Raw genomic sequence first — 113,684 nt, 5'->3', positions numbered from 1 at the left:
AAGGTCGAGGTCGTCGAGTACGAGGAGCTCGGCATGGAGGCCGTGTGGAAGATCGAGGTGGAGGACTTCCCGGCTTTCATCGTGGTCGACGACAAGGGCAACGACTTCTTCCAGGACCCGGCCCCGGCGCCGACGTTCACGTCGATTCCGGTGCGGGGCCCCGGGCTGGCGTAGTGCCCCGGGCGCGGCGGGAAGCGGATCCCGCCCCCGCCGCCCCTACCCTTCCCATCCCCAGGGGCTACCGCCCCTTCAACCCCGCCCAGCAGCGGAGCCCCCGGCCCGGGGGCTCCGGGCGGCCGCCCCTGCCCGTTCCCACCTCCAGTTGCTGCCGCCCCGTCAACCCCGGGGGGAAGCCCCCTGGGCCCAAGCCCCAGACACCCGGGCCCGCACAGTGCCTCAGGCGCGACAGGACGCGGATCCCGCCCCCGCCGCCCCTACCCATTCCCATCCCCCGAGGGGCCGGCGCCCCTTCAACCCCGCCCCAGCGGCGATGCCCCCGCCCCCTGCCTCAGGGCCGGCCTGGTGCCTCAAGTGCGGCGGGGACGAGGACTCCGCCACCGCCGCCCGCCCCGGTTCCCGTCCGTTCCCGGGGCGGAGCCACCTGGCCCCCTGGTCCCCGACCCTGAGGCCCCCGGGCCCCGGGTCCCGAGCCCCGAGCCCCGGGTCCCGGGCGGCCCCGGGCGGCCCCGGGCCGGTCAACGCCGCACATGCCCATTCCCGTTCTCGTTTTCCCGTTCCCGTTTCCCGTCCCCAGGGGCGAGTGCTGAGCCCCCTCCCCTCCGGGCGCCGACGCGCGCACGCCCTCCCCCCCCCACGTCCATTCCGGTACGCAGCCCCGGACTCCCCCGGCAGCGGCGGTGATGAATCTGCTTCACAGGGAACAGTGGTCGCGGCGCTGACGCTGTGACACGTGGAGGTGATCGTCGATGACCGACGAGCAGGGCAGGACCGAGTACCGCATCGAGCACGACTCCATGGGTGAGGTGCGGGTGCCCGCGCACGCCAAGTGGCGGGCGCAGACCCAGCGGGCCGTGGAGAACTTCCCCGTCTCCGGGCAGCGCCTGGAGCGCGCGCACATCGAGGCGCTGGCCCGTATCAAGGGCGCCGCGGCCAAGGTCAACGCTGAGCTGGGGGTCCTGGACAAGGACATCGCCGGGGCGATCCAGGAGGCCGCCGGGGAGGTCGCCGAGGGGAAGTGGGACGCGCACTTCCCGGTCGACGTGTTCCAGACCGGTTCCGGCACCTCGTCCAACATGAACACCAACGAGGTCATCGCCACCCTCGCGAGCGAGCGGCTGGGCAGCGGCGTGCATCCGAACGACCACGTCAACGCCTCTCAGTCGTCCAACGACGTCTTCCCGTCCTCGATCCACATCGCCGCCACGGCCGCGGTGACGCGGGACCTCGTCCCGGCGCTGGAGCACCTCGCCGCCGCCCTGGAGCGCAAGGCGGAGGAGTTCGCCGACGTCGTGAAGTCGGGGCGGACGCATCTCATGGACGCGACGCCGGTGACGCTGGGGCAGGAGTTCGGCGGGTACGCCGCCCAGGTGCGGTACGGGATCGAGCGGCTTGAGGCCTCCCTCCCGCGGCTCGCCGAACTGCCCCTCGGCGGTACGGCCGTCGGCACCGGCATCAACACTCCGCCCGGCTTCTCCGCCGCCGTGATCGAGGAGGTCGCCCGCACCACCGGGCTGCCCCTGACCGAGGCGCGGAACCACTTCGAGGCACAGGGCGCCCGGGACGGCATCGTCGAGACCAGCGGGCAGCTGCGCACCATCGCGGTCGGGCTGACGAAGATCGCCAACGACCTGCGCTGGATGTCCTCCGGGCCGCGCACGGGTCTCGCGGAGATCGCCCTGCCCGACCTCCAGCCGGGGTCCTCCATCATGCCGGGCAAGGTGAACCCGGTCACTCCCGAGGCCGTGCTGATGGTCGCCGCCCAGGTCACCGGCAACGACGCCACCGTCGCCACGGCCGGTGCCGCCGGGAACTTCGAGCTCAACGTGATGCTGCCGGTCATCGCCAAGAACGTGCTGGAGTCCATCCGGCTGCTCGCCAACGTGACACGCCTGCTCGCCGACCGGACCGTCGACGGCGTCACCGCGAACCGCGAGCGGGCGCGGGAGTACGCCGAGTCGTCCCCCTCGGTCGTCACGCCGCTCAACAAGTACATCGGCTACGAGGAGGCCGCCAAGGTCGCCAAGAAGGCCCTGGCCGAGCGGAAGACGATCCGCCAGGTCGTCCTGGAGGGCGGGTACGTGGAGCGCGGTGACCTGACCGCGGAGCAGCTCGACGAGGCGCTGGATGTCCTGCGGATGACACACCCGTGACGCGAGGGCGCGTTCGTGTGCCCGGCGCGTGAACCATGACACGCGCCGCAGCGTCGTATGCCTGTGGCACCTAATATCTGTCCATGGCAGACGGTGGAGCGATGAGACGCGTGGAAACGGGTGGTGCGGCAGGCTCCTGGGCGCCCGGGAGCCGGATCCTGTGGCGGTACCGGGAGAACGGCGGCACGCAGGTGCACATCGCGCGCCCCGTCACCGTCGTACGGGACGACGCCGAGCTGCTCGCCGTGTGGTTGGCGCCCGGCACCGAGTGTGTGAAGCCCGTGCTCGCCGACGGCACGCCCGTGCACCTGGAGCCGCTGGAGTCGCGGTACACCAAGCCGCGGACCGTACAGCGCGGCCGGTGGTTCGGCACGGGCGTGCTGAAGCTGGCCCGGCCCGGCGAGCCCTGGTCGGTGTGGTTGTTCTGGGAGCCGGGCTGGCAGTTCAAGAACTGGTACGTCAACCTGGAGGAGCCGCTGTCCCGTTGGGCGGGCGGTGTGGACTCCGTCGACCATTTCCTGGACATCTCCGTCCATCCCGACCGCAGTTGGCACTGGCGGGACGAGGACGAGTTCGCCCAGGCCGTCAGGGACGGGTTGATGGACGACCAACAGGCGGAAAAGGTACGCGCGGCGGGCCGGGACGCCGTGAAGGTGATCCGCGCCTGGGGGCCGCCGTTCTCGGAAGGCTGGCAGCACTGGCGCCCGGATCCGTCCTGGGCGGTACCGTCACTGCCGGAGGACTGGGATCGTACGCCCGCGCATGTGTCCTCATGAGACCCTTGATGCGCCCCCGGGCAAGAAACGTAGGATCGTCCTCCGCAAGGGCGCGCGGCGGCAACTACCTGAGCACGCGCTGGGCTTGACCGATCGTCACCGAGGGGCGGCAGGACGTGAGCGAGGGGTACGAGGGCAACACCGGCAGGGCCTGCGCCACGGGCCCCAGGGGCCGTCGGACGGTCCCTGAGGGCCGCAGACGGTCCGCCGGTGGCACAGGAACAACCTCTGACCACGCGGGAATTCCGTTCCTGGGGCACGTAATCCGGGTATCGGAGTTTCGGCGGGACCAACTGCGTGCACGGCGCGCAGCCCCGGACGGATGGATTCGACACGCGTGACGGAGCAGCCGACCTCGTTCGAACGCCCCCAGGCGGGCGTCGACCCCGTGGATCCCCGCGGGGCGTTCGTGCATACCCCGGCACCGGCGCGTGCGCCCGGCGCCGGCACCTTACCGGTACAGGGCCGCCCCGGCGGCGACGTCAGCGTTCCGGTCACGACGGCACACAGCACGCCGGGCACGTCGGAGCCGGGCACCTCCACGCCGTTCGGCAAGGGCAAGGACACCGTGAGCGACCCCGCCTTCGAGCACTCCCAGCCAGGTGCCGAGCAGACCGCCGAGCGCGACACGCCTCGGCCACGCCCCGCCCCCGAGGGAATCCCGGTCCAGCCGGCCGACGAACAGGACCGTCCGGGGGTGAGCACCGACGGGCAGGAGCGCCGCAGCGGCCAGAGCCTGCCGCCCGGCCGGCCCACGCCCATGCGGCGGGACGGCGACCGGCTCAGGTTCGTGGGGGCCGCCACCCGGCGGATCGCCCGCGGCATCGACCTCGACGAGATCGTGATGGGGCTGTGCCGGGCCACCGTGCCCACCTTCTCGGACGCGATCCTGGTCTATCTGCGCGACCCGCTGCCCGTCGGCGACGAGCGGCCCACCGGCCCGCTGGTGCTGCGGTTGCGCCGCACCGACCGGATACCGGCGGAGCGCGACACCGAGAACGGCTTCCAGCCGGCCGCGCAGCCCGAACCGAACGAGCTGGACACGGTCGGCGCCGAGCTGTGCGAGGTGCGGCCCGGCAGCGCGCTCGCGGAGGTGCTGCGCGGGGTGCGCCCGGTGTTCACCGACGCCCCCGCGGCCCGTGCCGCCCTGCCGGAACTGCTGGGTGACGGCGGCGAGTTCGCCGTGCCCGACGGGCAGCGCGCGATCCTCGCCCCGCTGCGCGGCCGGCGCCGGGTCATCGGTGCCGCCCTGTTCCTGCGCCGCCCCGAGCGCATCGCGTTCGAGCCGGACGACCTCCTGGTGGCCGCCCAGCTCGCCACGCACAGCGCCCTCGGCATCGACAAGGCCGTGCTGTACGGCCGCGAGGCCTACATCGCGGACGAGTTGCAGCGCACCATGCTGCCCGAGACGCTGCCCCGCCCGACGGGCGTGCGGCTGGCCTCCCGCTACCTGCCCGCCGCGGAGACGGCCCGGGTCGGCGGCGACTGGTACGACGCGATCCCGCTGCCCGGCAGCCGGGTCGCCCTGGTCGTCGGTGACGTCATGGGCCATTCCATGACGTCGGCCGCCATCATGGGCCAGCTGCGCACCACGGCCCAGACCCTGGCCGGTCTCGACCTGCCGCCGCAGGAGGTCCTGCACCACCTCGACGAACAGGCCCAGCGCCTCGGTGTGGACCGCATGGCGACCTGTCTCTACGCCGTGTACGACCCGGTATCGCACCGCATCACCATCGCCAACGCCGGTCATCCGCCGCCCGTCCTGCTCCATCTGGGCGGCCGTGCCGAGGTGCTGCGGGTGCCCGCCGGGGCCCCGATCGGGGTCGGCGGCGTGGACTTCGAGGCCGTGGAGCTGGACGCGCCCGCCGGTGCGACCCTGCTGCTCTACACCGACGGTCTGGTCGAGTCGCGGCTGCGCGATGTGTGGACGGGCATCGAGCAGCTGCGGGAGAAGCTCGCCGCGGTCGCGCAGCTCACCGGGCCGGACCACCCGCCGCCCCTGGAAGCGCTGTGCGACGAGGTGCTCGACATGCTCGGCCCGGGCGACCGGGACGACGACATCGCGCTGCTCGCCGCCCGCTTCGACGGGATCGCGCCCAGCGACGTGGCGTACTGGTTCCTGGAGCCGGAGGACGCCGCTCCGGGCCGTGCCCGGCGGCTGGCCCGGCGTGCGTTGCAGCGTTGGGGCCTTGAGGAGCTCAGCGACTCCGTGGAGCTGCTCGTCAGCGAGGTCGTCACCAACGCCGTGCGCTACGCCTCGCGGCCGGTGACGCTGCGTCTGCTGCGTACGGACGTGCTGCGCTGCGAGGTCGGCGACGACGTGCCGCAGCTGCCGCGGCTGCGGCAGGCGCGTGCCACCGACGAGGGTGGGCGCGGGCTGTATCTGGTGAACCGGATGGCCCGGCGCTGGGGAGCGACCCGGCTCAGCACCGGCAAGGTGGTCTGGTTCGAGCTGAACCGCGGCTGACGGGGTCGTACGCACGAGACGAAGGGCGCCCGGTGTGCACCGGGCGCCCTTCGCGCGTCTCCTGGCCGGCTACTCGTCGTCGCCCGGCCTGATCGGGTCGAACGGGTCGCCTTCGTCACCGGGCGGTGTCGCCGGCGGGGAGGTCGGCGGGGTGAAGGTGGGCGGTGTCGTCGAGGGGGGCGGCGGCGGGGACGACGGGGGCTCCTCCGTGGTCGGCGGCGGGGACGACGACGGCTCCTCGGTCGTGGGCTCGTCGGAGGGCTTCTCGGACGGCGTCCGCGAGGGCGTCGGCGTCCAGGTCGGCTCGACGGCGGCGCCCTGCTGGGTCTCCAGGTCGAACTTGTCGACGTCGCCCATCACACCGAAGGTGTACGCCGCCCAGATCTGCGCCGGGAACGCGCCGCCGTTGACGCGGGGTTCGCCGCCGGCCTTGTACATCGGGACCTGGGCGTGGGTCTTGGGGTCCTCGCCGAACAGGCCGACCGAGGTGACCAGGTCGGGTGTGTAGCCGGTGAACCAGGCCGACTTGTTGTTGTCGGAGGTGCCCGTCTTGCCCGCGACCTGCTGGCCGTCGCGGCGGGGGTTGTTCGCCACGGACGCCTGGGCGGTGCCGTCGTCGACCACGCCGGTCAGCACCGAGGTGACGGAGTCGGCGGCCTCGCGGCTGATGACCTGGTCGCCGACCGGGTCGGGCATGGTGACGTTCTGGTTGAGGTGCTCCGCGGACTTCACCAGGGCGGGGGTGACCTTCCTGCCGTGGTTGTCGAGGGTCGCGTAGACACCGGCCATCTGCAGCGGGCTCGCGCCCATGCTGCCGAGGGTCTGCGCGGGCACGGCCTCCATGTTCTCGGTGTCCATACCGAGCTGTCCGGCGACCTTCACCACCTCGGGCATGCCGACGTCGACGCCCATCTGCGCGAAGACGGAGTTGACCGACTTGTTCATCGCCGTCTGGACGGTGATCGGGCCGTAGCTGCGGTCGTCCTCGTTCTCGGGGGCGAAGCCGACCTTGGTGCCGTCCTCCACGACAGGGCGCTTGCTGGTGCCGTCGTAGATCGTGTTCGCGGTGATCGGCTTGCCGCTCTGGGTCTTGGCCCGCTCCTCCAGGGCGGCGGCCAGGATGACCGGCTTGAAGGTGGAGGCGGGCTGGTAGTCGGTGCGGGTCGCGTTGTTCACGTAGTGCTTGAAGTAGTCCTCGCCGCCGTACATCGCGACCACCGCGCCGGTCTTGGGGTTCACGGACGCGGCACCGGCCTGGACGGCCGCGTCGACCTTGCGCTTGTCGGGGTCGAGTTTGCTGGTCAGCTGCTGCTTGACGGACTTCTCCAGCGCCGCCTGTTTCTTCTTGTCGATGTTGAGCGTCAGGGTCCAGCCGCCGGCGTTGACCATCGCCTCGGCTTCCTTGCTGCTGTCGGCGGTGCCGTCGGCGACGAGCCGCTTCTCCAGCGCGATGTTGGCCGCGTTGACCAGGTAGCCCTTCTGGCCCTCCATGCCGGGGGCGGGCTTGGGCTCCTCGGGCACCGGGAACTTCATCCCGGCCCGGTCGGAGGCGCTCAGCCAGCCCTCTTCGACCATGTTGTCCAGGACGTAGTTCCAGCGCGCCTTCACCAGCTTCTTACCGCCCTCCGAGGCGACGGCCCAGTCGTACTGGCTGGGGGCCTGGAGGAGCGCGGCGAGGTAGGCGCCCTGCGCGACCGTGAGCTGCTCGGCGTCCTTGCGGTAGTAGGCCTGGGCGGCGGCCTGGATGCCGTAGGCGTTGCGGCCGTAGTAGCTGGTGTTGATGTAGCCGGCCAGGATGTAGTCCTTGGACTTCTCCCGGTCCAGCTTCAGCGAGATGACCAGTTCCTTCAGCTTGCGCGTGACGGTCTGTTCCTGCGTCAGGTAGTAGTTCTTGACGTACTGCTGGGTGATCGTCGAACCGCCCTGCGCGCCCCGGCCGGAGACCGTGTTGAACAGACCCCGGGCGGTGCCCTTGAAGTCGACGCCGGCGTCCTTGAAGAAGGTCTTGTTCTCGGCCGCGACGAAGGTCATCCGCACCTCCTTCGGGACCCGGCTCAGATCGACGTTCTCGCGGTTGACCTTGCCGTCGCGGGCCATGATCGAGCCGTCGCTGTACTTGTAGATGTTGCTCTGCCGTTTGGCGTCGGCGTTCCCCTTAGGGATGTCGATCACCATGTACAGCACGATGAAGGCCCCCATGCCCAGCAGGCACAGGCCGAGGAAAGTGCCGACGATCTTCTTCCAGGTGAAGAGCCTGCGTATGCCGCTCTTCCCGGGCGCGGCCGACGAACGGTGGCTCTTGGGTGCCGCCCGGCGCCCACCGCGCTGTCGGGCGCGTCTCTCTTCCGCTCGTCCCATGAGTCCGATCTGCTCCGCTTCGTTCATGTGTGCTCACATGTCACACAGGTTCGCCGCTCAGGTCAGCTCAGAAAGCTAACACCGGGAGATAAGAGATAGGGCTGCCGATCCGGTCCTTTGCGGACGTGACAATCAGCACCCATCCCTACGGAACCGACGTACGAGACACCCGCAGGGTTGCCATAACGCAGAAAAGTGTTATCACTTAGCTAGGCAGAAGCTATGCAGGTGTGGCTTCGACAGAAGAACGGGGGACCACCCATGTCCACGCACGACACACAGGTCACCGCCGACGTGCCCGACATGCCGGAGCCACGCGTGCGGGAGTTCACCGCGCACAGCATCGGCGGCGGGCTCGCCCTGCTGCTCGGACTGCTCGGGCTGCTGGCCGGCGCGGGACTGATCGCTGCCGCCACCTCGGTGGACGCGACCGGCGCGAAGGCCGGGCTGATCATCGGCGGCATCCTGGTCGCCCTCGCGGCGTTCCTCGCCATGTGCGGCCTGAACATGGTGGCGCCGGGCGAGGCCCGCGTGGTCCAGCTCTTCGGCCGCTACCGCGGCACCATCCGCCAGGACGGCCTGCGCTGGGTGAACCCCTTCACCTCCCGCACGAAGATCTCGACCCGTGTGCGCAACCACGAGACGGCCGTCCTGAAGGTCAACGACGCCTACGGCAACCCGATCGAGCTCGCCGCGGTCGTGGTGTGGCGCGTCGAGGACACCGCCCAGGCCACCTTCGAGGTCGACGACTACATCGAGTTCGTCTCCACCCAGACCGAGGCGGCCGTGCGCCACATCGCCATCGAGTACCCCTACGACGCCCACGAGGAGGACGGCCTCTCGCTGCGCGGCAACGCCGAGGAGATCACCGAGAAGCTCGCCGTCGAGCTGCACGCGCGGGTGGAGGCGGCCGGGGTGCAGATCATCGAGTCCCGCTTCACGCACCTCGCCTACGCCCCCGAGATCGCCTCGGCGATGCTCCAGCGGCAGCAGGCCGGTGCGGTGGTCGCGGCGCGCCGCCAGATCGTGGACGGGGCGGTGGGCATGGTGGAGGCCGCGATCGCCCGGATCACCGAGCGGGACATCGTGGAGCTGGACTCCGAGCGGAAGGCGGCCATGGTCTCCAACCTGATGGTGGTGCTGTGCGGTGACCGGGCCGCGCAGCCGGTCCTCAACACCGGGTCCCTCTACCAGTGACCGTCCCCGGCGAAGGTCCGGGCCCGCGGCGCCGACCGCAGCAGCAGCGCAAGCAGGTGCTGCTGCGGCTGGACCCGGCGGTGTACGAGGCGCTCGCGCGGTGGGCCGGGGACGAACTGCGCTCGGCCAACGCCCAGATCGAGTTCCTGCTGCGCAAGGCGCTGGCGGAGGCGGGGCGGCTGCCGCGGGACACCGGACCGCTGCCCCGGCGCGGGCGACCCCCCGGCCCTTCCGGGGGGTCCGGACCCGGGCCTTCCGGGGGGTCCGGACCCGGGCCCTCCGGGGGGTCCGCCCCCGGTCCGCCGCCGGCCTGAGCGCCCGGGCCGCACGCCGGTCGCGGAACGCCCGCCCCGACACGGCCGCCGCGACATGGCCGTCGCGGAGCGCCTGTTGCCGAACCGCTGTTGCGGAACCGTGACAACCCGTCCCGACCTGCACAGCCCTACCGCCCGCCGTGAGCTGCACACTCGGCGTATACACATCGCGTATACACGCCATGTACAGTCCTGCTCATGTCCATCGGTCACACTCTCCTGGGGCTCCTGGAGTCCGGCCCGCGCCATGGTTACGACCTGAAGCGGGCCTTCGACGAGAAGTTCGGTCACGACCGGCCCCTGCACTACGGCCAGGTCTACTCGACGATGTCCCGGCTGCTGAAGAACGGGCTCGTCGAAGTCGACGGCATCGAGGCCGGCGGCGGCCCCGAGCGCAAGCGGTACGCGATCACCGAGGCCGGCATCACCGACGTCGCGCGCTGGCTCGCCACGCCCGAGAAGCCGGAGCCGTACCTCCAGTCGACCCTCTACACCAAGATCGTCCTCGCGCTGCTCACCCACCGCGACGCCGCCGACATCCTCGACACCCAGCGCTCGGAGCACCTGCGCAGCATGCGGATCCTCACCGACCGCAAGCGCAAGGGGGATCTGGCCGACCAGCTCATCTGCGACCACGCGCTGTTCCACCTGGAGGCGGACCTGCGCTGGCTGGAGCTGACCGCGGCCCGTCTGGACAAGCTCCGTGAGGCGGTGGCCCGATGACGATTCCCGCCGGTTCGCTCCTCACCGCCCAGGACCTGCGCAAGACGTACGGCCCGACGACCGCGCTCGACGGCGCCGGGTTCTCCATCCACCCCGGCGAGGTCGTCGCCGTGATGGGCCCCTCCGGCTCAGGCAAGTCCACTCTGCTGCACTGCCTCGCCGGGATCGTCATGCCCGACTCGGGCTCGATCACGTACAACGGGCGCGAGGTGACCGCGATGAGCGACGCCGAGCGCAGTGCGCTGCGGCGCTCGGAGTTCGGGTTCGTGTTCCAGTTCGGGCAGCTCGTGCCGGAACTGACCTGTGTGGAGAACGTGGCACTGCCGCTGCGGCTGAACGGGTCGTCCCGCAAGGAGGCCGAACGGACCGCGCTGGCGTGGATGGAGCGGCTGGAGGTCGACGACCTGCGCAAGAAGCGGCCCGGCGAGGTGTCCGGCGGTCAGGGGCAGCGGGTCGCGGTCGCGCGGTCGCTGGTGACCAACCCGCGGGTCGTCTTCGCCGACGAGCCGACCGGGGCGCTCGACTCCTTCAACGGCGAGCGCGTGATGGAGCTGCTGACGGACGCCGCCCGGTCCGCGAACGCGGCCGTGGTGCTCGTCACGCACGAGGCGCGGGTGGCCGCGTACTCCGACCGCGAGATCGTCGTGCGGGACGGCAAGTCCCGTGACATGGAGCGCGTCGTATGAGCGTCGGGCAGTGGAGCCGGGACCTCGCCATGGGGGCCCGGTTCGCCCTCGCCGGCGGGCGCGAGGGGTGGACACGGTCGCTGCTCACAGCGGTCGGTGTCGGGCTCGGGGTGGCGCTGCTGCTGCTCACCACCGCGATTCCCAACGCGCTGGCGGAGCGGGACCGGCGCGAGAAGGCGCGCAGCGACCACACGTTCAGCCAGGAGAAGATACCGAAGGCCGACGACACGCTGGTGGTCGTGGACGCGGACACCACGTTCCGCACCCTGGACGTGCGCGGCAGGCTGCTGGAGCCGGACGGCCCGAAGGCCCCGCTGCCGCCGGGCGTCTCCGAGTTCCCGGCGGTGGGCGAGATGGTCGTCTCCCCCGCGCTGAAGGAGCTGCTCGACTCCGACGACGGCAAGCTGCTGCGGGAACGGCTGGACTACCGCGTCTCCGGCACCATCGGCGAGCAGGGGCTCGTCGGCTCGCAGGAACTCGCCTACTTCGCGGGCGGCGAGGGGCTGGCGAAGCTGCTGGACGGCTCCGCGAGCGGCGCCCGGATCGACCACTTCGGCAACGACGACCTGGGGTCGTCCGACCCCTGGGACCCAGTGCTGCTCATGCTGGTCCTGGTCGTCTTCGTGGTGTTGCTGATGCCGGTCGCCGTGTTCATCGCCGCGGCCGTGCGGTTCGGCGGCGAGCGGCGTGACCGCAGGCTGGCGGCCCTGCGGCTGGTCGGTTCCGACAGCCGGATGACCCGGCGGATCGCCGCCGGCGAGGCCCTCGCCGGATCGGTGCTGGGACTCGTCCTGGGCACCGGGTTCTTCCTGCTCGGACGCGAACTGGCGGCCTCCGCCGAGGTGTACCGGGTCAGCGTGTTCCCGAGCTATCTGAACCCCTCTCCGGTCCTGGCCCTCCTGGTCGCGCTGGCGGTGCCGGCGGCGGCGGTCCTGGTGACGATCCTCGCCCTGCGCGGGGTGGTCATCGAGCCCCTCGGCGTGGTGCGCACGGCCAAGCCCGCACGGCGCCGGCTGTGGTGGCGGCTGCTGCTGCCGCTGGGCGGCGTGGCGCTGCTCTACCCGATGATCGGGCAGGGCAACGACAGCGGGGACTTCAACCAGTACCTCGTCGTCGGCGGTGTGATGCTCCTGCTGGTCGGTGTCACGGCGCTGCTCCCCTGGGTGGTGGAGACGGTCGTGGCGCGGCTCGGCACGGGCGGGGTCGCCTGGCAACTGGCGATCCGCCGCCTCCAGTTGAGCAGTGGCGCGGCGGCCCGGATGGTCAACGGCATCGCGGTGGCGGTGGCCGGGGCGATCGCCCTGCAGATGCTCTTCGCCGGGGTCGAGGACAACTACACCCGGTCATCGCGGTACGACGTCTCCCGGGCCCAGATGAGTGTGGACGTGCCCGACGGCGCCGACACCTCGGACCTCATCGGCAAGTACCGCGACACCGAGGGCGTACGCAAGATCATCGCCCTGTCGGACGTCTACCTCGCCGACCGTCCCGCCGACTCGGAGGGCCTGGCCCAGCTCACCGTGGCCGACTGCGCCGGGCTGCGCGAGGTGGCCACGCTCCCCTCCTGCCGTGACGGGGACGTCTTCGCGGCCAAGGGCTCTCAGTACAACAGCGACAGCGACCACCTCGCCGAGCCGGGCACGACCCTGTGGGCCGATGGGGACGGCGACACCGCCGGGTCGGACGAGCGCCGGGTCTCCTGGACGGTGCCGCGGGACATCCGCACGGTCCAGCCCCGCAAGGACCCCACCGGGGAGGAGCGCGGCGGCATCCTGGTCACACCGGGCGCGCTGCCCGAGAAACTGGCGGCGTTCGCGTCCACGCGGCTCTTCCTGAGCCTGGACCTGTCGATGCCGGACGCCTACGACCACGTGCGCAACACGGCAGCGCGGCTCGACCCCACGGTCCAGCCCATGACCTGGCGCAGCATCGAGAGCAACGACCGCTACGCCGCCATCCGTACGGGTCTGTCCGTCGGCTCGGCCTGCGTGCTGGCGCTGATCGGGGCGAGCCTGCTCGTCTCGCAGCTGGAGCAGTTGCGGGAACGGCGCAAGCTGCTGTCGTCCTTGGTCGCCTTCGGCACCAGGCGCCGCACTCTCGGCCTGTCGGTGCTGTGGCAGACGGCGATCCCGATCGGTCTCGGCCTGCTGCTCGCCGCGACGGTGGGCATCGCCCTGGGCGCGGTCCTGCTGCGGATGACCAGCACCTCGGTCCGGGTGGACTGGCCGAGCGTGCTGTCGATGACCGGCATCGGCGCCGGTGTCGTCCTCGTGGTGACGCTGCTGAGTCTGCCTCCGCTGCTGAGGCTGATGCGGCCGGACGGGCTGCGCACCGAGTAGCGGCGACCGCGCCCCGCCCGTACGGGCCGTCAGGTGTCCTGCTCCAGGACCCGTACGGGCAGCGGGCGCAGTGCCTGCCGCAGGGCGGCCGCCAGTTCCTCGTACTCCGCGCCGCGCGCGGCTCCCACCCGCATCGCCAGGGCGATCCGGCGGGTGGGGGCCGGGTCGGCGAAGTACCCGGTGAGGAGCTGGTTGCTGCGGGAGATCTCGACCTTCAGGGCGGTGCGCGGCAGCAGGGTGACGCCGAGCCCGCCCGCGACGAGCTGCACCAGCGTGGACAGACCGGCGGCGGTGGTGGTGACCGGCACGTCGTCGCGACCGGCGTCCCGGCAGATGTCGAGGGCCTGGTCACGCAGGCAGTGGCCCTCGTCCAGCAGCAGCAGGTTCAGCTCGCGCAACGCCTGGCGCGCAATGCCCTCCCGTCCGCCGAGTTCGTGGTCCAGCGGTGTGACCAGCACGAAGTCCTCGTCGAACAGCGGAAGTTCGCAGACGCCCGGCACGCCCAGCGGCACGGCGAGCAGCAGCAGGTCGAGCCGGCCGGCGGCGAGGCCGTCGAGCAGGCTGGCGGTCTGCTCCTCGTGCACCTGGAGGTCGAGGTGCGGATACCGCTCGTGGACGAGCCGTAGGACCGTCGGCAGCAGATAGGGCGCGACCGTCGGGATCACGCCGAGCCGCAGCGCCCCGGTGAAGGGTGCCCGGACCGCCTCGGCCTCCTCCATGAGCGCCTCCACCTCCCCCAGAACGGCCTTGGCCCGTACGGCGATCCGCTCCCCCTCGGGCGAGAGCAGCACCTTGCGCGTCGTACGCTCGAGGAGTGTCACTCCGAGTGACTCCTCCAGGGCCGACACGGCGCCCGAGAGGGCGGGCTGGCTCATGCCGATCGCGGCTGCCGCGTCCCGGAAGTGAAGGTGTTCGGCCACCGTGGCGAACGCCCTGAGCTGGGCCAGACTGGGCTGCCTGCGCTTATTACCGACAGTCACTGATAACTACCTCCGATCAACTCGACCGAGTGTAGCTATTTCCGTAATCAATCCAGGCTGTGCCAACATCAACACAGTCCAACCCATGGGAAACCCCCGCGATCCGGGAGTTTCTTCGCTGCAAGGAGTGTGTGTGCTCACCGTCGGTGACAAGTTCCCCGAGTTCGACCTGACCGCCTGCGTCTCGCTGGAGAAGGGCGAGGAGTTCCAGCAGATCAACCACAAGACCTACGAGGGTCAGTGGAAGGTCATCTTCGCGTGGCCCAAGGACTTCACCTTCGTGTGCCCGACCGAGATCGCCGCCTTCGGCAAGCTGAACGAGGAGTTCGCGGACCGCGACGCGCAGGTCCTCGGCTTCTCCGGTGACTCCGAGTTCGTCCACCACGCCTGGCGCAAGGACCACGACGACCTGCGCGACCTGCCGTTCCCGATGATGGCCGACTCCAAGCACGAGCTGATGCGCGACCTCGGCATCGAGGGCGAGGACGGCTTCGCCAAGCGTGCGGTGTTCATCGTGGACCAGAACAACGAGATCCAGTTCTCCATGGTGACCGCGGGCTCGGTCGGCCGTAACCCGAAGGAGGTCCTCCGGGTCCTGGACGCCCTCCAGACGGACGAGCTGTGCCCCTGCAACTGGTCCAAGGGCGACGAGACGCTCGACCCCGTCGCGCTGCTCTCCGGGGAGTGATCTGACATGTCGCTGGACGCCCTGAAGTCCGCCATACCGGACTACGCCAAGGACCTGAAGCTCAACCTGGGCTCGGTCATCGGCAACTCCGACCTGCCGGCCCAGCAGCTGTGGGGCACGGTGCTGTCGACGGCCATCGCCTCGCGCTCCCCGATCGTGCTGCGCGAGCTGGAGCCGGAGGCGAAGGCGAACCTGTCGCCGGAGGCGTACACGGCCGCCAAGGCCGCCGCCGCGGTGATGGCGATGAACAACGTCTTCTACCGCACCCGTCACCTGCTGTCGGACCACGAGTACGGCACCCTGCGCGCGGGTCTGCGGATGAACGTCATCGGCAACCCGGGCGTCGACAAGGTCGACTTCGAGCTGTGGTCCTTCGCCGTCTCGGCCATCAACGGCTGCGGCATGTGCCTGGACTCCCACGAGCAGGTCCTGCGCAAGGCGGGCCTCGACCGTGACGTCATCCAGGAGGCCTTCAAGATCGCCTCCGTCATCCAGGCGGTCGGCGTCACGCTGGACGCCGAGGCGATCCTGGCCGAGTGATCCTCGGCCGGCCGCCTCACACAGCAGGGCCCCGCCCACCTGACCGGTGGACGGGGCCCTGCTGTCGCTCTCGATGCCGCCCGGCTACTGAGCCGGCGGGGTCTCCTCGGGGGCCGGTTCCGAGCTCACCGCCGTGGCTCCGCGGGGGCGTACCGACTGGCGCAGGGCCGATCTCTGGGAGTACGACCGGAGATAGCCGGCGACCGTGTTCGTCACGGCCACCAGGGGCACGGCCACCACCGCGCCGCCGATGCCGGCCACCATGCCGCCCGCCGCGACCGACAGGACCACCGCCAGCGGATGCACCCGGACCGCACGGCCCAGGATGAACGGCTGGAGGATGTGCCCCTCGATCTGCTGCACCGCCAGCACCACCACCAGCGTCATGACGGCCGTGAACACCCCCTGGGTGACCAGCGCGACGACCACCGCCAGCGCCCCGGACACCACCGCGCCCACCAGCGGGATGAACGCGAACAGGAAGATGAACACCGCCAGCGGCACGGCCATCGGCACATCGAGGAAGTAGATGCCGAGGCCGATGAAGATCGCGTCGATCAGCGCGACGAGCACCGTGCCCCGCACATACGCCGTCAGCGTCCGCCACGCCGCCGGACCGGCCCCGGCCACTCCGGGCCGCGCCGCCGCGGGGACCAGCTTCAGCGTCCACTCCCAGATCCGCTTGCCGTCGTAGAGCAGGAACAGGGTGCAGAAGACCGCCAGCAGGATGCCCGTGAGCGCTTCGACGACGACCGTCACGCCTTCCAGGCCCGCCGAGGTGATCTGGTCGGTGTTGGCCCCGACCGCCTCGCGCAGGTTCTTGGCGATCTCGTTGATCTGCTTGTCGGTGACGTGGAAGGGGCTGTTCAGCAGCCAGTTCCGCAACTCGTCGATGCCGTCCTGGATCTGGTTCGACAGGTCGTCGATGTTCTCCATGACCTGCCAGGTCACGAACCAGCCGATGAGGCCGATGACGACGAAGCCGAACAACGCCGTCAGCGCCGTCGCCGGCCCCCGCGGCACCCCGTGGCGCCGCAGCCGCGCCACCGTCGGCTGCAGGATCGCCGTGATGAGCAGCGCGATGACGAAGGAGAACACCACGAGCTGGACGGCGCTGATGACGCGCATCAGCACCCACAGGGTCCCGGCGAGGACGAGGAGTCGCCAGCCCGCCTCGGCCGCGACCCGCACCCCCCACGGCACGGCCTGCGCGGGATCGGGGCGGGCGGGAACGGTGGGCGCGTAGTCCGGGGGCGGCGGTACGTGGTCGTCGATCGGGGGGTCGGGTTCGTCCCGCTCCCGTTCGGCCTCCGCGCGGCGCTGGTTGTACCGCTCGCTCATCTCGGTCAGCCCGGCACCCAGCCGGCCGAGCCACCCTGGCACTCGCGACATGATCCGTCCTCTTCCCCCGTCTTGGCGCACCACTCCCCCGGGGAGCCGTCCGTCCGACGTTACATCGCGCGAGCCCCGCACCGGACTGCGGTGCGGGGCTCGCGCGAAGGGCGGGATCGGCCGTGGGCCGGTCGGCTCAGTACCAGTGGTTGGCCTGCCAGAACGACCAGGCGTCACAGGGACTGCCGTAGCGGTCGTTCATGTAGTTGAGGCCCCACTTGATCTGGGTGGCCGGGTTGGTCCGCCAGTCGGCGCCGACGGACGACATCTTGGAACCGGGCAGCGCCTGGAACATGCCGTAGGCCCCGGAGGAGGGGTTGACCGCCTTGTAGTTCCAGTCGGACTCGTGGTCCACGATGTTGCTGAAGCACTGGAACTGACCCGACGGCACCACCTGGCGTGCCATCGCCTGGATCTGGGCGATGCTGTAGGAGCTCGCGACGGGGAAGTCGGAGATGTCCTTGGAGCGGCTGGCGGCGGCCTCCTTGGCCTCCGCGCGCTCCTTGGCGGCTGCCTCGGCGGCCTTCTTCGCGGCGTCCTTCTTGGCGATGGCCGTCTCGGCGGCGGCCTTGCGGGCGGCCTCCTCGGCGTCCTTCTTCGCGCTCGCGTCCGCCTGGATGGCCTGTGCGTCGGCCTGCTGCGTCAGCGACGCGGTCTGTACCTGGGCCTGCTGGCCCGCGGGGATGTCCGCGAGCAGCGTGGCGCCGGTTGCCGTCGCTTCCGCGTCGTTGTTCTGCGCGGTGCTGCCCGAGGCAACGCCGACGACGCTTCCGACAGCGGTGACCGCCGTGGCCGAAGCCACTGCGAATCCCCGGACCGAGATCCGGCTCACACGGTTTCCTTCCAGCATCGCCCGCTTCGGTGACCCTCGCGGACGCAATCGTGCCCCTGACACTGGCCTCCCCAACTGCGGGGTCACGGGAGGCGCGGGCCCGGTGGGCAACTCCCCCGGGGGGGAGCGCCGTGTGTAGCTCGGGCGGCATACGACATCGCTATGCAGTTGGTGCTGATGCTTTTGTGGTGCCGTACCGCTGGGGGTACAGCTGTGTCGTATGCGGGGCCTGACAGGAGTGAGACTCTGCCGTAACCGGACGGGGCAAGGCAATTCCGAGTTGCGTGTGAAAGCTCACATCCCGTTTGACGCTGGAGATTCACAGAAACGCCTACATGCGAAGGCGCCGCCCGGCTAGGCTCTTGGCCTTTTCCGAACGGCGCCAACTATCCGATAACCACCACGACTTGGTGTAGTCGGTCAGATCTGCCCGTCTTCGAGCATTTCGGTCACAAGCGCGGCGATCTGGGACCTCTCGGACCGCGTCAGGGTCACGTGCGCGAAGAGCGGATGCCCCTTCAGCTTCTCGACGACGGCGACGACACCGTCGTACCGGCCGACCCTGAGGTTGTCCCGCTGGGCCACGTCATGGGTGAGAACCACCCGCGAATTGGCCCCGATCCGGGACAGAACGGTCAGAAGTACGTTCCTCTCCAGTGACTGTGCCTCGTCCACGATGACGAACGCGTCGTGCAGCGAGCGGCCGCGGATGTGGGTGAGCGGCAGGACCTCCAGCATCCCGCGTGCGGTGACCTCCTCGATGACCTCACGGGAGGTGACCGCCGACAGCGTGTCGAACACGGCCTGCGCCCAGGGGCTCATCTTCTCGGCCTCGGAGCCCGGCAGATAGCCCAGCTCCTGCCCGCCCACCGCGTACAGCGGACGGAAGACCATCACCTTCTGGTGCTGACGGCGCTCCAGCACCGCCTCCAGACCCGCGCACAGCGCCAGTGCCGACTTGCCGGTGCCGGCCCGGCCGCCCATCGACACGATGCCGACGTCCGGGTCGAGCAGCAGGTCGAGCGCGATCCGCTGCTCGGCGCTGCGGCCCTTGATGCCGAACGCCTCCCGATCCCCGCGCACGACACGGATGTTGCCGTCGGGGGTGACCCGCCCGAGTGCCTTGCCGCGCTCCGACTGGATCATCAGGCCGGTGTGCACCGGCAGGCCGGCGGCCTCGGGGACGTGGACCCGCCCTTCCTCGAAGAGGATGTCCACCTGCTCGCCGGGCAGGGTCAGTTCGGACATTCCGGTCCAGCCGGAGGAGTCCGTGATGGCGAGCTCCGCGCGGTACTCCTCGGCGAGGAGTCCGACGGAGGACGCCTTGATCCTGAGCGGGAGGTCCTTCGACACGACGGTGACGTCGAACCCCTCGGCCTGCAGATTGCGGGCGACCGCGAGGATGCGGGAGTCGTTGTCCCCCAGGCGGTAGCCGCTGGGCAGCACGCTGGGGTCCGAGTGGTTGAGCTCGACACGGACGGTCCCGCCGAGATCCCCGATCGGGATGGGGGCGTCGAGGCGACCGTGCCGGACGCGGAACTCGTCGAGCAGGCGCAGCGCCTGCCGGGCGAAGTAGCCGAGTTCGGGATGGTGCCGCTTGGCCTCCAGCTCCGTGACCACGACGATGGGGAGCACGACCTCGTGCTCGTCGAAGCGGTTCAGTGCGTTCGGGTCGGCCAGCAGGACGCTGGTGTCGAGAACATAGGTGCGCCGGTCGGGCTTGTGGCGCTTTGTGCTGGTCACCACGGAAGGACGTACCCCCTCGGATGAGGTCGGGGAGCGACGGTATGGAGCTGGACCGGTCGTCGGCCGCCCTGCGCGGGCCGAGAACCGGCCCTCCGCCTCTTCGTCCGTGCTGTGACCGCACGATCGGGCTGGTGCAAAGGGCCTCCCGGGCGGACGGCCCCGTGCCGTCCGCTGAGATCCGACACCCGTGGTTCGGGCGTCGACCTGTCTGGGTTATGCCCTCGAACGAGCGTCGCCATGCCACGGCATATGACGGCGAGGCGGTGAACTCCGTGTGACGCCTGTCCTCGCCCGGGTGGCGGGAGGTGCGGCGGCGTTGTTCCGGGAGGTGCCGCGACGTGGGGCGTCCGGTGTCGGGGCGCCCTGCGGGGGATGCCCGGTGAGGGGGATTCAGCCGCCGTAGCGCCGATGGCGGGCCGCGTAGTCGCGCATGGCGCGCAGGAAGTCGACCTTGCGGAACGCCGGCCAGAACACGTCACAGAAGTAGTACTCGGAGTGCGCGGTCTGCCAGAGCATGAATCCGGACAGCCGCTGCTCGCCACTGGTGCGGATGACCAGGTCGGGGTCGGGCTGGTGGCTCGTGTAGAGGTGACGCCCGATCATGTCGATGTCGACGGCCTCGGCGAGCGCCTCCATCGAGGTGCCCTTCTCCTGGGCGTCGAGCAGCATCGAGCGCACCGCGTCGGCGATCTCCTGCCGTCCGCCGTAGCCGATGGCGACGTTGACCACTATCCCGTCGACGTGCGCCGTGGTCTCCTCGGCCTCCTTGAGGACCGTCTGCATCGCGGAGGGCAGCAGGTCGGGCGTGCCGACGTGGTGCACGCGCCAGCGGCCGTCGGCGGCCAGGGTGCGGACGACGTCCTCGATGATGCCGAGCAGGGGGACGAGCTCCTCCTGCGGCCGGTCGAAGTTGTCCGTGGACAGCAGCCAGAGGGTGACGACCTCGACGTCGGTCTCGGTGCACCAGCCGAGGAACTCCTCGATCTTCCCGGCCCCGGCCCGGTGACCGTCGACGGTGCTGGAACCGGCGGCCTTCGCCCAGCGCCGGTTGCCGTCCATGATGACGCCGATGTGCTTGGGCACCTGAGCGTGGTCCAGGTGGCCTTCCACCCGGCGTGCGTAGAGCCTGACCAGCAGGCCGCGCAGCTTGTCGCGCAGGTTCACGTGATTGTCAGCCCCTCCGTACGGATCGGACAGGCCGCGGCGTGCGGCCCGGTCGTGGCCGCGGGCGGTCCCTGCCCGTATGGCGGTCCCCGGGGGCGAAGCCTACCCCCGCACCGGCCCTGGGCCGCCAACTGGGGCGGAGCGGGCGGTTCCGCCCGGTGGGCCGAGCGGGGGTCCGGGAGGCGGTTCGAGCCGCCGGGCGGAACAAAGAAAAACGGGCCGGTCCGTGGGGGGGGAGACGGACCGGCCCGAGGGGGGGTTTCCACCATAACCCTTCGTAAGTGATGCTGCGCGCATCGGCGTGCCACAACTACTCTCCGGAGCCGTCCGGCGACGCGGCGATGCTCACGGAAGCCCTCGTTCAGGGCTCGCTCCTGGCCGAAACACCTCGCATACGCTGGGAAATCGGGCGCCACGGGAGGGGAACCGGAGGATTTACCGGATCTTGGGGTCCAGTCGGGTGACTTGTCACGGCATCCCCCCGACGGGTGAACCGGACCCGAACCCCCACTTGACCGCCACCCGGCCTTCACGGCGGCTCGGGCCGGCTCCGATTCTCGGCTTTGCCGACAGGACATCGCCGGGGCGCCGGCTCGATGGGGCTCGGCGGGGTGGCCTTGGCACCGCGCAGCCCCCTCCACTGCGCGGTACCGCCCGCGCAGCTTTGCTCACGCGAATTACCCTGGTCCGAACCTACGTGAGCGACGACGCGGAGGCGAGCTGTGGGCGATAACAATGTGAAAACCCTCGTCGGGAGATGCGCAAGTGCGGTGTGTGAAAGGAGTGAAGGGGCGACACACGAGCACGCTCCTGGGTCCGCGGTCAGTCAGACTTGCGTGCCTCGAAGAGGTGCCGGGTGCTGTGCGCGACGAAGGGGCCGTCGGTGCGGATGCGCTCGTGCAGCTCCCGCAGCCGCTGCCGGTAGGCCTCGACGGTGAAGCCCGGGACCATCCAGACCACCTTGCGCAGGAAGTGCACGACCGCGCCGATGTCGTGGAACTCCATGCGCAGCCGCTCCGCCCGCAGATCGACGACGTCGAGCCCGGCGGCCTCGGCGTCGGCACGCTCACGGTCGGGGTGCCGGGCGCCGCGCACGTCGTCCGGCTGGGGCCCGAGGAAGTACTCGACGAGTTCGAAGACGCTGGCCGGGCCGACGTGCTGGGCGAAGTACGTCCCGCCGGGCTGGAGGACGCGGGCGATCTCCTCCCAGTGCGGGCGGACGGGGTGACGGCTGACGACCAGGTCGAAGGCACCGTCGGCGAAGGGCAGCGGGTCGTCCTCGGCAGCGGCGACGACGGCGACGCCACGCGGGCGGAGCAGGGCGGTGGCCTTGGCGACGTTGGGGGGCCAGCCTTCGGTGGCGATGGTCAGGAGGGGCGGCTTCGCGGCGGCGACCCTGGCGAGGGCGAAGTCCAGTACCTCCCCTCCCCCGGTCTGCACGTCGAGCACGGCGCTCGCCCGGCCGAGACGCTCGGACAGCGACACGGCGTACCCCCAGGAGGGACGCGCTTCGGTCGCCCGCCCTTCGAACCAGGAGAAGTCCCAGCCTTCTGTGGGGACGGAGGCGCCTTCGGCGAGAAGGTCTTCGAAGGTGCCGGGGTGGGGGTTGCGGTGCTTTGCCATGGAGGGATCGTGGCAGGGATCGGACGGGGACGTCTTCCGATTTCCGCTCACGTGAGGACGAGCATGACGTGCTCGTTGTCGCCGTGCCGGAGGGTGCCGGTTCGCTGAGCGCGGGCTCAGGGCGTGAGCAAGCACTCAGGGCACGAGGGGGCGCACTTCTTCCGCCGCGAACCGCACGAAGCCCTCCGGGTCGGGTTCGTCCGCCGTCGGTTGCAGGACGACACTGTCGGCACCGGCCTCGACCAGCCGCTCGACGGCCTTGGCCACCGCTCCGGCGTCTCCGGCGACCCCGAGGTCCGGTACGGCGTCGTCGTTCTCGGCGACGAGTTCCGCGCGCAGCCGGGCGGCGGCGTCGGGCCCGGTGGCGGTGAGCAGGTAGACGACGAGGGGGTGATGCCCGGCTGCGGCGTCTCGGCCGGCCGCCGCCCGCCCCTCCTCGACGAGCCGCCGTGCCTGGCGCACGCCCTCGGCGTTGGTGGAGGCGGTGAGGATGGTGCCGTCGGCGGCCTCGCCGGTGAGCCGCAGCGACCGCGGCCCGGTGGCTCCGGCCAGCACGCCGCTGTGCCGGGCGGGGTCCGGTGGCCAGTCGAGAGCGACGTCGTCGAGCTTGACGTACCGCCCGTCGACGGTGACCCGCTCTCCGGCCAGCAGGGCCCGCAGCGTGACGAGGTGCTCTCGCAGCAGGGTGAGGGGCGACTCGACGCGGGCGCCGACCTGCCCCATCCAGTCCTGCACGCCGTGCCCCACACCGAGGATCGCCCGGCCCGGGAACATGCGGTGCAGTGAGGCGGCCTCCATGGCGGTGATGGCCACGTTCCGCAGGGGCACGGGCAACAGCCCGACCCCGACCCGCACCCGCTCGGTCCACGCGAGGGCAGCGGCGGCGGTGGAGATACCGCCCTCCCTGAAACAGTCCTCCCAGAGCCACAGCTCATCGAGCCCCGCGTCATCGGCGAGCCGGGCCACGGCGCGGAGCCGCTCGGGGGCGAGTTGGGGGCGGAAGACTGCGCCTAGGGGGGTCATGCTCCTCCTCCTACCCGGATGAGGGTGCGACGGACACTCGCTCAGCGGTTGACGGCCTGGATCTCCTGTACGACCACGTCCTGGGTGGCGCCGAACGTGCCGTCGGGCAGGTCACCGCCCGCGCCGCCGCTGCCGGTCCAGTCGATCTCCCAGGTGACGGTTGCCTGGAGCGGGTACGTGCCGTTGCCCGAGGAGCGCAGGTATCTCACTCCGCAGGGTGGCGTGCGGTCCGCCTTGCCCTTCGCGTAGGGCTCACCGATGCGGCCGTTGTTGATCTCGCAGACCCCAGAGGCCGGGTAGGTCTCGGCGTCCTTGGTACCGGGTTCGATTCTGAGCGACGTCGGTCTCGCCGTCGCGGTCGCCGTGATGCCGATCACCGGTACGGACGCGGTGACGGAGACCGGCTTGAAGTCGGCGGCGTCCAGCCAGGCCCAGGTCGGGAGGTTGACCTTGGTCTGGGCGGCGGGGGCCAGGGTGACTTCGGTACCGGGGACCCGGATCTCGGCGTAGGCGAGTTCGGCGAGGACCTCGGGTGTGACGGCGTTCTCGATGTCCGCGGGCGGGGGGTCGCCCTGGTCCACCCAGAAGATGGGCTTCTCGCAGGAGTCCCAACCCGGGGGGAAGTCCTTGTCGACGAACGAGTCCCAGAAGTAGCCCTTGCCCGCCTTGTCCTTGTTGAAGTCCTTGTAGGGCTTTCCGTTGACGTACCGGTCCCGCTGTTCGGCGTCCCACTGGTAGCCCGTCGAACCGGCCTCCCAGGTCGGCTCGAGGTACTTCTTCAGCTGGTCCGGGGTGTACTTCGGGGCGTACCAGCAGGGGGGCGGGGACCAGGACGTGGTCGAGGTCAGCGCCCCGGCGGAGTTGCCGCTGCCGTTCTTCGAACGGTCGAAGACGACGCCGCCGACGGTGACGGAGACGGTGCCGTCTTTGCCTGCGTCGGCGCTCTGCCGGCTGTCCCCGTTGTTGCCGTGCTTGTCGCGCTTGGCGAAAGCGGTCTGGGCAGCGAAGACAGAGCAGCACACCAGGGTCAGGACCGTTATGACTCTCGTCGAGTTTCTTACGGCTGGCACGCCTTGTTCCCCCTGTCCGAGCCGATGTTGGACGTCTGCCAGACTCCATCGGCGTTCTTGGTGAGACTGGTGTTGTACAGCACGTAGGAGTCCGCATCCGCCGGCGACCTGTCGACCTTCTTGGTCTTCCGGTTCTTGATGTAGGACTTGCTCTCGTCGGAGCAGTAGGTGACGTAGGCCTTCTTCTCGCCGGTGAGGTTCACCTTGTAGTTGAAGTAGCGCGTCTCCCCGATCCACGTGTCGCCGTCGTTGATGTACCGCTGGGCGTAGGAGATCGAGGATTCCAGTGCCTTGCCGACGTTGTAGAAGCCGAGGGCCTTGGTGTCGGTGTTCCCCTTGAGGATCGCCTCGTCCACGGAGTTGACGCTGAGGGTGCTGTCCTTGAGGACCGCGTCCTTGGCCGCGTCGCCGGTCTTCTCGTACTCGAAGACGTTCTTGGCGTCGGACGGGAAGGTGATCGCAGGTCGGCCGGCAGGCGCCGCTTCGCTCTCACTCGGCGAGGGCGAAGCCTTGTCGCCCGTGTCGGCTCCCGCGATCTTGTCGTTGTCCTTGGCCGCGGAACTGTCGTCACTCCCGCACGCGGACAGCGTCAGGGTCGCAGCGGCGGTCAGGGTGAGCGCTGCGAGGAGGGTGGGGCGGCGGTTCACGGTCGGCTCCCGGTCAGAGGCGAGGCTTCTCTTGAGCGAACCAAAGCTATCCAGCGGGGTGCGGCGGCACCAGGGTGAAGGTTGTCAACGGGCGGGGTGTATGGGGAGGAATCGGCGTTTCGCCGCTCGGTTGGAGCCGTAACGGTTGAATAACGCGCCCATGGTGAAGACCAACGTTGGTGCCGTGTACGGCGTTCCAGTCAGGAATCAGCAAAGGGCGGGGCTCCTGGGCCCATGCGAGGGGTGCTGTCTGCGGATAGCTTGGCTGACGGGACGTCGTGTGGCGTGCGGCGCGGTCGGAGGGGGCCCGGATGGGGCGGCGTTGGCGGGACGGGCGCGGAGAGCTGGTCGTGCGCGGGGCTGGTGGGGAGGTGTCCGTGCGGGTGCCGTTGGAGATCGCCGCCTCCTACCGGGCCCGGACCAAGGGGCTGTTGGGTCGCGACTCCATCGACGGGGCGATCCTGCTCTCCCCCGCCAACAGCGTGCACACCTTCCGGATGCGCATGGCGATCGACGTCGCCTACCTCGATCGGCGACTTCGCGTCATCGCCGTGCGGACCATGCGGCCCGGGCTGCTGGGGATGCCCCGGTTGCGGGCCCGGCATGTGGTGGAGGCGGAGGCCGGGGCGATGAGTGGGTGGGGAGTGCGGAAGGGGGCTCGGGTGGAAGTGGTCGTGGCGCGGAGCCAGGCGCACGACCCCGGCGCCAGTGGTCCCCGCTCGTGACCTGGGTGACGGTCGGCCGATTAGGTGGCCTGCCGCCGCGCGCAGTGTGTCGGCGGCCGGTGCTGTGGAAGCGCCGCCGCGACACGGGTGCCTCAGTGCGTGCCAGGCCCAGCGGCCCATGCGCCTCCCCTGGAGCCGCCGGCTCCTCCGTGGGGAATCCCTCCATGGAACCGGTCACCCCCGCGAACAGCACGACCGGCTCCTCCTGCCCTCGTGGCCGACGCTCGCGGCGAGCATACGGTCGCCGACCCGCCAGTTCAGGAGGTCGCCGAAGTATCCGCTCTCGCAGAGGTGCCGGAAGAAGGGCGGGAGGTCGTCGCCGTTCGGATCCATGAAGGCATCGGCGCACCCCTCCATGGACACGGTGGCGTGCGGGCCCCATCGGGCGTCCAAGGCGGCGGCCAGGTCGATCCGCCACTCCGGCTCGCCCCCTGCGGCGGCGTGGAACGAGTCAGCCGCACAGGTACGACCTCGCGCTCTCCCTCGGCAGTACCGCCCACATCCGGGTGCCGCCGCCCGGTTCGCGGGCCTCGTCGAATCCCCAGTCTCCGCGGCAGGACTTCACCACGCAGGACAAGACCCGCAAGGTGGCTCGGCGACGGGACTCGCAGGCCGCGGCGAGGCGGGGGTTGAGATGGCGGGGATGGCCGTCGTAGAGGATCACGCGCAGGTCGCCGTCCCGGTAGCGGAGCGACACGTAGACCTCGGCGGCGGGGGTGAAACGGCAGGCGCAGGAAGCCAGTTCACTCACCACCTGGACCGCCGCGTCCGTCACGTCGTCGAGGGAGTGGGCTCGCAGGACCGTTCTGGTTGCGGCGCGTGCGATGAACGGGCTCTGCGGGGCCGCGGGGAGGGTGAAGCTGTAGGCGAGGGTTTCGGGGGTGGGGCGGTTGGGTGGCAGGTCCGTGTCCGTGGCGGACGGAGACGGGCAGGTCGTGAAGGGTGCGGGCATGGCGGCAACTCCCTTGGCGTACAGGTGGATGGTGAGGAACTCCGACTCCGAGCGGTGGCCTGTCTCCCTGACGCGAGCCAAGCCCTCCCAGGGCAGGAGATTGCGGGCGGGCTCACGCGATGCGCTTCCGGTGAGGCGGGGCGGTGTGATCGACCTGTCACTGACCGTAGGCATTGTGGAGTCACCGTGTCCAATGATTCAGAGATAATTACCCCTATCTGTGGTGAGACGGAGGCGCGACCCACCGGCAGACTGAAGCTCACACGGTGACGAAGGGGCGGTATGGGGACGAGAAGCACGCCGACGGAGCGGCAGAAGCGACTGGGCGCGGAGCTGCGCAGGATGCGGCTCGCGGCGGGTGTCACCACGGAGTACGCCGCCGGCCTGCTCGGCATCGACCGGACACGGCTGTCCAACATGGAGTCGGGAATCCGGCCGTTCTCGGCGGAACGCATCCGCACGCTTTCCTGTAACTATGCCTGTACGGACGAGACTTACGTCTCAGTGCTGGTCTCCATGGCCGAGGGCAAGGAGCGGGGGTGGTGGGAACAGTACCGAGGCACGCTGCCCGCCGGACTGCTGGACATCGCCGAGTTGGAGTGGCATGCCACGCGCGTGCGGACGGCTCAGGTCATGCACGTACCGGGGCTGCTGCAGACCGAGGAGTATGCCCGCGCCGTCTTCGTTGCCGTACTCCCCCGGCTGAGTCGACTCGAAGTCGAGTTGCGAGTGGCCCATCGTATGGAGCGGCAGCAGGTGTTCGACCGGGCCGTGCCGCTTCCGTACGTCGCCTACGTCCACGAGGCCGCGCTGCGCATGCCTTACGGCGACACTGAGGCGACCCGGCGACAGCTGGAGCACCTGGCCGCGCAGTCCGAGCGCGAGAGCGTCAATGTGCGAGTCGTTCCGACGAGCGTGAGCGGCTTTCCAGGGGCCGGACACGCACTGCTGTACGCCGAAGGGGCCGTACCCCAGCTGGACACCGTGCAACTGGACTCCGCCCACGGGCCGGAATTCACCGGCGCGGAGGCCCAGCTCACGAAGTACCGTGCCCATCTGGACTGGATGGACGACGCGGCGCTGAGTTCAGCAGCCTCCCGCGACCTCATCCGCAACATCGCCCGCGAACTCTGAGGGAGCCACCATGACACCCGGCATCACCTGGGAAGAGCCCTTCTGCGGTGAGGGAAACAACTGCTTTCGCATAGGCACCGACGCGCAAGGCAACGCCTATATCGCCGTCGCCGGGCAGGAGGAGCACCATCTGACCGACAGCCGCGATGCCCTCCGGACGCTCATCCGGGACATCAAGGCGGGCAAGGCCGACCACCTCCTGTAGGGCGCCCGCGGGCGTGGCCTGTCGGTCGCCCCCTTGGCGGAGCCGTCCGCCGAGGGCCCGCCTGGCCTGCCCGCCCCGCGACGCGAGTGTCGCGGCTGCAGGAATCGCCGCGCTCCGCGGTCTCGGAGAGGCACCGCAGCATCTCCTGCCTCCGCCGCCTCTCGTTCCTCCCGGCCTGGCCGGGACCAGCCCATCAGGCTCTTCGAAGTCGAGCGGTGGATGCGCCACGAGATTGGCAGGCCCGTTCCATTGCAGGCACGGAAAACACCTGGTCACATACTCCGGACCGGGAACGAATCTGCCTATCACCGTCCCGGGCCGCCCTGCGATCAGTGCGCGTGCACCGCTCCATTTCGCAGACCCACGGTTTTCGCCAGTCTCGGGCAACTCCTGCGGCCACCGGAAGCCGGAGCCCCACGTGCAGGGAAGCTCTTGTACAGGTAGGGCAGGAGAGGCTACTCGCCCTTTCCTTCAGCTTCCGGGCCTACTGCCGCTCCGCCTCTCCGTCCCCAGATCGAAGAGCTTCCCCTGTGCCGCCTCCGCGTTGTCCCAACTCGCCGGACCGCCCGGCTTCACCGACAGGCGATCCAGAGCCGCCCTGGCCTCAACGCTCCCCATCGCGCCCAACAGCTCGATGGCAGAGTCCGCGCCGATGTCCTCGATCACGCAGCGCTCGGCCGTATCCACCGCCCAGTCGGCGAAACGGCCGGGGTCGGAGTCCAGGGCCAGCCAGCGGAACACCGAGTCGGCGATGTCGTCCCGCAGCCGCGGGATCATGGCGAGTATCGCCGCTTCGGCGTGCTCAACGACATGCCGCTGAAGCGGGTACAGCCTCTCCCGTCCCCGCCACTCGCGCACCAGCTCGTCCACACCGGCCCACGTCACCTGGCTCGTGCAGGGCATCCTCCTCCCCACCGCCTGGTGGAACTCCTCCCACACGTGCCACAACAGGCCCGGAGACGGCGGCTGAGGCACATCCGGCGCCAACTCCGGGTCCTCCAGCAGCTCGGTCACCACCTGCCGAGCCTCCGCCACCCGCTCATCGGTGCGCGGCAGGTCCCCGATCCGACCCCAGTCGCCCTCGTCCCAAGGCTGTGGCAAGGACCGAAGGGCGCGGGGCAGAACGTAGTCACCCTCCGGATCACGCCATCGCGCGACCTGCGGATCCCACATCTCTTCGGCACTCAACTCCGCGTCCGACTCGCTCATCTCCGCCGTCCTGCCACGATTCGTGGCTGTCGTCCACTTGTTCGTCTCATTCAATGCCCAGGTACGCCTTTGCGCTGTCCGGGTCCTTCATCTTCGACCAGTCCATCGTGCCGTTCGCCGTCCGCTCGTCGATGGAACGCTGCATCCTGCCGAGCTGGTCGGCGGACAGACCCTGGCCCGCCACCTTCACGTCCACACGGTTCTTGGCCATCTCACCGGCCGCCGTCCTGGTGTCCTTCGCCGGCTTGCCGTTCCGGGCGGGTTTGAACTCGCTGAAGACCGACGTCCAGCGGTCCGCTGTCTCGATCTCCACGGTGGCCTTGCGGCCCGGCTCCTTGCTCGCCCACTTCTTGAGCCTCTCGACCTGATTGGCGAAGTCCGCCTTGCGCGTGGCCGAGCCGGCGTTCTTGACCTCCTTGACGTGCACGGTGCCGTTCTTGTCCTTGTAGACCACGTCCGCGTCCGGGATCTCGTCGAGATTCACCTTCTCCCCGTTGCCCAGGTCAGCCTCCTTGCGGTTCATCTTGCCTCCGACTCCGGCGTCCACGTGGGTTCCGGGCGCCGCGTCGTCGGCAGCGCGGCGTACGGCGTTCACCTCCGCGCGTGCCTCGGCGAGCTTGTTGGAGTCGGAGGCATTGGCGACCTTGCCTTCCAGCGCCGCGGCGGCATCGCCGTTGACGTTTTCGCGGCGTGCGAGGTCAGTGATCTCGTCGAGCGAGTCGGCCGCGTCCTTCTTGCTGATCTCACCGGATTCCGGGGGGTCCTTGGCGCGGTTGACGAGCCCGTCGATCTGGTCCTCAGGCACCGAAGAGCCCCGCTCCCGCAGCGCGGCCTTCGCCGCTTCGGCCCTGGCGTCGAGCGCCTCCTGCTGGGCCTGGCGTGCATCATCGGCGTCGTCACCCGTGCACTCCTTGCCGCCCGCGGCGACGACGATCCGGCCGGCCTGCGGGGCCGCCAGGACGCCTGTGCCGGTGCCAGGGACTCCGCGCAGGCCGCCGCCACCGCTGTACGGAATGCGCCCGATCGCGATCGTGCAGCTGCCGTTCTTCTCGGCCTTCTTCTGCGCCTCGTCGGCGTGACTCTGCGCCTCGTCCGCGGCCTTCTTCGCGCCGTCGAAGTCGCCCGCCCTGGCCGCCTTGCGCGCCTTCTCGGCCGCGTCCGCCGCCTTTTCGAGGGATTCACCGACCTCGGCCAGCTTCTTGAGCTTGGTGAACTTCGTGATGGTCTTCGGGCTGAAGATGCCGATGACGCCGACAACGGTGTTGCCGATGAAGGCGCCGTAGTTCCCCTTGTCCCACTCCTCGCCCAGTTCGTCGGCCTTGTCGCCCCACCAGTTCGTGGTGTAGCCCTTCAGGCCGTTCCAGGTGTCCTTGATCGAGCCGACCGGGTCGCTGACGACGTCCATCGTGCTGGCCAGGAAGCTCTTTGTCGGGGCCACGAAGAAGCCCCGGACATGGTCCATGAAAGTCTTGTCGTGGCGTTCCTGGTCATGTACGTCGTCCCAGAGCGACCTCTGGTCGAACGGCCCCGGAGCGAGCGGAACCGTGTCGTTCGCCGCCGCGCCCTCATAGGTGATGATCCGAGTCGACCAGGCCAGACCACCGCTGCTGTCGTTGCCGCCCGTATCACCGTCGGCGCCCGTGCCTTCCTGGCCACCAGCACCACCCTCGGTGGCCGGGTCGCCTTCGGCATCCGCCTCGTCGTTCGCGCCGGCACCACCGTCTGCCGCCGCGTCACCGCCCGCGTTCGCGCCGCCATCCGGGTCGGCGCCGTTGCGGCCGTCGGCGCCGGCGTCCGAACCACCCGGCTGCCCAGCGTCGTCCCCGGCCGCACCCGTCTCCGTACCATCGCCCTGCGGAGCGGGGCAGGCCGTGCCCGTCACCGAGCAGACCGCCGACTGGATGCCGTCGGCGATGCGCCCGCCGAGGCCGCCCACCGACAGCGCGACGATGATCGCCGCCACCACTGCGATGAGCCCCGCGTACTCCACCGCGGTCTGGCCCTCGTCCCGCCGCCAGCGGATCATTCTCCCCAGGCTGAACGTCCGCCGCTCCTCCCTGTCCTGGGGAGCGCTCTCGAACCACTCACGCGACCGGGCCCGGCGCAACAGCACGATGACAGCCACCGGCATCGCCGCCTGCGTGATACCCCTCAGATCACCGTGCAACAGCGTGCCGAGCGACAGCCACACGATCCACGCCTGTACGGCGATCAGTGGGCGGCTCGTCCACACCCCGCCCTGCCACAGCCGCCGGGCCAGGTAGACCCCGGCCAGGCTGGGCAGCGAGTCGTACACCAGGATCCCGAAGATCTCCCCGGAGTAGTACGTCACCACCGACAGCACGGTGGCCACATACAACACCGTCAGCGCGAGCTGCACCCACAGCAGTACCTGCGCCCAGCCCAGCTCCCGTGGCAACGGCGACCGCCGGTCCCAGGAGGGGGTGTTCTGCGCGCCCCACATCCCGCTCGGGGGTATCGGGTTACCGGCACCGGACATGCATGACCTCAACTCGTTGAGCGGCAGTCAAGACGAACGCCCGGCCGAGGCTAAGGAAACTAGATCACTCGCACATGGGCCCGTGGCCCTATCCCTGGGCCCATTTGAGCCACAGGGGTGCGCTGGGCGTCTCAATGCCCGCCCTGCACCTGAGAGGCACGCGGAAACGGGCGGCGCCCATCCTCGACGGCGATGACGCGAGGACAGGCCCCGTTTCGGTCGGTGGTGGTTCAGCTCTCCGTGCGCGGGAAGGAGACCTCGACCCGGCGGTTCTTCTTGCGGCCGGTTTCCGAGGAGTTGTCGGCGATGGGGTACTGCTCGCCGTAGCCGCGGACCTCGTAGGTGACGTCGGAGTCGGTCAGTTCCTGGTCGAGGACGTTCTGTACGGCGTCGGCTCGTTTGCGGGATAGCACGTCGCCGTGGGCGGAGGAGCCGAGGTTGTCCGTGAAGCCGAAGACGCGGATCTTCGTGGCGTTCTGCGTCTTGATCTCCTCGGCGATCGAGGCGATCCGGGCCTTGGCCTCACCGCTGAGTTTCGCGCTGTCCTTGCCGAAGAGGACCTCGGCCTGGAGGGCGAACTTGACGTCGGCGTTGGTGTCTTCACGGCGCTCGTCGCCGCTCTGGTCTTCGACGACCTGTTTGATGTCGAGCACCTTGGGTTCGGCGAGGGTGGCGCCTTCGGGGAGCTTTAGGTCGGGGTCGTTCGGGTCGACCTCTACGGGGGCTGAGGCGGATGCCTCCGTGCCGGGGGGCACGCCGGGGGTTTCGTCGGCGTGGGCCGAGACGGCGCCGTAGATGTTCGTGGCGACCATGAGGCCGGCGGCGGTGAGGACCAGGGCGAGACGCGGAGTCGCCCTTCGGGTGCGGGTGGGGGTCATCATGGCCGACCTCACCCGGAGATCTTGATGGTGCCGCTGGAGAATGTCGGCAGTTGCAGGGTTACGTCCGTCGTACTGGTGGGTGGTGCGGGGAATTGCATGAATACCGGAAGAGTCTGGCCCGCTTTGAGCGTTCCGAAGCCGGTTGTCGTCAAGGGCCGTCCGTCCGTGTCGCGGAGCACGTAGTAGCGCTTCTTCCCCTTCGAATCCACGAGAGTTGCACCCCCGAGGGAAGGCCCATGCTTGATGACTTCCGTTTCGTCGCCACTCATCTGGGAGGGGATGACGACTGATTTCGCTCCATCGTTCTTGAGGTTCCCGCTCACCGTGAAGAAGCCGCCCGCGTCCCTTGCCGCGGAAGTGACCTGGAGGAGAATGCCGTCTGTTCCTTTGAGTTCGGCCAAGGGTGCCTCGGACTGCCCTTCCTGAGCACTCGGCTGGGATCCGCCTCCCTTGGAAGCGGAAGCCGAGGAGTTCGGCTTCTTGTCTTCACTGTCACCACCCCCGCCGCAACTGGCTGCCCCGAGGGCCAGTCCGGCCACTACGGTCAACGCGACGATCCCCCTGCGGGCGTTCCCAGTGAACCGAATGCTCATCTGTAGGCTTCCTTCATCACTCGTCGTTCGCTAGTCAGTCGGCCAGGTGGACGTCGAAGAGGTCCTCGGGCGCTGGGAGATCGGTCAGATCATCGGGCTTCAGGACCCACTTCTGGCCCTCGCAGTCCAGGGTGGGCAGCGCATCCGCTGGGGCATTCCCCAAAGGAAACTCGAAACTGCAACGCGATTCGATCACAGCTATCGCGGAGGCTTCGGCGTGCTGGTTCTCCGTGCCGGGGACGATGGAGTCCCCAACGGATTCACTGGACTGGACGTCAACTCTGTAACTCAAGAGTTGCGGGCCCTGCCCACAGCTCCGCACTTCGGCGTCGTTCTGCACCGCAAGTTGGTTCGCTCGTCCGCACCCGTCGAGTGCCGCGTCACGCCCGTTGAAGATGTCATCCCACGTGGCTGGGTCGAGCACCTTCGCAAGCCACTCGTCTGCGAGCTTGTCCCGAGTGTCCTGGGCTGCCGCGAGCGCGGCCGCATCGGCGGCCGTCTGAGCACCGTTCCGATTCACCGCGGCCTGGCCAACCGCAAAGTACGCCAACGCAAGGAAGAGCAGGCCTGCCACCATCGTGATGTAGATGGGGAAGGCCTGCCCTGCGTCGCCGTACCTGCGGGTGTGCATCAGGTAATTTCGTTGATCTTCTCCTGGATCTTGTTGAGGATCGTCTGGCCGATGTTCGTCCCCGTAATCGCCAGCACGATCGCCACCACCACCGCGATGATGCCCAGGTACTCGACCGCCGTCTGGCCGCTGTCGCCGGTGCGGCGGCGCATCGCTTCGGTTGTTGTGTTCTTCCAGCCGTTCACGCGGACCTTGGTCGCGACGGCGGTCTTCAGCATCAGGTCGCTCATGGTGTTCCCCTCCGGGTTCGGCTGTGTCGCCTTCGGCATGGGGAACGTACGGCGGGAGGAGCTGTCCGGCAGAGGGTCCCTGGGCCCAAATCCGGGCCCAATCCGGCGGGCTCGGGAGTCCGTTGTGCACCGGGTGCGTCACCGGAGGTCACGCCCGTCCGGCGCCGTGCCGAGCCACTTCGCGGCGGCCTCGGAGCGGCTGGTGCTGTGGAGCTTGGCGAAGATGCGGTTGATGTGGTTCTTGACGGTCTTCTCGCTGATGAAGCACGTGGCGGCGATCTGCTGGTTGTTCATGCCGGACGCGATGAGGTCCATGATCTCCGCCTCCCTCGTGCTCAGTTGGAACCGCGACCTGTCGGGAGCGGCCGGGCGGCCGCTGCTCGTCCACTCAGACGACGACTGTCCCATATGTGGTTGCATATGCGAAAGCACTTCGGGGGAAGTGGGTGTGGGTTGCGCCCTCCAGGACTCCGAATGGGCTGATGGAGGTGGTTGTTGAGGGTTCATATGCGACTGTGCGGACGTGGAAATTCCGTATGCAGTCGCACTCAACGGCCCGCCCAGGCCGTCCGGGAGGGGTGGCGCCGGGGCCCGGTTCTGGCGGAGTTGGGCCAGGAGGGCGCCCGCCGCCGTGGGAGTGAAGTGGGCCCGGCCCTCCTTGATGTCCCGTACGGCGTCCACCAACTGGTCCGCCGTGAACTCGCCGTGGACCAGGTAGCCGCCCGCCCCCCGGCGCAGGGCCTCCTGGACGATCTCCGACTCCCTGCTGTACGTCAGCATCATCACCGGCGCGATCCCCACCAGGTACGGGAGCGCCGAGATGCCGTCCACGCCGGGCATGCGGACGTCGAGGAGGACGACGTCCGGGCGGTGTTGGTGGGCGGCCTCGTAGGCCTGGCGTCCGTCGGCGGCCTCCGCCACGACCTCGATGTCCGGGCGGCCGGAGAGCAGCGCGGTGAGGCCGGCGCGGACGACCGGGTTGTCGTCCGCCACGACGACCCGGAGCCGACGGGCCGGCCGCGCCGGTTGTGGGAGGTCGGCGAACGGATGGTCCGGTGGCGGCTGCGGGGCGCCGGGGGGCTGGGGCGTCTGGTCCGGCATCGGGGGCCTCCTCTCGGGTCGTGGGGCGGGTCGTGGGGTTATGCGGCGGGGGTGGTCAGGGCGGCCAGGGGGAGTTCCAGGCGGACCTCCGTGCCCCGGGGATGGCCGCCGCGGCCGATGCGGATACGGGCGCCGACCGAGGCGGCGCGTTCGACCATGCCGACCAGGCCGAAGTGGCCCGCGCGGCGCAGTTGTTCGAGGCTGGTACCGGGCGGGAGGCCGCGGCCGTCGTCGTACACGCTGATGCGGAGCAGGTCACCGTGGACGCCCGCGCTGACGTCGACGCGGGTCGGGTGGGCGTGCCGGTGGGCGTTCTCCATGGCCTCCGAGGCGATGGTGAGGAGCTGACGGGCCACCGCCGGGGGGACGGGCGGCACGGCGTGGGCGCCGGTCGGGCGGTAGGCCGCCGGGAGACCGGTGCGGGCGCTGAAGTCACGGGTGCGGGCGGCCAGTTCGACCAGGACGTCGGTGGCCTGCGCCGGGTCCGACTCGCGGCGCAGGTCGGCCAGGAGTTCGCGGGATTCGGCGGCGGCCCGGCGGGCCGAACGGGCGACGAGCGCCGCCTGCCTCCTCACCAGGGCCGGGTCCATGCGGTCGGCGTCGGTCGAGGTGGTCAGGCCGTCGGCGGCCAGGGCCACGCCGTGCAGGGTCTTGGCGACGGAGTCGTGCATCTCGCGGGCCAGGCGGGCTCGCTCGGCACTGACCGCTTCCGTCACGGCGAGGCGGGCCTGGACGGCCGTGAGGGCCTGGGTGGCCGCGCCGAAGCGGAGCATGAGGTTGCGCAGGCTGGAGCCGACGGCTCCGGCGATGACACAGAGGCCGGGCAGGAGCGCCGACTCGGTGATGCCGGGGGCCGGGTCCTCCTGTGCCGCGTGGATCAGGAGCAGCAGCAGGGCCTGGAGGGAGGCGAAGACGGCCGCGCCGCGCCAGCCGTAGACCAGGCCTGCCAGCAGGGGGGTGCAGACGCTGACGTAGGCGAGGGTGCTGTCGGGGCCTGCGGCGATGAGGAGCAGGGCGCCGAAGACGGTGTCAGCGGCGAGGAGGGAGGGGTGGCGCAGGAGGAGGGGGCCGAAGCGTTCCCAGTCCCTGAAGAGGACGTAGGAGGTCATGAACGTGACGACCACGGCCGCGCCGACGAGGCGGGTGGGCACGCCGTCGTTGGCGTTGACCAGGGCGGTGGGGGTGGCCAGGGCGATCATCGCCAGACGGAAACCGAAGACCTGACGGCACATGGCTTGCAGCGCGTTGACCTGAAGGTCGATCGCGGGCTTCGCGGCAGCGCCCGGGCCCGCGGCGGGGGTTGCCGGGTTTGGGGCGCCGTCCTGGCGTGCGGCGGGGGTTGCCGGGTTCGGGGCGCCGTCCTGGCGTACGGCGGGGATCGCTGGGGGCGTTGCACCGCCACTGCTTGCGGCCGGGATCGCCGGGGGCGTTGCACCGCCACTGCTTGCGGCGGGGGTTGCCGGGTTCGCAGCACCCGACGGACCTGCGGCGGCGATCGGGGCTTCGGCCGGAACACCCCCACCACCGCCCGCACCACCGCCCGCACCACCACTCCCACCACCGCCCGCACCACCGCCCCCGCCACCGCCCCCACTGCCGTCGCCGTCGGGCCCGACCGGCTCCCACGGCTCCCCTCCGCCCCCCTCACCCCGCGGCGTCGGTCCCCCGGCCGCCTCCCACCCCGGCGGCAGCGCGGGTGTCGCCGATGTCACCGGGACGTCCGGCGCCCCCGTGCGGATGTGCGGGGACAGCACCGTGCCCGCCGGGGGCGTCGTGATCTCCGGGTTTCGCGCGGCCCGGCGGCGTCCCAGCAGGCCCGGGCGTTCCCCTGTCATCGCCATACCGTCGCCCTCCCCTACTTGCCCGTCACCGAACCGAAGTCCGTGCCCGAGCCGAGGATCAGGCCCGCGCCGAGCAGGAGCATCGTGGCCGGGACCATGAAGGTCGTGATCATCATCGTGGCCTTGGGAACGGCCCGGGCGGCCTTGCGGCGGGCGTTCTGCGCGTCCGTGCGGCGCATGTCCTTCGCGAGGGAGACGAGCGTGTCGACGATCGGCGCGCCCAGTTCCTCGCCCTGCTGGAGCGCCGTCACGAACATCGCCACCTGTTCGGAGTCGTTGCGGCGGCGCAGTTCCGCGAAGGCCTGGCGGCGGCTCATGCCGAGGTCCATCTGGCGCAGGGTGATGCGCAGTTCGTCGGCCCAGGGGCCCTCGTAGCGGGACGAGACGCGGTCCAGCGCCTGGCGGAAGCCGAGGCCCGCGCTCACCACGACGGCGAGGACGTCGAGGAAGTCCGGGAGGGTCCGTTCGATGACGTCCTTGCGGATGCGGATGGCCGACCAGATGCCGACCTCCGTCCAGAACGCTCCGAAGGCCAGCAGGAGCAGGGCGACCAGCAGTTGGCCCCGCATCAGGAAGACCAGGAAGCCCACCCCGCCGAGAGCCCCGTAAACCGCCCGCCGGGCCGCGTAGCGGTCGATCGTCAGGCCTCCGGGGTTGCCCGCGAGGTCGATCTTGCGGCGGTACTTGGCGACCTGTTTCGGGCCCATCAGGCGCAGCACGGCGGGGGCGTAGCGCATGCCCATGCGGTCGATGAGGGAGTCGACGGCGCCGGTGCGTGTGGAGCCGACCTCCAGGGCCAGGGCGAGGTCGCCGGGCAGTTTGGCCTCCGCGCGGTACATGCGCAGGCCGGCGAAGACGCCCCAGACCCCGAGGCCCATCAGCAGGGCGAGAAGCAGTCCCATGGTTGCCTCCTGGCTCTCAGACGTCGATGCGGGACAGGCGGCGGATGAGGACGAAGCCGACGGCGTAGAGCGAGAAGGCGATGATGACCGCCCCCTGGCCGAAGGGGGAGCCGGTCATGCGGTCCAGGGCGCCGTCCTTCACCCCGTTCATCAGGAACAACGAGCCGACGCCCAGGACGGGGACGGCGTACGACGTCATGGTGACCTGGGAGAGCTGGGTGCGGACCTCGCGCCGGGTCTCCTTGCGTTCCTCCAGCGTCTCCGTCAGGTTGCGCAGGGCGCTGACGACCTGGCCGCCCGCCCGGTTCGACAGGACCAGGGTGGTGACGAGGACGACCAGTTCGCGGGAGGGGAGGCGGTCGGCCAGTTCGCCCAGGGCGTCGTCCATCGAGGCGCCGACGGCCAGCTGGGCGGAGACCTTGGCGAGTTCCTCGCCCGCCGGGGCCTCCATCTCCTCGGCCGCCATGCCGATCGCGGTGCGCAGGGCCAGTCCCGCCTGGGTGGCGTTGGCGAGGATGCGGGCCATCTCGGGGAGCTGGTTGATGAACTTCTCGATGCGTTTCTGGCGTTGCCAGTTGAGGAACTGGACCGCGACCCCGATGCCGAGCAGGCCGGCCAGCGGGCCGAAGAACGGGGCCAGGGCCGCCTGGCCGATCAGCCACAGGCTCGCGACCGTGGCGAGCATGGCGACGAAGAACTCGCCCGGGGTGACGTCCAGGCCGGTCGCCGCGAGCCGCAGCTCCAGCTTCCTGCCGAGCCTGGTGCGGCGCAGCCGGCGGTCGATTCCGCGGAAGCTGCGGCGCCGGCCGCCCACCGGGACCTGGCCGGTGGCGGACAGGCGGTCGACCAGGGCCTGCCGCTGTGCCTTGCCGGTGGTGTAGGAGTGCAGGCCGACGACCGCGAGGAGGCAGGTCAGCAGCGTGACGCCGGTGGTGAGCGTGATGAGCTGGTGCAGTTCCATCGGTCGGTCCTACCTGGCTTCTCGGGTGGCTAGCTGGTCCTCGGACCGGGCGATGCCGAAGGCCTGCGGGAGGGGCTGGTTGGCCATGTAGAGGCGGTCGGCTGCGCGGCGTGGGAGGGGGTGGTACTCGAAGGCGCCGTGGATGCGGCCGTCGGCGGTCATGGGCTGTGCGTGGAAGCGGGCGACCGTGACCAGGCGGTACGGGTCGCTGCCGTGGCTGTCCATCAGCGCGATCTCGGTGATGCGGCGGGCGCCGTCCGCGAACCGGGTCAGCTGCACGATGACGTCGACCGCGCTGTTGATCTGGTCGTGCAGCGCCACGAAGGGGATCTCCACGTCCGACATGGAGGCCAGGGTCTGCAGCCTCATCAGCGCGTCCTCGGCGCTGTTGGCGTGGACGGTGGCCAGGGAGCCGTCGTGGCCGGTCGACATGGCCTGGAGCATGTCGAGGGACTCGCCGCCGCGGACCTCACCGACGACGATCCGGTCCGGGCGCATGCGCAGGGAGTTGCGGACCAGGTCGCGGATGCTGACCTGGCCCTTGCCCTCGACGTTGGGCGGACGCGACTCCAGGCGGATGACGTGGGCCTGCTGGAGCTGGAGTTCGGCGGAGTCCTCGATGGTGATGATGCGTTCGCCCTCGGGGATCAGCCCGGAGAGCGCGTTGAGCAGGGTCGTCTTCCCCGTGCCCGTCGCGCCCGAGACGATGACGTTGAACTTCGCCTGCACCAGCCCCGCCAGCAGGTACAGCATGGGCTCGTCGAGCGAGCCGAGCCCGATCAGCTCGTGGAGGGTGAAGGAGCGCGGGAAGCGGCGGATGGTGAGGGTGGCGCCGGTCAGGGACAGCGGCGGGATGATGACGTTGACGCGCTCGCCGGAGGGGAGCCGGGCGTCCACCATCGGGTTGGACTCGTCGACGCGGCGGTTGACCGTCGAGACGATCCGCTCGATGGTCTGCATGAGCTGGTCGTTGGAGGCGAAGCGCAGGGGCAGTTGCTCGACCCGGCCGCCGCGCTCCACGAAGATCGCGTCCGGGCCGTTGACCATGATCTCGGTGATGGAGGCGTCCTCCAGCAGCGGCTCCAGGATGCCGAGGCCGAGCGCCTCGTCGACCACCCTGCGGATCAGCTGCGCGCGCTCCACCGTCGACAGCACCGGGCCCTCGCGGCTGATGATGTGCCCGAGGACCCGCTCCAGCCGTGCCCGGCGCTCGGCGGCGGCCAGCGAACTCATCTCCGCGAGGTCGATCTCCTCCAGGAGCTTGGCCCGGTAGGAGGTGACCATGTGGCCGTCCTCGCCCCGGTTGCCGTTCTCCTCGGGGGTGTTGATCCGTGCTCGCAGGCTCATGAGTGCGGTGCTCCTCGCTCGTCGCTCAGTGGTCGCGCGGCATCGTCGCGGTCTTGACGGCCGGGTCGAACTCCCAGCCCGGCACGAGGGACGGGATCCGCACGGTGGCCGTGACGGTGACCTCGTCCCCGCCGAACGACGCCGGGCAGGTCGTCCCGTCGGCCAGCCAACTGCTGATCGCGGCCTTGCAGTCCGCCTCGTGCGGCCCGTCCAGCGACGCGCTGCGCGCCCCGGTCCGGGCCGCCGTGCCGGCCTGCTGGGCCGTGTAGGCGATCAGGCCGAGCTGCACCGCCCCCAGGGCGACGATCAGCAGGATCGGCAGGAAGCCGATGTACTCGATGGCGACCTGGCCGCGGTCGCGGCCCCTGCGGACACCGGTCATCAGGGTTTCGCCTCCTCGACCGCCCCGGCGTGGCCTTCGACCGTGAACCCGAAGGTCAGGGCGCCGGGGAAGAGGACCGGGACCTTCAGGGCCACGTCGGCCGTCACATAGCCCGAGCCGCCGCAGGTCACCTCGGCCCCGGAACGCCACGCGTCCGACAGCTTGTCCTTGCCCGCCTGCTCGCACACGCCCTGCCGCGCACCCGGCTCCGCCGCCGTCCCCTGCCGTACGGCCTCGTCCGCCGCGTTGCCCGCGAGGGTGTAGGTGTAGCCGATGAGGACGACCTGCCACAGGGCGATCAGTGTCACGATGATCGTCGGCATCATCCCCAGGAACTCGATCGTCACCTGGCCCTTGTCCCGCTCCCGTAAAGGCACCCTCACCCCTCCCTTCTGCGCCGGAAGCTCACCGGCCCCCGGCCGCCCTTGTGGCCGCCGTCGGCTGCCTTGACCAGGCCCAGCTCCCCCGCCAGCCCCCACAGGGCCTGTTTCACCGCGCTCTTGCTCTCCAGCTCGTGGATCCGGCCCGCGTCCACGACGCTCTGCAGTTCCTTGAAGTTGGCGGGGACGACGGTCGCGGCGACCGCGGTGCCGGTGATCTTCTGGATGAGGGGCGGCTGGATCTCCGTGGCGCGCGAGTGCCGGTTGACGACGACGGTGGTCTCCTCGGCCTTGCGGATCTGGAGCCGGTCCCACATCCGCACGGCCCGTTTGGCGCCCCGTACGGCGACCACGTCGGGGGTGGTGACCAGCAGGGCCCGGTCTGCCATCTCCACGGCCGCCGCCCCCGCGCCGCCGAGTTGGGCGCCGCAGTCGATGACGACGACCTCGTAGCGGGAGCGCAGGGCGCTGACGATCTGGCGGGCGGCGCGGTCGGTGACGTCCTCGCCGCGTTCCCCTTCGGCGGGGGCGAGCAGCAGGGCGAGGCCGGTGTCGTGGCGGAAGACCGCGTCGGCCAGGACGCGCGGGGAGATGTCGTTGATGGCGGCCAGGTCGACGACCGAGCGGCGGAACTGGACGTCCAGGTAGGAGGCGATGTCGCCGGTCTGGAGGTCCATGTCGAGCAGGGCGGTGCCGCGGCCGGAGGCCTGGGCGGCCAGGGCGAGCTGGATGGCGGTCAGGGTGGTCCCCACACCGCCCTTGGCGCCGCTGACCGTGACGACGGTGCCGCCGACGCCGGTGAACACGTCGCCGCCCGCGCCGAGGTGGCGTCGTACGCCGACGGACCACTGGGCGACCGCCTGGACGCGGCTGGCGAGTTCCTCGTAGCTGAGGGGCAGGGCGACCAGGCCGCGGGCGCCGTAGTCCATGGCGGCCTGGAAGAGGCCGGGGCTCGCGTCGGAGGTGACGAGGATGACGCCGACGGCCGGGAAGCGCAGCGCCACTTCGCGGATCAGCTCCAGGGCGGGGACCGGGCCGATCCGCTCGTGCACCACCACGACCTCGGGCAGTTCGTCGACGGACTCGGCGGCCAGGCGCGCGAGGGTGTCGATGAGCTGGGTGGAGTCGACCACGGGGGCGACGGGCTCGGCGTCCGGGAGCTGGCTGAGCAGTGTCGTGATCGAGCGGACCGCGTCCGCGTCACCGACTGCCGGGAGGATCCTCGTGGGCATGGCAGCCTCTCACTTGTCCTTCGCGAGTTCGTACGTCCGGTCCCGCTCGGGGATGGTGGTGTCGCTGCCGGGCGCGACGAGGGCGAGCCGGACGCGCTTGGCGAACGACTCGGCGTAGGTGATGCGCTGCGCGTCGATGGCGGACAGTGCGAACGTGATCGGGACGGCGTCGGTGGGCTGCTGGGTGCGGTTGCCCTCGTCGGGCTTGAGGGCGCTGATCTGTCCGACGTCGAGGACCTTGGCGTCGGTGACGATGATCTTCGACTGGTCGGGATCACCCTCCCGGGCACCTTCGAAGGTGGCGTAGACGTTGACCGAGGCGCCGGGGGTGATCTTGCCGGCCACGCCGGTGGCCGCGTCGATCATGATGGCGACCTCCTGCTGGCCGGGCTGGAGGGCCGGGCGGCGGACGATCATGTCGGACTGGAGCAGCGATCCGGCCTTGAGCGTGGTGACGGCGATCTTGTCCTGGATCTCCCGCAGATCGGTGACCGCGTTGCCGGACAGCCATCGTTCGGGCATTTCGATCTTCTCGAACTGGCTGGTGGTGAGGGTGGTGTAGGGCGGCACGTCGGATGTGAGCCGGTAGGCGGTGACCTCGGGGCCGACCTTCGATTTCACGTCGCTGATGACGGAGAGCACGCCGGCGAAGGCGCCGAGGGCGCAGACGATCGACAGGAGCAGGAGGATCACGCCGCGGCGCTGACGGGAGTTCATGAACCGTGCAACCTCGTTGGGGATATCGGTCGAGCGGGATCGGGACAGTGCTGACGTGCGGTGCCCGGCCTCAGCCGACGGCCGTTCGGTTCTCGAGCTGCTTGCGGGGCGGGCTTTCGTGTGCGGGTGGCGTGGCCGAACAGAACACGCAGCGGTCGCCGATGACGTCGATGCCGCACCAGTGGCACCGGCCGCGCCGGACGGAGGTGACCAGCTGGTACAGCACGGACAGGTCGGGCAGGTAGCTGCAGAACTCGATGAGCTTGCCGGTGCCCCACCAGGCGGGCGACTCGGCGGGGAGCGGGATCTCGCGCAGCCCCTGCACCTTCCAGGAGGGGGCGAGGGTGGCGGTGACCCAGTCGGACTGGAGCTGCCCCTTGGCGAGAAGCATCCAGGTGCCGAACTCGGGCCCGGGGAGGGCGGCTTCGGGGGTGATCCTGACGAGCTGCGGCTCGGGGTGGGCCAGGACGCCGAACTGGCTGCCGGGCACCCAGGACTTGGCGTGGGACTTCAGGCCGACGGGGACGCGGTCGAGTCGGGCGACGGAGTTCAGCAGCGCGCCGGCGTGGATGTAGTGGACGAGCAGCCGGCCGGCGGAGGCGAGCACGCCGGGGCTGATGTCGCAGGAGGCGAGCTGCCGTAACTGCCGGGCCAGGACCGCCAGTCCGAGGGGCGGCAGGTCCGGCAGGAAGAGGGCGATGCGGTCGCTCTCCATGAGGGAGCGCAGGGTGTGCAGCCGTCGCCGTACGGCGGTGGGCGCGGCCTGTGAGCAGACCACGATGACGTGTCCGTGGTGCTCGACCAGCGCCTGCATCTCGGCCAGCGTCTGCTCCAGGGGGCGCCGGTCGACGTCCCGCAGCACTACGGCGGGCAGGGTGCGTTCGTCCTGTGGCGGCAGCGCCATGTCGGCGCTGGTCACGGCAATGGCAGTTGGCACGCGCAGCTCCCCGTTTCCCCATGCCCGGCGGAACGCCGGCTGTCACTCCGGCGCACCGTGTCGACTTCACTGCGTGACTACCTCAGCACTGTATCCACGGCTCTGTGACCGGAGAACAGCGTTTGTGTAGGTGAGGAACAACTGCCGTTGCACAAGATGCGTCAAAACGGGGCAGGTTGAGCATCTTGCCGGTCGAATCGGCGAGCCCGGGTGGTCCGCCGACCGTTCGACCGGTTGGTCTGGACCTCTTGACAGCCGCTTTGGTCTGGACCATTTTCTTGTCATGTCCCCACACAGACGATCCCTGCGGTTCTGGTCGGGTGCCGTCACGGCTGCCCTGGCCCTCACTGTCACGACCGTCGGCCAGGCGAGCGCCGCCGACGTCAACAACGCCAGGAACGCCGGCTTCGAAGCGGGCCTGAGCGACTGGACCTGCTCGGCGGGCAGCGGTACGACGGTCTCCTCCCCGGTGCACACCGGCACCGCCGCGCTGCGGGCGACCCCCGCCGGGCAGGACAACGCCCGGTGCGCCCAGACCGTACGGGTGAAGCCCGGCTCCACCTACACGCTGGGCGCCTGGGTCCGGGGCGGGTACGCCTACCTCGGCGTCACCGGCACGGGCACGACGGACGTGTCCACCTGGACGCCCGACTCCTCGTCCTGGAAGCAGCTGTCGACCACCTTCACCACCGGCTCCTCGACGACCTCGGTGACGGTGTACACACACGGCTGGTACGGGCAGTCGGCGTACTACGCGGACGACGTGTCGGTCGTCGGCCCCGACGGCGGCGGGGGCACGGACCCGGGCCCGACGATCCCGTCCGCACCGGCCGGCCTGAACGTCTCCGGCACGACCTCCTCGTCGGTGTCGCTTGCGTGGAACGCCGTCTCCGGGGCGACGGGGTACACCGTCTACCGCGACGGCACCAAGGTGACGGCGGTCTCCGGCACCTCGGCGACCGTGACCGGGCTCGCGGCCTCGACGTCGTACTCCTTCCAGGTCGCCGCGACGAACGGCGCCGGTGAGTCGCCGAAGTCGGCGGCGGTGACAGGCACCACGAACAAGCCGAACGGACCGGGTCCCGCGCTGCCCGAGCACGCGGTGACCGGCTACTGGCAGAACTTCGACAACGGGGCGACGGTCCAGAAGCTCGCCGACGTCCAGGCGCAGTACGACATCATCGCCGTCGCCTTCGCGGACGCGACCTCGACGCCGGGCGCGGTCACCTTCAACCTCGACTCGGCCGCTCTGGGCGGCTACACCGTCGACCAGTTCAAGGCGGACATCCGCGCCAAGCAGGCGGCCGGGAAGAAGGTCATCGTCTCGGTGGGCGGCGAGCGCGGCACGGTGGCCGTGAACGACTCCGCCTCGGCGGCGAACTTCGCGAACTCGGTGTACGCGCTGATGCAGACGTACGGCTTCGACGGCGTCGACATCGACCTGGAGAACGGCCTCGACGCGACCTACATGACGCAGGCGCTGCGGTCGCTCTCGGCGAAGGCCGGCTCGTCCCTGATCATCACCATGGCGCCGCAGACCATCGACATGCAGTCGACGTCGAACTCCTACTTCCGGACGGCCCTGAACATCAAGGACATCCTCACGGTCGTCAACATGCAGTACTACAACAGCGGTTCCATGCTGGGCTGCGACGGCAAGGTCTACAGCCAGGGCTCGGTGGACTTCCTGACGGCCCTGGCCTGCATCCAGTTGGAGGGCGGCCTGGCCCCGTCCCAGGTCGGACTCGGCCTGCCCGCCTCGACCCGGGGCGCGGGCAGCGGCTACGTCTCACCGGCCGTGGTGAACAACGCCCTGGACTGCCTGGCCAAGGGCACCGGATGCGGGTCCTTCAAGCCGCCCCGGACGTACCCCGGCCTGCGCGGCGCGATGACCTGGTCGACCAACTGGGACGCGACGGCCGGCAACGCGTGGTCCGACGCGGTGGGGCCGCATGTGCACGGGCTGCCGTAGCGGCGCCTATCCCGCCGGGCGGTAGTGGCCGAGGACCCAGGCCAGCTGCGGGAACCACTCCTGGAGCCGCGCCCTGGGCCTGGCCTGCACCACGCACTCGAAGAACCGGCCGTCCATGTGCACCACGGCGACCATCAGCGCCTTGCCGTCCGGGCTCGCCCGGTAGTGCACGGCGCGGATCTCCGGCCAGCGGAACTCGACCGTGAGGCCGGAGGTCTCGAAGGCCACGCCCGAGGCGTCGACGACGACCGCGTTGCGCTTGTCCACGGCCAGGAAGTCCGGGCCCGCCGCCGGTTGCGGCGGCGGCGCCTGGGTGTACGGGGGCGGCGCGGGGGCGTACGGAGACGGTGCGGGGGGCGGCGGTGGCGCCGGGGCGTACGGCGGCGCCACCGGGGCGTACTGCGGGGGTGGGGGCGGCGCGTACTGCGGCGGGGGCGGGCCGAAGCCCGGGCCGGGTGGCGGCTGCTGGGTCATCCGGCCATTGTCCCGCCTCAGAAGAACTCGCCCCACGGCTGGTCCCAGATCTGCTTCACGCACAGGATCAGGAACAGCAGGCCGGCGACGGCGAGCATGACGTTGCTCAGCGGGCCGTTGCGCCACTCGCGGGGCGTGCGGGCGGAGTTGAGGAGCCAGATCAGGGTGGCCGACAGGAACGGCATGAAGGCCGCGCCCAGGACGCCGTAGATGATGATCAGGCGGAAGGGCTGGCCCTCGAAGAGCAGGATCATCGGCGGGAACGTCAGCCAGAGCAGGTACGCGCGAAACGGCCAGGAGCGCTCGCGGGTGCCGGAGGCGACCTCCTCGCCCCTGGCCTGGCCGGTGCCCCTCAGGCGGGTCACGAAGTCGGCGAACATCAGGCTCACACCGTGCCAGACGCCGATCAGGGAGGTGAAGGACGTGGCGAAGAAGCCGATCAGGAAGAACTTCGCGGTGGCGGAGCCGTACTCCTTCTCCAGGATGTCGCCCAGCTGGATCAGGCCCTTGTCGCCGCTGGCGATCGCGACGTTCGCCGAGTGGAGCAGCTCCGCGCCGACGAACAGCATGGCGATGACGAAGACGCCGGTCGTGATGTAGGCGACGCGGTTGTCCAGCCGCATGACCTTCATCCAGCCGGTGTCGGTCCAGCCCTTGGCGTTGACCCAGTAGCCGTACGCGGCGAGCGTGATCGTGCCGCCCACACCGCCGATCAGGCCCAGGGTGTTGAGGATCGAGTCCTTCTCGTCCGGGAGGACCGGCAGCAGACCGGCGAAGGCGTCGGCGATGTTCGGCGTGACCCGGATCGCCAGGTAGACCGTCACCACGAACATGACGCCGACCAGGATCGTCATGACCTTCTCGAACACCGCGTACTTGTTGAACCAGACGAAGACCAGGCCGACCAGACCGCAGGCGATGCCCCACCACTTGAGGTCCATCACGTCCGGGAACAGCGCCTGCAGCGGCAGGGCGCTCGACGACATGGCCGCGGCGCCGTAGACGAAGCCCCAGACGACGACGTACACCGCGAAGAACCAGGTGGTCCAGCGGCCCAGGCTCGCCCAGCCGTCGAACAGGGTGCGGCCGGTGGACAGGTGCCAGCGGCCCGCCGCCTCGGCCAGGGAGATCTTCACCAGGCAGCCGAGGACGGCGGCCCACAGCAGGGTGTAGCCGAAGTTGCTGCCCGCGATCAGCGTGGCGACCAGGTCACCGGCGCCGACACCGGTCGCCGCGACGACGATGCCGGGGCCGATGTGTTTCCAGCTGGCCTTCCGGGGTCGGGGCTGCTGCGTACCGGTGTGCTCCGTGGTGTCGGCCATACAGATCAAGAAACCTCAAAGACCGGGACCCGACAAGAGGGCCTGAGCGGGATCGTCTCCATGGGACGGGAACGGCCCCCCGGCGGCCGGACGGGCCGCCGAGATGGCCGAACCCAGCGGAGCGTCACGGCTGTCGCCGACCGCAGCCGTCCGATCCGCAGGTGCCGAGCTCGAACCACACGGTCTTGCCCGGCCCGTCCCGGTGGCAGCCCCAGCGCTGGGCGAGCGTGTCCACCAGGAACATTCCCCGGCCGCTCTCCCCGGTGCCCGCGTCCACCACCCGCGGCACACGACGTTCGGCGTCGGCGACCTCGCAGCGCAGGATGCCGTGCGCGGCGAAGAGGGTGAGACGGAAGGGGCTCCCGGCGTGCACCAGGGCGTTGGTGGCCAGTTCGCCGACGAGCAGTTCGGCCACGTCCGCGACCTCGCCGTCCTCGCCGAGCCCCCATTCCTCCAGCTGCCTGCGGACCTCCGCGCGTGCCTCGCGGACGGCGGAGGGCCGGGGTGCGTACTCCGCACTCAGATGGCCGGCTCCCAGGGGCGGTTGCGGGAACGGGCCGTAGTGGGCGTCGGGGTCCGGGAGGTGCCGCCCGGAGAGTTGCAGCATGACTCCAGGGTGATCCCCGGGGGTGGTCCGGCGCAGGGGGAGGACTACCTGATCCCCTACCTGCTTGTGCAGGTAGGGGGCTATGCGTACTGAAGGCGGACCGTCGCTCCCGCGGTGTCGTCGCGGACGTCCACGTACGCGCAGACCTGACGCGCGTACCACAGCCCCGGGCCCGGGTCCGGGCCGTCGGCCGGCGGCACGAAACCGGCGAGGGGGTCGTCGAGCCGGCGTGCCGAGCGCAGTTCGGCGACGCAGGCGGGGGCCTCGCCCCACAGCAGGAGTTCTCCGCCGAGGGGCGCGAGGGCGGCGGCCGTCTCCGTCACGGCGGCGGCGAACAGCTCGGCGTCCGCGGCGGGCAGTCCCCGCCCCACCGCCCAGCTGTGCACGGTCGCGGCGTGCGGTTCCGCGAGGGACAGGGCGCCGGCCGGGGGCAACGGCAGCGGCATGGCGTCGAGTTCCGCGACGAGCCGCAGCGGGTCGGCGTAGACCTCCGTGTCGGGGTGGGTGCGGCGGGCCGCGGCGACCACGGCGGGCCCCGCGGTGCGGGTGTCGTAGGCGCACAGGGCGGTCGTGGCCATGGGGGCGAAGAGGAGGTTGGCGAGGGCCTCGTAGCGGATCCACTCGGTGGTCTCGCGGGCCGAGCGTCCGGCGCGCCCGCCCCACACCGGCTCCATGACGAGGTGGAGGCCGCCGCCGGGGCCGGCGTGCGCGGTGAGGTACGCCGCGGCTTGGGCGATGGCGTTGGCGGCCGAGCCGGTGTACCACTCGGTGTGCGGGATGCAGGTGACGTCCTTCGCGTCGGAGCCGAGGGCATCGCGCAGGAGGTCGAGGTGGTGCGGGGCGGCGATGGCCACCGGCGGCGGCTCGCCGGAGGCGCCGAGGCCCTCGCCGAGGAAGGGCAGGGCGGCGGTCAGGAAGCCGTCGTCGGAGTCGAAGACGGCCATGCGGTGATCGAACGGGCGGTGTTCCGCGGTGGTCACGTGTTCCCCTCGGGGTGCGAGTGCGGGTGTGGGTGGGGGTGTGTGGGGTCAGCGTTGTGCCGTCATCCAGGCGGCGATCTGGCTGCGGTTGCTGAAGCCGAGCTTGCTGAGGATGCGTTCCACATGGCCTTCGGCGGTGCGGCGGGCGATCACCAGGCGGTCCGCGATCTGCTGGTTGGCGAGCCCCTCGGCGACCAGCCGGGCGACCTCGGTCTCGCGGCGGGTCAGCCGGACGGTGGTGTCGTCGTACGGGGGTGGGGCGGCGGTGGCATCCGGGGGGTGGGGGCGGCCCGGCTCGTGGAGGGCGTGGCCGACCAGGTCCGCGAGGCCGAGGGCGTGGCCCCGCCGGTGGGCCCGTTCGAAGGCCTCGCGTCCGAGGGCCCGGGCCGCCCGCTCCTCGCTGTCCCGGCGTACGGAGTTGAGGGTGTGGGAGCCCCAGCGGCCGGTGTCGATGTCGGCCCAGACGCGGTCGGCGCCGCCGAGCAGCAGGGCGGCGTGCTCGTGGGCGCCGCGTTCGGCGGCGATCGACGCGAGCAGGTCGAGGGTGAGGGCGATGCCGATGACGTCGTGGACGGCGTGTTTCAGCCGCAGGGCCTCGCGGCCGTGGCGTTCGGCCCGGGGCCAGTCGCGGCGTACGGCGTGGGCGAGGGCGAGTATGCGCAGCACATAGGACCTGACCCATTGCTCGCCGTGCCGTTCGCACACCGCGAGGGCCTGTTCGCAGACCTCGACGGCCCGCTCCGCCTCGCCCAGGTAGCCCAGCGCGCAGGCGAGTTCGACCTGGTCGAGGCCGGCGAGGCTGAGATGCTGGCCGGGTACGGGGCCGCGGGCGACGGTGGTCTCGAAGTGCCGCAGCGCGCCGGGCAGATCGTCGCCGAACAGCCGGATGACGCCGATGACGTACTCGGCGTGCGCGGCCTCGGCGTCGTCGCCGAGGGTACGGGCCAGGGCGAGGGACTCGGTGGCGTGGCGGTGGCCCCGGGGGAAGTCCCGGGTGGCGGCGGCGAGCAGCCCGGCGACCCACAGGCCGCGGGCCCGTTCCCGGGTCGGCTCGGGGGCGGCGGTCAGGGCCCGGTCGAGCCAGTACAGGCCTTCCCGGGCGGCGCCGCAGGCGTGCCAGTGGAACCAGAGTGTGCCGGCGAGACGCAGTCCCGCGAGGGTCTCGCCGGGGTCGGAGAGGCTGAAGTCGAGGGCGGCGCGCAGGTTGTCCCGGTCGGCGCGCAGCCGGGCGGCGGTCTCCGGCTGCCCGGGTCCGAACCAGCCGTGTTCGCACTCCTGGGCGCGCCGCAGCATCCAGTCACGCTGCCGCCGCCGGGCGGCCTCCTCCTCCCCCGGCACCCGCCTCAACTGCTCCAGCCCGTACTGCCGCAGCGTGTCGAGCAAGCGGTACCGCACCCCACCGGGTCCGGGCTCCCGGCACAGCACGGACTTGTCCACCAGCCCGGCGACGGCTTCCAGCACGTCGTCGGCGCGCAGGCCCGGGGACGGAAGCAGGGCGACGGCGCCCTGGGCGGGCGCCGCCACGGGGTGGGCGCGGGCGCCGGACCCGTGGCTGGGCCGGACGCGTGGACCGGGACCGCTCACCGGCCCGAAGCACGCACCGGACCCGCCGACCCGCCCGGCGCACGCCCCGGGCCCGCCGACCGGCCCGGCACTCGCGTTGGATCCGCCGGCCGGCGCGACACCCGCAGCGGCGCCCTCCGTTGCCCCACCGCACGCCTCGGCACCACTTCCGGCGCCGCCACCCGCGGAAAGCCCGTCCGTCGGCAGAGGCGGCAGCGGCGGCTGGGCGGTCGGGTGCGGGTGGGCGGCCGGGTGCGGGTGGGCGGTCGGGTGCGGGCCGGGAACGAGGTGCCCCCCGTCCTCCGGTGTCGCGTCCGCGCACACCGCCTCCGCCGTTTCCAGGTCGAAGCTGCCCGCCAGGACCGACAGGCGGGACCAGACCGTCTGTTCGGGGAGGGTGCACAGGTCGTGGCTCCAGGCGACCGCCGCGCGCAGGGTCTGGTGGCGGGGCAGGGCCGCGGGGCTGCCGGTGGTGAGGAAGCGGTAGCGGTCGCCGAGGCGGTCGAGCAGCTGGTCGACGTCGAGGACGCGCATGCGGACGGCGGCGAGTTCGATGGCCAGGGGCAGGCCGTCCAGGCGGTGGCACAGCCGGGCGACGGAGGCGCGGTTGGCGGGGGTGAGGCGGAAGCCGGGGACGACGGCGGCGGCCCGGTCGGCGAAGAGGGTGAGGGCCGGGTAGCCGTCGGCGGCGGACAGGTCGGCGTCCGGGTCGGGCACCGGCAGCGGCCGTACCTCCAGCAGGTGTTCCTCGGTGAGGCCGAGCCGGTGCCGGCTGGTGGCGAGGATCCGGACGCCCCCGGTGCCGTGCAGCAGGGCCGCGGCGAGCCGGGCGCAGGCAGCCGCCAGGTGCTCGCAGTTGTCGACGACGAGCAGCAGCCGCCGGTCGCGCACCTGCTCGACGAGGGCGTCCAGGGCCGGCTGGGCGGAGCGGTCGTGCAGGCCCAGCGCGTCGGCGGCGGCCAGCGGCACGAGGGCCGGGTCGTGCAGTCCGGACAGGTGCACGAAGCGCACGCCGTCCGGGAAGGCCCGCCGCACCCGGGCCGCGATGCGCGCGGCGAGCCGGGTCTTGCCGACGCCGCCCGGTCCGGTCAGCGTCACCAGCCGTGCGCGGGCCAGCAGTTCGCGGCCCTGGGTCAGTTCGCCACGCCGGTCGACGAAGCTGGTCGTCTCGGCCGGCAGGTGGTGATCCCGTCGTGGCGCTGATCCGCCCATGATCAGCCAGTCCTCTGAAGGGGTGGGGGTCCGGGGATCCGGACACTCCGGCTCCCCTTGCGCGAACCCTCACCCTCTCCCGTCGCGTACATATATGCACGCCAGGGCCACTCCTGAGGGTGTACTTCCGGCGGGACCCCTCGACCGGGGCGTCGCACGCGTACACTGCGCGGCCACTTTCAGTCTTGACCTGCTCATGCCATCAGCAGAACGATATGCGCCACCCGCACCACGCACGTCGCACGGAACAACCCCACCTCCCACAAGGAGATTTCATGCGACTTCGCATACGAGGCTCCGGTGCCCGCACCGGCAGACGCACCCCCACCCTCGCCGCCGGACTCCTCGCCCTCGCCCTCGCGGCGCCCCTGTCCGCGACGACGGGCGACGCCACCGCCGACAGCGCCCGCAAGGCCGCCGCCTCGGCCGACGACATCCGCCAGTACGAGGTTCATCTGCGGTCGACGGCCAAGGACCGCACGGCACTTCAGCGCACGGGCGTCACCGTCGACGAGATCCACGGCCACGGTGTCGTGGTCTCCGGCCGCGCGGACCAGATCAAGAAGCTGCGCACGCTGGGCTACGAGGTCACCCGGCTCGGCGCGGTCCCCGACCGTTCCGCGGGCGAGGACGGCCTCCGCCTCTTCGACTTCCCCTCGGGGGACGCGAAGTACCACAACTACGCGGAGATGACGAGCGAGATCAACTCGATCGTCTCGGCCAACCCCTCCATCGCGAGCCGACGCGTGATCGGCAAGTCCTACCAGGGCCGCGACATCGTCGCCATCAAGATCAGCGACAACGTGGGCACCGACGAGTCCGAACCGGAGGTGCTGTTCACCCACCACCAGCACGCCCGCGAGCACCTGACCGTCGAGATGGCGCTCTACCTGCTGCGCGAGCTGACCTCCGACTACGGCTCGGACGCACGCGTCACCGGCATGGTGAACAACCGCGAGATCTGGATCGTCCCGGACCTCAACCCGGACGGCGGTGAGTACGACATCGCCACCGGCTCCTACCGCTCCTGGCGCAAGAACCGGCAGCCCAACTCGGGTTCGTCGTACGTCGGTACGGACCTCAATCGCAACTGGGACTACCGCTGGGGCTGCTGCGGCGGCTCCTCGGGCTCGAAGTCCTCCGAGACGTACCGCGGGGCCTCCGCCGAGTCGGCCCCCGAGGTGAAGGTCGTCTCCGACTTCGTGCGCAGCCGGGTCGTCGGCGGCACCCAGCAGATCAAGGCGGGCGTCGACTTCCACACCTACAGCGAGCTGGTGCTGTGGCCGTTCGGCTACACCTACTCAGACACCACGACCGGGATGACCGCGGACGACAACGCGGCGTTCAAGGCGGTCGGGCGGAAGATGGCCGCGAGCAACGGGTACACGGCGGAGCAGTCCAGCGACCTGTACATCACGGACGGCTCGATCGACGACTACCTCTGGGGCGCGCACAAGATCTTCGCGTACACCTTCGAGATGTATCCGCGCTCCGGCGGCGGGGGGTTCTACCCGCCCGACGAGGTGATCGAGCGGGAGACCTCACGTAACCGCGACGCGGTGCTGCAACTGCTGGAGAACGCGGACTGTATGTACCGGTCCATCGGGAAGGAGAGCCAGTACTGCGCTTGAGGACCCCTTAGTCCGCGTCCGCCTCGGTCGGGGACTCGGTCTCGGACTCGGACTCCGTCTCGAAGTAGGCGTCCAGGACCGCGTCCAGTTCCTCGTCCCACTGCGTGAACCGGCTCCTGGCCGGCGCCTCGATCTCGATCGGGTACCAGCGCCGGTCGGGGGTGTGGACGGTGACGGTGTACCGCTTGCCGAAGCGGGCCGTCTCCGTCTCCACCGCGCCGATCTCGTCCCAGCGGAACTCGCACTCCTGGTCGTCCAGGGCCATGCGCACGCCTCTGTGGTCGGCGACCAGCCGGGCGCGGCGGTCGGACGCCTCGAAGACGGGGCCGTCGGCCGGGGCGTCGGCTTCCGGCTCGGTGTCCTCCTCCGGCTCGGAGGGGGACGCCTCAGCGGGCTCCGCCGCGTCGACCTCCTCGGTGTCCGCGGACTCAGGCTCCTTCTCCGGCCCGTCCTCCTCCGTCCGTCCGGACGCGGGTGACGTGAGCCCGGGGATGAAGGCCGGGTCGAATCCGGCGCCTTCCAGGGGCTGGCTGCTCGAACCTATGCGCTGCTCCACAGGGGAGCAGTATGGTCGAGAAACCTGTGCGGCACACAGTCGGCCCCGACTTCGTTATCAGACGCCTACACGAACGGGCTCAATACCGCCGCCACCGCGAACCCCGCCACGGACAGCACGCTCTCCAGCACCGTCCAGGTCCTGAGGGTGTCCCGCTCGCTGATGCCGAAGTACTTGGCGACCATCCAGAAGCCTCCGTCGTTGACGTGCGAGGCGAAGATGGAGCCGGCCGAGATGGCCATGATGACCAGGGCGACGAAGGCCTGGGAGTGGTCGCCCTCGGACAGCAGCGGCGCCACGATGCCGGCCGTCGTCACGATCGCCACCGTCGCCGAGCCCTGGGCCACGCGCAGGACCACGGAGATCAGGTAGGACAGCACGAGCACCGGCAGGCCCACGTCGTGGAAGGTGTCCGAGAGGGCCTGGGCGACGCCGCTGGCCTTGAGTACGGCACCGAAGACGCCGCCCGCGCCGACCACCAGCAGGATGTTGCCGACCGGCTTGAGGGACGCGGTCGACACCGTCTCCAGGGACTTGCGGGACCAGCCGCGGCGGATGCCGAGCAGGTAGTAGGCGAGGAGCAGGGCGATCGTCAGCGCCACGAAGGGGTTGCCGAAGAACTCGATCACCGAGCGGAGCGTGGAGGGGTCAAGGGCGATCGAGGAGAAGGTCGCCGCGAGGATGAGGACCAGGGGCGTGCCGATGATGCCGAGGACCGTGCCGAGGGACACCGGCTGCTCGCTGGGCGCGACCCCGGCGGCGCGCTGCTCGTCGACGACGGCCCGCTTGGCCTCCTCGGCCGCCTCGACCATGTCCTGCGGCACGGGGACGAAGATGCGGCGGCCGACCCACGCCGCGTAGCCCCAGGCGGCCACCACGGCGGGCAGACCGCAGACGATGCCCATGAGGATGACCCAGCCGAGGTCGACCTGGAGGAGACCGGCGGCGGCGACCGGGCCGGGGTGCGGCGGCAGGAACGCGTGGGTGACCGACAGGCCCGCGAGCAGCGGCAGGCAGTAGAGCAGGATCGACTTGCCGGTGGGGGTCCCCCCTGGACCGGAGCTTGTCGGAGGCCCTTGGGGGCGCTTGGCGGCGGCGTAGACGATCGGGGCCAGGACGAAGATGCCGACGTCGAAGAAGACCGGGATGCCGAAGATCAGGCCGGTGAGGCCCATGGCGAGCGGGGCGCGCTTCTCGCCGAACAGGCCGAGCAGACGTCTCGCCAGCACCTCGGCGCCGCCGCTGACTTCGAGGATCGCGCCGAGCATGGTGCCCAGGCCGATGATGATCGCGACATGGCCGAGGATGCCGCCCATGCCGGCCTCGATGGTGGACACGGCGTCCGACTTCTGGACCGTGCCGAAGAGTTCGGTGACCGAGAGTCCGGCGGCGAGGCCGACGGCTATGGAGACCGCGAGCAGGGCCACGAACGGCTGGAGCCGCATCTTGATGATGAGGAACAGCAGGAGCGCGATGCCGAGCGCGGCGGTGAGCAGGAGTCCGGCGGTGCCGTCGACCAGGAGGAGCAGTCCTCCGGTGTGGGGTGGGGCCTCGGCGGGGGCGGACGCGGCGAGCGAGGGGGACATTCGGGGGTCCTCTGCTTGACTGCATGCTGCTTTGGGCAGGGGGGAGCGCGGCGCGGCGCATGGGGAGGGCGCCGCGCCCGGGTGAGACGGAGGGTGGGGGTGGGTCAGCCGAGGACGGCCAGGGCGTCGATCTCGATGAGGAGGCCCGCGGGGAGTCCGACGTAGACGGTCGTGCGCGCGGCGGGCGGCTGGGTGAGGCCCTGCTCCTCGAAGTACGCGTTGTAGATCGCGTTCATCTCGGCGAAGTGGTCGACGTCCGTCAGATAGACGCGGATCATCATCACGTCGTCCCAGGAGGCGCCGCCCTCCTCCAGGATGGCCTTGACGTTGGCCAGGGTCTGGAGGGTCTGTTCGCGCAGGGTCGGTCCGGCGGGGGTGGGCGCCTTGCCCTCCTCGGCGGGCAGGAAGCCGACCTGGCCGGCGACCTGGAGGATGTTGCCCTTCTTCACACCGTGCGAGAACTTGGCCGGCGGGGTGGTGTGGGTCTTCGGGGTGAGTGCGATCTTGTCCGTCATACGGTGCCCTTCACTGGTGTTCTGCCGGAGTACTCCCCGCTGATGGCGTCCGCCGTACGGCGCACCAGCGGCAGGAGGGTGAGGAGTTCGTCGGCGGTGACGACGACGTTCGGCGCGGAGACCGACATCGCGGCGACGACCCGGCCGTCGGCGCCGCGGATGGGCGCCGCGACGCAGTTGATGGACTCCTCGTGGCCGCCGAGGTCGGTGGCCCAGCCCTGTTCGCGCACCTTCTCCAGCTCGCGCAGGAACGCGCCGGCGTGGGGTGTCGAACGGGACGTGTACGTGGGGTAGTCGAGCTTCTCGGCGACCGCCCGCCGCTCGTGCTCGGGCAGGTCGGCGAGCAGCAGCTTGGCGACCGCGGCGACGGTGATGGCGACGGGCTTGCCGATGCGGGAGTACATCCGCACCGGGTAGCGGCTGTCGACCTTGTCGATGTAGAGGACCTCGTTCTCCTCGTACACGGCGAGGTGCACGGTGTGGCCGCAGCTCTCGTTGAGGCGGACCAGGTGGGGATGGGCGATCTCGCGGACGTCGAGGTTCTCCATCGCCTCCTGGGCGAGGGCGAAGAGGCGGGCGCCGAGGCGGTAGCGCTGGTCGGACTGGCGGTAGACGAGGCCGTGCTCGTGGAGGGTGCGCAGCAGCCGCAGGGCCGTGGACTTGTGCACGCCGAGGCGGTCGGCGACCTGCCCCAGGTCGGCGGGGCCCTCGGCGAGCAGCGGCAGGATGCTCAGCGCGCGGTCGACGGTCTGGCTCATGGTGTTGGTACCTCCTCGTCGGCCCGCTGTGTCCCCTCGGTCCAGCCCGGGCCGAGTCGCAGTCTCCCCCATGCCGCGTCGTCCAGGGCGACGAGCCGGTCGGCGTGCTCCCGGGCGGGTGGGGTGGCGAGGTCGCCGGGCACGGTGAGCGCGGCGGCGGCCATCAGGTGCCCGTGCCGCAGCCGGTCGCGGACGGGCAGGGCGCGCAGGGTGGCGGAGAGGAACCCGGCGGCGAAGGCGTCGCCCGCGCCGACCTCGGCGACGACGTCGACCCGGGGTGCGGGGACGAAGGTGACGTCCCGCCGCTGGAAGACGGTGGCTCCGGCGGCGCCCTGCTTGACGACCAGCACCTCGGGTTCGGGCAGGGCGGCGCGCACCTCCTGCGGGTTGTGCAGGCCCCAGGCCTCGTCCTGGCCGACGAAGACGAGGTCCGCGCCCCGGGCGAGGTCGCGCAGCACCGTCGCGGCGTCGTTGTCGCGCCACAGGCCGGGCCGGTGGTTGACGTCGAAGGAGATCAGGGGGCGGCCGGGGCGGCGGGCGGTCAGCTCGCGCATCAGGTCGAGGCAGGTGCCGGAGAGCGCGGCGGTGATCCCGGACAGGTGCAGCACGCGTCCGGCGCGCACCGCATCGGGGCCGGGGTCCGTCACGCTCATCGCGGAGGCGGCGGAACCGGTCCGGTAGTAGGCCACCTCGTGGGCGTCGCCGGACCGGTCGCCGGCGGTGCGGAAGTAGATGCCGGTGGGGCGGCCGGGGTCGCGCCGGACGTGGGCGACGTCGACTCCGTAGCCGCCGATCGTCTCCACCAGGTGGTCGCCGAACGGGTCGTCGCCGACCCGGCTGACCCAGCGCGTGGAGTGCCCGGCGGCGGCCAGCACGCACGCCACGTTCGACTCGGCACCGCCGATCCCCCTCTCGAAGGAGGGCACGTCGGCGAGGCGTCCCGGCCGGGCGGGCCGGAACGTGACCATGGATTCGCCGAGCGCCACGACGTCCACGACGCCGGGTGCGTCGCCGGATGCGTCGCGGGGTCCGGTGGGGGTCACGATGTTCGTAGCTCCTCTGCGGGGCCGGTGGCCGGCGGTTTCATTGACCGGGGGTGGCCGAGATGTTAGACAGCGTTCAGCGACATACGCAATGAAGGTTGCAGAGGTTGCAACACCGCAGATCAGGGAGATTCATGACTGCCGACACCGCTCAGGCCCTCGCCCGGCTCGCCGCCGAGCGCGTCGATCACCGCTTCAAGGGCCTCCCGCCGGACGCCGACGGGCTGACCGTCGCCGAGCTGGCCGGCCGGCGCCTGAACCTCTTCACCGGCGGCTTCGCCACACCCGTGCTCGCGCTGTCCGCCGAGCGCCTGGAGCACAACCTGAAGCTGATGGAGACCTACGCGGCCCGGCACGGCCTCGCCTTCGCGCCGCACGGCAAGACCTCCATGGCGCCGCAGCTCTTCCAGCGGCAGATCGAGCACGGGGCGTGGGGCATCACGCTGGCCGTGCCGCACCAGGTGCGGGTGGCGCGGGCGTTCGGGACGCGTCGGGTGTTCCTGGCGAACGAGCTGGTCGACGCGGCGGCCCTGCGCTGGATCGCGGCCGAGCTGGACGCCGACCCGGACTTCGAGCTGATCTGCTACGTCGACTCGGTGCGCGGCGTGGAGCTGATGGACGCCGCCCTGCGCGGTGCCTCCCGCCCCGTGGACGTCGTCGTCGAGCTCGCCGCCGGTGAGGGCGCCCGCACCGGCGTCCGTACGGAGGCGGAGTGCGCGGCGGTCGCGGACGCGGTGGCGGGCACCCGCACGCTGCGGCTGGTCGGCGTCGCGGGCTACGAGGGCGAGGTGCCGAAGGCCGACGCCGAGCGGGTGACGGCGTGGCTGCGGCGGCTGGTGGCGCTGGCCGCCGACTTCGACACGGCGGGCCGTTTCGCGGGCCTGGAGCAGATCGTGGTCAGCGCGGGCGGCAGCGCCTGGTTCGACGCGGTCGCCGAGGTCTTCGCGGAGATCCCCGAACTGTCCCTGCCCGTACTGAAGTTGCTGCGCTCGGGCGCCTACGTCTCGCACGACGACGGCCACTACCGCAAGCTGACCCCGTTCAACCGGGTCCCCGAGGAGGGCGCCCTGGAACCGGCGTTCCGCCTGTGGACGCAGGTGGTGTCGCGGCCCTCTGCCGAGCAGGCCTTCGTCAACGCGGGCAAGCGGGACGCGGCCTACGACCTCGACCTGCCCTTCGCCCAGGTGATCCGCCGGGACGGCGCCGAGCGCCCGGCCACGGGAGTGTCGGTGACGGCCCTGTCCGACCAGCACGCCTGGCTCGCCACCACGCCGGAGGCGGATCTGGAGGTCGGCGACTGGGTCGGGCTCGGGCTGTCCCACCCGTGCACCTCGTTCGACAAGTGGCAGCTGATCCCCGTCGCGGAGGCGGACGGCACGGTCGTCGACTACGTCCGCACGTTCTTCTAGGAGGCCGGGCGCGATGGAGGAGCTGGTCATCCGGGACGCCGACGTCGTCGACGGGTCCGGCGCGGACGCGTACCGGGCCGATGTCGTGGTCGACGGCGGCCGGATCACGACGATCGTCAAGGAGGCCGCGGCAGCGGGCTGTCAGCGGCCGAAGGCGCGCCGGGAGCTGGACGCGGAGGGACTCGTCCTCTCCCCCGGCTTCGTCGACATGCACGCGCACAGCGATCTGGCGCTGCTGCGCGACCCGGACCACAGCGCCAAGGCGGCGCAGGGCGTCACGCTGGAGGTCATCGGCCAGGACGGGCTGTCGTACGCGCCGGTCGACGACCGCACGCTGGGCGAGGTGCGCCGGGCGATCGCCGGGTGGAACGGCCCGGGGGACGACATCGACTTCGACTGGCGCACGGTCGGCGAGTACCTGGACCGGCTGGACCGCGGGATCGCCGTGAACGCGGCCTATCTGATCCCGCAGGGCACGGTCCGGGCGCTCGCGGTCGGCTGGGAGGACCGCGAGGCGACCCCGGCCGAGCTGGACCGGATGCGCCGGCTGGTCGCCGAGGGCCTGGAGCAGGGCGCCGTCGGCCTGTCCTCGGGGCTGACGTACACGCCGGGCATGTACGCGCGGGGCGCCGAACTGACCGAGCTGTGCCGGGTGGTGGCCTCCTACGGCGGCTACTACTGCCCCCACCACCGCTCCTACGGCGCCGGGGCGCTCCAGGCGTACGAGGAGATGGTGGCGCTGACCCGGGAGGCGGGCTGCTCCCTGCATCTCGCCCACGCCACCATGAACTTCGGCGTGAACAAGGGCCGGGCGCCCGAGCTGCTGACCCTGCTGGACGAGGCCCTCGCGGCCGGATCGGACATCAGCCTCGACACCTACCCGTACACCCCGGGCTGTACGACGCTGGCGGCCGTGCTGCCGAGCTGGGCGAGCGAGGGCGGCCCGGAGCGGACCCTCGGGCGGCTGGCCGACGACGGCACGGCGGAACGCATCCGCCACGACCTGGAGGTGACCGGCTCGGACGGCTGCCACGGCGTGCCCGTCGAGTGGGACACGATCGAGATCTCGGGCGTGGGCGATCCGGCCCTGGCCGATTTCGTCGGCCGGACGGTCCTGGAGTCGGCGCGGCGGCGGCGCGAGGAGCCCTGGGTGACCGCGCGCGGACTGCTGCTGGCCGACCGGCTGGCCCCGACCATCCTCCAGCACGTCGGGCACGAGGAGAACGTCCGGGCGATCATGCGCCACCGGGTGCACACCGGCGGCTCGGACGGCATCCTCCAGGGCGCCAAGCCGCACCCGCGCGCCTACGGCACGTTCCCGCACTACCTCGGGCACTACGTCCGGGAGTTGGGGGTGCTGTCACTGGAGGAGTGCGTCGCGCACCTCACCTCGCGCCCGGCCGCGCGGCTCCGGCTGCCCGACCGGGGGCTGGTCCGCGAGGGCTACCGGGCCGACCTGGTGCTCTTCGACCCGGCGACGGTCGCGGCGGGCTCCACCTTCGCGGAGCCGCGCACGCTCCCGACGGGCATTCCGCACGTCCTGGTCGACGGCCGGTTCGTGATCGAGGACGGCCGCCGCACGGATGTGCTGGCGGGCCGGGCGGTCCGCAGGACTCCTGCCACGTGACCGCCCGGCCGTCACCCTGCCTGCCTTACGGCTTGGGCAGGGTGCAGCCGCTCGCGCTCAGGTCGAGCTTGTTGTCGATCCCGAAGCAGGCCGGGATCCCGTAGGTCTCCTGGGCGTAGTTGATGCCCTTGCGGACGGTCACGTTGCCGTTGGCGTCGACCTCGCACGGGTTGTTCACCGTGCAGCGCTCACCGTCCTCGTTGCCGGTGTTGTTGATGGCGACGACCTTGTTGGTGGCCTGGTCGACGACGGGCGAGCCGGAGGTTCCGCCGATGGTCTTGCAGGCGGAGGTGTAGCGGACCGAGTCCTTCCAGCTCCAGTCGCCCTCCTTCAGGGTGGGGACGAAGCCGTCGATGGCGCAGCTGTAGATCCGCTTCCAGTAGCCGGAGGGGATGCCGATGGCGGTCCCGGCGACCGGGTGACTGTCGTTCAGCGTCAGCGCGTTGATGTTGTACGAGCTCTTGATCTGCGCGTACGTGGTGGTGAGCTGGTACAGCGCGACGTCCGTGTCGGTCATCGTGCCGTAGGCGAGCTTGGCGGCGCGCAGGGTCGCGACGCGCGAGCCGGAGGCGTTCAGCAGGCTGAAGGTGCGGCTGGACGCCTTGTCGACCAGGACCTCGCCGGGGCCGGGGAATCCGGACTCCAGGCAGTGGCCGTTGGTCATCACGAGCGCCGGGTCGTCGGCCTCGGAGTCCGGCATGCGGACGACCGAGCCGGAGCAGTTGCTGAGCGCGACGGTGCCGGCGAAGTTCACGGCCTTGGCCTTGGGGCCGGCGAGCCCGGACAGCGTCTGCTCCACGGACGAGACCACATTCGCGACGGCGGATGTGGCCGTGCCCGTGTCCGCGGCCTTGCCGACGCCCGTGGGGGCGGCATCGGCGGCGGTCGCGGGGGCCGCGCCGGCCCCGGCTATCGCCAGGGCGCAGAACGCGGCGGCGAGAGGTTTTCTCATGGGGGGTCCCCTCTTGCGACGGAGGCGACCGGAAATCTTCCGGCCGCCCGCACTGTTGTCATGTGCATTGTGATCGTCGCGAGGGGACCGCACAAGAACCTGTTCCACAACCGGAATCCCGGCGTCCGGCCCGACCCTACTCAACCACCGCTACGAGCCGGTCACTTGGGGCCCTTGGTCACACCGTGACCACGTCCGGGGTTCTGCCCCGACCGACCGGGCGCCGAAGTGGGGACGCCGGGACCGGGATCCGCCGGGGCGCTGCTCACGGGGCCGGAGACCGGGGGCGACGCGCTGTCCGTACCGGACGCCGAGGGGCCCGACTCCCTTACGCGCCGGTCACTTGGGGCCCTTGGTCACACCGTGACCACGTCCCGGGTTCTGCCCCGACCGACCGGGCGCCGAAGTGGCCGCACCGGGACCGGAATCCACCGGGGCGCTGCTCACGGGGCCGGAGGCGGGGGGCGGCGCGCTGTCCGTAACGGACGCCGAGGGGGTGCGGCTCGTTCCGGAGGACGGGGGCCCGGAGGCCTCGCCGGACGGTTCGGCGACGAGTGGGGCGCCGGAGGCCTCGGCCGGACCCGACGGGGTGTGCCCGGCCGTCGGCGACTCCCCCGCCGTCGGACCCGTGCGGCCGCCCTCGCCGCCGCGCGGTCCGCCGGAGGGCGAGCCCGAGAGGGAGAACCCGGCGATCAGAGCGACGGCCGACACCGCGCCCACCGCACCGGCGGCGACCGCCACGCGGCGCGCGAGCCGGGGAGCGGGCTTGCGGCGGGCCCGGCGCCCCGCACCGGTCCGACCCCGGACGGGCCCCGGCCCTACCCCTGCCCCTGGGCCCGGCCCCGGCACTGGCACTGGCACCGGCACCGGCACCGGCACCGGCACCGGCACCGGGGGCAGCTCACGGGTGTCACCGGTGCCGCCGTCCGTGTCCGCCGGGCGTGAGGGGCCGCCCGCGCCGGTCGGGTCGTACACGTCCTGCCAACCGTGCGCCGCCGCCGGATCCGCGTACGCGTCGTACGCGGGAGGCGCGGCGGCCTGCGGCAGGTACACGTTCGGTGTGTCCTGCGGCTCGGGACCGGTCACTCCGTCGGCGTACTCAGATGGCTTGAACATGGCGGCGCATTCTAGGGACCGAAGGTGCTGGTGGGACAGTGCGCGGCGATATCGCCCCAAATCCCCGCGTCTCACGTGGCGGAAAACACGACCCGGGACCCATTACCGGGCCGTAAGCTCCCAGACATGCAGGTGATCCAGTCGACCAAGCTCGCCAACGTCTGTTACGAGATCCGGGGCCCGGTTCTCGAGGAGGCGATGCGCCTGGAAGCGGCAGGGCACCGCATCCTCAAGCTGAACACGGGCAACCCGGCGGCGTTCGGCTTCGAGTGCCCGCCGGAGATCCTGGAGGACGTCCTCCGCAACGTGTCGTCGGCCCACGGCTACGGCGACGCCAAGGGCCTGCTGGCCGCGCGCCGGGCCGTCGTGATGCACAACCAGACCCTCGGCATCGAGACGGACGTCGAGCACGTCTTCATCGGCAACGGCGTCTCCGAGCTGATCGTCATGGCGATGCAGGGCCTGCTGGACGACGGCGACGAGGTCCTCGTACCGGCCCCCGACTACCCACTGTGGACGGCGGCCGTCTCCCTCTCCGGCGGCACGGCGGTCCACTACCGCTGCGACGAGCAGGCCGACTGGATGCCGGACCTCGCCGACATCGAGCGCAAGGTCACCGACCGCACCAAGGCGCTCGTGATCATCAACCCCAACAACCCGACCGGGGCCGTCTACGACGAGGCGATGATCAAGGGCCTGACCGACATCGCCCGCCGCCACAACCTGCTCGTCTGCTCCGACGAGATCTACGACAAGATCCTCTACGACGAGGCCACGCACACCCCGACCGCCTCCGTCGCCCCGGACCTGCTCACCCTCACCTTCAACGGCATGTCGAAGGCCTACCGGGTGGCCGGATACCGGGTCGGCTGGATGTCGATCTCCGGGCCGCGCGCCCACGCCGACTCCTACATCGAGGGCCTGACGATCCTGGCGAACATGCGCCTGTGCGCGAACATGCCAGGGCAGCACGGGGTCGTCGCCGCGCTCAGCGGACGGCAGACGATCAACGACCTGGTGCTGCCGGGCGGGCGGCTGCGCGAGCAGCGGGACACGGCGTACGAGCTGCTGACCCAGATCCCCGGGGTGTCCTGCGTGAAGCCCAAGGGCGCGCTGTACCTCTTCCCGCGCCTGGACCCCAAGGTCTTCAAGATCAAGGACGACCGCCGGATGGTCCTGGACCTGCTCCGGCGCGAGAAGATCATGGTCGTCCAGGGCACGGGCTTCAACTGGCCGGAGCCGGACCACTTCCGGGTGGTGACCCTGCCGACGGTCGGCGATCTGACCGACGCGATGGGACGCATCGCGCACTTCCTGGACGGCTACAGCCAGCCCTGATCCCGCCCGGCCCCGCACCGCCGACTGCCTGTTCACGCTTCGTGTGCAGGCAGTCCTGTTTTGTGAACAAATCAACTTTAGACGAAATCTAAGCTAGGATGGTTTCCTGTAAGAATTCAGGAGGCCTTCCCATGTACGAACCGATCCGCGCCAAGTCGGTCCACAGCACGGTGGACGGCCCCAACCCGGACTTCCCGCACCGTTCCCGCGAGGAGGAGCTGGACATCCAGCTCGCCGGCCACCTCGCCGCGCTGCTCGCCGTCACGGACGAGCTGCGCGCGGCGCAGGCCTCGGCCGACCTGGACGCGGCCGCGGAGCGGCTCGCGGAGCAGGTGGGCCGGCTGCGCGGCGGGCGCGCTCCGGTGCGCGCGGCCACGAGCGGTCGGCGCGAGCGCGGTACGGCGGCCCTGCACCGACGGGCGCACGCCCTGGCGGGCCGGGCGCTGGTGGTCGCCGCCTCCCGCGCCGACACGGCGGCGGCGATCCTGGCCGCCGAGCGGATGGACGCGCACACGGCGGCACTGGACCCGCGCGAACTCGCGTCCCACTGAGGGGTCCTTTCACTATGCCCGTCCGGGTCGCGCGGCCTGGCACCGCACCTCGCCGCGTTGCCGAAAAGCCCTAGTAGCTCCGCTACGAGGGCTCTCCGGCGCCTTGCGATGCACGGCACCAGACCACGCGACCTGATCGGACGCTCATAGTGAAAGGACCCCTGAGCCCTGCCGGGGCTCCCTCCCACGGCCCCGGTCCGCGCGCACCCGCAGCGACGCGCGGGCCGGGTGCCACAAGCCCCCGCGGACGACCTTCCCGAGGCCGCACGGCATGCCGGGATGTCAGGAACCGTGGTACAGCCGTTGCAGGTCGACGAGGACCACCTCGCCCCGGCTCTCGGCCTCCCGCAATTCCGGGTCAAAACCGGCACCGCTGTAGCAGGCGGGTCTGGCATGACGGATGTCGACGCCCTTCGCCTCCAGCAACTGCAGGATGCGACGCAGGCGTTGCAGATGCCCAAGATGCATGACCTTGTGCCACTTCGCCTCTCCCACGGAGAGCAGGATGCCCTGGTCCTGGCCGATGGCTCCGTGCACCACGACGTCGGCCTCGAGTGAGGTCCGGTTCACCGGGTCGGCCACGGTCCCGGAAGCGACCTGGATCGGCATGCCCCCGAACGTCGCGGGATCCGCGTGCCACTCGACCCACTCACGGCACAAGCGCTCGAAGTGCGGACCGACGACCTTGCTGAGGAACGTGGATCTGCTGTGTTCCCACATCCTGGCCGCACCTCGGCGGCGACTCAGCAGAGCCGTCTCGGGGCGGACGACGGCATGGTGAAAGGTGATCAGCGGCTCGGCGACGTGATAGGTCGTCCGGTTGGCGCGGAAGGCGTCGGGCTCGGCGGTGAGCAGGCCGCAGCTCTTCAGGACGGACAGCGGCAGCGAGATGTCTGTGGCCTTGCGGCCCACCGCGCTCGCGATGCCACCGCTGGTGCGGTTGCCGCCCGCCACTGCGGCCAGGACCGAGTGGTACAGCGACCGGTTGCGCAGGTCCGGTTCGACGGCCAGCAGGTAAGGCGCCTCGCCGTGGAGGGGACGGGCCGGGTTGAGTACGGTCCGGCAGACCCAGGCGTCGAAGTCGTCGGGCCCGTCCGGCACGTCGTCGTCGATGAACTCCCGTCGGTACGCCGGGGTACCGCCGACGATCGCGTGGACGAGCACTGCCAGCCGCGGGTCCCGGATGCCCCAGAACTCGGCGGCCTCGCGGAAGCCGAGGGAGTGGACCACGAGATCGAGGCCCGCCCGGCCGTAGAGCGGGGAAGCCCCGGAGAGGAGCCCGCCCATGAAGGACATCGCGCTGCCGCAGAGCAGGATCCGGGGCCGCTCCTTGCGGTTGCGTTCGGAGCGCACCCCGATGGCGGCCTGCAACTGGGAAGGGAGGGCTGGGGCATTCCGTACCAGGTAGGGGAACTCATCGATCACCACGGGCAGCGGTCTGTCCCTCGCCAGCCCGAAGAGCAGCTCCAGCGCCTGTTCCCAGTTGGCCGGCGCAGGCGGGACGGCGGCACCGGTGAAGCGTGCGACGGCGTCACCCAAGAGGTGCAGGGACTCGGTGGCCGATGCCTCGACCGCCGCGTAGTAGAAGCCGTCGGTGGCGTCCGCCAGCGCCTGAAGAAGGAAACTCTTGCCTTGCCGACGGCGGCCGGACACCACGCCGAGCCGAGGACCCGCGCCCTCGGCGGTTGCGAAGGCGGTCAGCTCGCTCCACTCCCACTCTCTGTCGAACATGTCCGGGGGTCTCGGCAGATTGCGCGCTACGGGGCGGGCCATGACGCTCCAGTCTTTAGAGACGTACCTCTTAGAAGTACACCGGTAAGAACGAGCAGGCTCGGAATCCGTTACGCAGTGCGCACGAGGGAGGCGTCTCTTGTCAGAGGGGAACGTGGGCGAACATCCACCGAGTCATTCCGGAGTGGTACTGATGCCCCGGACTGCGAAGGCGCGGTGGCTCAGCGCCGTGGTCGTCGCTCTCATCCAAGACTCTCGACCTCACCCGCGACGACGGAGTGTGGTGGCTGGCCATCGGGAACGGCGACCCGGTGAAGCCGTAGAGGCAGCTGGCGCTCGGCCGGGGAATCCCAGTCGAGCGCCGCTGTGCCATGTGGCGGTCAAGCGTCGGGGGCCGACCTGAGGGATGTGACGAAGGACGTCCAGGCCGGGGCCGTGATGGTGAGGACCGGGCCATGGGGGACCTTGGAGTCACGGACCGGGACGACGGCGGTGTGGGCGTCGCAGACTTCGACGCAGTCGCCGCCGTCGCCGTTGCTGTAGGTGCTCTTGCGCCAGGCGCCTTCGGCTACCTCGACGCAGTCGCCGCCACTTCCGTTGCTGTAGGTGCTCTTACGCCAGACGGCTGTGCTCAAGTCAATCCCGTTGCTTGCCATTTCCGCCATCCTCAGCCGCTTGCTCAATCAGGGCGAGGGACGCCTCCCGAGGTAGCGCGGCGGCCCTGAGCAGATCGTACGACCCTCGGTAATCCTTAACGAGGCCCGGATCCTCGATGGTGTCCCCACTGTGCAGAGCCTCCGTGTACACCAGCGGTGGCGCATCGGGGAACGTCATGATCTTGGCTGTGCCCAGCATGAAAGGGTGTGCTCCGCAGTTCCACGGAAGGATCTGGGGAACAATCCGGTGCCGCCGGGCCAACCCGGCGATGTGCTGCCATTGTTCGGTTGCCTGGCCGGGCGGAACAATCGGCTGACGGAGCAGAGTCTCGGACAGGATGGCCCAGTACACCGGCGTCTTGTGGTTCTCCTCGAAGAGACGGGCTCGGGCCAGCCGGGCGGTGACCTTCTCCTCGACCTCCTCGTTCGGAGCAAGTGGGTGCGTTGCCCGCACCACCGCCCTCGCATACGCCTCCGTCTGCAACAACCCCGGCACCAGCGTCGGGCACCACTCCTCGATCGTTTCCGCGTGCTGCTCCGCCTCCAGGACCCGCTCGAAGTAGCTCGCGTGCCCCCGCCGTTTCGCGCGGCGTACGTCCTCGCAGCGCCGCCTGAAGAAGCCGTCCGTGCCCAGCACCCTGTCCACGTGCTCGGCGAGTTCCGCCGGCATCCGGCGCGTCCCCCGCTCGATCTCGCTGAGGTGGCTCGGGCCGTAGAAGCTGCCTTCGACGAGCTGCTGGAGGGTGAGGCCCGCCTCCTCCCGCTTCCACCGCAACTCGCTGCCGTAAAACGTCGGGACGCCCGTCGAACCGTCGATGTCCTTGCGCTGACCCATCGTTCACCGTCCTTGGTGTGCCGTTACCGCCCGCTACCAGCCCCCTCAGCGCGCAGCCGCAGTTCAGGAGCGGGAGGCCGAAGGGCTGTCACGCTACGGCGGTCGGCGTCAGAGTGTGAGGAGTTCGTCACACAGCGCACTGGAAGGTATGAACCCCATGCCCAGTCCCTTCCCTCACCTCACCGCACAGGACCTGACACTGGAGTTGCTCGCGAGTCCCGCCGAGGTGTCCGGCGTGCGGCGGGCGCTGCGCTCGTACGGGATCGATGTGCAGCTGTGCGCGAGCGAGCTCGTGACGAACGTGGTCCGGCATGTCGGGGAAGGTGTTCCCGTCACGGTGCGGGTGTGGCGGGCGGAGGGCGGGCGGATCCGGCTGGGGGTCAGCGATCCCGATCCACGGGGCCTGCCCGTCCTGGTCGCGGGCGTCGGCGCCGAGGCCGAGTCGGGCCGCGGGCTGGCGCTGCTGGAGGCGCTGGCCGTGCGGTGGGGCGTGGAGCGGGAGGCCGGTCGTAAGACGGTGTGGTGTGAGGTGTTCGGCGACGCCGGAGACGAAACCCGCACGGACGCCCCGGACACCCCGGACATGCCCGAGCGCCCCGGTCGGCGTGAGCCGTCGGCCGGGGCGCTCGGTCATTCATCGGCACGTTCGTGAGCCCGCCTGGGGGCCGCGCCGAAGCGGGCGGGAGGGGGCCTGTCGCCACCGGGTTCCGTCGGGGCGGACGGAAGGCGGCGACGGGCCCTGAACCCCACACGCCGTTGTGCGGGTCCCGCCAGTCTGATCCGCGGCCGGCCGTGACGATATTGCTGGTCAGGGCACTCTCGGTTCGAGCCGGCCGCGGAGTTTCAGGGGTGGGGCTCAGCCCAGGCGCTGCACCAGCGCGCGGTACTGGTCCCACAGCTCCTTCGGCGTGTGGTCACCGAAGGTGTTGAGGTGCTCGGGGACCAGCGCGGCCTCCTCGCGCCAGACCTCCTTGTCGACCGTGAGCAGGAACTCCAGGTCGGAGTCGGCCAGTTCCAGGCCTTCGGTGTCGAGGGCCTCCTTGGTCGGCAGGACGCCGATGGGGGTCTCGACGCCCTCGGCGGTGCCGTCCAGGCGCTCCACGATCCACTTCAGGACGCGGCTGTTCTCGCCGAAGCCGGGCCAGACGAACTTGCCCTCGTCGTTCTTGCGGAACCAGTTGACGTAGTAGATCTTCGGCAGCTTGGACTGGTCCTTGTCCTTGGCCACGTCGACCCAGTGGGCCATGTAGTCGCCCATGTTGTAGCCGCAGAACGGCAGCATCGCGAACGGGTCGCGGCGCAGCTCGCCGACCTTGCCCTCGGCGGCGGCGGTCTTCTCGGAGGCCACGTTGGCACCGAGGAACACGCCGTGGTTCCAGTCGAAGGACTCCGTCACCAGCGGCACGGCGGTGGCGCGGCGGCCACCGAAGAGGATCGCCGAGATCGGCACGCCCTTGGGGTCCTCCCACTCCGGCGCGATGATCGGGCACTGCGAGGCCGGGACGGTGAAGCGGGCGTTGGGGTGCGCCGCGGGGACACCCGACTCGGGCGTCCAGTCGTTGCCCTTCCAGTCCGTCAGGTGGGCCGGGGTCTCCTCCGTCATGCCCTCCCACCAGATGTCGTTGTCGTCGGTGAGGGCGACGTTGGTGAAGACGGAGTTGCCCCACAGCGTCTTCATCGCGTTGGCGTTGGTGTGCTCGCCGGTGCCGGGGGCGACACCGAAGAAGCCGGCCTCGGGGTTGATGGCGTACAGGCGGCCGTCCTCGCCGAAGCGCATCCAGGCGATGTCGTCGCCGATGGTCTCGACCGTCCAGCCGGGGACGGTCGGCTCCAGCATGGCGAGGTTGGTCTTGCCGCAGGCGCTCGGGAAGGCCGCGGCGACGTACTTGGCCTCGCCGCGCGGCGGGGTCAGCTTCAGGACGAGCATGTGCTCGGCGAGCCAGCCCTCGTCACGGGCCATGACGGAGGCGATGCGCAGGGCGTAGCACTTCTTGCCGAGCAGGGCGTTGCCGCCGTAGCCCGAGCCGTAGGACCAGATCTCGCGGTCCTCGGGGAAGTGCGAGATGTACTTGGTCTGGTTGCACGGCCACGGCACGTCCTCCTGGCCGGGCTCCAGCGGGGCGCCCAGGGTGTGCACGGCCTTGACGAAGAAGCCGTCGGAGCCGAGCTCGTCGAGGACGGCCTGGCCCATGCGCGTCATGGTGCGCATCGAGACGGCGACGTAGGCCGAGTCGGTGATCTCCACACCGAGCGCGGACAGCGGCGAGCCGAGCGGGCCCATGCAGAAGGGCACGACGTACATGGTCCGGCCGCGCATCGAGCCGCGGAACAGGCCGCCCTGGCCGCCGGCGCCCTGGAAGATCTCCCGCATCTCGGCGGGGGCCTTCCAGTGGTTGGTCGGGCCCGCGTCCTCCTCCTTCTCGGAGCAGATGAACGTCCGGTCCTCCACGCGGGCGACGTCGGTGGGGTCGGAGGCCGCGTAGTAAGAGTGGGGGCGCTTGATCGGGTCGAGTTTCCGGAAGGTGCCCTTCTCGACGAGCTCCCCGCACAGGCGCTCGTACTCGGCCTCGGATCCGTCACACCAGACCACGTTGTCCGGCTGCGTCAGTTCGGCGATCTCGTTGACCCACGAGATCAGTCCCTGATGGGTGGTGGGGACGGTGGGAGCCGCGATGTCGCGCGCCACGATTGCTCCTAAATGAGGGTTTTTTGTGATGTGGAGGCCCCGTGGGGGCTGCGACCCGGATGCTTCAGGGTGGATCTTGGCGCTCATCCGGTGCCGACCGCACTCATTTGATCATCCGACGTGCGCGCCCATCTGTCCAGAGGAGCGCACAGGTGAGCAACGTGAGGCTCGCCACGGTTTCCAACGGCCTCTTTACGTGCACGTTGCGTTCACCTGGGAGTACGTTTGCGTGACCGCCGCGGGGCCCCGGTGAGAGGATGGCCACTCTTCACCGGCCAATCGACGGCGCTGATACGTGACTTACGGTTCCGTAGCTACCATTTGGCCATGACTGCGTTCGTCCCCGACGCGCCCACGGACTCGGCGGCCGACGGCCACGGTCCGAAGGCGCTCTCGCTGCCGCACCCCGTGAAGCCGAAGCTGCGCGGCTGGCTGCACCTCGGCATGTTCCCGGCCGCCCTGATCGCGGGCCTGGTGCTGACCGCTCTCGCCGACTCCACCAGAGGACGCATCGCCTGCGGGATCTTCGCCCTGACGGCATGCCTGCTGTTCGGTGTGAGCGCGCTGTACCACCGGGGCAACTGGAGCCCCCGCATGGACGGCGTCCTGCGGCGGCTGGACCACGCCAACATCTTCCTGATCATCGCAGGCACCTACACGCCGCTGACCATGCTGCTCCTGCCGGGTGCCAAGGGGCAGTGGCTGCTGTGGGGCATCTGGGCCGCCGCCGTGGCCGGGATCATCTTCCGCGTCTTCTGGGTCGGCGCCCCGCGCTGGCTCTACACGCCCTGCTACATCGCGATGGGCTGGGCGGCAGTCTTCTACCTGCCCGACTTCATGCGGACCGGCGGCATCGCCGTCCTCGTCCTGGTCATCGTCGGCGGTCTGCTCTACAGCGCCGGGGGCGTGATCTACGGGATAAAGCGGCCCAACCCGTCACCGCGCTGGTTCGGCTTCCACGAGGTGTTCCACTCCTTCACCCTGGCGGCGTTCATCACGCACTACGTCGGGATCTCGCTGGTGGCCTACCAGCACGGATAGCGCCGTCCCCCTTCCCGCGGGTCTCTCGGGCCACGGCTTCCAGCCGTGGCCCTTCGCGCGCCCGGGTCACTCCGATGGCCGACAATGACCTTCATGACGGCCCCTCGCACCACCCCCGCCGACCAGCCCGCTCCGGGGCTGCGGGAGCGCAAGAAGATCAAGACCCGCCGGGCGATCCGCGCCGCGACCTACGCGCTGATCGAGGAGCAGGGGTACGACGCCACGACGATCGAGCAGATCGCCGACCGCGCCGAGGTCTCGCCGTCGACCGTCCTGCGGTACTTCCCGGCCAAGGAGGACATCGTCGTCTCCGACGAGTGGGAGCCGGTGATCACGGCGGAACTACGCGCCCGGCCGGTCGCCGAGTCGTGGGCCGACACGGTGCGGCACGTGATGCGCACGGTCCTCGGCCTGGCCCTCGCCGAGGAGCCCGCCGTCACCCGGCTGCGCACGCGGCTCGGGGTCGAGGTGCCCGCGGTCCGGGCCCGTATGCGGGAGGACGCCGCGGTCACCGGGCGGCTGCTCCGGGACACGCTGGCGGAGCGCTCCGGGCTCGACCCCGACAGCCTGGAGCTGCGCATCCTGGCCATGTCTGTGATGGGCGGACTGATGGAGACCTGCCACTACTGGGCCGAGACCGGGCACCGCGACGACATCCGGGACCTCGTCGACCGTGCCCTGGATGTGCTGGAGCACGGCCTTCCGGCCGTGAAACCTTGAGGCCGGCGGCCCGCGTCGTGGCATCCTGACCGGGTGAACGGTCCCGAGATCCACGTCGAGTTCGCCCCCGAGCTGCATGTGTTCGTGCCCCGGGCCCGAGCGGAGGGCACGGTGCGGGCCGCCACCGACGGTGTCTCCAGCCTCGGCCATGTCGTCGAGTCGCTGGGCGTGCCGCTGACCGAGGTCGGCGCGCTGCTCGTGGACGGGCGCGAGGTGCCGTTCTCGCACGTCCCGGTGGCCGGTGAGTCGGTGGCCGTGCGGACCGTCGCGCGCCCGCAGCGGGTTTTGGGCGCGCCCTTGCGTTTCCTCCTCGACGTCCACCTTGGCACGCTGGCCCGTCGGCTGCGGCTGCTGGGTGTGGACACGGCGTACGAGTCCACCGACATCGGTGATCCGGCCCTCGCGGCGCGTTCGGCCGCCGAGCGGCGGGTGATGCTGAGCCGCGACCGGGGGTTGCTGCGGCGTCGGGAGCTGTGGGCGGGGGCGTTCGTGTACAGCACGCGGCCGGAGGAGCAGGTGCGGGATGTGCTGGAGCGGTTTCGGCCGGAGTTGCTGCCCTGGACGCGGTGTACGGCCTGTAACGGGGTGCTGCGTGCGGCGACGAAGGACGAGGTCGCCGATCAGCTGAAGCGGGGGACGCAGGTCACGTATGACGTCTTTGCGCAGTGCACGGTGTGTGGGCGGGCGTATTGGCGGGGGGCGCATCATGAGCAGCTGGAGGCGATCGTGGAGGAGGCGGTCGCTTTCAACCGGAGCGGGGTGGAGGGGTGAGCGGTGTTGAAGGGTGAGCGGTGTTGAGGGACGAGCGCCGTTGAGGTGAGCGGTGTGGGGGCGGGTGCGGGCTGTGTGTGGCTTGTCGCGCAGTTCCCCGCGCCCCTGACGGGGTGAGCGCCGTGGGGAACCGCGGCGCCGTCGTGGCTTGTCGCGCAGTTCCCCGCGCCCCTTTAGGGCGTGCCCCTGGCGGGGGTGAGCGCTGTGGGGAACTGCAGCGCCGTTGTGGCTTGTCGCGCAGTTCCCCGCGACCCTGAGAGGGGCGTCAGCGTCTGGTCAGGTCCCGTTTGTCGCAGGCGATTCCGTTGTTGTTTCTGTCCAGGGCCAGGGGGTCGTCCTTGCCGTTGATCTTCAGGCGGCCGTAGTCGTTGGACTTGAGCCACTCGCAGCGGGCCGCCGTCGTGTTCTTCACCTCGGCCGGGAAGTCCGTCGGTACGCAGACGTTGATCGAGCCGTAGTGGCGGTCGCAGCCGGAGACGGTCGGGCTGACCTTCTGGGACGTGCGCTTCTTGCCGGGCTTGACCACCTTGCCCGTGGGCTCGTCCGCGAAGTCGTGGACGTGGGCCGAGGCGTCCGTCGCCTTCAGGGCCTGCGGGCCCTGGAGGTGCACCCACTTCGCCACCGAGGGCACGCCGTTCGCGTCGACCGCGAAGAGCATGTACCAGCCCGGCGGGGCCAGGTTGGGGTTGCTCGTGACGTTCAGGTCGACGTTGTCGCCGTCGACCGACAGCGGCAGGTCCACGAAGCGCTGGTTCGGGTCCGAGGAGTGGGTGACGGCGGCCGGGCGGATCAGCTGGGCCTTGGCGATGGGCCGGTCCACCGTGATGCGCTGGGTGTCGCCGTAGTTCCACTCGGTGTCGATGACCGAGGTGATGGCCGGGCGCTCGCCCTTGAACAGGTACGGCGGGCTGTAGACCGACACGTCGTGGTTCCAGGAGCCGTTGCCCGGGTTGTCGCCGGTCGTCATCACCCGGCCGTCGGGGAGCAGGAACGCCGACGAGTGGTAGCCACGCGCCTCGGGGTCGACGGCGACGGGGTCGAAGGTCTCCGACGCGGGGTCGAAGATCGACGTCTCGTAGACGGGGTTGGCCCGGTTGTGCAGCGCGCCGCCCGTCTCCAGCACCTTGCCGTCGGGCAGGAGCACGGCGGAGACGTACATCTTGCCCTGGTTCCCGGTCTGCGGGACCGGCCCGTTGCCGAGGTCGACCGTGCCCTGCGGGATCGGCGGCCCGGCGACGTACGACGGGTTGGGCTGCTTGAGGTCGATGATGTCGGTCAGGCGGTTGGCCTCCGGGTTGGAGTCGATGTTGCCGCCGCCGAGGGTGAGGACCTTCTGGTCCTGCGCCGGAGGCAGCAGCACGCTCGCCGACTGGTCGCGCTCGTCCTTGTTCTGGAGGCCCGGCACCTGGGTGGTGGTGTTCGCGTCGTAGTCGTAGATCGCCGAACCCGTGCCGGGGATGTTGTTGCCGAAGACATGGCTGCCCGAGTAGAACAGGCGGCCGTCCTGCATCAGGATCATCGACGGGTACAGGCCCCAGTACGACCAGGTCTGGTTGACCTTCCACAGCGGCTGCCACTGCTGCTCGGCCTCGGAGAACAGCTCGGCGGTGACCGAGCCGGTGGAGTCCTCGCGCAGTCCGCCGAAGGAGATGACGTCACCGTTGCCGAGGATCGTCGCCGACGGGTACCAGTGGCCGTCGTTCATGTCGTTGGTCTTGGCGTAGGTCTCGGTCTCCGGGTCGAAGACGTACGAGTCCTTGTAGCCCTGGTAGCCGACGGTGCCGTCCGCCGACGGGTAGCCCTTGTTGCCGCTCATCACCAGGACGCGGCCGTCCTGGAGCTGCACATGGCCCGCGCAGAACATGTCCTTCGGCGTCGGGATGACCTTGTACGAGCCGTTCGCCGGGTCGTAGACCGCCGAGGTGAAGGTGCCGGCCTCGAACATCGACTCGTCGTTGCCGGAGCCGGCGATCAGCAGCACCTTGCCGTTGTGCAGGACGACCGAGTGCATGGAGCGGACCGGGTTCCGCGTGGGCAGCACGTCCCACTTGCCGTTCGCGCACTGCTCCGCCGTGCCGGTGCACTCGGGCGGCAGGACCGGGTCGGGCACCTGGTCCATCGTGTAGTCGTCGGTGGTGGCGGAGCCGGTGCCGTAGACCGAGACGCCCCAGGAGATGCGGTCGGTGCCGGCCGGGACCTCGGGCGTGCGGACGGTGGCCTCGGTCCAGTCCCCCGCCAGGTCCAGCGTCTTGAGGTCGGTCCAGTACTGCCACCCGGCCGTGCTGTCGTGCCGGAACAGGGTGATCGCCGCGTCCGGGGTCGTCGTCTTGTACCAGAGGCCGAGGTCGTACTGCTTGCCCGGTGTCACCACCGGCGCGCACGCGGCGGACTCGGTGATCAGCGCCTTGCGGTCGCCCTCGACGCGGCGGGTCAGCTCGACCTTCATGGCCTTGGCGCCGGTGTGCGCGTCGGCCGTGGTGGTGAAGGTGAAGTCGTTGTCGCCCCAGCCGGACTTCTCCCAGCAGTAGGGCATGTCGTCGGCCCCGGCGGTCTCGAAGCCGGGGTTCTTGATGAGGTTGGCGGCGGACGCGGGCTGCGGTGCGGTCAGCAGCAGCCCCGAGGTGAGGGCTGCCACGGACAGGAGTGCGGTCGTTCTGCGACGAGGTCTCACACGGCTCTCCTTGCTGTACGGCCGTCGCGCGAGGGCTTCTCCCGGCCCCGGCGCGGCAGGTAGACCAGCGCTTCGGTCCCGGCGAAGCGCAGGACGAACGTCGTCACCAGCGCGAGCGCGGTGGCGGACAGCACGCCCAGGTGGAGCTGGTGCACGAACAGCGCGATCAGCGGGATGCGCAGCACCAGATCGGCGTTGGCGAGCAGCGCGAACCGCCCGGCCCGGTCCCACCAGCGCCGGTGCCGGCGCCGCTCGCGGAACAGCAGGTGCTCGATGAGCACGAAGTTCCAGGCGACACCGAGCTGGTTGGCGAGGATCTCCGCCGGTACGTAGTGCATGCCGGAGGCGGTCAGCGCCCACAGGCCGACCAGGTTCGGCAGGAAGCCGGTCAGCCCGATCAGGCCGAACCCGACCATGCGCGCGACCGGGGAGGCGGTGCGCAGCCCGGCCAGGTGGCGCAGGAAGCGCAGGCCCTCCTGTGCGGTCGACTTGGACTCCCCGGCGAACCGGTCCTGGAAGACGAACGGCACCTCGGTGACCCGGCGCGGACGGCTGCGGACGGCGAGTTCGAGGAGGATCTTGTAGCCGAGCGGCTGGAGGACCTCGGCGGTGACCGCGCTGCGGCGGATCGCGAAGAAGCCGCTCATCGGGTCGCTGATGCCGTGCAGCCTGCGCGGGAACAGCGCCTTGGTCAGCCAGGTCGCCCCGCGCGAGACGAACACGCGGTAGCTGCCCGCGAGTCCGGCCCGGCTGCCGCCCTTGATGTACCGGGAGGCGACGACCAGCCCGGCGTTCGCCCGCTCGCCGGTGGCGACCAGGTCGGGCACGAGGGACGGCGGGTGCTGGCAGTCGCCGTCCATGACGACGATCCAGTCGGACGTGGCGGCCTTGAGCCCCTCGACGACCGCGCCGCCGAGCCCGCCCACCGGCTCCTCGCGGTGCAGCACGGTCACCGGGAAGGGGCAGTCCTGCGCGGCCTTCTCGATGACCTCGGGCGTGTCGTCCGTGGAGTCGTCCACGAAGAGGACCTCGCAGGGCAGCCGAGCGGGGACGGCCTCGGTGATCTGGTGCAGCAACTGCCGTACGTTCGCCGACTCGTTGAACGTCGGTACGACGATGGTGACGGCGCCCGGCTCGGGGACCTCGGTGGTCTCGGTCTCGACGACCTCGCCGGGGACGGTGGACTCCTGGCTCATCGCGTGCCTCCGGCGGGCGTCTTGATCTGGCGGATCTCGATGCGGTCCGCGCCGGTGCCGAAGGTGGCGACGGGGTCCGAGTGCTCCATGGCGGCCTTGACGTTGGGCAGGTCGGCCGCGTCCCGGCGCACGGTTGGCGAGGCGACGACGTAGTCGAGGTCCTTCCAGCCGCGCGGCATCGTCTTGGTCACCGCCGGGTCGAGGTCGGCCTTGTAGAACCAGATGACGCCGAGGCCGGGCCGGTAGCCCTGGTGCACCAGGTCCAGCCAGAGCGCGTCGTCGACCAGCACCCGGGTGCGCTCCGGGTGCTCGACCTCCGTGGCCAGCCACTGGGAGGCGGCCTTGTAGGGGGCGTTGGCGTCGGTGGTGACGGCCGTGCGGGCACCGTCGTACCAGTGCGGGACGACGTAGGCTCCGGCGGCCAGGGCGAGGACGGCGGCGAGTGTGTACCGGCCCACGCTGACGTACCGCTTCTCCGCCTCGGAGCGCCAGCGGCTCAGCACGGCGTGGGCGACCGAGGCGGTGCCTCCGGCGAGGACCAGCGCGAGGAACGGCAGGGCCTGGATGACGTACATTGCGGGCAGGTAGCCGTTGGGGCGCAGGGCCAGGGCCGCGAGGATCGCCACGGCCAGGGCCGGTCCGGCCAGGGCGCGGGCGGTGACCGACCAGCGCCAGGTCAACAGCAGCAGCAGGGCGCCCGCGAGGCCGCCGAGGGGCAGGATGCGGTCGTAGTACAGCCACGACTGGAGCACGCCCCAGGAGCCGGAGCCCTGGTCGAGGATGAAGCCCGAACCGGGTCGGGTCATCTGGTACTTGACGCCGTCCCAGAGGGACACGTGCCCGGCGCCGGGCAGCAACTCGCCCTTGAGCAGGGCGAACAGCGGATAGGAGAAGCCGATCAGGGCGCAGGCCGTGACGGCTCCGGTGAGGGCGAACTTGCGGGTGTCCTTGTGGCTGTGGCGCCACATGGTGAGGAACAGGGCGGGCAGGACGACGAGCATCGTCTCCTTGGTGAGCACGGCCGTGGCGGCGGCGATGCCCGCGCCGAAGTGGTGCCAGAGGTGACGGCTCGGGGAGGCGGCCAGGGTGAAGGCCAGCAGCGTCCACATCACCGCGAGGTTGTCGAGGAAGATCTCCCGCTGGAGCACCACCGACAGCGGTGAGAGGCCGAAGAACACCATGCCGAGCGCGGCGGCCCAGCGGGGCAGCGCGAGCCGCCGGCCCAGCACGTAGATCAGGACCGCGCTGATGCCGCTGATCACGAGCATCGCGGCGCGCATGGTGCCCACCGTCATCGACTCGGGGCTGATCAGGGCGGGGATCCAGGTCAGGACGGCGATCTGGATCCAGCCGAGCGGCGGATGGTCGTACCAGTAGGTGTAGTGGGCGAGGCCGTTGCCCTGCTGGACCGACCAGGCCTGGGCGAGATAGGTGCCCTCGTCGTCGCTGAGGGCCGGGTAGTCGGCGATGTTCCAGCCCTGCACGACGAGGATCGCCACCAGGAGGACACCGCACAGGAGCAGGTCGGGCCGGGAGGAGCGCAGCCGGCTCGGCGGCTCGGGGCGTCGGTGGGCGCCGGTGCCGGGCGCGGGACGGCGCTGCGCGGGGACCTTCGTGGCGGTCACCGCGGGAAGGGTGGAGGTCACGCGGGAACGTCCTCTCGGGTCACGGGAACGTCCTGGCGGCTCGCGGCCGTCTCGTCGAGGTGCGCGCCGACATGGGTCGTCAGCTCCCAGTCGTTGCGGCCGCGCTGCTCGCGCCACACGGCCCGCACGGCCGCACCGGCCAGCAGGACCTGGTAGAAGGGGCCGCCCACGATCAGCTTCAGGTAGTGCGCGAGGCGCACGCGCAGTCCGTACTGCTTGCCGAAGTCGTGCAGTCCGACGATCTCGAAGACGAAGGTGACCAGGGCCGTGACGGCCGGCAGGAAGGTGATGAAGGCGATGCCGACGGGCACGTCCAGGAACAGGGCGATCGCCACGTTGAGCGGGATGATCAGGCCGGTGAAGGCCTGCATGAACGGCGTCATCAGGGTGTAGCGGGCGAGCAACCGCTGCCCGAGGGTGGGCAGTTGCTTCCAGTCCTTCTTCCGGTACACCTGGAGGAACCCCTGGTTCCAGCGGGTGCGCTGCTTCAGCAGGGACATCAGCGAACCGGGGGTCTCCTCGCGGGTGACCATGTCCGAGTCGTAGGCGACGACGACCTTCTTGCCGACGCTGGACAGGCGCACGCCCAGGTCGCAGTCCTCGGCGAGGCAGTTCGGGTCCCAGCCGTCGGCTTCCCGCAGGACGTCCGTGCGGACGAAGACGGTGTTGCCGCCGAGCGGAATGAAACCTTTCTGCGCGTGCAGGTGGAGCCGCGAGCGGAACCAGAAGAAGTACTCCAGGCAGTTGCGCAGGCTGTACCAGCTGGAGTGGAAGTTGATCAGCTGCACTCCGCCCTGGACGACGTCCGCGCCGGTGGTGCGGAAGGCGTGGTCGACGTGGGCGAGGAGCTCGGGGTGGACCTGGTCCTCCGCGTCGAAGACGCCGACGACGTCGCCGCGGCAGTGCGGCAACGCCGTGTTCATGGCCTTCGGCTTGTTCTTCTTCTCGTGCGTGTCGACGACGACCCGGACCCGTGGGTCACGCGCGGCGGCCGTCTCGGCCACCGCGGTGGTCTCCGGGTCGTCGTGCCCGACGATCACGATGATCTCGAAGTCGGTGTGGCTCGACTCCAGCAGCCGCTGGATCGTGTGGTCCAGCACCGCCTGTTCGTGGCGCGCGGGCAGCAGCAGCGAGAAGGAGACGTGCTCGTCCCCGTCCGGACTGCTGAACCGCGTGGAGGCGAGCACTTCCGGCGTACGCCAGGCGTGCATCTGCCACCACAGGGTGAACGCCGCCATCCAGAACAAGGCAAGTGAAACGGCAGCGATGAAGACAGACGTCAGCAAGCAGATCCCCCCAGATCCCAGAACCCCCATTCGCGACGGTGGGCCGATGCGGCCTCGTCCGCCACGTCACTGTGCAGAGATTAGGGGGGAACCGTGAAGCCTGGGGGCTGTTCAGATAAAGACCATGTTTCCGTTGATACGTGACTTCAGCCACTCAAGACCGTACGCAGCCGGTCAGGCTCGGTCGTCGGGGCGTCGCAGGTGAAGTTACGGCAGACGTACGCGGCCGGTTCACCGCCGACCAGCGGACGGTCCGCGAGCAGCGGGAACTCCTCGCTCTCCGGGGTGCCCACGGCGACCACCGCACCGGGCGCGGTGCCCAGAAGTGCCGTGCGGTGCAGGGTCCTTGTGCCCTCGTCGTCCAGCGCCGGACCCACGACCGCGACCTCGCGCGGACCGTCCAGCACCGCCTCCGCCGCGGCCAGCCCCCAGCCGATGAAGCGGGGCACCCGCGGCCCCAGCGCCTTCACGACGCCCAACGCCCGCTCGGCGGCGGTGCGGTGAGGTTCGGAGCCGGTGTGCGCGGCGTAACTCAGCAGGGCGTTCGCGGCCGCCGTCCAGCCTGACGGGGCCGCGTTGTCGGTCGGGTCCTGGGGACGGCGGATCAGCCGCTCGGCGTCGGCCGCGGTGTCGTACAGCGAGCCCGACTCGGGATCGGTGAAGCGGACCAGGACGTGATCGAGGAGGAACCCGGCGAACTCCAGCCAGACACCCTCCCCGGTGACGGAGGCGAGCGCGAGGAAGCCCTCCGCCACATCCGCGTAGTCCTCCAGGACACCGGCGTTGGCGCCGGCGTGGCCGTCCTTGCTGGTGCGGGTGAGGCGGGCCTGCTCGTCGAGGTGCAGCCGGACCAGGAGGTCGGCGGCGGCGACGGCGGCCTCGACCAGGTCGGGCCGGTCGAAGTAGGCTCCGGTCTCGGCGAGCGCGGCGATCGCGAGGCCGTTCCAGGCGGCGACGACCTTGTCGTCCCGGCCCGGCGCGGGACGCTCGGCCCGCGCCGCGAGCAGCCGCTCCCGGATCGAGGCGACCTTCTCCGCGTCGAACACACCGTCCCGCACGGGCAGTTGCAGCACGGACGCGCCCTCCTCGAACGTGCCCTCCTCGGTCACGCCGAAGACCTGCGCCGCCAGCTCGGCGTCCTGCTCGCCTAGGACCTCCCGCAACTGCCCGGGCGTCCACACGTAGTACGCGCCCTCGACGTGCCTGCCCGTGCCGTCGTCGCTGTCGGCGTCCAGCGCGGAGGCGAACCCGCCCTCGTTCGTGCGCAGTTCCCGCACCATGAAGTCGGCGGTCTCCAGGGCGACACGGCGCGCCAGGTCCGAGCCGGTGGCCCGCCAGAGGTGGGCGTACACCCGGCACAGCAGGGCGTTGTCGTACAGCATCTTCTCGAAGTGCGGCACGACCCAGTCGCGGTCGACGGAGTAGCGGGCGAAGCCGCCCCCGAGCTGGTCGTACATCCCGCCCCGGGCCATCCGCTCACAGGTGTCCCGCGCCATCTGCAAGGCCCCCTCGGCGCCGGTGCGGGCGTGGTGGCGCAGCAGGAACTCCAGCACCATGGACGGCGGGAACTTGGGCGCCCCGCCGAAACCGCCGCGCTGCGCGTCGTACTCGCGCGTCAGCGCGAGCAGCGCCTGCGCCAGCTCCTCGGCGCCGGGGGTCTGCGCGTCGCCGTAGGAGATCTCCCGCCCGGCCAGGTCCCGGACGATCTTCCCGGCGACCTCGGCCACCTCGTCCCGCCGCTCGTCCCACGCCTGGTGCACGCCCTGGAGCACCTGCCGGAACGAGGGCATGCCCTGGCGGGGGCCGGGCGGGAAGTACGTGCCGAAGTAGAACGGCTCGGCGTCCGGGGTGAGGAACACGGTCATGGGCCAGCCGCCCTGCCCGGTCGCCGCCTGCACGGCCTCCATGTAGACGGCGTCGACGTCGGGGCGCTCCTCGCGGTCGACCTTCACGCTCACGTAGTGCGCGTTGAGGTACTCGGCGGTCTGCTCGTCCTCGAAGGACTCGTGCGCCATGACGTGGCACCAGTGGCAGCTGCTGTATCCGACGCTGAGCAGGACGGGCACGTTCCGCTTGCGGGCCTCCTCGAAGGCCTCGGACGACCAGGGCCACCAGTCGACGGGGTTGTCGGCGTGCTGAAGGAGGTAGGGGGACGTCTCGTGCGCCAGTCGGTTCGGCATGGTGTCCATCCTGCCGCACGGCGGCCGCCCCGCCGCGGAACGCGTCCCGGTGCGCGGGTGAGCGGCTCGCGGGTCACCGGACCGCGTCCGTTGATCGTCGCCCCCTCGCGCTCACGCCTCCCACCAAGGACACTCGTAGGCACGGGAGTTGCCGCAGGAGTCGCAAGAGTTGCCGCCGGAGGGGGACCTGACATGCGGGACAGTCATCGGGCGGAGGCCGAGCGGCTGCTGGCGCGGGCCGTCGAGGAAGAGGTACGCCGCTCGGGCGGGCGCAGCGACGGGAACGTGCTGCTCGCCCGGGCGCGCGGAGGCCTCGACGCGATGGCGCGCAGCGCGTCCGAGGAGTACGAGGCCTACACGCGCGCCCTGGACGAGGCGGCGGCCGGACAGCTGACCTTCGGGCAGCGCTACGCCCGGGACGGCGCCGGGACACCCCTGCTGGTGGCCGGGGTGGCGGCGGTCGCGGCCGTGGCCGCCGACATGGCGCTGGGCACGGGGACCGGGACCGCTCTCGGGGCGGGTGTGACGGTGGGTGTCGTGGGGGCCGCGGCGACGGTGGTGAAGGTCGTCGGGTCGCATGTGCCGGCCGCGAGCCGACGCGCCGGGGCGGTGAGCCAGCCCGGCGGGCCCGAACAGCTGCGGCTCCAGTGGCTGACGGCGCTGGAGGTGCGGGGCATCCGGCCGTTCCTGGACCAGCAGCGGGTGCTCGCGGCCTCGACCGGGCCGAAGAGGACGGCACCGCGGCTGCGGGGCGCGGACAAGAGCGCGGCGGCGCGCGGGCGCAACGTACTGGAGCAGTCCTTCGCGCAGCTCCCCGACCCGGCGGAGCCGTTCGCGGGGCGGCGCACCGAGCTGGCGCAGATCCGGCAGTGGGTGCAGTCGGCCCGGGCGAGCACGGAGACCCAGCCGACCGTGGTCGTCCTGCACGGCACCCCGGGAAGCGGCCGCACGACCCTCGCGGTGCACGCCACGCACGATCTGAAGGACTACTTCCGCGGCGCCTGCGTCGTCGACCTGCGCGCCGACGGGCCGGGCGAGTCCCCGCTGTCCACCCGCGAGGCGCTGCTGCATCTGCTGAACCGGCTCGGCGCGCCCCGCGAGCAGCTGCTGTTCCGCGAGCGCTCCTCCCCCGACCAGCAGGTCAAACGACTGGGCGAGCTGTACCACCAGCATCTGACGGGCTTGCCGGTCACGGTCGTCCTCGACGACGCCTCGGACCCGGAGCAGATCCGCGCCCTGGTCCCGGAGCGGTCCGACAGCCTGGTGCTGGTCACCGCACGGGGCCCGCTGGAGCTGGAGGGCCTGCCCGCGCGGGTGCACCAGCTGGCGGTGGCGCCGCTGGACGCCGCGGGTGCGGAGGAGCTGCTGGGCGCGGCGGCCCAGGATCGTTCCGGGCCGTACGACGCGGAGTCCGCCGACCGGGTCCGGGAGCTGTGCGGCGGGCTGCCGCTGGCGCTGCGCATCGCGGGCTCGTGCCTGGGCCCGCGCTCCCCGCGCGCCCTGGCCACCGACCTCGACGCGTACGGCCCGGTCGAGCCGGTGGAGCGCGCCCTGTGGCTGCGCTACACCGACCAGCCGGAGACCGTACGGCGGCTGCTGCGCCGGCTGGCCCTGGCAGGGCGGGCCTCGCTGGGGGCCGCCGCTGCCGCCGCGCTGCTGGCCACGGACGAGGCGGAGGCCACACGCCACCTCCAGGTGCTGACCCGCGCCGGCCTGATCGACCATGTCCGGGGCGACCGCTACCGGCTGCACGACCTGGTCCGTTCCTTCGCCCAGGCCCGCCTGCTCGACGAGGAGGATCCGGCCGAGCGGACGGCGGCGCAGGAACGGCTGATCGTGAACTACGCCGAGCTGGCCGACTCGGTGCTGCGGATGGTCGACGGCAACATGTCGACCCGCACCAACCGCTTCAGCCCGTACGGCTTCACCTCCCTGGACGAGGCACTGCGCTGGCTGGACGACGAGTCGAGCTTCATCACGGCGGCGCTGCGGCACGCCGAGGGCGTGGACCAGGCGGCGGTGCTGAACCTCCTGGGCGCGCTGTGCGACTACTGCCTGCTGCGCGGCGACCTCTACCGCCTGGGCGAGATCAGCGAGCTGGCCCAGGCGGTGGACGAGGGGCTGCTGGTCCGCTCGGTGCAGTGGCGCACCGGCATCGCGGCACGGCAGCTCGGTGAACTGGACAAGGCCCGCACCACCCTCACCTCGGTCGTCGACCTCTACCGGGAGGCCCACCACGACGCCGGGGCCGCGCGTGCCCTGTGCTCCCTCGGCATCACCCTGCACCACCAGGGCAATCTCACGGAGGCGTCGGCGAAGCTCCGCGAGGCCCTGGCGTTGCAGGCCTCCGCCGAGCTGGCGACCGACCGGGCCTGGACGATGCACGCCCTGGCGGCCGTGGAACGCGACCGCGCCCACGTGGCGGAGGCCCTGCAGCTGCTGGAGGAGTCCCTGGTCCTGCACCGCCGGGGCGAGTCCGTGCACGGCCAGGCGTGGGCGCACTTCCAGCTAGGCCAGCTGGGGCTGCGCATGGGCGACGTACCGCGGGCCGAGTCGGAGCTGCGGGCGGCCCTGGAGCTGTACGGGCGCACCCGGGACGCCCGGGGCGAGGCCTGGGCCCTGACGCAGCTGGCCCGGGCGCTGCTGGTCGCGGGGGACGCGTCACCGGCGGTGGAGGAGCTGCGCGGGGCGGCCGCCCGGCACCGCGACAACGAGGACGCGCGCGGTGAGGCCTGGACGCTGTACTACCTGGGCCAGGCTCTGGAGGAGGCGGGCGATCTCGACCAGGCCGTCCGCGAGCTGGAGCGGGCCCGGACGATGTTCTCCCGGATGCGGGACGTCTACGGTCTGGCCTGCGCCCGCCACCACTCGGCCCGCGTCACCCGCGACCAGCGCGCGGCCCAGACCCTCTCCCTGCGCAACTCGGGCTTCGCCCGGCAGCTGCTCGTCGACGCCCGGGCCGACTTCCAGCGCATCGGCGTCACCCACGGCGAGGCCTGGACGTGCCTGGAACTGGCGGTCGTGGACGCGGGCAACGCCCGCACCCAGCAGGCCCTGGCCCTGTGCGACGAGGCGATCGGCCTGTTCGCCTCCTACGGCGACCGCCGCGGCGAGGACTGGGCCCGCTTCCTGCGCTGCACCCTCCTGCCCTACGCGGCCCCGGGCGGCACGGAGGTGGGCACGGCGGTGGCCCAGGAGGAACTCTCCCAGCTGTCCCGCACACCCCACCCCCTCCGCGACCGCAAGCTGGACGACTACCTCGACGCCTTCCAGCTCCTCCTGGAACGAGGCGTAACCCTGGAAGCAGGCTGGCAGGCCTGGCGCCTCGGCATGACCCCGAACCGGCATGCGCGCGAGGTGATGGGGGTGCCGGTGAAGCGGGAGGGGTAGGGACGGGGGTCCAGGGCCGCAGGACCGCAGGCCCGCGCCCGGAGGACCGGAGGCCGGGCGCCCGATGCCGGGGCCCGGGCCGGGGGCCGCAGGCCCAGAGGCCGGGGCCGGAGGCCGCAGGCCGCAGTCCGGAGGCCGGGCGCCAGGGGCCGGAGGCCGCAGGCCCAGAGGCCGGGCGCCAGAGGCCAGGGGGCCGGAGACCCGGGCCCGGGAAACCGGGGGCCCGGGGACCAGGGCCGGGGGCCCGGGGGCCGGGCGCAGGGGCCAGGGCCGGGGGCCCGAGGGCTAGGCGCCAGGGCCCGGGGCCGGAAGCCCGGGCCCGGGGGTGTTCGTTCAGGGAGGCTCCCGCCGGCGGTGGGTGGTGGTGGCCGCCGGCGGGTGGGGTCCCTGGTGGGGTCAGGCCTGCTTCTTGGGGGCCTGGCCGGAGGGCTCCGCCTTCGAGCGGGACGGCTCCGCCCCCGGCTGCTCCGGCAGCTCCGCCTGCTCCTGCTGGTCCGCCTTCGGGTCCGGGACCTGGGTGAAGTCGACGCGGTTCATGTGGCGGCTCATGGACTTCATCAGGGCCCACACCGCCAGGGCCATCGCCGCGAAGACGATGAAGCCGAGGACGCCGGGGGTGACCTTGTCCTCGTCGACCTCCTTGGCGAAGGAGACGAGGTGCGTCATTGCCAGGCTTGCGCTTGCGCTCATGTCAGGCATTGTCGCGGATGCCCGCGAAGAGGTCGTCCTCGGGGAGGGACGTATCGACGAGGGCCTTCGCCAGCTCGTACTCCTCCGTCGGCCAGACCTCCTTCTGGATCTCCATGGGCACCTTGAACCAGCCGCCGTCCGGATCGATCTGCGTGGCGTGGGCGATCAGCGCCTTGTCGCGGATCTCGTAGAACTCGGCGCACGGGATGTGCGTGGTGAGCGTGCGCTGCTTCATCCCGAACTCCTCCCAGCGCTTGAGCCAGTCCCCGTAGGGCGACTCCATGCCGCGGTCGAGCATCGCCTGGTGCAGGGCCTCGGTGCGCGGGCGGTTGAAGCCCTGGTTGTAGTAGAGCTTCTGCGGCTGGTAGGCGGGGCCGTACTCCGCCTCCGGGTACTTCTCGGTGTCCGCCGCCGACTCGAACGCCACCATGGAGATCTTGTGGGTCATGATGTGGTCGGGGTGCGGATAGCCGCCGTTCTCGTCGTACGTGGTGATCACCTGCGGACGGAACGCACGGATCTTGCGCACCAGCTCACCGGCCGCGTGATCCACGTCCTCCAGAGCGAAGCAGCCCTCCGGCAGCGGCGGCAGCGGGTCGCCCTCGGGCAGCCCCGAGTCGACGAAGCCGAGCCATTCCTGCTTGACGCCCAGGATCTCCCGGGCCTCGTCCATCTCCTTCTTGCGTACCTCGTGGATGTGCTCCTCGATGTACGCGTCGCCCTGGAGCTTCGGATTGAGGATGGAGCCCCGTTCCCCGCCCGTGCAGGTCACGACCAGCACGTCCACCCCCTCGGACACGTACTTCGCCATGGTCGCCGCGCCCTTGCTCGACTCGTCGTCGGGGTGTGCGTGAACGGCCATCAGTCGCAACTGGTCAGTCAAGACTCAATCCTCAGTAAGTCGGCGCCCTGTGTGCGTCGGCGCAATCAGCGGCTTCTATAGTGACCGAATCGGGGGGCGATTAATTCCGGGGCCCGCTCCCGGAGCCCCGCCCGGGACCCTCGTCCCGGCCCCTGCCAGGAGGACGATCATGAGCACGGCGAGCACGCGACCGCCCGAGGGCCGATACGGCCGCTCCTCGGACGAGCGCGCCGACCGCACCCTCAAGATCGTCGGCGCCGTCCTCGCCGTGGCGCTGCTGGGTCTCGTCGGCTGGTTCGGCTACCACTACGTCGCCAAGAACGAGATCAGCGCCGAGGTGATCAGCTTCGAGCCGGGCAAGGAGTCCGTGCGCGTGCACCTGGAGGTCCACAAGGACGCCGGCACCGACGGCTACTGCACCGTGCGCTCGCAGGCCGAGAACGGCGCCGAGGTCGGCCGGGCCGACTTCCGCTTCGACGGGGACGGGACCCGCATCGACAAGGTCGTCACGCTCCGCACGACCTCCCCGGGGACGACGGCCGAGCTGCTGGGCTGCCACACCGGCTGACAACAACCGGGCGTCACCTGGAATACGTACCGCGTGACCTGCATTGACGTGATTCTGGTGGCTTATGTCCTCCCCCTTGGGCCCTCGAATTGTTAGGCTCGTGGTTTCGCCCTTCCGTGAAGGAACATTCTTCTGGGTAGGGCGATGCTTTGTATTCCCAGTACCTACGAGGAGCACCTGTGACCCAGACCAGCGAGAACGTCACCTGGCTGACCCAGGAGGCGTACAACAAGCTCAAGGCTGAGCTTGAGCACCTTACTGGTCCCGCGCGGGCGGAGATCTCCGCGAAGATCGCCGCGGCGCGCGAAGAGGGCGACCTGCGTGAGAACGGCGGGTACCACGCGGCCAAGGAGGAGCAGGGCAAGCAGGAGCTCCGTGTGCGCCAGCTCACCCAGCTCCTCGAGAACGCCAAGGTCGGCGAGGCCCCCGCGGCGGACGGCGCGGTGGCTCCCGGCATGGTCGTCACGATCGCCTTCGACGGCGACGAGGACGACACCCTGACGTTCCTGCTCGCCTCCCGCGAGTACGCCAGCTCCGACATCGAGACGTACTCGCCGCAGTCCCCGCTGGGTACCGGCGTGATCGGCCACAAGGTCGGCGAGGACGCGGAGTACGAGCTGCCGAACGGCAAGAAGGCCCTGGTGAAGATCCTCAAGGCCGAGCCGTACGAGGGCTGAGCCGCCCCCTTCGACGTGACCTGGTCTGCCCCCGGTGCCGCAGCGGCGCCGGGGGCATTCTCATGCCGTCGCCGAGCGGTACTTACGCACCGCCAGGGTCCGGAAGACCACCAGGATCAGGATCGAGTAGATCAGCGAGGCCCAGACGGGGTGCTGCATGGGCCAGGCGTCCGACGGGGACTGGCCCGGGTTGGCGAACAGCACCCGGCAGGCCTGCACCGTGGCACTGAAGGGGTTCCACTCGGCGATGTGGCGCAGCCAGGGGGTCATATGGCTGGTGTCCACGAACGCGTTGGAGATGAACGTGACCGGGAAGAGCCAGATCAGGCCACTGGACGTGGCCGCCTCGGGGGTCCGGACGGACATGCCGATCAGGGCGCCGATCCAGGTGAACGCGTAACCGAGCAGGAGCAGCAGGCCGAAGGCGGCGAGGACCTTGGCGGCGTTGGTGCTGCCGTCCGAGCCGACGCGCCAGCCGACCAGCAGGGCGACCACGGCGAGAACCACCAGGGTCAGGGCCGTCTGCACGGAGTCGGCGAGGGTGCGGCCGGTGAGCACCGCGCCGCGTGCCATGGGCAGGGAGCGGAAGCGGTCGATGAGGCCCTTGTGCATGTCGTCGGCGATACCTGCGCCGGAGCTGGCGGTGGCGAAGGTGACGGTCTGCGCGAAGATGCCCGCCATCAGGAAGTTCTTGTAGTCGGCGGCGCTGGTGCTGTTGCCGATCTGCATGGAGCCGCCGAAGACGTAGGTGAACAGCACCACGAACATGATCGGCTGGATCAGCCCGTAGATGATCATCTCGGGGATCCGGGACATGCGGATCAGGTTGCGTTTGGCGACGACCATCGAGTCCCGGATGGACTGGCTGACCGGGTTCGCGGTGGGCGCGACCCGCACGGTGTCGGTGACGGCGCTCACTGGGCGGCCTCCTTGTCGTTCTCCTGGTCCTTGATCTCGGCCACGTGTCCTGTCAGGGAGAGGAAGACGTCGTCGAGGGTGGGCCTGCGCAGGCCGATGTCGTCGATCTCGATGCCCCGGGTGTCCAGCTCCCGGATGACCTCGGCGAGGAGCTTGGCGCCGCCGGTGACGGGGGCGGTGAGCTTGCGCATGTGCTCCTCGACCGTGGTCTCGCCCTTGCCGAAGCCGGCGAGGACCTCGGCGGCGGCCTGGATGTGCTCGCGCTGGTGCACCACGACCTCGACGCGCTCGCCTCCGGTGCGCGCCTTGAGCTGGTCGGAGGTGCCCTTGGCGATGACCTTGCCGTGGTCGACCACCGCGATGTCGTGCGCCAGGTGGTCGGCCTCCTCCAGGTACTGCGTGGTGAGCAGCAGCGTGGTGCCGCCGGAGACGAGCTGCTTGATGACCTCCCACAGCTGCTGGCGGTTGCGGGGGTCGAGGCCGGTCGTCGGCTCGTCCATGAACATCACGGGCGGTGAGACGACCAGGGCCGCCGCGAGGTCGAGGCGGCGGCGCATGCCGCCCGAGTAGGTCTTGGTGGGGCGGTCGGCGGCGTCCGCGAGGTGGAACTGCTCCAGCAGTTCGGCCGCGCGCTCCTTCGCCGCCTTGGCCCGCATCTGGTAGAGCTGGCCGACCATCTGGAGGTTCTCCCGGCCGGTCAGATATTCGTCGACGGCCGCGAACTGGCCGGACAGCCCGATGGAGCGGCGGACCGCGTCGGGCTGCTTGAGCACGTCGATGCCCGCGACGACCGCCCGCCCGCTGTCGGGGCGCAGCAGGGTGGTCAGGCAGCGGACGGTGGTGGTCTTGCCCGCGCCGTTCGGCCCGAGCAGGCCGAGGACCGTGCCTTCGGGCACGTCCAGGTCGACGCCGTCCAAGGCCTTTACGTCACCGAAGGTCTTGACCAGACCTTCGGCGTAGATGGCGCCTGGCATATGAGTCTCCACGTCTTCGGGGATGACCGGACAGACGTCCGGTGAGGCTTCTCACCGACACACCATAACGCGATGTATCGCGTCTCACAATGAGTTTTTCCGCGTTGCTCTCCGTGAGACGAAAGGATCTTGAACCAGGTCTCGAACCGGGGCATGGACGGGTTCGGGGACCGTCTCGCGACCGGGGCGGGAGCCCGCTCAGCCGATGACCGTGTAGCCCGCCTCGCGCAGCGCCTGACCCACCTCGGCGCAGTGCGCCGGGCCCTTCGTCTCCAGGTGCAGCTCGACCTCCGCCTCCGTGAGCCCGAGCCGCGGATCGGTTCGGACGTGGCTCACATCGAGGACGTTAGCGTCGACCACTGACAACGCGCCCAGAAGAGTGGCGAGAGCGCCGGGCCGGTCCGTCAGCCGCAACCGGACCGCCAGGTAGCGGCCCTGCGCGGCCATGCCGTGCCGCAGCACCCGCTCCATCAGCACCGGATCGACGTTGCCGCCGGACAGCACAGCCACGACCGGCCCCTCGAAGACACCCGGCTCGCTCAGCAGCGCCGCGACCGGGCTCGCCCCGGCCGGTTCGACGACCAGCTTGGCCCGCTCCAGGCACAGCAGCAGCGCGGCGGACAGCTCGTCCTCGCTGACCGTGCGCACCTCGTCGACCAGCTCGCCGACGATCCCGAACGGCACGTCACCGGGCCGCCCCACCTTGATGCCGTCGGCCATCGTCGCCGGGTTCTCGACCGACACCGGCCGGCCCGCCGCCAGCGAGGGCGGATAGGCCGCCGCGCCCGCCGCCTGCACACCCACCACTCGCACGTCAGGCCGCAGCGCCTTCACCGCCACCGCGATCCCGGCGGCCAGCCCGCCCCCGCCGACGCCGACCAGGATCGTCCGCACCTCGGGGCACTGCTCCAGGATCTCCAGACCCACCGTGCCCTGGCCCGCGATGATGTCGGGGTGGTCGAAGGGGTGGATGAACACCGCGCCCGTCTCCGCCGCGTACTCCTGCGCCGCGGCCAGCGTCTCGTCGACCACCTGGCCGTGCAGCCGCACCTCGGCGCCGTACTCCCGGGTGGCACTGACCTTGGGCAGGGGGGCGCCCTTCGGCATGAACACCGTCGAACGCACGCCGAGCAGGGCGGACGCGAGGGCGACGCCCTGCGCGTGGTTGCCGGCGCTGGCGGCGACGACACCGGCGGCGCGCTCCTCGGGGAGCAGACCGGCGATCCGGACGTACGCGCCGCGCAGCTTGAACGAGCCGGTCCGCTGGAGGTTCTCGCACTTGAGGTGCACCGGAGCGCCGACCGTCTGGGACAGGTGCCTGCTGCCCTCCATCGCGGTCACCCGCGCCACACCCGAGAGCATCTTCTGCGCGCCGCGCACGTCGTCGAGGGTGACGGGCCGAAAGGAGTCAGCCGTGCTGTAGCTCATGACTCCAGCATCGCAGTTCACAGGCGGGAACGACCGTTGTGACCAACCTCCGAGACCCGCTTTGCGCAGCGCCGGTACGGCCCGCCTTCCAGCCGCGTACCCTGTCCCCCAATCTGCCAGCCCTCCACGAAGTGAGCCCCCGGCCATGCCCACAACACCTGAAATGTCGATGGACATGACGACCGTCGGTGACACCGGTCTTCTCGACACGCTGCAGCACGAGGTGGCGCTGTTCGCCCGCCGTGCCGAACAGACCCGGCTCGGTGGAGTCGGGCAGGTGCGCAACTCCATGGACCGCGCCGCGTATCTGCTGCTCAACCGCCTCGACAAAGAAGGCCCGATGGGCGTCAAGGCACTCGCCGCGAGCATGGGGATCGACTCGTCGACGGTCACCCGGCAGGTGGCTCCCCTCGTCGACACCGGCCTGGTCAAGCGCACCTCCCACCCCGAGGACGGGCGCGCGGTGGTACTCCAGCTGTCCCCGCGCGGGCAGGCCCGGCTGGAGGAAGTGCGCTCCTCCCGGCGCCAGTTGATGGCCGAGCTGACCCACGACTGGGAGCCCGACGAGCGCGAGGCGTTCTGCGGCCTCCTCACCCGCTTCAACACCGCGCTGTCCTCCCGGATGACGGCACAGGGGGTCCCCGGGCCAGAGGCTCAGCCGGAGTCGTGACCGGCCGCGGCGGCGCCGTTGCGCACCGGATCCCGTGCCGCCGTCCGGGCCGTACGCGTGCGTGGCGCCGTCAAGAGCCGTGCGCGGCTCTTGACCTCGGGGCCGTGTCTGGCCTGATATGAGACCGGGCCCCGCCGCGCGCGGCCGGGTGCCCGCATCCTCAGGGTCGCCGTCAGGCGGGAGGCGCGGTGCTGGAGCGGCATGCGTCCCGGGCCGCGCGTCACGCCCGGGAGTTCGAGGCGTTCGTCGCGGGCGCGGCCGGGCGGCTGCTGCACGCCGCCACCCTGCTCACCGCCGAGCCCCCCGACGACAACCCGCGCGCGCGGCGCCTGCTGACGCTGTCGCTGGCGCACACCTACGCGTCCTGGGACCGGCTGCACGGCGAGGACCCCTACGACCGCACCCGCCAGTACCTGGTGACCCGCTTCGCGCGCGGCACATGGCACCACTACGGCGCGCTCGGCCGCTCCCGGCCGGATCCCGCGAGCCCCCTGGCGCCGCTCACCCCCCAGGAACGGCTGATCCTGGTCCTCAGGCTCTACGAGGGCGTGGCCGAGGAGCAGACGGCGGCCCTGCTGGGCCTGTCCCCCGAGCGGGTGCGGGCGATCCGCCACCGGGCGATGTCGGTCCTGCTGCACCGGCAGCGGGGCCCGGCGCCCGCGATGACCGCCGCGAAGGCGGCGCGGTCATGAGATCCGACGGCCGCCAAGGCGGTGCGGTGATGAGCCCGTCCGGCGATCGGAGAGCGGCATGAGCGGGAACGACCGGGAGGCGGCCGTACGGCGGCTCCTGGAGCAGACGCCGCGGCCGGTGCCACCCGAGATCCACACCGAGGCGGTACGCCGCGGCGGGCGCATGCTGCGGCGCAGGACGCTCACCCGCCGCCTGCTGTGGCTGCTGCTGCTCACGGCGGCCGTGGCGTTCACCGTGTGGGCGCTGACCGCCCGCCCGTGGGTGGAGCCGCCGTCCGAGACGACCCCACCCCTCACCGGCTGGTGACCCCGCGAGGGGAGCCCGGCTAGCCGAGCGCCTGCTGGAGGTCTTCCAGCAGGTCGTCGGGGTTCTCGATGCCGACGGACAGCCGCACCAGGTCGGCCGGGACCTCCAGAGCCGAACCGGCCACGGAGGCGTGCGTCATCCGGCCGGGGTGCTCGATCAGCGACTCGACACCGCCCAGGGACTCGCCCAGCGTGAAGATCTTCGCCCGGTTGCACACCTCGACGGCCGCCTCCTCGCCGCCCGCGACCCGGAAGGAGACCATGCCGCCGAACGACTTCATCTGCTTGGCGGCGACCTCGTGCCCGGGGTGCTCCGGCAGACCCGGGTACAGCACGCTGCTCACGCGCGCGTGCCGCGTGAGCATGTCGGCGACCTTGACGGCGTTCTCGCTGTGCCGGTCCATGCGCACGGAGAGGGTCTTGGTGCCGCGCAGCACCAGCCAGGAGTCGAAGGGCCCGGCGACCGCGCCCATCGCGTTCTGGTGGAAGGCCAGTTCCTCCCCGAGGCCGGCGTCGGCGGTGACCAGGGCGCCGCCGACGACGTCGGAGTGACCGCCCATGTACTTGGTCAGCGAGTGCACGACGACGTCCGCGCCCAGCGACAGCGGCTGCTGGAGGTAGGGCGTGGCGAAGGTGTTGTCGACGACGAGGCGGGCGCCCGCGTCCCGGGCGACCTGGGCGACGGCGGCGATGTCGGTGATGCCGAGCAGCGGGTTGGAGGGGGTCTCCACCCAGACGACCTTGGTCTTCGGGGTGAGGGCGGCCCGCACCGCGGCCGGGTCGCTGGTGTCGGCGACCGACCACTCCACGCCCCAGCGGGCGACGACCTTGGCGAACAGGCGGAACGTGCCGCCGTAGGCGTCGTTCGGGATGACCACGTGGTCCCCGGGGGTGAGCAGCGTACGCAGCAGGCAGTCCTCGGCCGCCAGCCCGGACGCGAACGCGAGGCCGCGGCTGCCGCCCTCCAGGGCGGCGAGGTTTTCCTCCAGCGCGGTCCTGGTGGGATTGGCGCTGCGGCTGTACTCGTAGCCGCCGCGCAGTCCGCCGACGCCGTCCTGCTTGTAGGTCGAGACCTGGTAGATCGGCGGGACGACCGCGCCCGTCAGGGGGTCGGCGGTGTTGCCCGCGTGGATCGCGAGCGTCTCGAAATGCTGACTGATGTGCCTGTCGCTCATGAGCACCGAGGGTAGTGCGCCGACGCGAAGCGTGCGGGGGGACGGAACGAGCCGGAGTTTTCCACAGGGCCGGGTTTTCCACCGGGCGGAGGGGGCGCGTGTCAGGAGTTTTCCACAGCTTCCGGGAGCAGGTTGGCCAATTGTCGGCGCGGTCTGGTTCGCTTGACGCATGGAGATTCTGTGGGTCCTGATCGCGCTGGTCATGCTGGGCTTCGTGCTGCTCCCCTTCCTGCGGCGCAAGCGCGGTGGTGCGATAGGGCTGGTCTCGCCCGACCACCCGGACGCCGCGGACCCCGCGAACTACGGCTTCGTCCGCGAGGAGGAGCTCGACATCCGCATGCCCGGCCCCGACCAGGACCTGCTGGACGTCCTGGACGTGGTGCAGAGCACGCAGGACTACCGCGCCGCCCAGCAGCTCCTGGCGGGCACCGAGTCGGAGGGCGAGCGGCGCTGGCAGCGGGTGCAGGCCTTCGCGGGCGCGGCCTCGCTGGAGCTGTCGCGGCGGCCCGGCGGGGTGAGCGAGACGCCGGGCGGGCAGTGGCTGCGCGTATGGCGGTCCGAGGCACCCAAGGACGCGGGCGGTGCCGCGGTGCACGCGGAGTTCCTGGTGCAGCAGGCGTGGCGGACGGCGACGCCGGGCACGGACGAGTTCCGGATCATCATGGAGGAGGCGCGGACGGCGTGCGGCGAGGCGGCGCTGCTCGCCCCCGGTGACCCGATCCCGTACATCGTGGAGCTGTCGGTGGCCCGCGGGCTCGGCTACGCGCAGAAGGACTTCGAGCAGGTCTGGCTGAAGATCCTGGACCGCGCCCCGGCCCATATGGGGGCGCACCTGGCCGCGCTGCACTACTGGTGCGAGAAGTGGCACGGTTCCCGCGCCGAGGCGTACGCGTTCGCCGAGGCCGCCGCGGCCCGGGCGCCCCGGGGCTCCCTGCTCTCGGCGATGCCGCTCTTCGCCGTGTTCGAGCACCTGCCCGAGGTGACCATGGTCGCGAGCTTCTGGCAGAGCGAGGTCGTCACGAAGGCGATGCACGGCGCGCTGCACGCGGTGCACTCGGCCCGCCCCGACGACCCGATGCTGGCGCATGTGCGGCACCTGCTGGTCTTCTTCCTGGTCCGCAGTGAGCGCTGGTCGGAGGCCATGAACCAGCTGATACACATCGACGGCCACGTGGGTGCCCTGCCCTGGACCCTGTCGGCCGACCCGGCGGCGGAGTTCGCGGTGTACCGGGCGCTGGCGGTGGCGGGCTTCGAGGCGAACGGCGGCAGCCCGGCGAGCCTGCCGCACTGAGTCCCGACCGGGGCCCGGCCTGCGCCCCGCCCTAGCGGCCGCGCCGGAATTCCGGGCGGGCGCACCGCGTTGAGCAGGGCGTCGCCCCGATTGGAGACCGCATGTTCCTGCACCGTCGTACGCCCCAGCTGCCGACCGCCGAGCAGGCGCTGACCGGACGCCCGGAGCCGGTGTTCACGGTCCCCGACCGCCACACCGTCCTCGGCACCCCGCTGCTCGGCCCCTACCCCGAGGGCCTGGAGACCGCCGACTTCGGCCTGGGCTGCTTCTGGGGCGCCGAGCGTAAGTTCTGGCAGCTCCCGGCCGGTGTCTGGACGACCCTCGTCGGCTACCAGGGCGGCCACACCGAGAACCCCACGTACGAGGAGGTCTGCTCGGGCCTGACCGGCCACACCGAGGTCGTGCGGGTGGTCTTCGACCCGGAGCGGATCTCGTACGAGCGCCTGCTGAAGACGTTCTGGGAGTCGCACGACCCGACGCAGGGCTTCCGCCAGGGCAACGACGTGGGCACGCAGTACCGCTCCGCCGTCTACACCCACTCCCCCGCGCAGGAGGCCACCGCCAGGTCCTCCCGCGAGGCGTACCAGAAGGTCCTCACGTCCTCCGGCTACGGCACCGTCACCACGGAGATCGTCACGGCCGAGGGCCGCCCCTTCTACCCGGCGGAGGGCTACCACCAGCAGTACCTGGACAAGAACCCCGCGGGCTACTGCGGCATCGGCGGGACGGGCGTGTCCTGCCCGGTCGGCGTGGCGAGGGCCGGTGGCTGAATCGGAGAGCTTCGGCGGGGGCTGGATCTTCGAGGAGGGGCTGCGGCCGTTCTGCGAGGCCATCGCGGAGTTCTCGGGCTGCGAGTTCGACGACCTGGACTGGCAGGCCGTCGGCAGCGCCCTGCCTCACACCGACGTCGAGAAGCCCGACGGCTGGTACGACTACCCGCTGTCGGGCCGGGTGCCGCTGACGCTGTGCGTCGCGGACGATCCCGGCTCGGCCGTGGTCTTCGTGCGGGTCACGGGGAACCCCGACGACCGCACGCGGGCGCAGATCGAGGCGGCCGTGCACATCTTCAGCATGTACACCGTGCGCTGACGGTCCGTTCCCGGGGTACGGGACTGCTGCCGGTGCCCTGGCAGCCCGTAGGGTGCCCTGCGTGACTGCGCCCCTGAATTCCGACAGGTCCCGTGCCGCGCTGCGGATATCCGCGCGGGTTTCCGCCGAGTTGCTGCTGGTGTTCGCCATGTCCGCCGTGGCGTTGTGGCTGCTGGGCCGGATGTGGTCGGTGGTGTGGCCGTTGGTGGTCGGGCTGCTGCTGACCACACTGACCTGGCCCGCGGCCCGCGCCCTGCGCAAGCGCGGGTGGCCCCCGGCGCTGGCCGCGTCGCTCGTGACCGTGCTGTTCCTGCTGGTCGCCGTGGGTGTGGTGGCGCTGATCGCCGTACCGGTGGCGTCCCAGTCCGGGGAGCTGACGGACGGGGTCGTGGAGGGCATCCAGCGGCTGCGCGAGTGGGCCGCCGGGCCGCCGCTGAACATCGGGGACGCACAGATCAACAAGGCCTTCGACAGCGCGGTCTCCCGTGCCCAGGAAGGCGTCGGCAGCATGGTGGGGGCGGTCGTCACAGGCGTGAGCACCGTGGTGAACGGCGTCGTCACCGCCGTCCTCGCGCTGTTCCTGATGTTCTTCTTCCTCAAGGACGGACCCCGGTTCCTGCCCTGGCTGTCCCGTCAGCTGCCCGGCCGGCTCGCCACCGACGTCCCCGCCGTGTTCGACCGCGGCTGGGCCACACTGGGCGCCTTCGTACGGTCCCAGGCGGCCGTCGGTCTGCTCGACGCGGTGCTGATCGGCCTGGGGCTGTGGATCCTGGGGGTCCCGCTGGTGCTGCCGCTGGCGGTGCTGACGTTCGTCTCGGCGTTCGTACCGATCATCGGCGCGCTGTTCGCCGGCTTCGTCGCCGTACTCATCGCGCTGGTCTCCAACGGCCTGACGGACGCGCTGATCGTGCTGGCCATCATCGTCGTGGTGCAGCAGCTGGAGGGCAATGTCTTCCAGCCCATGATCCAGAGCCGCGGTCTCGGCCTGCACGCCGCCGTGGTGCTCCTCGCGGTGACCCTGGGCGGCAGCCTGGCCGGCATCGTGGGCAGCCTGCTCGCCGTACCCGTGGCGGCGCTGATCGCGGTGGTCTGGAACTACGTGCGCGAGCAGCTCGTCGATCCAGCGGCCGATCCGGGCCCCGACGAGGACCAGGCGAAAGCCGCCGTCCCGTCATAGCGGCATGGGGGACGACGCCGCGCAGGCGGCGCCCGCCGCGCGAACGGCCCCGCTCAGGTCGCGGGGCTCCTCCCCGCTTGCGAGTCTGCAGGCGGAGAGGAGGGCCGTGACATGGTCCCTGTCACCGCGTCGCCCGTGCGCCTGGAGGCGTCCGTCGACCCCCGGCTGTCCCGGTGGATGTGGCTGGTGAAGTGGCTGCTCGCCATCCCCCACTACATCGTGCTGGCGTTCCTGTGGCTCGGGTTCGTCGTCGTGACCGTGATCGCCTTCTTCGCGATCCTGTTCACCGCCCGCTACCCGCGGGCCCTGTTCGACTACAACGTCGGCGTGCTGCGCTGGAACTGGCGGGTCGGCTACTACGCGCACACCGCCCTCGGCACCGACCGCTACCCGCCCTTCACCCTCGCCGACGTGCCCGACTACCCGGCGCACTTCGACGTCGCCTACCCCGAGCGGCTGTCCCGCGGGCTGGTCCTGGTGAAGTGGTGGCTGCTGGCGATCCCGCAGTACATCGTCGTCGGGATGATCGTCGGGGGCGGCTGGGGCGGCGAGAACTGGCGGGGCGGAGGGCTGCTGCCCTTCCTCTCCCTGGTGGCCGTCGTCATCCTTCTCTTCACGGCCCGCTACCCCCGGCACCTCTTCGACTTCATCATCGGCCTCGCCCGCTGGGCGGCCCGGGTGACGGCGTACGCGGCGCTGCTGACGGACCAGTACCCGCCGTTCCGGCTGGACCAGGGCGGGCAGGAACCCTCGCGGACGCCACCCCCGGCAGCGCCCCCGGCCACCCCGCTGACCAAGCCCTGACCCGGTCCGCAAACCGCGCGATCCCCAGCGGAAGCGTTTCCTCCCGCCCTACGCTCCCTCGCATGGTTCTCAGACGAGCGTTACAGCTGATCATGGTCATCGCCCTGGCCCTCGCGGGGGCGGTCCAGGGCGGCGTGGGCACGGCACGGGCCGGGGAGGACGAGACGTCGGGCGGGCGGCAGCTGCTGTTCTACAACCACGCCTACGGCGTGCTCGACCGGGCGACCGCGGACGCCATCGAGCACTCCCCGTATCTGCGGGACTTCGCCGACTTCGAGGTCCGCACCACCACCGGTTCCGGCGGGCAGACCTGGACCGGCCGCTATCTGCGGGGGCGCGAGACCTACGTCGAGCTGTTCGGCGTGGGCGACGTCCCCGGGAAGGACGGCACCCTCGGCGCCACCGGCCTCGGCGTGTCGACCGAGCGCGCCGGTGACCTGCCCACGGTGACCGAGCGGCTACGGAAGGCCGGGATCAGCGACCCGATCGAGTTCCGGCAGACGCGCGACTTCGGCGACGGCGTCCCCGTGCCCTGGTTCGACGCGGTCTTCACCACCGAGGAGTACGACCTCTTCGGCGCGTGGGGGATGGAGTACCGGCCGGAGTACTTCGCCGACCCGCGCGGCGGCACCGAGCCCGCGTCCCACCCCGGCGACGTGGGCCGGGAGCGGTATCTGCCCGACGCCTACCGCGACCACCTGATGCGGGACGTGACGGGCATCCGGCTCGCGGTGACCGCCCGGGACCTCGCCAACACCGTGCCGCTGCTGAAGGCCGGCGGCTTCGCGGTCCGGTCCCTGCCGGGCGGGGGCGCCGTGGCCAAGGGCGGCGGCACGACGATCCGGTTCGACGCGGTGCCCCTGGACCAGGTGGGGCTCCGGCGGATCGAGATGGCGCTGAACGATCCGGTGTCGTACCGGCACGTGGAGCGGATCGGCCACTCGGCCCTGGTGGTCGGCCCGGGGTCCCGCGCGGTGTGGGATTTCGAGACGGTCGGGTGATGCCGCCCTCACCGGTGTGCCGGGCGGCGGGGCGGCCACGGGGTGGGCCGGGTTGCTGACGGTTCAGCCGCCGCTGCCGTAGGGCCTGGTGATGATCTCCAGGCGGTGGCCGTCGGGGTCGTCGAAGTAGGCCCCGCGGCCGCCGTCGTTGTGGTTGATCTCGCCGGGACGGCTGTGGAACGGGTCCGCCCAGTAGGTCAGACCGGCCTGCCGGATGCGGCCGAAGATCTCGTCGAACTCCTCCTCCGAGACGAGGAAGGCGTAGTGCTGCGGCGTGATGGCGCCGGGGCTGTCCATGAAGTCGAGGGTCACGCCGTTGGGTATCTCGACCGGCAGGAACGGGCCGTAGGGCGGGCTCACGTCGAGCCCCAGGAGATCGGCGAGGAACCGGGCCGAGGCACGTTTGTCGTGGGCGACGACGATGGTGTGGTTGAGCTGCACGGTCATGGCGGCCTCCCCTGACGTACGCGGCGGCGGAGCCCTGTGGTGCACTCCCCTCGTGTACCCCGCGCGCTCCCTGTCGTGCATCCGGAACGCAACCCTCGTGCGTCAGGAACGCACCCCCGTCGCGCAAACCCACGCACCCCGCCCCCCGCCGTGCGTCACCGACACCCCTGAGGGCCCCGGCGCGCGGCCAGGGCCCTCAGGGGTGTCGCACAGTCTGTACGGGTCAGATCGTCGCCGTGTCGATCACGAACCGGTAGCGCACGTCGCTGGCCTGGACCCGCTCGTACGCCTCGTTGATCTGGTCGCCGCGGATCAGCTCGATCTCGGCGCCGAGGCCGTGCTCGGCGCAGAAGTCCAGCATCTCCTGGGTCTCCGCGATGCCGCCGATCATGGACCCGGCGAGGGTCTTGCCGCCGCCGATCACCGAGAAGAGGTTGAGGGAGATCGGCTCCTCGGGGGCGCCGACGTTGGCCAGGGTGCCCTCGGTCTTCAGCAGCGACAGGTAGGCGTTGAAGTCCAGCGGGGCGGACACCGTGGACACGATCAGGTCGAACGTGCCGGCCAGCTCCTCGAAGGTCTTCGGGTCGCTGGTGGCGTAGTAGTGGTCCGCGCCCAGCCGCAGGCCGTCCTCCCGCTTGCGCAGGGACTGCGACAGCACGGTCACCTCGGCGCCGAGGGCGTCGGCGATCTTCACGCCCATGTGACCGAGGCCACCCAGGCCGACGATCGCGACCTTCTTGCCGGGACCCGCGCCGAAGCGGCGCAGCGGGGAGTACAGGGTGATGCCGGCGCACAGCAGCGGCGCGGCGACGTCGAGGGAGAGGCCGTCGGGGATGCGGACGACGAAGTTCTCGTCGACGACGACGTTCTGCGAGTAGCCGCCGTAGGTGGGCTCGCCGTCGTGGCCGATGCCGTTGTACGTCGGGACGTTGCCCCGCACGCAGTACTGCTCACGGCCGGCCTTGCAGTTCTCGCACGCGCGGCAGGAGTCGACCATGCAGCCGACGCCCACGCGGTCGCCGACGGCGAACTTCGTGACGCCCGGGCCGACGGCGGAGACGACACCGGCTATCTCGTGGCCGGGGACCATCGGGAAGATCGCCTCGCCCCAGCCCTCCTGGGCCTGGTGGATGTCGGAGTGGCAGATGCCGGCGAACTTGATGTCGATCAGGACGTCGAACTCGCGGACCTCGCGGCGCTCGATGGTGGTGCGCTCCAGCGGGGCCTTGGGAGCGGGAGCGGCGTACGCGGCAACAGTGGTCATGCCGGGGGTCCTCCTAGCGGGGTTGCGTGCCCGGCTGCCTTCTGGATCTTCTGACCGGGCACGATCACCAGCGTGCAGGATTCGTTCGTACTCACCCAGACCACGGTTTTGCGTACGCACACGGTGCGTACCACTGGCGGGGTCAGGCTCGTGCGCGTACGACCGTGAATACTGGACGGCATGGACGAACAGCCCGGATCCGGATCGGCGGCCGGTGGCGGCCTGGACCGGCGCGCCGAACTCAGTGAGTTCCTGCGCACCCGGCGGGCCCGGCTGAAGCCCGAGGACGTGGGACTGCCCGACTTCGGGCGGCGGCGGGTGCCCGGGCTGCGCCGCGAGGAGCTGGCGCAGCTTGCCGGGGTGTCCGTGGCGTACTACACGCGGCTGGAGCAGGGCAACGGCCGCAACGTCTCCGCGGACGTGCTGGACGCGATCGCGCGTGCCCTGCGGCTGAGCGACGCCGAGCACGCGCACCTGATGCATCTGGCGAAGCCGAAGCAGCACAAGAAGAAGCCGGTGGCGCGCAGCCGGCAGGTGCGGCCGGCGCTGCGGCATCTGCTGGACTCGATCGAGTCCGTCCCGGCGTACATCGTGGGGCGCCGCTCGGACATCCTGGCCTGGAACCGCATGGCGTCGGCGCTCTTCGGCGACTGGGCGGAGCTGCCGGCGCAGGAGCGGAACTGGGCGCGGATGGTGTTCCTGCGGCCCGAGTACCGCGAGCTGTTCTTCGCGTGGGAGCAGAAGGCGGCCGACATCGTCGGTTACCTGCGCATGGACGCGGGCTGCCACCCGGACGACCCTCAGCTGTCCGCCCTGGTGGGCGAGCTGTCGGTGAAGAGTGAGGAGTTCCGCCGGTTGTGGGCCGCCCACAACGTGAAGGAGAAGAGCTACGGCGTCAAGCGCATGCACCACCCGCTGGTCGGCGACCTGACCCTGTCCTTCGAGACGTTCCGCCTGGTCGACGACGGCGAGCAGTCCCTGGTCACCTACCACGCGGAGCCGGACACCCCGTCGGCGGAGGCGCTGCGTCTGCTGGCGAGCTGGGGGGCGGACGCGACCCGCTCGGGCACCAGGGCCTCGACGCCCTCGGAGTGACGAACGGCCCGCCGGAAGCCGAGGCTTCCGACGGGCCGTCAACGCGTATGCGTAATGGCCTACTTGCCGTAGTACGCGTTGTAGATCGAGATCGTCGACTTGTTGCCCTTCTTGTCGGCGATCTTGGCGTGGAAGGAGACGGCCTTCCCCTTCGCCGGGTTCTTGACGCTCACCTTGCCGTCCTTGACGGTGAGCTTCTTCCAGGTCTTGCCGTAGTCGTACGACACGTACACCGACAGCGACTTCAGATTGCGGCCCTTGGCCGCGCCCTCGACGGAGACCGGGACCTTGACCGTCTTGCCGGCCGCGACCTTGCTGTCCAGGCCGGTGGTCGCGCCGAAGCGGGCCGTGGAGACGGGCAGCTTGGTGATGTCGCTGGTCTTCTTCGAGCGGAACGTCCAGCTCGCGTCGACGCGGGTGGAGGCCGCCGCGACCTTGACGCTGCGCTTGACCGACGTCGTCAGCTTGTACGCGGCGTCACCGGCCGGAACCTTGAACTGCTTGTCACCGAAGAGCGGGTCGTCGTTGCTGCCGACCTTGGTGCCGTTGCGGTACAGGGTCGTGTCGACCGCGGAGAACGTCGAGTAGCCCACGTTGCCCTTGCCGTCGGCGAACAGCGGCAGGGAGCCGTAGATCTTGTTGCCCTCGCGGAAGACACCGAAGTCGCCGGCCAGACGCGGCCCGAAGACGGCCGTGTTGACGGTCTTGGAGTAGCTCTTGCCGGCGGCGAAGGTGTGCGTGCCCATGTCGTAGCCGGCCTCGTCGACCGGGAAGCCGTCCTCGTCCACCCCTCCGGACTGGGCGAACTCCAGCTGCCACGTCACGCCGCCCTGCGCGGACAGGTGCAGTGTGCGGGTGCCGGGCAGGGTCTGCTGCAGGCCGATGGAGGAGGCGGTGGAGCTCCACGGCAGCCAGCCCACCGCGTTGAGCGAGCCCTTCTTGCCGCTCGCCGCGGCGCCGAGACCCGCCTTCACCGTGGCGAGGTCACTCGCCTTGTAGTGCTTGGTGAAGCCGGTGGCGAGCTGCTTGACCTTGCCGCCGGCGACCGTGTCGTACTGCTCCTTGGCGCCCTTGGACCAGTGGCCGTCCCACTGCTGGGTCACCGAGCCGTCGGTGATCGGCGGGCCGACGTGGGCGCTGCGGAAGCCGTCGTAGGAGTCCAGCCACCAGCCGAAGGAGTAGCTGCTGTCACCGGCCTCGACCGTGTAGTCGGCGGATGCGAACTACGACGTGACGCCGGTGGCCGGGACGGTGATGTCCACCGGCTTGGCCTTGCGGGCGTCCAGCGTGATCGTGGTGTTCTTGGTGAGCTTGAGCTTGGGCTGGGCGAGCCAGTCGGCGCCCTCGAACTTCTCGGGGTCGTCGCCCGCGTAGATGCTCGTGTTGAGGATGTAGGTGCCCTTGGGGACCCGGGCGGTGACGGTGCCGTCCTCGTCGTACGGCGCAGCCGCCTTGCCCTTGCCCAGGCCGGCTATGCCGGTCAGGTCGGCGCTGTAGTTCTTCGCGGCCTTGCCGTCGCGGCCCAGGAACTTCAGCGTCACGTCGTACGACTCGACCTCGCGCTGCACCGCCGCCGCCGTGCGGACCGTCTGGCCGCCGCCCGTCGCCGTCACATACGCCGAGTACGCGCCGTCGACCGTGCCGCCGAGCTTGGTGTTGACGGTGAAGGGCACGGAGGCCTTGCCGCCGGCCGGGACCGTCACCGAGGTGGCGCCGAGCTTGAAGAAGCCGGACGGGACGGCCTGGCCCTTGGGGTTGGTGGCCGTCGACGCCAGCTTCAGCGTGACGTCCTTCGTCCCGAGGTTGCGGTACGTCAGTTCCTTGGTGACCGGCTTGTCGTCGGTGTGCGGCCACTGCTGCACCCCGAAGCTCACCGAGGCCGGCTCGGCGACCACGGACTGCTTGATGGCCTTGTCGACCTGGATCCGGCCCGAACCCTGCTCGAAGGGGGTGTACTTGCCGCCCTTGGTGGAGCCGGTGAGGGCGCCCTTCAGTTCGGCGTACTTCCAGTCCGGGTGCTGCTGCTTGAGGATCGCCGCCGCGCCCGCGACATGCGGGGTCGCCATCGACGTACCGGAGATCGTCATGTAGCCGGCCGGCTTCTCGCCGACCTCCTGGGCTATCTGGTTGCCCGGGGCGGAGGCCGCGGTGATGTCCACGCCGGGCGCGGTCACATCGGGCTTGAGAGCGCCGTCCATGCCGGGGCCGCGGCTGGAGAAGTCGGCGAGCTGGTCCTTGTCGTCGACGGCGCCGACGGTCAGGGCCGCGGCGGCGCTGCCCGGGGAGCCGACGGTCTGCTCGCCGAATTCGCCCTCGTTGCCGGCCGCGATGGCGAACAGCACGCCCTTCTCGTCGGACAGCTTGTTCACCGCCGCTTCCAGCGGGTCGACGGCGGGCGTGTCGCCGCCGCCCAGGCTCATGTTGATGACGTCGGCGCCCTCGGCGGCGGCCCACTCCATGCCGGCGAGGATCTCGGAGTCGCTGCCGAAGCCGCCGTCGTCGAGGACCTTGCCGTTGAGGATCTTCGCGCCGGGCGCGACGCCCTTGTACGTGCCGCCGGACTTCTTGCCGGTGCCGGCCGCGATGGACGCGACGTGCGTGCCGTGCCCGACCTTGTCGGAGGCGTCGGGCGCGGTGGTGAAGTTCTTGGCGCCGACCACCTGACCCTTGAGGTCGTCGTGGGTGGCGTCGACACCGGTGTCCAGGACGGCGATCTTGGTGCCCTTGCCGTCGTACCCGGCCGACCAGGCCTTGGGCGCGCCGATCTGCTTGACGGACGTGTCGAGGCTGGCCTTGCGGACACCGTCGAGCCAGACGTGGGCGATGCCGGAGGCGGTCTTCTCGCCGTTGGTGACCGCGTCCCAGAGTTCGGGCGTGTCCTGCTGCGACGTCTGCACGGCGTCCGCGTTCACGGACTTCAGCGCGTGGCGCAGGGTGCCGGCCTCGCGGACGTCGGCCTTGGTGGCCGCGGCGCTGCCCCGGTAGCCGACGATGACCTTCAGGCCCCTCTTCTGGGCCTTGCGGGTCGCGGACTTGTTGAGCTCGGTGACGTCGAAGAGCCGCTGGTCGAGCTTGCCGGTGGCGACCAGGCGGGCCGCGTCGGCCGGGATGACGAGGGTGTGGCCGCCGGCCTTGCGGATCTGGACGGGTACCTTCTCGCGGCCCTTGGCGTGCTCCAGGCCGATGACCCGGCCCTTGGCGTCCAGCACGACGCGGTCGCCGGTGATGAGTGTGACGCGGTGCTTGACGGTGAAGGACGCCGGCCCGGCGGCCGCTGCCGCCTGCTGCCCGTCGGCCGACGCCGGGCTGGTCATGCCCGCCGCCAGTGCCACGGCCGCCGCTGTGGCGACGGTGGCCGCGTACGCCCTTTTCACTTGTCTGCGCAAGTTTCCCCCTTGCAGAAGAACCGGGTGAATTCCCCGTTCACCCGGCCGGGGGTGGTCTCGCACGCATGCCCGTACGCCCCCCGGAATAGGCAGTATGCCGAGGGGTGATCAGGTGCTCAATAGATGAGAGGACGGTAAGAATTCCGTCCGGCGGACTGTTACACGGCCGCCGGAACTCCGTTACGAAGCCGCGGGGTTGGGCATGTGTGTTCCCCTCGCTGCCTTACCGGGCCGCATGATTTCGCCACGCACGGCGAAAGGCCGCCATCCACTCCCGACGAGGGGTGGATGGCGGCCTTCAGTCAGCGTCAGCGCTGTGGTGCAGACCCGCGGGTCGTCAGAGCGCGGAACCGGCCTTCCAGTCGGCCCAGTTCATGTTCCAGCCGTTGAGGCCGTTGTCCGGGGCGATGGTCTTGTCGCCGGTGTTCTGGACGACGACCACGTCGCCGAGCATCGCGTTCTTGAAGAACCACGCGCCCGGGGTGTTCGGGTCGTTGGCGCCCTTGGCGTCCTGGAGGCCGACACAGCCGTGGCTGGTGTTCACGTTGCCGAAGATGGACTTCGCGCCCCAGTAGTTGCCGTGGATGAACGTGCCCGAGCTGGAGAGGCGGATGGCGTGCGGCACGTCCTTGATGTCGTACTCGCCCTTGCCGTCGTCGTCGGTGAAGCCCACGGTCGCGCCGTTCATGCGCGTCTCCTTGAACTTCTCGGACATCACCATGATGCCTTCGTAGGTCTTGTTCTGGGGCGAGCCCGCGGAGATCGGGATCGTGCGGACGGTCTTGCCGTCCTGCGTGACCTTCATCTGCTTGGTCTTGGCGTCGACGTACGAGATCTGGTTGCGGCCGATCTTGAACGTGACCGTCTTCTGCTGGACACCGAAGACGCCCTTGGCTCCCTCGACGCCGTCGAGCGCGAGCTTCAGCGTGACGGTGGAGCCTTCCTGCCAGTAGTCCTCGGGCCGGCAGTCCATGCGGTTGGCGTTGAACCAGTGGCAGGCGACTTCCTGGCCGCTGGTCGTGCTGACCTTGATGCCCTTCTGGACCGCGGCCTTGTTGGTGATCGCCTTGTCGAAGTTGATCGAGACCGGCATGCCGACGCCGACGGTGGTGCCGTCGTCCGGCGTGAAGTTGCCGATGAAGCTGTTGGCCGGGGAGACCGTGGTGAACGAGGCGTTCTCGTGGGCGACGCGGCCGTCGGAGTCCTTCGCCTCGGCCGACAGCTTGTAGGTGGTGGACCGCTCCAGCTGGGCGGTCGGCTTCCAGCTGGTCTTGTCCGCGGATATCTGGCCGCTGACCTCCGCGCCCTCCGACGTCGTCATCTTCACGTCCGTGAGCGTGCCCTTGCTCACGGTGACGGCGGCGGAGTTGTTGATGGAGGCGTTGTCCGAGCCGTCCTCGGGCGTGATCTTGATCTGGGCCTCGGAGGTCTTCTTCGCCGCCGCCTCGTCGACCTTCGACTGGGAACTGTCGCCTCCGTCGCCCCCGGAGGCGCTGTCGTCGCCTCCGGAACACGCCGAGAGCACCAGCACTCCGCCGAGCAGTGCGGACGCGACCGTCAGGCCCTTGCGCCGCTTACTGACCGTCATCACACGCTTCTCCATCGTTGCCGATTTCCCCAAAACCCCGAGTGTCCCCGTCAAAACCTGAGTGCCCCCGTGGGGACCCGTGAGTCCTTGCCGGGACCCGTGAGTCCGCGCCGGACCCAGGAGTCCTCGCCAGGACTCGAGAGTCCTCGTCCGGAACTTTCAACGCTACGACCGGTTCGTCCGGTTCCCCAGATCGCGCAGGTGTGGGGATCACCACGTCCGTGACGGACGGGCCGGGCGTTACGGGTGCGGTCGGTGCGTCGCTTGAGACGTGAAAACCCCGGGCGGCGGTTGCCGCCCGGGGTCACGAATCCCGGACAGTTCAGCCGTCGCTGTCCTCGCCATCATCCTCGTCGAGGTCCCAGTCCGGCGAATCGGGGTCGTAGTCAATCCGTTCACTGCTCCAGGAGGCCTGCTGGAGTTCGACCCCCGGCACCTGGCTGACCAGGTCGAACGGGTCCACGAGGTACGCGAGGGCCTCGGCGGTGTCTTCCGTCACAGCGCCCTCGGCGTGGGCCCGTTCCGCCGCCGGCATCTCCGCCTCGTCGGCGATCCGGCGCAGCGCGGACTTGGTGACCGCGTCCGCGTCGTCGACCTCGAGAACGAGTTCCACCCGAAGCCGTACAAACCGTGATGTCTCTGGAGTGCTCATGGCGGGAGCGTACGGCCAGGCCCTCCCGTGACTTTCCCGTGACCCGCGACTTTCACTAACATCGCCCCACACGGCCAATTCGCCGACGTCACAAGGGGATCGATATTCCGTGTCATCCGCTCGCCGACCGTTGCTGACAGCCACCGCCGCGGCCTCCCTGCTGGGCGCCCTGTGGTTCGTTCCGTCCGCGAACGCGTCGTCCGACTCCCCGGTGAGAGACGCGGTGTCGACGAGCCCGTCGCCGCAGGTCACAGAGCAGGCACGGATCGCGGCGACGACCGCGGACACCTCCGTCCCCGGCACCCGCCTCGCCGACACCGGCAGCTTCGACAGCACGCCGTACGTGATCGGCGGCACCTTCTGCCTCACGCTCGGCGCCGGGTTCGTCGTGTACTCGGTGCGCCGCGAACGCCTCGGTCTCTGACCCGCGAACGTCTCTTCAGACAGGCGAACGCCTCTGTCACTGACAGCCGTTGACGCGGGGCCCCGCCGGACGACAGGGCCCCTGCCACCGGCCTACTGAAGCGGCCCGGTGACCTTCTCGACCGCGGCGAGCAGCCGCCCGTCGCGCACGAACGCGTTCGCCGCGGCGAGGTCGGGCGCGAGGAACCGGTCCGGCCCTGGGCCCTGGACCCCCGCCTCCCGCACGGCGTCGATGACCGCCTGCGAGGCGGGCGCCGGGGTCAGGCCCTCGCGCAACTCCACCGCGCGCGTGGCGGCGTAGAGCTCGATGGCGATCACCCGGGTGAGGTTGTCGACGGCCGTGCGCAGCTTGCGCGCCGCCGACCAGCCCATCGAGACGTGGTCCTCCTGCATCGCGGAGGACGGGATCGAGTCGGCCGAGGCCGGTACGGCCAGCCGCTTCAGCTCGCTGACCAGCGCGGCCTGCGTGTACTGAGCGATCATCAGGCCCGAGTCCACACCGGCGTCGTCGGCGAGGAACGGCGGCAGGCCGTGGCTGCGGTTCTTGTCGAGCAGCCGGTCGGTGCGCCGCTCGGCGATGGAGCCGAGGTCGGCGGCGGCGATGGCGAGGAAGTCCAGGACGTAGGCGACGGGCGCCCCGTGGAAGTTGCCGTTGGACTCCACGCGCCCGTCAGGCAGTACGACGGGGTTGTCCACGGCCGAGGCCAGCTCGCGGTCGGCGACCAGCCGGGCGTGGGTCATGGTGTCCCGCCCGGCGCCGGCGACCTGCGGGGCGCAGCGCACCGAGTAGGCGTCCTGGACGCGCGGGGCGTCGTCCTGGTGATGCCCGGTCAGACCCGACCCCTTCAGCACGGCCAGCATGTTCGCGGCGCTGGCGGCCTGCCCCGGGTGGGGCCGGATGGCGTGCAGTTCGGGGGCGAGGACCCTGTCGGTGCCGAGCAGGCCCTCCAGGGACAGGGCGGCGGTGACGTCGGCGGACCGGTAGAGCCTCTCCAGGTCGGCCAGAGCCATCACCAGCATGCCGAGCATGCCGTCGGTGCCGTTGAGGAGGGCCAGGCCCTCCTTCTCGCGCAGTTCGACCGGCTGGATGCCGTGCGCGGCGAGGAGTTCGGCGGCCGGGCGCACGACGCCGTCGGGGCCCTCGGCGTCGCCCTCGCCCATGAGCGCCAGCGCGCAGTGGGACAGCGGCGCGAGGTCGCCGGAGCAGCCGAGGGAGCCGTACTCGTGCACGACCGGGGTGATCCCGGCGTTGAGGAGGTCGGCCATGGTCTGCGCGACCTCGGGGCGGACGCCGGTGTGCCCGGAGCAGACGGTCTTCAGCCGCAGGAACATCAGCGCGCGGACGACTTCCCGCTCCACGGCCGGGCCCATCCCGGCGGCGTGCGAGCGGACGATGTTGCGCTGGAGCTGCGCGCGCAGCTCCGGGCTGATGTGCCGGGTCGCCAGGGCACCGAAGCCGGTGCTCACGCCGTACACGGGGTCCGGCTTGGCCGCCAGCGCGTCCACGATCTCGCGGGCCGCGGCGAGGGCGGCCACGGCCTCCTCGGAGAGCTCGACACGGGCGCCGCCGCGCGCCACGGCGAGCACGTCGGACGCGGTCACCCCGGACGTCCCCACCACCACAGTGTGCATATCCATATTCAGGAGCGTACGCAGTGAATTCGATGATGTCACCACTGGGGGAGCCGTTCACCCCTTACCGAATGCGTCACACCCGGCCGGCCACGGTCACCGATCACCGGTCATCGATCACCGGCCACGGTCACCGATCACCGGTCACGCCCCGGACCCGGGGTCGGGCACGTGCCGGCCGCGGAACCGCCGGCGCTCCCCGCCCTCCTCCCGGGACGGCTCGTCCGCGAGCCGTACGACGGGGTCGTCGGGCCCGGCCCGCCCCGCCACCACCGGCCGGTCCGCCCGCTCGGCCTTGGCCCGGTACTGCGCGGCGTCGGCGAGCCGGAACAGCCGCCGGGCCGAGCGCACCGGCCCGATCGGGTCCTCGGTGGAGGCGACCCCGCAGGCCACTCCGTCCCCGAGCTCCAACTCGGCGGCCCTGCGGCACAGTTCGCCCGCCGCCTTCACGACCTGGTCGGCGGGCGGCCCGACCGCGAGCAGACAGAACTCGTCCCCGCCCAGCCGCGCGGCCAGCGCCCCCGGCAGCATGGCCCCGCACAGCGACAGCACCGAGCCGAACCGCTCCAGCAGCCGGTCCCCGGCGGCGTGCCCATGGGTGTCGTTGACCCGCTTCAGCCCGTTCAGATCGCAGACGACGAGACTCACCACGGCACCGTCCCGGCGGTGCCGCTCGATGGCCCGCTCCAGGCGTACGTCCACGGCGCGGCGGTTGGCCAGACCGGTGAGGGAGTCGGTGAAGGCGAGCCGCCGGGCCTCCTCCAGCCGCTCGGTCTGGGCGATGCCGGCGGCCACGACGGAGGCCAGGACCGTGGCGAAGTCGGCGTCGGCCCGCCCGAAGACGGCCTCACCGGCCGGGCGGGCCACATACAGCTCGCCCCAGGCCCGCCCGTGCAGCACGATCGGCGCGACGACGCAGCAGCCGCGGCCCCGGCGGCGCAGGGCGGCGACCCGCTGATGGCAGTACCCGGGCTCCCGGCCGGCGGCGGGCCCCTCGGCGGTCTCCACCCACGCGTCGGGCTCCCCGCCGCCGGCCCACTGCTCGTGCAGGAACTCGGTGATCTCCGCGAACTGGTGCACCGGGTAGGCCTCGTCCTCGGGGAACTCCTCCTCCCCCTCGGCCAGCTCGCCCACGTTCACGAGGACCCTCAGCCGCCCGAGCTCCCGCTCCCAGACCGACAGCGCGGCGAAACTCCCACCCAGCGCCCGGCACGCCCCTGCGGCCGCGGCACGCCACGCCTCACGCGACCCGTGCGCGGCCGCCATCCCCTGAGCCAACGCGACGACGGCCACCAGCCGTCTGTCCTCACCCATCACTCCAGGCTAGGGAGTTTCCAGCCAGACTGACCTGTTTACGACGCGAACGGGGACGACGGGTTGCCACCGGGACCGGGCTCCGACGCGCCTGGCGTTCGGTCCGGTGCCACTGGGGCCTGGTCCGGTGCGCTGGGCTTCGGTCCGGGTGCGCCGGGGTTCGGTCCGGGTGCGCCGGGGTTCGGCCCCGTGTCACTGGGGCCTGGTCCGGTGCGCCGGGCTTCGGTCAGGGTGCGCCGGGGTTCGGTCCGGCCACCGGGGTCCGCTCCGGTGGCCCCCGGGCCCGGCCCGGCGACACCGGGATCCCCCTCCGGTGCTACGAGGGTCCGCACCGGTGCCGCCGGACTCCCCGGCACCACCGGGGCACACTCCAGCGCCACCGGACCCGATCCGGTCGCTACTCCCCCGGCCACTGCGGCTCGCGGCGTTCGTTGAAGGCTGCGACGCCCTCCGCGCGGTCTCCCGAGAACGCCGTGGTTCGCCACGCCGCGTCCTCGACCTCCAGCCCAGCCCGCAGGTCCAGCCCCTGCCCGAGCCGCAGCGCCCGCTTCGCCGCACGGAGGCCGACCGGGGAGTTCCGGGCGATCCGGCCCGCCAGGGTCAGGGCCTCCTCGCGGTCCCGCCCCTCCTCCACCAGCTGGTCGACCAGCCCCAACTCGCCCGCCTCCACGGCCTCCACCCGCCGCGCGGAGAAGATCAGCTCGGCCGCCCGGGCCGCCCCGACCCGCCGCGGCAGCAACTGCGTACCCCCGCCCCCGGGAATCACCCCGACCGACACCTCCGGCAGTCCCACCACCGCCGTGCGGTCCGCCACGATCACGTCGCAGGCCAGCGCCAGCTCGAACCCGCCTCCGAGCGCGAACCCGTGCACCGCGGCCACCGTCGGCACCGGCAGCTCCAGCACCCCGGTGTACGCCCCCCGCGTCACCGGCCGCTGGCGCAGCAGATCCGCGTCGCTGAAGGAGTTGCGCTCCTTCAGATCCGCCCCGACGCAGAAGGCCCGCTCATGCGTCGAGGTCAGTACGACCACCCGGACGTCCCGGTCCTCCCCCAGCGCCGTACAGGCCCCGGCGATGGACCGGGCCATCTCCGTCGACACGGCGTTCATGGCCTTGGGCCGGTCGAGGACGAGCTCCGCGACATGCCCCTGCTCATGCCGCCGCACCAGCACGAACTCCCCGAACCGTTCCTCACTCATGACACCCTCCGGTTAACGCGGGTTAACAAGGTCGACGCTCAGATCATCGCAGCCGCACCCCACCCGCGAAAGGCCCGACGGGCCCGGTTCCCCTCGCCACCCCCCGCCCACCCGTTCGAGTGACATCACCCCAACTCCGACCCAACCGCCCATGGGAGCGCATAGCGTGCGTCCCCCACGGCGCACAGGGGGCGCGAGTGCATCGGGGAGGGATCGTTCCGGGGAGGGACCGTGATGACGACGAACACGACGGCGAAGCCGCGAGAGCACACCAGGACCACCACGGCACCCCTCCGGCGTGACCCGCCCGCGCCCCACGGCCCGGCCCCCGCCGAGGCCGTTCCCTTCCCGCCCCGCGCCCGGGGCCGCCACCGCAAGCCCCGCCCCCGCAAGGTCCTGCTCGCCGCCGGTGGCCTCGCCCTCGCCGCGGGCGCCCTGAGCCTGCTGCGTCTGACCTCCGGCCCGGGCGCCGGCACCGGCACCGCCGAGGCCGGGCCCCGCCCGGATCCGGTCACCACGGCCACGGACGACACCACCCAGACCGCCGCGACCTTCCCGGCGGTCCCCGACGCGAGCCCCTCGTCACC

Annotated in this window: 100 protein-coding genes and 1 pseudogene (2 of these 101 running past the window's edge); 39 read left to right on the top strand and 62 right to left on the bottom strand. The window is 71.0% G+C overall.

Features of this window, described 5'->3' with window-relative positions; all coding sequences use genetic code 11:
* The 4 genes from ACFZDE_RS12715 to ACFZDE_RS12700 all read left to right on the top strand — a co-directional run.
* Positions 1–174 carry the 3' end of a FumA C-terminus/TtdB family hydratase beta subunit gene (locus ACFZDE_RS12715; protein WP_390993666.1) on the top strand. The gene continues 1,509 nt to the left of window position 1, outside the view, so 174 of the gene's 1,683 nt are visible here — the last part of the coding sequence; its start codon lies off the left edge, out of view; it ends in the stop codon at positions 172–174.
* Between the two features lie 752 nt (positions 175–926).
* Complete coding sequence (locus tag ACFZDE_RS12710) at positions 927–2,330, top strand: aspartate ammonia-lyase (protein ID WP_391199721.1); 1,404 nt, start codon at positions 927–929, stop codon at positions 2,328–2,330.
* An 83-nt stretch (positions 2,331–2,413) separates the two neighbouring features.
* Positions 2,414–3,106 carry a DUF402 domain-containing protein gene (locus tag ACFZDE_RS12705; RefSeq protein WP_391199719.1) on the top strand — a complete coding sequence of 231 codons (693 nt, stop codon included), beginning with the start codon at positions 2,414–2,416 and terminating at the stop codon, positions 3,104–3,106.
* Positions 3,107–3,428: 322 nt separating this feature from the next.
* Complete coding sequence (locus ACFZDE_RS12700) at positions 3,429–5,573, top strand: SpoIIE family protein phosphatase (RefSeq protein ID WP_390993663.1); 2,145 nt, start codon at positions 3,429–3,431, stop codon at positions 5,571–5,573.
* 69 nt (positions 5,574–5,642) lie between these two features.
* Here the strand turns inward: ACFZDE_RS12700 and ACFZDE_RS12695 are convergent, their stop codons facing one another.
* Positions 5,643–7,931: a transglycosylase domain-containing protein gene (locus ACFZDE_RS12695; RefSeq protein ID WP_391199922.1), complete on the bottom strand. Its 2,289-nt coding sequence runs from the start codon at positions 7,929–7,931 to the stop codon at positions 5,643–5,645.
* A 261-nt stretch (positions 7,932–8,192) separates the two neighbouring features.
* Here ACFZDE_RS12695 and ACFZDE_RS12690 point away from each other — a divergent pair, with 261 nt between their 5' ends.
* The 5 genes from ACFZDE_RS12690 (at position 8,193) to ACFZDE_RS12670 (ending at position 13,190) form a co-directional block, all read left to right on the top strand.
* On the top strand, positions 8,193–9,128 hold the full coding sequence (locus ACFZDE_RS12690; RefSeq protein ID WP_390993662.1) for an SPFH domain-containing protein: 936 nt from the start codon (positions 8,193–8,195) through the stop codon (positions 9,126–9,128).
* On the top strand, positions 9,125–9,442 hold the full coding sequence (locus ACFZDE_RS12685; RefSeq protein ID WP_391199717.1) for a hypothetical protein: 318 nt from the start codon (positions 9,125–9,127) through the stop codon (positions 9,440–9,442). The genes ACFZDE_RS12690 and ACFZDE_RS12685 overlap by 4 nt, the downstream gene beginning before the upstream one ends.
* 198 nt (positions 9,443–9,640) lie before the next feature.
* Entirely contained in the window at positions 9,641–10,165 is a 525-nt protein-coding gene (locus tag ACFZDE_RS12680) for a helix-turn-helix transcriptional regulator (RefSeq protein WP_390993661.1), read from the top strand.
* The gene (locus ACFZDE_RS12675; protein ID WP_390993660.1) at positions 10,162–10,851 is read left to right on the top strand and encodes an ATP-binding cassette domain-containing protein; all 690 of its coding nucleotides are present in this window, start codon (positions 10,162–10,164) and stop codon (positions 10,849–10,851) included. Before ACFZDE_RS12680 ends, ACFZDE_RS12675 begins: the two co-directional genes overlap by 4 nt.
* Complete coding sequence (locus tag ACFZDE_RS12670) at positions 10,848–13,190, top strand: FtsX-like permease family protein (RefSeq protein WP_391199715.1); 2,343 nt, start codon at positions 10,848–10,850, stop codon at positions 13,188–13,190. Before ACFZDE_RS12675 ends, ACFZDE_RS12670 begins: the two co-directional genes overlap by 4 nt.
* Before the next feature lie 29 nt (positions 13,191–13,219).
* Here the strand turns inward: ACFZDE_RS12670 and ACFZDE_RS12665 are convergent, their stop codons facing one another.
* Positions 13,220–14,170 carry a LysR substrate-binding domain-containing protein gene (locus tag ACFZDE_RS12665; RefSeq protein ID WP_390993658.1) on the bottom strand — a complete coding sequence of 317 codons (951 nt, stop codon included), beginning with the start codon at positions 14,168–14,170 and terminating at the stop codon, positions 13,220–13,222.
* Positions 14,171–14,303: 133 nt separating this feature from the next.
* On the opposite strand from ACFZDE_RS12665, the gene ACFZDE_RS12660 reads away from it, so the two are divergent.
* Positions 14,304–14,858: a redoxin domain-containing protein gene (locus ACFZDE_RS12660; protein ID WP_390993657.1), complete on the top strand. Its 555-nt coding sequence runs from the start codon at positions 14,304–14,306 to the stop codon at positions 14,856–14,858.
* 6 nt (positions 14,859–14,864) lie between these two features.
* Positions 14,865–15,398 carry a carboxymuconolactone decarboxylase family protein gene (locus ACFZDE_RS12655; protein WP_390993656.1) on the top strand — a complete coding sequence of 178 codons (534 nt, stop codon included), beginning with the start codon at positions 14,865–14,867 and terminating at the stop codon, positions 15,396–15,398.
* 84 nt (positions 15,399–15,482) lie between these two features.
* Here the strand turns inward: ACFZDE_RS12655 and ACFZDE_RS12650 are convergent, their stop codons facing one another.
* The 8 genes from ACFZDE_RS12650 to ACFZDE_RS12615 form a co-directional block, all read right to left on the bottom strand.
* Positions 15,483–16,790 carry an AI-2E family transporter gene (locus tag ACFZDE_RS12650; protein ID WP_390993655.1) on the bottom strand — a complete coding sequence of 436 codons (1,308 nt, stop codon included), beginning with the start codon at positions 16,788–16,790 and terminating at the stop codon, positions 15,483–15,485.
* Between the two features lie 136 nt (positions 16,791–16,926).
* Positions 16,927–17,640, bottom strand: a complete 714-nt coding sequence (locus ACFZDE_RS12645) for a transglycosylase SLT domain-containing protein (protein ID WP_390993654.1) — start codon at positions 17,638–17,640, stop codon at positions 16,927–16,929.
* A gap of 402 nt (positions 17,641–18,042) precedes the next feature.
* Positions 18,043–19,368, bottom strand: coding sequence for a PhoH family protein (locus ACFZDE_RS12640; RefSeq protein WP_390993653.1), 1,326 nt, complete (start codon positions 19,366–19,368; stop codon positions 18,043–18,045).
* A 390-nt stretch (positions 19,369–19,758) separates the two neighbouring features.
* Entirely contained in the window at positions 19,759–20,532 is a 774-nt protein-coding gene (locus tag ACFZDE_RS12635) for an isoprenyl transferase (RefSeq protein WP_388322079.1), read from the bottom strand.
* A gap of 822 nt (positions 20,533–21,354) precedes the next feature.
* Positions 21,355–22,155 (bottom strand): methyltransferase domain-containing protein, encoded by an 801-nt coding sequence (locus tag ACFZDE_RS12630; RefSeq protein WP_391199713.1) that lies wholly within the window; start codon positions 22,153–22,155, stop codon positions 21,355–21,357.
* Positions 22,156–22,290: 135 nt separating this feature from the next.
* The gene (locus tag ACFZDE_RS12625; protein WP_391199712.1) at positions 22,291–23,178 is read right to left on the bottom strand and encodes an LLM class flavin-dependent oxidoreductase; all 888 of its coding nucleotides are present in this window, start codon (positions 23,176–23,178) and stop codon (positions 22,291–22,293) included.
* Between the two features lie 41 nt (positions 23,179–23,219).
* Positions 23,220–24,248, bottom strand: coding sequence for a hypothetical protein (locus ACFZDE_RS12620; protein ID WP_391199711.1), 1,029 nt, complete (start codon positions 24,246–24,248; stop codon positions 23,220–23,222).
* Positions 24,236–24,895 (bottom strand): hypothetical protein, encoded by a 660-nt coding sequence (locus ACFZDE_RS12615; protein WP_391199709.1) that lies wholly within the window; start codon positions 24,893–24,895, stop codon positions 24,236–24,238. The genes ACFZDE_RS12620 and ACFZDE_RS12615 overlap by 13 nt, the downstream gene beginning before the upstream one ends.
* A gap of 311 nt (positions 24,896–25,206) precedes the next feature.
* On the opposite strand from ACFZDE_RS12615, the gene ACFZDE_RS12610 reads away from it, so the two are divergent.
* A complete protein-coding gene (locus tag ACFZDE_RS12610) occupies positions 25,207–25,620 on the top strand; it encodes a DUF192 domain-containing protein (RefSeq protein WP_391199707.1) in 414 nt (137 codons plus the stop codon).
* Positions 25,621–26,071: 451 nt separating this feature from the next.
* On the opposite strand, the gene ACFZDE_RS12605 is transcribed toward ACFZDE_RS12610, so the two are convergent.
* Positions 26,072–26,572, bottom strand: coding sequence for an ATP-binding protein (locus ACFZDE_RS12605; protein ID WP_391199705.1), 501 nt, complete (start codon positions 26,570–26,572; stop codon positions 26,072–26,074).
* A 282-nt stretch (positions 26,573–26,854) separates the two neighbouring features.
* Here ACFZDE_RS12605 and ACFZDE_RS12600 point away from each other — a divergent pair, with 282 nt between their 5' ends.
* Complete coding sequence (locus ACFZDE_RS12600; protein WP_391199704.1) at positions 26,855–27,706, top strand: Scr1 family TA system antitoxin-like transcriptional regulator; 852 nt, start codon at positions 26,855–26,857, stop codon at positions 27,704–27,706.
* A gap of 10 nt (positions 27,707–27,716) precedes the next feature.
* Positions 27,717–27,911, top strand: a complete 195-nt coding sequence (locus ACFZDE_RS12595) for a hypothetical protein (RefSeq protein ID WP_391199703.1) — start codon at positions 27,717–27,719, stop codon at positions 27,909–27,911.
* 471 nt (positions 27,912–28,382) lie between these two features.
* Here ACFZDE_RS12595 and ACFZDE_RS12590 read toward each other — a convergent pair whose 3' ends face one another.
* The 16 genes from ACFZDE_RS12590 to ACFZDE_RS12515 form a co-directional block, all read right to left on the bottom strand.
* Positions 28,383–29,120: a hypothetical protein gene (locus ACFZDE_RS12590; protein WP_391199701.1), complete on the bottom strand. Its 738-nt coding sequence runs from the start codon at positions 29,118–29,120 to the stop codon at positions 28,383–28,385.
* A 46-nt stretch (positions 29,121–29,166) separates the two neighbouring features.
* Complete coding sequence (locus ACFZDE_RS12585) at positions 29,167–31,620, bottom strand: hypothetical protein (protein ID WP_391199700.1); 2,454 nt, start codon at positions 31,618–31,620, stop codon at positions 29,167–29,169.
* Between the two features lie 230 nt (positions 31,621–31,850).
* On the bottom strand, positions 31,851–32,498 hold the full coding sequence (locus ACFZDE_RS12580; RefSeq protein ID WP_391199921.1) for an OmpA family protein: 648 nt from the start codon (positions 32,496–32,498) through the stop codon (positions 31,851–31,853).
* 11 nt (positions 32,499–32,509) lie between these two features.
* Positions 32,510–33,094 carry a hypothetical protein gene (locus ACFZDE_RS12575; RefSeq protein ID WP_391199698.1) on the bottom strand — a complete coding sequence of 195 codons (585 nt, stop codon included), beginning with the start codon at positions 33,092–33,094 and terminating at the stop codon, positions 32,510–32,512.
* Between the two features lie 34 nt (positions 33,095–33,128).
* On the bottom strand, positions 33,129–33,725 hold the full coding sequence (locus tag ACFZDE_RS12570; protein WP_391199697.1) for a pilus assembly protein TadG-related protein: 597 nt from the start codon (positions 33,723–33,725) through the stop codon (positions 33,129–33,131).
* Entirely contained in the window at positions 33,725–33,955 is a 231-nt protein-coding gene (locus tag ACFZDE_RS12565; RefSeq protein WP_391199695.1) for a Flp family type IVb pilin, read from the bottom strand. The genes ACFZDE_RS12570 and ACFZDE_RS12565 overlap by 1 nt, the downstream gene beginning before the upstream one ends.
* Before the next feature lie 138 nt (positions 33,956–34,093).
* Positions 34,094–35,056 carry a response regulator gene (locus tag ACFZDE_RS12560; protein WP_391199694.1) on the bottom strand — a complete coding sequence of 321 codons (963 nt, stop codon included), beginning with the start codon at positions 35,054–35,056 and terminating at the stop codon, positions 34,094–34,096.
* 38 nt (positions 35,057–35,094) lie between these two features.
* A complete protein-coding gene (locus tag ACFZDE_RS12555) occupies positions 35,095–36,288 on the bottom strand; it encodes a histidine kinase (RefSeq protein ID WP_391199692.1) in 1,194 nt (397 codons plus the stop codon).
* 623 nt (positions 36,289–36,911) lie between these two features.
* Positions 36,912–37,799: a DUF5936 domain-containing protein gene (locus tag ACFZDE_RS12550; RefSeq protein ID WP_390993641.1), complete on the bottom strand. Its 888-nt coding sequence runs from the start codon at positions 37,797–37,799 to the stop codon at positions 36,912–36,914.
* A gap of 16 nt (positions 37,800–37,815) precedes the next feature.
* On the bottom strand, positions 37,816–38,760 hold the full coding sequence (locus tag ACFZDE_RS12545; RefSeq protein WP_391199690.1) for a type II secretion system F family protein: 945 nt from the start codon (positions 38,758–38,760) through the stop codon (positions 37,816–37,818).
* A 9-nt stretch (positions 38,761–38,769) separates the two neighbouring features.
* Entirely contained in the window at positions 38,770–40,107 is a 1,338-nt protein-coding gene (locus tag ACFZDE_RS12540; RefSeq protein WP_391199688.1) for an ATPase, T2SS/T4P/T4SS family, read from the bottom strand.
* A gap of 25 nt (positions 40,108–40,132) precedes the next feature.
* Positions 40,133–40,489: a TadE/TadG family type IV pilus assembly protein gene (locus ACFZDE_RS12535; protein ID WP_390993638.1), complete on the bottom strand. Its 357-nt coding sequence runs from the start codon at positions 40,487–40,489 to the stop codon at positions 40,133–40,135.
* The gene (locus ACFZDE_RS12530; RefSeq protein ID WP_391199919.1) at positions 40,489–40,815 is read right to left on the bottom strand and encodes a pilus assembly protein; all 327 of its coding nucleotides are present in this window, start codon (positions 40,813–40,815) and stop codon (positions 40,489–40,491) included. Before ACFZDE_RS12530 ends, ACFZDE_RS12535 begins: the two co-directional genes overlap by 1 nt.
* 53 nt (positions 40,816–40,868) lie before the next feature.
* The gene (locus tag ACFZDE_RS12525; RefSeq protein ID WP_390993637.1) at positions 40,869–42,101 is read right to left on the bottom strand and encodes an AAA family ATPase; all 1,233 of its coding nucleotides are present in this window, start codon (positions 42,099–42,101) and stop codon (positions 40,869–40,871) included.
* A gap of 9 nt (positions 42,102–42,110) precedes the next feature.
* Positions 42,111–42,818, bottom strand: a complete 708-nt coding sequence (gene cpaB, locus ACFZDE_RS12520; RefSeq protein WP_391199686.1) for a Flp pilus assembly protein CpaB — start codon at positions 42,816–42,818, stop codon at positions 42,111–42,113.
* Positions 42,819–42,888: 70 nt separating this feature from the next.
* A complete protein-coding gene (locus ACFZDE_RS12515; protein ID WP_390993949.1) occupies positions 42,889–43,722 on the bottom strand; it encodes a hypothetical protein in 834 nt (277 codons plus the stop codon).
* Between the two features lie 316 nt (positions 43,723–44,038).
* On the opposite strand from ACFZDE_RS12515, the gene ACFZDE_RS12510 reads away from it, so the two are divergent.
* Positions 44,039–45,727 carry a glycosyl hydrolase family 18 protein gene (locus ACFZDE_RS12510; RefSeq protein ID WP_391199685.1) on the top strand — a complete coding sequence of 563 codons (1,689 nt, stop codon included), beginning with the start codon at positions 44,039–44,041 and terminating at the stop codon, positions 45,725–45,727.
* Between the two features lie 6 nt (positions 45,728–45,733).
* Here the strand turns inward: ACFZDE_RS12510 and ACFZDE_RS12505 are convergent, their stop codons facing one another.
* From ACFZDE_RS12505 to ACFZDE_RS12485, 5 genes are all read right to left on the bottom strand, one after another.
* Entirely contained in the window at positions 45,734–46,201 is a 468-nt protein-coding gene (locus ACFZDE_RS12505) for a hypothetical protein (protein ID WP_391199683.1), read from the bottom strand.
* A gap of 17 nt (positions 46,202–46,218) precedes the next feature.
* Positions 46,219–47,523, bottom strand: coding sequence for an Nramp family divalent metal transporter (locus tag ACFZDE_RS12500; protein WP_391199682.1), 1,305 nt, complete (start codon positions 47,521–47,523; stop codon positions 46,219–46,221).
* Positions 47,524–47,647: 124 nt separating this feature from the next.
* The gene (locus ACFZDE_RS12495; RefSeq protein ID WP_390993632.1) at positions 47,648–48,130 is read right to left on the bottom strand and encodes an ATP-binding protein; all 483 of its coding nucleotides are present in this window, start codon (positions 48,128–48,130) and stop codon (positions 47,648–47,650) included.
* 80 nt (positions 48,131–48,210) lie between these two features.
* Positions 48,211–49,110, bottom strand: a complete 900-nt coding sequence (locus ACFZDE_RS12490; protein ID WP_390993631.1) for an anti-sigma factor RsbA family regulatory protein — start codon at positions 49,108–49,110, stop codon at positions 48,211–48,213.
* A gap of 48 nt (positions 49,111–49,158) precedes the next feature.
* A complete protein-coding gene (locus ACFZDE_RS12485) occupies positions 49,159–51,885 on the bottom strand; it encodes a LuxR C-terminal-related transcriptional regulator (protein ID WP_391199680.1) in 2,727 nt (908 codons plus the stop codon).
* A gap of 275 nt (positions 51,886–52,160) precedes the next feature.
* Between ACFZDE_RS12485 and ACFZDE_RS12480 the strand changes: the two genes are divergently transcribed.
* Positions 52,161–53,516, top strand: coding sequence for a M14 family zinc carboxypeptidase (locus tag ACFZDE_RS12480; RefSeq protein ID WP_391199678.1), 1,356 nt, complete (start codon positions 52,161–52,163; stop codon positions 53,514–53,516).
* 7 nt (positions 53,517–53,523) lie between these two features.
* Here the strand turns inward: ACFZDE_RS12480 and ACFZDE_RS12475 are convergent, their stop codons facing one another.
* From ACFZDE_RS12475 to ACFZDE_RS12455, 5 genes are all read right to left on the bottom strand, one after another.
* Positions 53,524–54,072, bottom strand: a complete 549-nt coding sequence (locus tag ACFZDE_RS12475) for a hypothetical protein (RefSeq protein WP_391199676.1) — start codon at positions 54,070–54,072, stop codon at positions 53,524–53,526.
* A gap of 65 nt (positions 54,073–54,137) precedes the next feature.
* Positions 54,138–55,658 (bottom strand): gluconate:H+ symporter, encoded by a 1,521-nt coding sequence (locus ACFZDE_RS12470; RefSeq protein ID WP_391199674.1) that lies wholly within the window; start codon positions 55,656–55,658, stop codon positions 54,138–54,140.
* A 104-nt stretch (positions 55,659–55,762) separates the two neighbouring features.
* The gene (locus tag ACFZDE_RS12465) at positions 55,763–56,173 is read right to left on the bottom strand and encodes a RidA family protein (RefSeq protein ID WP_350710352.1); all 411 of its coding nucleotides are present in this window, start codon (positions 56,171–56,173) and stop codon (positions 55,763–55,765) included.
* Complete coding sequence (locus ACFZDE_RS12460; protein WP_390993626.1) at positions 56,170–56,931, bottom strand: IclR family transcriptional regulator C-terminal domain-containing protein; 762 nt, start codon at positions 56,929–56,931, stop codon at positions 56,170–56,172. Before ACFZDE_RS12460 ends, ACFZDE_RS12465 begins: the two co-directional genes overlap by 4 nt.
* Positions 56,928–57,974 carry a PfkB family carbohydrate kinase gene (locus tag ACFZDE_RS12455; RefSeq protein WP_391199672.1) on the bottom strand — a complete coding sequence of 349 codons (1,047 nt, stop codon included), beginning with the start codon at positions 57,972–57,974 and terminating at the stop codon, positions 56,928–56,930. The genes ACFZDE_RS12460 and ACFZDE_RS12455 overlap by 4 nt, the downstream gene beginning before the upstream one ends.
* 134 nt (positions 57,975–58,108) lie before the next feature.
* On the opposite strand from ACFZDE_RS12455, the gene ACFZDE_RS12450 reads away from it, so the two are divergent.
* Together ACFZDE_RS12450 and ACFZDE_RS12445 are read left to right on the top strand one after the other, a co-directional pair.
* Complete coding sequence (locus tag ACFZDE_RS12450; protein ID WP_390993624.1) at positions 58,109–59,383, top strand: alanine racemase; 1,275 nt, start codon at positions 58,109–58,111, stop codon at positions 59,381–59,383.
* A gap of 13 nt (positions 59,384–59,396) precedes the next feature.
* Positions 59,397–61,010: an amidohydrolase family protein gene (locus ACFZDE_RS12445; protein ID WP_391199670.1), complete on the top strand. Its 1,614-nt coding sequence runs from the start codon at positions 59,397–59,399 to the stop codon at positions 61,008–61,010.
* A gap of 25 nt (positions 61,011–61,035) precedes the next feature.
* On the opposite strand, the gene ACFZDE_RS12440 is transcribed toward ACFZDE_RS12445, so the two are convergent.
* Together ACFZDE_RS12440 and ACFZDE_RS12435 are read right to left on the bottom strand one after the other, a co-directional pair.
* Positions 61,036–61,962 (bottom strand): trypsin-like peptidase domain-containing protein, encoded by a 927-nt coding sequence (locus ACFZDE_RS12440; protein WP_391199668.1) that lies wholly within the window; start codon positions 61,960–61,962, stop codon positions 61,036–61,038.
* 339 nt (positions 61,963–62,301) lie between these two features.
* A complete protein-coding gene (locus tag ACFZDE_RS12435) occupies positions 62,302–63,078 on the bottom strand; it encodes a hypothetical protein (protein WP_391199666.1) in 777 nt (258 codons plus the stop codon).
* 126 nt (positions 63,079–63,204) lie between these two features.
* On the opposite strand from ACFZDE_RS12435, the gene ACFZDE_RS12430 reads away from it, so the two are divergent.
* Both ACFZDE_RS12430 and ACFZDE_RS12425 read left to right on the top strand, forming a co-directional pair.
* Positions 63,205–64,416, top strand: a complete 1,212-nt coding sequence (locus tag ACFZDE_RS12430; RefSeq protein WP_390993620.1) for an aminotransferase class I/II-fold pyridoxal phosphate-dependent enzyme — start codon at positions 63,205–63,207, stop codon at positions 64,414–64,416.
* 131 nt (positions 64,417–64,547) lie between these two features.
* Complete coding sequence (locus tag ACFZDE_RS12425; protein WP_390993619.1) at positions 64,548–64,967, top strand: hypothetical protein; 420 nt, start codon at positions 64,548–64,550, stop codon at positions 64,965–64,967.
* A gap of 282 nt (positions 64,968–65,249) precedes the next feature.
* Here the strand turns inward: ACFZDE_RS12425 and ACFZDE_RS12420 are convergent, their stop codons facing one another.
* The 3 genes from ACFZDE_RS12420 to ACFZDE_RS12410 all read right to left on the bottom strand — a co-directional run bounded on the left by ACFZDE_RS12420 (position 65,250) and on the right by ACFZDE_RS12410 (position 68,189).
* Positions 65,250–66,698, bottom strand: a complete 1,449-nt coding sequence (locus ACFZDE_RS12420) for an ATP-binding protein (RefSeq protein ID WP_391199664.1) — start codon at positions 66,696–66,698, stop codon at positions 65,250–65,252.
* A 380-nt stretch (positions 66,699–67,078) separates the two neighbouring features.
* Positions 67,079–67,363, bottom strand: coding sequence for a DUF397 domain-containing protein (locus ACFZDE_RS12415; RefSeq protein ID WP_391199662.1), 285 nt, complete (start codon positions 67,361–67,363; stop codon positions 67,079–67,081).
* Positions 67,335–68,189: a Scr1 family TA system antitoxin-like transcriptional regulator gene (locus ACFZDE_RS12410; RefSeq protein ID WP_391199660.1), complete on the bottom strand. Its 855-nt coding sequence runs from the start codon at positions 68,187–68,189 to the stop codon at positions 67,335–67,337. Before ACFZDE_RS12410 ends, ACFZDE_RS12415 begins: the two co-directional genes overlap by 29 nt.
* 157 nt (positions 68,190–68,346) lie before the next feature.
* Here ACFZDE_RS12410 and ACFZDE_RS12405 point away from each other — a divergent pair, with 157 nt between their 5' ends.
* On the top strand, positions 68,347–68,841 hold the full coding sequence (locus ACFZDE_RS12405) for an ATP-binding protein (protein ID WP_391199658.1): 495 nt from the start codon (positions 68,347–68,349) through the stop codon (positions 68,839–68,841).
* A gap of 204 nt (positions 68,842–69,045) precedes the next feature.
* On the opposite strand, the gene ACFZDE_RS12400 is transcribed toward ACFZDE_RS12405, so the two are convergent.
* Positions 69,046–70,875, bottom strand: coding sequence for a phosphoenolpyruvate carboxykinase (GTP) (locus ACFZDE_RS12400; RefSeq protein ID WP_391199656.1), 1,830 nt, complete (start codon positions 70,873–70,875; stop codon positions 69,046–69,048).
* 327 nt (positions 70,876–71,202) lie between these two features.
* On the opposite strand from ACFZDE_RS12400, the gene ACFZDE_RS12395 reads away from it, so the two are divergent.
* The 3 genes from ACFZDE_RS12395 to ACFZDE_RS12385 all read left to right on the top strand — a co-directional run bounded on the left by ACFZDE_RS12395 (position 71,203) and on the right by ACFZDE_RS12385 (position 73,407).
* Entirely contained in the window at positions 71,203–71,916 is a 714-nt protein-coding gene (locus ACFZDE_RS12395) for a hemolysin III family protein (protein WP_391199654.1), read from the top strand.
* A gap of 93 nt (positions 71,917–72,009) precedes the next feature.
* Positions 72,010–72,636, top strand: coding sequence for a TetR family transcriptional regulator (locus ACFZDE_RS12390; protein ID WP_391199652.1), 627 nt, complete (start codon positions 72,010–72,012; stop codon positions 72,634–72,636).
* A gap of 33 nt (positions 72,637–72,669) precedes the next feature.
* A complete protein-coding gene (locus ACFZDE_RS12385; protein ID WP_390993595.1) occupies positions 72,670–73,407 on the top strand; it encodes a Mut7-C RNAse domain-containing protein in 738 nt (245 codons plus the stop codon).
* Positions 73,408–73,672: 265 nt separating this feature from the next.
* On the opposite strand, the gene ACFZDE_RS12380 is transcribed toward ACFZDE_RS12385, so the two are convergent.
* The 5 genes from ACFZDE_RS12380 to ACFZDE_RS12360 form a co-directional block, all read right to left on the bottom strand.
* The gene (locus ACFZDE_RS12380) at positions 73,673–76,078 is read right to left on the bottom strand and encodes a galactose oxidase-like domain-containing protein (protein ID WP_391199650.1); all 2,406 of its coding nucleotides are present in this window, start codon (positions 76,076–76,078) and stop codon (positions 73,673–73,675) included.
* Positions 76,075–77,274, bottom strand: a complete 1,200-nt coding sequence (locus ACFZDE_RS12375; RefSeq protein WP_390993593.1) for a glycosyltransferase — start codon at positions 77,272–77,274, stop codon at positions 76,075–76,077. Before ACFZDE_RS12375 ends, ACFZDE_RS12380 begins: the two co-directional genes overlap by 4 nt.
* The gene (locus ACFZDE_RS12370; protein WP_390993591.1) at positions 77,271–78,920 is read right to left on the bottom strand and encodes a phospholipid carrier-dependent glycosyltransferase; all 1,650 of its coding nucleotides are present in this window, start codon (positions 78,918–78,920) and stop codon (positions 77,271–77,273) included. The genes ACFZDE_RS12375 and ACFZDE_RS12370 overlap by 4 nt, the downstream gene beginning before the upstream one ends.
* The gene (locus tag ACFZDE_RS12365) at positions 78,917–80,206 is read right to left on the bottom strand and encodes a glycosyltransferase (RefSeq protein WP_391199648.1); all 1,290 of its coding nucleotides are present in this window, start codon (positions 80,204–80,206) and stop codon (positions 78,917–78,919) included. The genes ACFZDE_RS12370 and ACFZDE_RS12365 overlap by 4 nt, the downstream gene beginning before the upstream one ends.
* 146 nt (positions 80,207–80,352) lie before the next feature.
* A complete protein-coding gene (locus tag ACFZDE_RS12360; protein ID WP_391199646.1) occupies positions 80,353–82,386 on the bottom strand; it encodes a DUF255 domain-containing protein in 2,034 nt (677 codons plus the stop codon).
* Between the two features lie 192 nt (positions 82,387–82,578).
* Between ACFZDE_RS12360 and ACFZDE_RS12355 the strand changes: the two genes are divergently transcribed.
* Positions 82,579–85,776, top strand: coding sequence for a tetratricopeptide repeat protein (locus tag ACFZDE_RS12355; RefSeq protein WP_391199644.1), 3,198 nt, complete (start codon positions 82,579–82,581; stop codon positions 85,774–85,776).
* A gap of 396 nt (positions 85,777–86,172) precedes the next feature.
* On the opposite strand, the gene ACFZDE_RS12350 is transcribed toward ACFZDE_RS12355, so the two are convergent.
* Positions 86,173–86,475 (bottom strand): hypothetical protein, encoded by a 303-nt coding sequence (locus ACFZDE_RS12350; RefSeq protein WP_390993583.1) that lies wholly within the window; start codon positions 86,473–86,475, stop codon positions 86,173–86,175.
* Positions 86,468–87,349, bottom strand: a complete 882-nt coding sequence (mca, locus tag ACFZDE_RS12345; protein ID WP_102908134.1) for a mycothiol conjugate amidase Mca — start codon at positions 87,347–87,349, stop codon at positions 86,468–86,470. The genes ACFZDE_RS12350 and mca overlap by 8 nt, the downstream gene beginning before the upstream one ends.
* 148 nt (positions 87,350–87,497) lie before the next feature.
* Here mca and ACFZDE_RS12340 point away from each other — a divergent pair, with 148 nt between their 5' ends.
* Both ACFZDE_RS12340 and greA read left to right on the top strand, forming a co-directional pair.
* On the top strand, positions 87,498–87,896 hold the full coding sequence (locus ACFZDE_RS12340; RefSeq protein ID WP_391199642.1) for a DUF4307 domain-containing protein: 399 nt from the start codon (positions 87,498–87,500) through the stop codon (positions 87,894–87,896).
* 179 nt (positions 87,897–88,075) lie between these two features.
* Positions 88,076–88,573, top strand: a complete 498-nt coding sequence (greA, locus tag ACFZDE_RS12335) for a transcription elongation factor GreA (RefSeq protein ID WP_031104770.1) — start codon at positions 88,076–88,078, stop codon at positions 88,571–88,573.
* Positions 88,574–88,633: 60 nt separating this feature from the next.
* Here the strand turns inward: greA and ACFZDE_RS12330 are convergent, their stop codons facing one another.
* From ACFZDE_RS12330 to ilvA, 3 genes are all read right to left on the bottom strand, one after another.
* Positions 88,634–89,491, bottom strand: coding sequence for an ABC transporter permease (locus tag ACFZDE_RS12330; RefSeq protein WP_189591729.1), 858 nt, complete (start codon positions 89,489–89,491; stop codon positions 88,634–88,636).
* Positions 89,488–90,465 (bottom strand): ATP-binding cassette domain-containing protein, encoded by a 978-nt coding sequence (locus tag ACFZDE_RS12325; RefSeq protein WP_350701062.1) that lies wholly within the window; start codon positions 90,463–90,465, stop codon positions 89,488–89,490. The genes ACFZDE_RS12330 and ACFZDE_RS12325 overlap by 4 nt, the downstream gene beginning before the upstream one ends.
* A gap of 198 nt (positions 90,466–90,663) precedes the next feature.
* A complete protein-coding gene (gene ilvA / locus ACFZDE_RS12320; protein WP_391199639.1) occupies positions 90,664–91,893 on the bottom strand; it encodes a threonine ammonia-lyase in 1,230 nt (409 codons plus the stop codon).
* Between the two features lie 163 nt (positions 91,894–92,056).
* Here ilvA and ACFZDE_RS12315 point away from each other — a divergent pair, with 163 nt between their 5' ends.
* The 3 genes from ACFZDE_RS12315 to ACFZDE_RS12305 all read left to right on the top strand — a co-directional run bounded on the left by ACFZDE_RS12315 (position 92,057) and on the right by ACFZDE_RS12305 (position 93,562).
* Positions 92,057–92,563 (top strand): MarR family transcriptional regulator, encoded by a 507-nt coding sequence (locus ACFZDE_RS12315; RefSeq protein ID WP_390993575.1) that lies wholly within the window; start codon positions 92,057–92,059, stop codon positions 92,561–92,563.
* A gap of 188 nt (positions 92,564–92,751) precedes the next feature.
* Positions 92,752–93,255, top strand: a complete 504-nt coding sequence (locus ACFZDE_RS12310) for a sigma factor-like helix-turn-helix DNA-binding protein (RefSeq protein ID WP_390993573.1) — start codon at positions 92,752–92,754, stop codon at positions 93,253–93,255.
* A gap of 58 nt (positions 93,256–93,313) precedes the next feature.
* Positions 93,314–93,562 carry a hypothetical protein gene (locus ACFZDE_RS12305; RefSeq protein WP_390993571.1) on the top strand — a complete coding sequence of 83 codons (249 nt, stop codon included), beginning with the start codon at positions 93,314–93,316 and terminating at the stop codon, positions 93,560–93,562.
* A gap of 19 nt (positions 93,563–93,581) precedes the next feature.
* Here ACFZDE_RS12305 and ACFZDE_RS12300 read toward each other — a convergent pair whose 3' ends face one another.
* Positions 93,582–94,736 carry a cystathionine gamma-synthase gene (locus tag ACFZDE_RS12300; protein WP_391199637.1) on the bottom strand — a complete coding sequence of 385 codons (1,155 nt, stop codon included), beginning with the start codon at positions 94,734–94,736 and terminating at the stop codon, positions 93,582–93,584.
* Positions 94,737–94,905: 169 nt separating this feature from the next.
* Here ACFZDE_RS12300 and ACFZDE_RS12295 point away from each other — a divergent pair, with 169 nt between their 5' ends.
* From ACFZDE_RS12295 to ACFZDE_RS12270, 6 genes are all read left to right on the top strand, one after another.
* The gene (locus ACFZDE_RS12295; RefSeq protein ID WP_390993567.1) at positions 94,906–96,027 is read left to right on the top strand and encodes a hypothetical protein; all 1,122 of its coding nucleotides are present in this window, start codon (positions 94,906–94,908) and stop codon (positions 96,025–96,027) included.
* Positions 96,028–96,128: 101 nt separating this feature from the next.
* Positions 96,129–96,797 (top strand): peptide-methionine (S)-S-oxide reductase MsrA, encoded by a 669-nt coding sequence (msrA, locus tag ACFZDE_RS12290; protein WP_391199635.1) that lies wholly within the window; start codon positions 96,129–96,131, stop codon positions 96,795–96,797.
* Positions 96,790–97,116 (top strand): hypothetical protein, encoded by a 327-nt coding sequence (locus ACFZDE_RS12285; RefSeq protein ID WP_391199633.1) that lies wholly within the window; start codon positions 96,790–96,792, stop codon positions 97,114–97,116. Before msrA ends, ACFZDE_RS12285 begins: the two co-directional genes overlap by 8 nt.
* Positions 97,117–97,177: 61 nt before the next feature.
* Positions 97,178–98,293, top strand: coding sequence for an AI-2E family transporter (locus tag ACFZDE_RS12280; protein WP_390993561.1), 1,116 nt, complete (start codon positions 97,178–97,180; stop codon positions 98,291–98,293).
* 111 nt (positions 98,294–98,404) lie between these two features.
* Entirely contained in the window at positions 98,405–99,097 is a 693-nt protein-coding gene (locus ACFZDE_RS12275; protein ID WP_390993559.1) for a DUF4389 domain-containing protein, read from the top strand.
* 86 nt (positions 99,098–99,183) lie between these two features.
* Positions 99,184–100,098 carry a DUF5829 family protein gene (locus ACFZDE_RS12270; protein WP_391199918.1) on the top strand — a complete coding sequence of 305 codons (915 nt, stop codon included), beginning with the start codon at positions 99,184–99,186 and terminating at the stop codon, positions 100,096–100,098.
* 63 nt (positions 100,099–100,161) lie between these two features.
* Here ACFZDE_RS12270 and ACFZDE_RS12265 read toward each other — a convergent pair whose 3' ends face one another.
* Positions 100,162–100,545, bottom strand: coding sequence for a VOC family protein (locus ACFZDE_RS12265; RefSeq protein ID WP_390993557.1), 384 nt, complete (start codon positions 100,543–100,545; stop codon positions 100,162–100,164).
* Between the two features lie 223 nt (positions 100,546–100,768).
* The gene (locus tag ACFZDE_RS12260) at positions 100,769–101,809 is read right to left on the bottom strand and encodes an alcohol dehydrogenase catalytic domain-containing protein (RefSeq protein ID WP_390993555.1); all 1,041 of its coding nucleotides are present in this window, start codon (positions 101,807–101,809) and stop codon (positions 100,769–100,771) included.
* Positions 101,810–101,989: 180 nt separating this feature from the next.
* Between ACFZDE_RS12260 and ACFZDE_RS12255 the strand changes: the two genes are divergently transcribed.
* Positions 101,990–102,904 (top strand): helix-turn-helix domain-containing protein, encoded by a 915-nt coding sequence (locus tag ACFZDE_RS12255; protein WP_390993553.1) that lies wholly within the window; start codon positions 101,990–101,992, stop codon positions 102,902–102,904.
* A gap of 59 nt (positions 102,905–102,963) precedes the next feature.
* Here ACFZDE_RS12255 and ACFZDE_RS12250 read toward each other — a convergent pair.
* The 3 genes and pseudogenes from ACFZDE_RS12250 to ACFZDE_RS12240 form a co-directional block, all read right to left on the bottom strand.
* Positions 102,964–106,218, bottom strand: a pseudogene (locus ACFZDE_RS12250) (S8 family serine peptidase).
* Between the two features lie 409 nt (positions 106,219–106,627).
* A complete protein-coding gene (locus tag ACFZDE_RS12245) occupies positions 106,628–107,878 on the bottom strand; it encodes an Ig-like domain-containing protein (protein WP_390993551.1) in 1,251 nt (416 codons plus the stop codon).
* 322 nt (positions 107,879–108,200) lie between these two features.
* A complete protein-coding gene (locus ACFZDE_RS12240) occupies positions 108,201–108,491 on the bottom strand; it encodes a hypothetical protein (protein WP_391199630.1) in 291 nt (96 codons plus the stop codon).
* 148 nt (positions 108,492–108,639) lie between these two features.
* Here ACFZDE_RS12240 and ACFZDE_RS12235 point away from each other — a divergent pair, with 148 nt between their 5' ends.
* Positions 108,640–108,954: a hypothetical protein gene (locus ACFZDE_RS12235; RefSeq protein ID WP_391199628.1), complete on the top strand. Its 315-nt coding sequence runs from the start codon at positions 108,640–108,642 to the stop codon at positions 108,952–108,954.
* Between the two features lie 92 nt (positions 108,955–109,046).
* Here ACFZDE_RS12235 and hutH read toward each other — a convergent pair whose 3' ends face one another.
* The 3 genes from hutH to ACFZDE_RS12220 all read right to left on the bottom strand — a co-directional run bounded on the left by hutH (position 109,047) and on the right by ACFZDE_RS12220 (position 113,097).
* Positions 109,047–110,585, bottom strand: coding sequence for a histidine ammonia-lyase (gene hutH / locus ACFZDE_RS12230; protein ID WP_391199917.1), 1,539 nt, complete (start codon positions 110,583–110,585; stop codon positions 109,047–109,049).
* Positions 110,586–110,729: 144 nt separating this feature from the next.
* Positions 110,730–111,899, bottom strand: coding sequence for a diguanylate cyclase domain-containing protein (locus ACFZDE_RS12225; RefSeq protein WP_391199627.1), 1,170 nt, complete (start codon positions 111,897–111,899; stop codon positions 110,730–110,732).
* A gap of 397 nt (positions 111,900–112,296) precedes the next feature.
* Positions 112,297–113,097 carry an enoyl-CoA hydratase-related protein gene (locus tag ACFZDE_RS12220; protein WP_390993543.1) on the bottom strand — a complete coding sequence of 267 codons (801 nt, stop codon included), beginning with the start codon at positions 113,095–113,097 and terminating at the stop codon, positions 112,297–112,299.
* A gap of 234 nt (positions 113,098–113,331) precedes the next feature.
* Here ACFZDE_RS12220 and ACFZDE_RS12215 point away from each other — a divergent pair, with 234 nt between their 5' ends.
* Positions 113,332–113,684: the 5' portion of a hypothetical protein gene (locus ACFZDE_RS12215; protein ID WP_391199625.1), read on the top strand. Its footprint extends 331 nt past the window's final position; only the first 353 of its 684 coding nucleotides appear in the window; its start codon is at positions 113,332–113,334; its stop codon lies beyond the right edge, outside the window.

The sequence above is a fragment of the Streptomyces sp. NPDC007929 genome (assembly GCF_042959065.1).
Classification (GTDB): Bacteria; Actinomycetota; Actinomycetes; order Streptomycetales; family Streptomycetaceae; genus Streptomyces.
Note: the sequence above shows the minus strand (reverse complement) of the source record. Positions and strands in the feature narration are given on the sequence as shown.

Bases quoted from the DNA above. Each gene is read 5' to 3' on its own strand.
- ACFZDE_RS12410 (WP_391199660.1), bottom strand. From the start codon at position 68,189: ATGGGTCAGCGCAAGGACATCGACGGTTCGACGGGCGTCCCGACGTTT.
- ACFZDE_RS12350 (WP_390993583.1), bottom strand. From the start codon at position 86,475: ATGCCTGACATGAGCGCAAGCGCAAGCCTGGCAATGACGCACCTCGTC.
- ACFZDE_RS12390 (WP_391199652.1), top strand. From the start codon at position 72,010: ATGACGGCCCCTCGCACCACCCCCGCCGACCAGCCCGCTCCGGGGCTG.
- ACFZDE_RS12515 (WP_390993949.1), bottom strand. From the start codon at position 43,722: ATGGCGCTGCCGCCACAGGACGAACGCACCCTGCCCGCCGTAGTGCTG.
- ACFZDE_RS12530 (WP_391199919.1), bottom strand. From the start codon at position 40,815: ATGATGCCGACGATCATCGTGACACTGATCGCCCTGTGGCAGGTCGTC.
- ACFZDE_RS12690 (WP_390993662.1), top strand. From the start codon at position 8,193: ATGTCCACGCACGACACACAGGTCACCGCCGACGTGCCCGACATGCCG.
- ACFZDE_RS12505 (WP_391199683.1), bottom strand. From the start codon at position 46,201: ATGACCCAGCAGCCGCCACCCGGCCCGGGCTTCGGCCCGCCCCCGCCG.
- ilvA (WP_391199639.1), bottom strand. From the start codon at position 91,893: ATGAGCTACAGCACGGCTGACTCCTTTCGGCCCGTCACCCTCGACGAC.
- ACFZDE_RS12595 (WP_391199703.1), top strand. From the start codon at position 27,717: ATGACACCCGGCATCACCTGGGAAGAGCCCTTCTGCGGTGAGGGAAAC.
- ACFZDE_RS12570 (WP_391199697.1), bottom strand. From the start codon at position 33,725: ATGCACACCCGCAGGTACGGCGACGCAGGGCAGGCCTTCCCCATCTAC.
- ACFZDE_RS12440 (WP_391199668.1), bottom strand. From the start codon at position 61,962: ATGAGAAAACCTCTCGCCGCCGCGTTCTGCGCCCTGGCGATAGCCGGG.
- ACFZDE_RS12295 (WP_390993567.1), top strand. From the start codon at position 94,906: ATGGAGATTCTGTGGGTCCTGATCGCGCTGGTCATGCTGGGCTTCGTG.
- ACFZDE_RS12265 (WP_390993557.1), bottom strand. From the start codon at position 100,545: ATGACCGTGCAGCTCAACCACACCATCGTCGTCGCCCACGACAAACGT.
- ACFZDE_RS12705 (WP_391199719.1), top strand. From the start codon at position 2,414: ATGGCAGACGGTGGAGCGATGAGACGCGTGGAAACGGGTGGTGCGGCA.
- ACFZDE_RS12710 (WP_391199721.1), top strand. From the start codon at position 927: ATGACCGACGAGCAGGGCAGGACCGAGTACCGCATCGAGCACGACTCC.
- ACFZDE_RS12430 (WP_390993620.1), top strand. From the start codon at position 63,205: ATGCAGGTGATCCAGTCGACCAAGCTCGCCAACGTCTGTTACGAGATC.
- ACFZDE_RS12645 (WP_390993654.1), bottom strand. From the start codon at position 17,640: ATGCTGGAAGGAAACCGTGTGAGCCGGATCTCGGTCCGGGGATTCGCA.
- ACFZDE_RS12340 (WP_391199642.1), top strand. From the start codon at position 87,498: ATGAGCACGGCGAGCACGCGACCGCCCGAGGGCCGATACGGCCGCTCC.
- ACFZDE_RS12700 (WP_390993663.1), top strand. From the start codon at position 3,429: ATGGATTCGACACGCGTGACGGAGCAGCCGACCTCGTTCGAACGCCCC.
- ACFZDE_RS12415 (WP_391199662.1), bottom strand. From the start codon at position 67,363: ATGGCGGAAATGGCAAGCAACGGGATTGACTTGAGCACAGCCGTCTGG.
- ACFZDE_RS12600 (WP_391199704.1), top strand. From the start codon at position 26,855: ATGGGGACGAGAAGCACGCCGACGGAGCGGCAGAAGCGACTGGGCGCG.
- ACFZDE_RS12540 (WP_391199688.1), bottom strand. From the start codon at position 40,107: ATGAGCCTGCGAGCACGGATCAACACCCCCGAGGAGAACGGCAACCGG.
- ACFZDE_RS12355 (WP_391199644.1), top strand. From the start codon at position 82,579: ATGCGGGACAGTCATCGGGCGGAGGCCGAGCGGCTGCTGGCGCGGGCC.
- ACFZDE_RS12420 (WP_391199664.1), bottom strand. From the start codon at position 66,698: ATGTTCGACAGAGAGTGGGAGTGGAGCGAGCTGACCGCCTTCGCAACC.
- ACFZDE_RS12405 (WP_391199658.1), top strand. From the start codon at position 68,347: ATGCCCAGTCCCTTCCCTCACCTCACCGCACAGGACCTGACACTGGAG.
- ACFZDE_RS12555 (WP_391199692.1), bottom strand. From the start codon at position 36,288: ATGTGCCGTCAGGTCTTCGGTTTCCGTCTGGCGATGATCGCCCTGGCC.
- ACFZDE_RS12425 (WP_390993619.1), top strand. From the start codon at position 64,548: ATGTACGAACCGATCCGCGCCAAGTCGGTCCACAGCACGGTGGACGGC.
- ACFZDE_RS12670 (WP_391199715.1), top strand. From the start codon at position 10,848: ATGAGCGTCGGGCAGTGGAGCCGGGACCTCGCCATGGGGGCCCGGTTC.
- ACFZDE_RS12500 (WP_391199682.1), bottom strand. From the start codon at position 47,523: ATGGCCGACACCACGGAGCACACCGGTACGCAGCAGCCCCGACCCCGG.
- ACFZDE_RS12470 (WP_391199674.1), bottom strand. From the start codon at position 55,658: ATGTCCCCCTCGCTCGCCGCGTCCGCCCCCGCCGAGGCCCCACCCCAC.
- ACFZDE_RS12655 (WP_390993656.1), top strand. From the start codon at position 14,865: ATGTCGCTGGACGCCCTGAAGTCCGCCATACCGGACTACGCCAAGGAC.
- ACFZDE_RS12255 (WP_390993553.1), top strand. From the start codon at position 101,990: ATGGACGAACAGCCCGGATCCGGATCGGCGGCCGGTGGCGGCCTGGAC.
- ACFZDE_RS12605 (WP_391199705.1), bottom strand. From the start codon at position 26,572: ATGCCCGCACCCTTCACGACCTGCCCGTCTCCGTCCGCCACGGACACG.
- cpaB (WP_391199686.1), bottom strand. From the start codon at position 42,818: ATGAACTCCCGTCAGCGCCGCGGCGTGATCCTCCTGCTCCTGTCGATC.
- ACFZDE_RS12450 (WP_390993624.1), top strand. From the start codon at position 58,109: ATGACTGCCGACACCGCTCAGGCCCTCGCCCGGCTCGCCGCCGAGCGC.
- ACFZDE_RS12360 (WP_391199646.1), bottom strand. From the start codon at position 82,386: ATGCCGAACCGACTGGCGCACGAGACGTCCCCCTACCTCCTTCAGCAC.
- ACFZDE_RS12275 (WP_390993559.1), top strand. From the start codon at position 98,405: ATGGTCCCTGTCACCGCGTCGCCCGTGCGCCTGGAGGCGTCCGTCGAC.
- ACFZDE_RS12465 (WP_350710352.1), bottom strand. From the start codon at position 56,173: ATGACGGACAAGATCGCACTCACCCCGAAGACCCACACCACCCCGCCG.
- ACFZDE_RS12485 (WP_391199680.1), bottom strand. From the start codon at position 51,885: ATGGGCGGATCAGCGCCACGACGGGATCACCACCTGCCGGCCGAGACG.
- ACFZDE_RS12225 (WP_391199627.1), bottom strand. From the start codon at position 111,899: ATGGGTGAGGACAGACGGCTGGTGGCCGTCGTCGCGTTGGCTCAGGGG.
- ACFZDE_RS12445 (WP_391199670.1), top strand. From the start codon at position 59,397: ATGGAGGAGCTGGTCATCCGGGACGCCGACGTCGTCGACGGGTCCGGC.
- ACFZDE_RS12610 (WP_391199707.1), top strand. From the start codon at position 25,207: ATGGGGCGGCGTTGGCGGGACGGGCGCGGAGAGCTGGTCGTGCGCGGG.
- ACFZDE_RS12435 (WP_391199666.1), bottom strand. From the start codon at position 63,078: ATGTTCAAGCCATCTGAGTACGCCGACGGAGTGACCGGTCCCGAGCCG.
- hutH (WP_391199917.1), bottom strand. From the start codon at position 110,585: ATGCACACTGTGGTGGTGGGGACGTCCGGGGTGACCGCGTCCGACGTG.
- ACFZDE_RS12695 (WP_391199922.1), bottom strand. From the start codon at position 7,931: ATGGGACGAGCGGAAGAGAGACGCGCCCGACAGCGCGGTGGGCGCCGG.
- ACFZDE_RS12535 (WP_390993638.1), bottom strand. From the start codon at position 40,489: ATGACCGGTGTCCGCAGGGGCCGCGACCGCGGCCAGGTCGCCATCGAG.
- ACFZDE_RS12525 (WP_390993637.1), bottom strand. From the start codon at position 42,101: ATGCCCACGAGGATCCTCCCGGCAGTCGGTGACGCGGACGCGGTCCGC.
- ACFZDE_RS12560 (WP_391199694.1), bottom strand. From the start codon at position 35,056: ATGCCGGACCAGACGCCCCAGCCCCCCGGCGCCCCGCAGCCGCCACCG.
- ACFZDE_RS12585 (WP_391199700.1), bottom strand. From the start codon at position 31,620: ATGTCCGGTGCCGGTAACCCGATACCCCCGAGCGGGATGTGGGGCGCG.
- ACFZDE_RS12625 (WP_391199712.1), bottom strand. From the start codon at position 23,178: ATGACCCCCCTAGGCGCAGTCTTCCGCCCCCAACTCGCCCCCGAGCGG.
- ACFZDE_RS12395 (WP_391199654.1), top strand. From the start codon at position 71,203: ATGACTGCGTTCGTCCCCGACGCGCCCACGGACTCGGCGGCCGACGGC.
- ACFZDE_RS12680 (WP_390993661.1), top strand. From the start codon at position 9,641: ATGTCCATCGGTCACACTCTCCTGGGGCTCCTGGAGTCCGGCCCGCGC.
- ACFZDE_RS12675 (WP_390993660.1), top strand. From the start codon at position 10,162: ATGACGATTCCCGCCGGTTCGCTCCTCACCGCCCAGGACCTGCGCAAG.
- ACFZDE_RS12650 (WP_390993655.1), bottom strand. From the start codon at position 16,790: ATGTCGCGAGTGCCAGGGTGGCTCGGCCGGCTGGGTGCCGGGCTGACC.
- ACFZDE_RS12590 (WP_391199701.1), bottom strand. From the start codon at position 29,120: ATGAGCGAGTCGGACGCGGAGTTGAGTGCCGAAGAGATGTGGGATCCG.
- ACFZDE_RS12575 (WP_391199698.1), bottom strand. From the start codon at position 33,094: ATGAGCATTCGGTTCACTGGGAACGCCCGCAGGGGGATCGTCGCGTTG.
- ACFZDE_RS12260 (WP_390993555.1), bottom strand. From the start codon at position 101,809: ATGACCACTGTTGCCGCGTACGCCGCTCCCGCTCCCAAGGCCCCGCTG.
- ACFZDE_RS12565 (WP_391199695.1), bottom strand. From the start codon at position 33,955: ATGAGCGACCTGATGCTGAAGACCGCCGTCGCGACCAAGGTCCGCGTG.
- msrA (WP_391199635.1), top strand. From the start codon at position 96,129: ATGTTCCTGCACCGTCGTACGCCCCAGCTGCCGACCGCCGAGCAGGCG.
- ACFZDE_RS12495 (WP_390993632.1), bottom strand. From the start codon at position 48,130: ATGCTGCAACTCTCCGGGCGGCACCTCCCGGACCCCGACGCCCACTAC.
- ACFZDE_RS12325 (WP_350701062.1), bottom strand. From the start codon at position 90,465: ATGCCAGGCGCCATCTACGCCGAAGGTCTGGTCAAGACCTTCGGTGAC.
- ACFZDE_RS12460 (WP_390993626.1), bottom strand. From the start codon at position 56,931: ATGAGCCAGACCGTCGACCGCGCGCTGAGCATCCTGCCGCTGCTCGCC.
- ACFZDE_RS12630 (WP_391199713.1), bottom strand. From the start codon at position 22,155: ATGGCAAAGCACCGCAACCCCCACCCCGGCACCTTCGAAGACCTTCTC.
- ACFZDE_RS12550 (WP_390993641.1), bottom strand. From the start codon at position 37,799: ATGGGACTGCTTCTCGCCCTGCTGATGGGCCTCGGGGTCTGGGGCGTC.
- ACFZDE_RS12220 (WP_390993543.1), bottom strand. From the start codon at position 113,097: ATGAGTGAGGAACGGTTCGGGGAGTTCGTGCTGGTGCGGCGGCATGAG.
- ACFZDE_RS12300 (WP_391199637.1), bottom strand. From the start codon at position 94,736: ATGAGCGACAGGCACATCAGTCAGCATTTCGAGACGCTCGCGATCCAC.
- ACFZDE_RS12375 (WP_390993593.1), bottom strand. From the start codon at position 77,274: ATGAGCCAGGAGTCCACCGTCCCCGGCGAGGTCGTCGAGACCGAGACC.
- ACFZDE_RS12545 (WP_391199690.1), bottom strand. From the start codon at position 38,760: ATGGAACTGCACCAGCTCATCACGCTCACCACCGGCGTCACGCTGCTG.
- ACFZDE_RS12510 (WP_391199685.1), top strand. From the start codon at position 44,039: ATGTCCCCACACAGACGATCCCTGCGGTTCTGGTCGGGTGCCGTCACG.
- ACFZDE_RS12245 (WP_390993551.1), bottom strand. From the start codon at position 107,878: ATGACGGTCAGTAAGCGGCGCAAGGGCCTGACGGTCGCGTCCGCACTG.
- ACFZDE_RS12305 (WP_390993571.1), top strand. From the start codon at position 93,314: ATGAGCGGGAACGACCGGGAGGCGGCCGTACGGCGGCTCCTGGAGCAG.
- ACFZDE_RS12315 (WP_390993575.1), top strand. From the start codon at position 92,057: ATGTCGATGGACATGACGACCGTCGGTGACACCGGTCTTCTCGACACG.
- ACFZDE_RS12580 (WP_391199921.1), bottom strand. From the start codon at position 32,498: ATGACCCCCACCCGCACCCGAAGGGCGACTCCGCGTCTCGCCCTGGTC.
- ACFZDE_RS12480 (WP_391199678.1), top strand. From the start codon at position 52,161: ATGCGACTTCGCATACGAGGCTCCGGTGCCCGCACCGGCAGACGCACC.